Source organism: Delftia sp. CH05, assembly GCF_009827015.1.
Classification (GTDB): Bacteria; Pseudomonadota; Gammaproteobacteria; order Burkholderiales; family Burkholderiaceae_C; genus Comamonas; species Comamonas tsuruhatensis.
In genome coordinates this window covers 1-86,462 of the sequence record NZ_WUMG01000021.1, presented here as the reverse complement: position 1 = coordinate 86,462, position 86,462 = coordinate 1, and the positions used below count along the sequence as shown (strand labels likewise).

Below are 86,462 nucleotides of genomic sequence, written 5' to 3'. Positions count from 1 at the left end.
GTTTTGGGCCTTCAGTTCGCCCGCCAGTGGTCGATGTAGGGGGCATGCAAGTCTCATCCTCCACCTCGGCTTCCGCCTCGGGAGCCGCTTCATCCTCCGGCGGCAATGACATCGCTGCGTTGCAGCGCAAGCTCAAGGAGCTGCAGCAGGCGCTCAAGGAAGTGGCCTCCGAGAACATCGACGCCAAGGCCAAGCAACAGAAGTCCAAGCTGTTGCAGACGCAGATCATGATGGTGCAAAACCAGATCGAGGCGCTGATGCGCGCCAGGCAGCAGGCCCAGCTCGACAAGCAGCGCGAGCAGCAGCAGGCCGCCGAGGCGCCATCGCAATCCCCATCGAAGGGCGGAAAGGCGCCCGGGCTGGGCGGCGTGGTCGACGTCTACGTCTGATCCAGTGAGATGGCCCGTGTTTTCACGGGCCGTTTTTCAAGGGATTCAATGTAACTTACATGAGAATGCTGTTCGGACTTTGAGAGGGTTGGCTCTGCAACACGGATGGGGAAGGGGGCTTGCCTGCGGGGCGGTAGCCGCGAGCGTCGCAACTGCTATGGAACTTATTGATTTTTGACTCTCAAGAAACCGGCGGTTGCTACCGATAAGGCAAGCAATGTGACTGCCGGGATGCGATAGCGATGGCCTATACCGATGGCGTCACGGGGACAGAGGGATCTGCGATGAAAAAACTCGGCGATGTGCGTATCGGTACCCGGCTTACCGGTGTTTTTCTTGTTCTGCTGATCTGCCTGATGGCCGTGGGCGCCGTCGGCGCAAGGGCGCTGGGCCATGTGTTCTCGGGCACGCAGACCATGTACCAGGACCGCGTGGTTCCGCTCAAGCAGCTCAAGCAGATTGCGGACGCCTACGCCGTCAACGTCATAGATACGGTCAACAAGGCGAATGCCGGCCTGATCACGGCGCAGGAGGCAGCGGCGAGCATTTCCGGCACGCTGCCCGCGATCGACGCGGCCTGGCGCAGCTATTCGTCCACACAGCTGACCTCGCAGGAGGCCGTGCTGGCCAGCCAGGCGCAGGCGCTGTTCGCACCTGCCAACCAGAGCATCGACCGGCTGCTGCAGCGGCTCAAGACGCTGGATGGAAAAAGGGCCGGCAGCCTGGACGAGTTCGATGGCGCGCTGTATGCCAGCGTAGACCCCATCAGCGCCAAGATCGGCGAACTGGTGGAGCTGCAGCTCAAGGCATCCGAGGATGTGTATGCGGACTCCCGCCAGGTCCTGGCGCAGTCGCAGATGCTGATCTACGGCTTTGTCGCGGCCGCTGTCATCCTCGCCGTGGCGCTGGGCTATGTGGTCACGCGCTCCATCACCGTTCCACTGAAGTCCGCCGTGGAGGTGGCCCGGCACATCGAGCAGGGCGATCTGGCTTCCGAGATCCAGGTCACGGGGCGCGACGAAGTCGGCGACCTGCTGCGCTCCATGAGCGCCATGCGCGAATCGCTGGCCAGCATCGTTGGCGATGTGCGGCGCGGGGTGGAGTCGGTGACCACGGCATCCAGCCAGATCGCCGCAGGCAACCAGGACCTGAGCAGCCGCACCGAACACCAGGCCTCCAGCCTGCAGGAGACGGCGGCCTCCATGGAGCAGCTGGCAGGCAATGTGGGCCAGAGTTCGGAGAATGCGCGGCAGGCCAGCGCCCTGGCCGTGCGCGCCAAGGAGGTGGCGGGCGTGGGCGGCGGCGCTGTCGCCAGGGTCGTGGGCACCATGGACGAAATCTCGGCCAGCAGCGGAAAGATTGCCGAGATCACGGGCGTCATCGATTCCATCGCCTTCCAGACGAATATCCTGGCGCTCAACGCAGCGGTCGAGGCCGCGCGGGCGGGCGAGCAGGGCAGGGGGTTTGCCGTGGTGGCCGGGGAAGTGCGCTCCCTGGCCCAGCGCAGCGCCGCAGCGGCGCGTGAAATCAAGGCGCTGATCACGGCCTCCACCGAGACGGTGCGAATGGGCGGCAACCAGGTCCGGGAAGCCGGCAAGGCCATGGACGCCATCGAATCCCAGGTGCGAGAAGTGGCGTCGTTGATCGAGGCCATCTCGGCCGCCAGCGTGGAGCAAAGCGGCGGCCTGGGACAGATCAGCGAGGCGGTCTCCCAGATGGACCAGGTCACGCAGCAAAACGCTGCCCTGGTGGAAGAGTCTGCCGCCGCAGCTGCCAGCCTGGAGCGACAGGCCCGCGTGCTGGCCCAGGCGGTGGCCACGTTCAGGATCAGCGAGTTCAAGGAGATTGGCATGGCGCCCGCCGGCAGGGCATTGGCCGCTGCCTGAAGCGGGCAAGGCAAGAGCGCGGACAGGGCGCTCTTGCCTTCTTTTTGATCAAGTCAATGTAACTTACATAATTTAATTTTCAGATCAGAAATAAGGAAAGCCGCCGTTTTCCGGCGGCGGCTTGTCAAGGGCTGGGGGTCACCCCGCGCTGTTGCGGCCTTGCCAGCGCTCGGCGGGCTTGGTGTACATGGCGGCAATCTGCGATTCAAACCGCGCCATGAGGTTGTTGCGCTTGAGCTTGAGGGTGGGCGTCATCAGCCCGTTCTCAATGGTCCAGGGCTCCAGTTCCAGGTGCACGGCACGGGGGACCGCATAGCGGGCAAAACTGGCCACCTGTTTCTCGATGCGGGCCAGCGCTTCACGCTCGGCGGCGGCGTGGTTCAGGCTCTTGGGATCTTCGGGATCCAGGCCCAGGCGCTGGGCCATGGCCTGCCATTCACCACGCTCGATGACGGCCACGGCGGCGATGAAGGGGCGGTCTTCGCCCACGACAAACACCTGGGTGAAGAACGGGTCGCCGGTGATGGCCAGCTCCAGGTCGGCCGGTGGAATCTTCTCGCCGGTGGAGGTGACGATGATTTCCTTGATGCGGCCCTGGATGCGCACGCGCCCATCCTCGATCACGGCCTGGTCGCCGGTGCGCAGCCAGCCGTCGTCTGTGAAGGTCTTGGCGGTGTCTTCGGGGCGTTGCCAGTAGCCCCGCATCACGCAGGGCCCGCGCACCTGCAGTTCCCGATTCTCGCCAATGCGCACTTCCACGCCCGGCAGGGCGCGGCCCACGGTGGCCGGGTGGTTGTCCTCCAGCGTGTTGGCACAGACCACGGGCGAGGTCTCGGTCATTCCGTAGCCCTGGATCAGCGGCAGGCCCAGGCCGAGAAAACAGCGCGCAATCGTGGGCGACAGCGGCGCGCCACCGCTCACGGCCACGCGCACACGCCCGCCAAACTGGGCCAGCAGCGGCTTGGCCACCAGATGGTTGAGCACGGGCCAGGGCAGCCATTGCATCCAGCCCGGCACGTCGGGCTGGGGCGCCTGCGCATCGGCAATGCCTTGTGTTTCACAAAAGCGTTGCCAGCCCCTGGCCTGGGCCAGTTCGAACAGCTGGGCCTTGAGCGGTGCACGGGCCAGCGCCTCCATGACCTTGGCGTGCACGCGCTCGTAGATGCGCGGCACGGAGACCAGCACCGTGGGACGCTGGGTCTTGAGATCCTCGGCCAGCTGAGCCACGGAGCGCGCATAGGCCACGCAGGCGCCCACGGCCATCGCCAGGTAGTAGCCTGCCGTGCGCTCGAAGGTGTGCGACAGCGGCAGGAAGGACAGGAAAACATCATCGCTGCGCGGCAGCAGCCGCTGCATCACGGCCTGTACGTTGGAGACCACGTTGCGGTGCGTGAGCATCACGCCCTTGGGCTTGCCCGTGGTGCCCGAGGTGTAGACGACGGCGGCCAGGTCCTCGGCAGAGGGAGGCGGGGGCAGGGGGACTGCGCCGCCCTCAGCCAGCCATTGGGCCAGCGGTTGCACGGGGATCTGCCCCAGGGCCTCCAGGACGGCGGCATCGCCTTCGGTTTCAGGCTCTGCGGCCCGGGAAGCCGGCTTGGCCGATGCCACGACCACCTTGCGCAGCGCGGGCAGGGCCTGGCCCGTGGCGCAGATCTTGTCCCAGGTGGATTGCTGTGCCACGAACAGCATGGACACCTGGGCATTGGCCAGGATGTAGGCAATGCTGCCTGCGTTGTCTATGGAATGCAGGGGCACCGGCACATGGCCGCAGCGCAGGCTGGCCAGGTCGATGGACATGGCATCCAGCCCGTTGGGCAAAAGAATGGCAATGCGCGAGCCCGGTGCCAGCTCCTGCGCGGCCAGGGCCTGCGCCCACCGGGCCACGCGCTCGCCAGTTTGCGCCCAGTTCAGGGACTTCCAGCTGCGCGCATCCTCGTCATAGGCCCGATAGGCCTCGCCTGCGGGCGTCTGCTGCACGCGCAGGGCCAGCATTTCCACCAGGGTGGCGGCCGTGGCCATGCTGGCATCGGCAGGCAGGCTCATGGCCAGGGAAGGGGCGCGGGCTGGATCTTGGATGCTCATGCGAAGAGGTGCGGACCGAAGTGGATGGTGCCGCTGATGATAGCTGCCGGCCACCGCAGGCCCCGGCGTCAGCTTCGGACATGTGCGGAGTTGGCGGCGAGGTTTATGCTGCACTGCAGCGTTCTCGGGCGATGCGCCTGAAGCGAACCAGGAGCCGCATGCCCGCCTACGTCGCCACTGTTGCCCAGCCAGCCAGGGTTCAGATGAACCCGAGTTCAGGACGCTGCAGCCAGACCGTTTCTGAAGTGCTGACGCATGGCCTGCGCGGCGGCCGCGCCATCGCGGCGCAACAGGGCCTGCATGACGGTCTCGTGCTCGGCCAGCGAATCCTCGATGCGGCCCTGCTTGAACAGCGACTTGTGGCGGTTGAGCTTCATGACCTTGCGCAGGTCGGCCACCAGCTGGTTGCGCCAGCGGTTGTCGGCGATCTGCAGCAGCTGCATGTGAAAGCTCTCGTTGAGCTCGAAGAAGCGGTCTGCATTGCGCATCTGCGCCTTGAGTTCCTCATGGGTCTGCTGCAGGGCGGCAAGTTCCTCATCGCTGCCCGATTCGGCCACGACCTGCACGGCATCGGATTCCAGCAGGCTCAGCAGGTGATAGACATCGGCAATGTCCTTGGACGACACCTCGGTCACATAGGCGCCACGGCGCACCTTCATGGTGACCAGACCTTCGGCGGCCAGCACCTTCAGCGCCTCGCGCAGCGGGGTGCGGCTGATGCCGTATTCCTCGGCAATCTTCAGTTCATCGATCCAGTCACCAGGCGCCAGCTCGTGCTCGAAGATGCGCAGGCGCAGCTTCTCTGCCACCTGTTCGTAGAGCGCGCGGGGAGTGAGGGTGTTTGTCGACATGTGGCCCGGATTGTATCGGCAAAGATATTTTGAATGAATAATTATGAATGATGTAAACTGCGGCAGCTCTGGGGCATGCCCTCAAGGGCCCCTGTCATTCACGAGCCTGAGAACATGAGACAAGACCATCCGACAGCGCAGAACGGCCAGGAATTCGCAACTGCCGACCTGCAGAAATGGGCCCAGGCGGCCGCCAAGGCCGCTCCCGGGGGCGACATCCAGGCCCTGCACTGGACCACGCCCGACGGCATCGACGTCAAGCCGCTGTACACGGCGGCAGACACGGCCAACCTGCCCCATACGGATAGCCTGCCAGGCTTCGAGCCCTACATCCGCGGCCCGCAGGCCACCATGTACGCGGGCCGGCCCTGGACCATTCGCCAGTACGCGGGCTTTTCCACGGCCGAGGAGTCCAACGCCTTCTACCGCAAGGCGCTGGCCGCCGGCGGGCAGGGCGTGTCGGTGGCCTTCGACCTGGCTACGCACCGGGGCTACGACAGCGACCATCCGCGTGTGACGGGCGACGTGGGCAAGGCCGGCGTGGCCATCGATTCGGTCGAGGACATGAAGGTGCTGTTCGACCAGATCCCGCTGGACAAGATCAGCGTGTCCATGACCATGAACGGCGCCGTGCTGCCCGTGCTGGCCGGCTACGTGGTGGCGGCCGAGGAGCAGGGCGTGGCCCAGGACCAGCTGTCGGGGACCATACAGAACGACATCCTCAAGGAGTTCATGGTCCGCAACACCTATATCTACCCGCCCCAGCCGTCGATGCGCATCATCGGCGACATCATCGAGTACACGAGCAAGAACATGCCCAAGTTCAACTCGATCTCGATCTCGGGCTATCACATGCAGGAGGCGGGCGCCAACCAGGCGCTGGAACTGGCCTTCACGCTGGCCGACGGCAAGGAGTACGTCAAGACCGCCACGGCCAAGGGCATGGATGTGGACGATTTCGCCGGCCGGCTGTCCTTCTTCTGGGCCATCGGCATGAATTTCTACCTGGAAATCGCCAAGATGCGCGCGGCCCGCCTGCTGTGGTGCCGCATCATGAAGGGCTTCGGCGCCAAGAAGGCCAAGAGCCTGATGCTGCGCACGCACTGCCAGACCTCCGGCTGGTCGCTGACCGAGCAGGACCCCTACAACAACGTGGTTCGCACCACCATCGAGGCCATGGCCGCCGTCTTCGGCGGCACGCAGAGCCTGCACACCAACAGCTTTGACGAAGCCATCGCGCTGCCCACCGAGTTCTCGGCCCGCATTGCGCGCAACACGCAGCTGATCATCCAGGAAGAGACCCACATCACCAATGTGATCGACCCCTGGGCCGGCAGCTACATGATGGAAAAGCTGACCCAGGACATGGCCGACGCCGCCTGGAAGATCATCGAGGAGGTCGAGGCCATGGGCGGCATGACGGCCGCCGTGGACTCGGGCTGGGCCAAGCTCAAGATCGAGGCGGCCGCCGCCGAGAAGCAGGCGCGCATCGACTCGGGCAAGGACGTCATCGTCGGCGTCAACAAGTACAAGCTGGCCAAGGAAGACGCCATCGACATCCTCGAGGTGGACAACGTCAAGGTGCGCGACAGCCAGATCGCGCGCCTGAACCAGATCAAGGCCAGCCGCGATGCCGCCAAGGTCGAGGCCGCCCTTCAGGCCCTGACCCAGGCCGCCGAAAGCGGCGAGGGCAACCTGCTGGACCTGTCCATCCAGGCCGTGCGCCTGCGCGCCACGGTGGGCGAGGTCTCGGATGCGCTGGAGAAGGTTTTCGGGCGCCACCGCGCCGATACGCAAAAGGTGACCGGCGTGTATGCAGCAGCCTACGACTCGGCCGAGGGCTGGGAAAAGCTCAAGGGCGAAATCGACGCATCGTCCGAGCAATTGGGCCGCCGCCCGCGCGTGATGATCGCCAAGCTCGGCCAGGACGGCCATGACCGCGGCGCCAAGGTGGTGGCCACGGCCTTTGCCGACCTGGGCTTCGACGTGGACATGGGCCCGCTGTTCCAGACGCCCGAGGAATGCGCGCGCCAGGCCATCGAGAACGACGTGCACGCCGTGGGCGTGTCCACGCTGGCGGCAGGCCACAAGACCCTGGTGCCGGCCATCATCGAGGAGCTGCGCCGCCAGGGCGCGGACGACATCATCGTCTTCGTGGGCGGCGTGATTCCCGCGCAGGACTACGACTTCCTCTACAACGCCGGCGTCAAGGGCGTCTATGGCCCGGGCACACCCATCCCGGCCAGCGCCAAGGACGTGCTCGAGCAGATCCGCCAGGCCAACAGCCTCTGAGCCCGTCGCAGTGACTCCCGAGCAAATGCAAGACGGCATCCTGAACGGCAACCCTGCCGTTCAGCGCCGGGCGATGGCCAAGGCCATCACCCTTTTGGAATCCACGCGCACGGATCACCGCGCTGCGGCCGATGGGCTGCTCACGGCCCTGCTGCCGCATACGGGCGGGTCTTTCCGCCTGGGCATCAGCGGCGTGCCGGGCGTGGGCAAGAGCACCTTCATCGAGACGCTGGGCCTGTTCCTGATTGGGCGCGGCCTACGGGTGGCGGTGCTGGCCATCGACCCATCGTCCACCGTGTCGGGCGGCTCCATCCTGGGCGACAAGACGCGCATGGAGCAGTTGTCCGTTCATCCGGATGCCTACATCCGCCCCAGCCCCAGCAGCGGCACACTGGGCGGCGTGGCCGAGAAAACCCGCGAGGCCATGCTGGTCTGCGAGGCGGCTGGCTACGATGTGGTCATCGTCGAAACCGTGGGCGTGGGCCAGAGCGAGATCGCCGTGCAGGGCATGTGCGACATGTTCTGCCTGCTGCAACTGCCCAATGCGGGCGACGACCTGCAGGCCATCAAGAAGGGCGTGATGGAGCTGGCCGACCTGGTGGTCATCAACAAGGCCGACATCGACCCGCATGCCGCCACGCGCGCCCAGGCCCAGATCACCTCCAGCCTGCGCCTGCTGGGCATGCACGGCAACCCCGAGCATGCCCACCACGACGAGCGCCTTTGGCAGCCCCAGGTCATCACCATCAGCGCGCTCAAGAAGGAGGGCGTTGAAGGTTTCTGGGGTGCGGTGGAGGAATTCCACCGCCTGCAGCAGGCCAACGGGCGCCTGGCGCTGCGCCGCGAACGCCAGGCGCTGTCCTGGATGTGGGAGCGTATCGACTCCGGCCTCAAGCAGGCCTTCCGGCAGCATCCGCAGGTGCGGGCGCTGCTGCCCCAGCTGCAGGCCGACGTGGCAGCAGGGCGCATCGCGGCCAGCACGGCCGCCAGAAATCTGCTGCAGGCGCAGGCCGGCCCCGTGGCGGCGCCGCAGTGACGGCCGACAAGACAAGACCAGACAAACCTTACCGTTAGACGTTAGAGGAATCGCAGCATGCAAGACATCCTGGATCAACTGGAGACAAAGCGCGAACAGGCCCGCCTGGGTGGCGGCCAAAAGCGCATAGATGCACAGCACAAGAAGGGCAAGCTCACGGCGCGCGAGCGCATCGAGCTGCTGCTGGACGACGGCACCTTCGAGGAATGGGACATGTTCGTCGAGCACCGCTGCACCGACTTCGGCATGGAAGACAGCAAGATCCCCGGCGACGGCGTGGTCACCGGCTACGGCATGATCAACGGCCGCCTGGTCTTCGTCTTCAGCCAGGACTTCACCGTCTTCGGCGGTGCGCTGTCCGAGACCCATGCCGAGAAGATCTGCAAGGTCATGGACCAGGCCATGAAGGTCGGCGCCCCCGTGATCGGCCTCAACGACTCGGGCGGCGCCCGCATCCAGGAAGGCGTGGCCTCGCTGGGCGGCTATGCCGACGTGTTCCAGAAGAACGTGCTGGCCAGCGGCGTGGTGCCGCAGATCTCCATGATCATGGGCCCCTGCGCGGGCGGCGCCGTGTATTCGCCGGCCATGACCGACTTCATCTTCATGGTCAAGGACAGCAGCTACATGTTCGTCACCGGCCCCGAAGTGGTGAAGACCGTGACGCACGAGGAGGTCACGGCCGAGGAGCTGGGCGGCGCCATCACCCACACCACGCGCAGCGGCGTGGCCGACATGGCCTTCGACAACGACGTGGAGGCGCTGATGATGCTGCGCCGCCTCTACAACTACCTGCCGCTGAACAACCGCGAGAAGGCGCCCGTGCGCTACACCTCGGACCCCGTGGACCGCGCCGACAAGTCGCTGGACACCCTGGTGCCCGACAACGCCAACAAGCCCTACGACATGAAGGAGCTGATCCTCAAGACCGTGGACGACGGCGACTTCTTCGAGTTGCAGCCCGACTACGCCAAGAACATCCTCACGGGCTTTGCACGCATGGACGGGCAGACCGTGGGCATCGTCGCCAACCAGCCTCTGGTGCTGGCCGGCTGCCTGGACATCAAGAGCTCCATCAAGGCCGCGCGCTTCGTGCGTTTCTGCGATGCCTTCAACATCCCCGTGGTCACCTTCGTGGACGTGCCCGGCTTCATGCCCGGCACCAGCCAGGAGTACGGCGGCATCATCAAGCACGGCGCCAAGCTGCTGTACGCCTATGCCGAGGCCACGGTGCCCAAGATCACCGTCATCACGCGCAAGGCCTACGGCGGCGCCTATGACGTGATGGCCTCCAAGCACCTGCGCGGCGACGTCAACCTGGCCTGGCCCCATGCCGAGATCGCCGTGATGGGCGCCAAGGGCGCCGTGGAGATCATCTTCCGCGAGGACAAGAACGACCCCGCCAAGCTGGCCGCGCGCGAGGCCGAGTACAAGGCCCGCTTCGCCAACCCCTTCGTGGCGGGCGCGCGCGGCTTCATCGACGACGTGATCCAGCCGCACGAGACGCGCAAGCGCATCTGCCGCTCGCTGCAGATGCTCAAGAACAAGCAGCTGGAAAATCCGTGGCGCAAGCATGGAAACATCCCCTTGTGAAGCACCCCCTGAGCGGCTCCGCCGCTTCCCCCTCTCTAACTCGCTTCGCGAGGGAGGGGGACGACACCCTCGGTGCGGGGCGGCCCTTCCTCGGTGTCCCTCGCGTTGGTCGCGCCGGTTACTGACAGTGCTGGCGAAGCGCAAAACAGGGACAGCGAAGCTGACGACAGCTCCGGTTCCCATGATTTAGTTCCAAGAATGGGCTAAGAAGATGTTCAAGAAGATCCTGATTGCCAACCGCGGCGAGATTGCCTGCCGCGTCATCGCCACCGCCCGCAAGATGGGCATACAGACCGTGGCGGTGTACTCCGATGCGGACCGCGAGGCACGCCACGTCAAGCTGGCCGACGAGGCCGTGCACATCGGCGCCGCTCCCAGCCGCGAGTCCTACCTGCAGGCCGACCGCATCATTGCCGCCTGCAAGCAGACCGGCGCGCAGGCCGTGCACCCGGGCTATGGCTTCCTGTCCGAGAACGAGGCCTTCGCCCGGCGCGTGGAGGAAGAGGGCATCGCCTTCATCGGCCCCAAGCACGCGGCCATCGCGGCCATGGGCGACAAGATCGCCTCCAAGAAGCTGGCCGACAAGGCGGGCGTGAGCACCATCCCCGGCTACAACGATCCCATCGCCGGCCCCGAGGCCGCCGTGGAAATCGCCAAGGGCATTGGCTACCCCGTGATGATCAAGGCCAGCGCCGGCGGTGGCGGCAAGGGCCTGCGCGTGGCCTACAACGACAAGGAAACCTTCGAGGGCTTTGCCAGCTGCCAGAACGAGGCACGCAACAGCTTCGGCGACGACCGCATCTTCATCGAGAAGTTCGTGCAGGAGCCGCGCCACATCGAGATCCAGGTGCTGGGCGACGGCCACGGCAACGTGATCTACCTGAACGAGCGCGAATGCTCCATCCAGCGCCGGCACCAGAAGGTGATCGAAGAGGCGCCGTCCCCCTTCATCAGCGACGCCACGCGCCGCGCCATGGGAGAGCAGGCCGTGGCCCTGGCCAAGGCCGTGGGCTACCAGAGCGCGGGCACGGTGGAGTTCGTGGTGGGCAAGGACCAGGATTTCTACTTCCTGGAAATGAACACCCGCCTGCAGGTGGAGCATCCGGTGACCGAGTGCATCACCGGCCTGGATCTGGTCGAGCAGATGATCCGCGTGGCCGCTGGCGAGAAGCTGGCCATCGCGCAGGAAGACGTCAAGCGCGATGGCTGGGCCATCGAGTGCCGCATCAACGCCGAGGACCCGTTCCGCAACTTCCTGCCGTCCACCGGCCGCCTGGTGCGCTTTTCGCCGCCCGAGCAGACCATGTGGCAGGCCGACACCGGCCACCTGCATGGCGTGCGCGTGGATACGGGCGTGTATGAAGGCGGCGAAATCCCGATGTTCTACGACTCGATGATCGCCAAGCTCATCGTGCACGGCAGCGACCGCAACGACGCCATCGCCAAGATGCGCGAGGCGCTCAACGCCTTCGTGATCCGGGGCATCAGCTCCAACATCCCGTTCCAGGCCGCGCTGCTGGCCCATCCCAAGTTCAAGAGCGGCGAGTTCAACACCGGATTCATCGCCGAGCACTACGCCCACGGCTTCCACGCCGAGGATGTGCCGCACGGCGACCCCGACTTCCTGGTCGCCCTGGCAGGCCACATGAACCGCCGCTACCGCGCGCGCGCCGCCACCATCAGCGGCCAGATGCGCGGCCATGAGCTCAAGGTCTCGGCCGACTACTGCGTGGTCGTGCTGGGGGCCGATGGCAAGCACCAGTACCGCGAGGTGCAGGTTTCCGACTTCGACGCGGAAAGCCGCGCCAGCACCGTCACCGTGGACGGCAAGCCCTACACCTTCCGCAGCGAGACGCCGATGCGCGCCATGTGCGTGCAGGGCAGCTGCAACGGCAAGCCTTTCACGGCGCAGGTCGAGCGCGGCACGGCCAGGAACCCGCTGGCCCTGCGCGTCATCCACAACGGCACGCAGATCGACGCCCTGGTGCTGTCGCCGCGCGGCGGCGAACTGCACCGGCTCATGCCCTACAAGGCACCGCCGGACCTGTCCAGGTTCCTGCTGTCGCCCATGCCGGGCCTGCTGGTGGACGTGGCCGTGCAGCCGGGCCAGAAGGTGCAGGCCGGCGAAAAGCTGGCCGTGATCGAGGCCATGAAGATGGAAAACATCCTGTTCGCGTCGCAGGACGGTGTGGTCAGCAAGATCAGCGCCGGCAAGGGCGACTCGCTGGCCGTGGATGATGTGATCCTGGAATTCGAGTGATATCCGCGTGATTCCTGCGCAGCAGGCGTCGACCAGAGAAAAGGCCGGGCAGCAGACCCGGCCTTTTCATTTCCACTGTCGCTTCAACTGCTTTGCCGCACCACCAGCTCATATCCCAGATCCAGGCTGTGCAATGGCAAGGCCTCGCCGCGCATCAATTGCAGCAGCATGCGCGCGCCTTCGGTTCCGATATGGCCGCGCGGCGTGCGGATGGTGGTCAGTGGCGGCACCATCTGGTCGCTGCCGGGCAGGTCGTTGAAGCCGGCGATGGCGATCTGCTGCGGCACGCGGATGCCGCGGCGCAGGGCTTCGAGCAGGGCGCCCTGGGCGATGTCATCGTTGCAGAAGAAGAGGGCATCGACGGATGGAGCCAGCCGCAGGGCGGCGTCCAGCAGCTCGGCGCCCAGCGCCATCGAAGTGGGGCGGGGCCACAGCAGTTCCAGGGCCGGGTCGTGCAGGCCCGCATCCTGCAGGGCCTGGCGGTAGCCAGAGGCGCGCTGCATCACGCGGGCATCGAGCTGGCCTGCGCAAAAGGCAATGCGCGTGTGCCCGCGCTCCATCAGATGCCGCGTGATGGCGGCTCCGGCTTCGGCCTGCGAAAACCCCACGCTGGGCGTGCCCGGCTCGCCGCCCAGCTCCATCAGGTGCACGCAGGGCACCTTGCTGGCCTGCACGAGTTCGCGCGCAGCGGGGCTGCGGTCAAAGCCGGTGAGCAGCAGGCCGGCAGGGCGCATGGGCAGGTAGGTGCGCAGCAGTTGCTCCTCTTCGGCCCGGTCATAGTGGGTCACGCCGATCAGCGCGTGGTAGCCGGCGGCGAACAGCACCTTGTGCACAGACTCGATCAGGTCCACGAACAAGGTGTTGGACAGCATGGGCACCAGCACCAGCACCTGGGCACTTTTCTGGGAGGCCAAAGCGCGCGCGGCAGGGTCGGGCACGTAGCCCATGCGCGCGGCGGCGGCGCGGATTTTCTCGACCAGGGCCGGGTCCACGCGCCGCTCGCCGCGCAGGGCGCGTGAGACCGTCATGGGGCTGACGCCGGCCGCCTGTGCCACATCGCTGAGCGTGATGCGCCCGCTGGCCCGCGAGGAGCGGGCGCGGCCCGTGGCGGGCAGGGCCGGGTCGGAAGGATCGGCGCAGGACGATTCTGGAGATGCAGGCGGAATCTGGCGGGCCAAGGGAATGTCCTAGGTCGGTGGCGAGAGGGTTGGAGATTATGATAGCGCTATCCCAATCATTCGAAGGCCCGCAGTCCTGCGTGTAAACCCGGACGAAAGCCTCTGAAGCACACCGAAATCCAAGGCAGACCCTGGTCTGCCAATTTTTGCAAGAACATGGATAGCGCTATCCCAACAACAACCGACGCCACCGCCGCAGGCAGCCGCCCACGGGCGCTGGTCGTCATGGGCGTTTCCGGCTGCGGCAAGTCGAGCGTGGGGCAGGCCCTGGCCGATGCCCTGGGCTGGACCCTGCACGAGGGCGATGCCCACCATGCCGAGGAAAGCATCCGCAAGATGCAGGCGGGCATCCCCCTGACCGACGACGACCGCAGCGGCTGGCTGGACCGGCTGGCACGGCTGCTGGCCCAGGCCATGCCGGGGCAGGGCGTGGTGCTGACCTGCTCGGCCCTCAAGCGCAAGTACCGTGACCGCCTGCGTGCCGCCGGCCCGGCCGGCGCCGTGGGCTTCGTTTTTCTGGACCTGGACTACGGCACGGCGCTGCAGCGCGTGCAGGAGCGCGCCGGCCACTTCTTCTCGCCCGAGCTGGTGGCCAACCAGTTCGCCACGCTGGAAAGCCCGGCAGGCGAGCGCGCCGTGCTGTCCGTGGACGCCACGCTGCCGCTGGCCGACATCGTGCACCGCGCACAGGACTGGCTGGTCCATCCGGCGCCGCAGGCCGCCCCTCTCTCCCAGAACCCATAACGCCAGGAGACAAAAACCATGCAATCCGATTCCCCCGCAGTCCGGCCCAAGCCGCGCCTGCAGCACTTTGCCGAGGTGCTGATGGTGCTGGCCCTGGCCGGCATGGTCATTGCCGTGTTCGTCAACGTGGTGCTGCGCTATGTGTTTCATACCAGCATCGTTTCCTATGAGGAAATCTCGCGCCTGCTCTTCGTCTGGCTGGTGGCCATTGGGGCCATCGTGGCCGCTTTCGAGGGCAGCCACCTGGGCTTCGACCTTGTGACATCCCGCGTGGGCCCTGGCGCGCGCAAGGTGTTGTTCTGGGTGTCGCAGGCGCTGGTCCTGGTCTGCATGGGCCTGCTGCTGTGGGGCTCATGGGCCCAGGTGCAGGCCGGGCTGAACAGCTACAGCACGGTGCTGGGCTACCCGCTGGCCCTGGGCGCTGCGGCCACCCTGGTGCTGGCCGTGGGCCTGCTGTTGGTGTCGCTGCGCGACCTGCGCCGCGGCGCGCCGGCAGAAAACCATGGCGAGACTTCGGTCGAGTAAGGAGCAGGCACCATGGTTGTGACCCTGATCTTTCTGGCCGTGCTGATCGGCGGCATGGTGATCGGCATGCCCATTGCCCAGGCGCTGGTGTTGACCGGCGTGGCGCTGATGTGGCATCTGGACTTCTTCGACTCGCAGCTGCTTGCGCAGAACCTGCAGGCCGGCTTCGACAACTTCCCGCTGCTGGCCGTGCCCTTCTTCATCCTGGCGGGTGAGCTGATGAACGCGGGTGGCCTGTCGCGCCGCATCATCGACCTGGCGCGCGCCTATGTGGGCCATATCCGTGGCGGCCTGGGCTACGTGGCCATTGGCGCCGCCGTGCTGCTGGCCTCGATGAGCGGCTCGGCCATTGCAGATACCGCCGCCCTGGCCACCATCTTGCTGCCCATGATGCGCGAGCAAAAGTACCCCGACAGCTACAGCGCGGGCCTGCTGGCCTCGGGCGGCATCATTGCGCCCATCATTCCGCCGTCCATGCCCTTCGTGATCTACGGCGTGACGACCAACACCTCGATCAGCAAGCTGTTCCTGTCGGGCGTGGTGCCGGGCCTGATCATGGGCGTCTTCCTGATCTTTGCCTGGTGGTCCATCGCCCGCAAGTTCGACCTGTCGCGCGGCGAACGCATGGCCTGGGGCCCGCGTCTGAAGGCACTGGCCAAGAGCTTCTGGGCGATGATGATGCCGGTCATCATCCTGGGCGGCCTCAAGGGCGGCGTGTTCACGCCCACCGAGGCGGCCGTGGTCGCAGCCGTCTACGCGCTGTTCGTGTCCATGGTGATCTACCGCGAGATGACATGGAGCCGTCTGTACGCCGTGTTCCTGGCCGCCGCCAAGACCACGGCCGTGGTCATGCTGCTGTGTGGCGCCGCCACGGTGACGGCCTACATGATCACCCTGGCCGACCTGCCCAACATGCTGGCCGACAGCTTCTCCGGCCTGCTGGGCAACCCCATGCTGTTCATGGCCACGATGATGCTGTTCCTGCTGGTGGTGGGCACGGCCATGGACCTGACGCCGACCATCCTGATCTTCGGCCCCGTGTGCGCGCCGCTGGCCGTCAAGGCGGGCATCGACCCCATCTACTTCGGCTTCATGTTCATCTACGTGGGCTGCATCGGCCTGATCACGCCGCCCGTGGGAACGGTGCAGAACGTGATTGCTGGCGTGGGCCGGCTGCGCATGGAGACCGTGATCAAGGGCACGAACCCGTTCCTGATGGTCTATGTGCTGCTTGCCGTGCTTTTCGTGATTTTTCCGCAAATCATCCTGGCCCCTCTGCGCTGGATGCACTGACCCCCCACTACAACCCAAGGAGATGAACATGCGTATTCCCTTTGCACTCGCCGGCCTGATGGCCGCCATCACCACGCTGGCCGCCACGGGCCAGGCCATGGCCCAGGACTTCAAGCCGCGCATCGTGCGCTTCGGCTACGGCCTGGTCGATGACTCCAACCAGGGCCGCGCGGCGCGCTTCTTTGCCAAGGAGGTCGAAAAGGCCACGGGCGGCAAGATGAAGGTGCGCGCCATCGGCAATGCCTCGCTGGGATCGGACACGCAGATGCAGCAGGCGCTGATCGGCGGTGCCCAGGAGATGATGGTCGGCTCCACCGCCACCCTGGTCGGCCTGTCGCCCGAGATGGCGGTCTGGGACACGCCGTTCCTGTTCAGCAGCACCAAGGAGGCCGACGCCGTGCTCGACGGCCCCGTGGGCGAGAAGGTCAAGGCCACGCTGGAGCCCAAGGGCATGGTGGGCCTGGTCTACTGGGAGAACGGTTTCCGCAACCTCACCAACAACAAGCGCCCCATCGCCAAGCTGGAAGACCTGGCCGACGTGAAGCTGCGCGTGATGCAGAACAACGTCTTCCTCGACAGCTTCAAGGCCCTGGGCGCCAACGCCGTGCCGCTGCCGTTCTCCGAACTGTTCACCGCGCTGGAAACCCGCGCCGTCGATGGCCAGGAAAACCCGTTCAACACCGTGCTGTCCAGCAAGTTCTACGAGGTGCAAAAGTACCTGACCATCTCCAACCACGTCTACAGCCCCTGGATCGTCACCGTCAGCAAGAAGTGGTGGGACACGCTGACACCGGCCGAGAAGAAGGTGCTGCAGGACGCCGCCGTCAAGAGCCGCGAGTTCGAGCGCAAGGACACGCGCGAGGAAGCGGCCAAGGCCCTGGCCGATATCAAGACCAAGGGCATGCAGGTCAACGAGCTGCCCGCCGCCGAGGTGGGACGCATGCGCGACAAGCTCGCCACGGTCAATGCCGGCATTGCCAAGACCGTGGGCCAGGGTACCTGGGATGAGGTACAGGCCGCCGTCAAGCAGGCGCGCGCAGTGAAGTAAGCTTCGATTCAGGGCCGGACGCACCTGGGAGGGATGCCCCGGCCGACATCCACCAAAAAGACAACGCGACACAGAGAAAACGCGCATCAGCGCATCCGCAGGACACCCCATGAGCACCATCCACCCCATCGTCGACCAGGTCACGCGCCGCATCCGCGAGCGCAGTGCCGAATCACGTGCCGCCTACCTGGAACAGGTGGACGCCATGGCCGCGCGCCCGCCCGGCGCGCAGTCCATGGGCTGTGCCAACGTGGCGCATGCCTTTGCGGGCATTCCAGGCGGCGACAGGATACGCATCGTGGAGGAGAAGGCGCCCAACGTCGCCATCGTCACCGCATACAACGACGTGCTGTCGGCCCACGCACCGCTGGCCCGCTATCCCGACATCCTCAAGGACGAGGCACGCAGGCTGGGCGCCACGGCGCAGGTCGCCGGCGGCGTACCCGCCATGTGCGACGGCGTGACCCAGGGCGCGCCCGGCATGGAGCTGAGCCTGTTCAGCCGGGATGCCATTGCCATGGGCACGGCCATCGCGCTCTCGCACGACGTATTCGACGCTGCGCTGATGCTGGGCATCTGCGACAAGATCGTGCCGGGCCTCTTGATCGGCGCCCTGCATTTCGGGCACCTGCCCACGGTCTTCGTGCCGGCCGGACCCATGACCTCGGGCCTGTCCAACGGCGACAAGGCCAAGGTGCGCGAACAGGCCGCGCAGGGCCTGGTCGGCCGCAAGGAGCTGCTGGCCGCCGAATCGGCTGCCTACCATGGCGAAGGCACCTGCACCTTCTACGGCACGGCCAACAGCAACCAGATGCTGCTGGAGGCCATGGGCCTGCACGTGCCGGGCACGGCCTTCATCAACCCGGCCGACGGCGAGCGCGAACTGCTCACGCGCGAGGCCATGCGCAGCGTGCTGGCCATCACCAGGAACAAGCGCTTCGCCCCCATCGGCCGCGTGGTGGACGAGCGCTGCATCGTCAACGCCATGGTGGCCCTGCTGGCCACGGGCGGCTCCACCAACCACCTGATCCACTGGGTGGCGGTGGCGCGCGCTGCGGGCATCACCATCGACTGGAACGATTTTTCCGAGCTCTCGGGCGTGGTGCCGCTGCTGGCCCGCGTCTATCCCAATGGCAGCGCCGACGTGAACCAGTTCCAGGCCGCAGGCGGTCCGGGCTATGTGATCGGCCAGTTGCTCAAGGCCGGCCTCATGCATGGCGATGTGCTCACCGTGCGGCCCGATGGCCTGCAGGAGTTCGCGCGCATTCCGGCCGTGGACAACGGCCAGTTGGCCTGGCATGCGGCCGAAGTCTCCGGCGACCTGTCCGTGCTGCGCCCGGCCGATGCGCCCTTCAGCGCCACGGGTGGGCTCAAGCTGCTGTCCGGCAACCTGGGGCGCAGCGTGATCAAGGTCAGCGCCGTGCCCGAGGACCGCCATGTGGTCGAGGCGCCCGCACGCGTCTTCGACTCTCAGGAAGCGCTGCAGCAGGCCTTCAAGGCCGGCGAACTGGACCGCGATGTCATCTGCGTAGTGCGCTGGCAGGGGCCGCGCGCCAATGGCATGCCCGAGCTGCACAAGCTTACTCCGCCCCTGGCCGTGCTGCAGGGCAAGGGCTACAAGGTGGCCCTGGTCACGGACGGCCGCATGAGCGGCGCCTCGGGCAAGGTGCCTGCCGCCATCCACGTCTCGCCCGAGGCCTGCGTGGGCGGGCCGCTGGCGCGCCTGCGCGATGGCGACCTGGTGCGCCTGGACGCCGTGGCCGGCACCCTGGCCGTGCTGGTTGATGAATCCGAATGGCAGCAACGCCTGGTGGCCACCATGCCCCGGGCGCTGCGCCAAGCCAATGGCCGGGGTTTCGGCCGCGAACTGTTTGCCGGATTCCGGCGCCACGCGCTCAGCGCAGAAGAGGGAGCTTGCACATGGATCAACGACTGACGGCCTTGGAGCTCATGCAGGACGCGCCGGTCATCCCGGTCATCGTTCTCAACGACCTCGCGCATGCCGTTCCCATGGCCCAGGCCCTGGTCGCGGGCGGCATCCGCGTGCTGGAAGTCACGCTGCGCACGCCCCAGGGCCTGGCCAGCATCGAGGCCATTGCGCGCGCCGTGCCCGAGGCCATCGTCGGCGCCGGCACCGTGCGCAGCGCAGCCGATGCGCGCGCCTGTGCCCATGCCGGCGCGCGCTTTGCCGTGAGCCCCGGCTACACCAGCGCACTGGGCCAGGCCTGCCAGGACCTGCAGTTGCCGCTGCTGCCCGGCGTGGCTACCAGCGGCGAGATCATGGCCGCCCAGGCCGACGGCTTCAACGAGCTGAAATTCTTCCCAGCCGTGCAGGCGGGCGGCACGGCCATGCTCAAGGCCTGGCAGGGTCCGTTCGGCGATGTGCGCTTTTGCCCCACGGGCGGCGTGTCGCCAGCCAATGCCCAGGAGTTCCTGGCCCTGAAGAATGTGGTCTGCGTGGGCGGCTCCTGGCTGGTGCCCACGGATGCGCTGGAGCAGGGCGACTGGAGCCGCATCACGGCGCTGGCCCGCCAGGCCAAGGCTCTGCGCAAAGCCTGACGAAAGGGCCGGTGGGGCGCAGCGGGGCGCTGCGGCACAATCGTCGCCCTCCAGCCAGACGAGAGGGCCGCCGCCATGATGAAGATCGACTCCACCACCGTGCAGCTCGTGCTGGCCATTGCCGAGGAGGGCAGCATCTCGCGCGCTGCCGACCGGCTGCAGCTGGCGGTGGCGGCGGCCTCGCGGCGGCTCAGTGATCTGGAGGCCCAGCTCGGCACGCGCCTGTTCAAGCGACAGCCCCATGGCGTGCAGGCCACCGAGCCCGGCCTCAAGTTGCTGGCCCATATCCGGCAGATCGGCAACCTGGTCGATCGCCTGGAGGGCGATGCCCAGGCCCTGGGCCGCGGCCGTGACGGCCGCATCATCATCGGCGCGCCCAAGTCGGCCCTCCTGCAGTTCCTGGCCGCCGACATCGCGGCCACCCAGCGCCGCTATCCCCACATCACGCTGCAGGTGATGGAAGAAAACAGCCGCATCGTCCAGCAACTGCTGCGCGACAAGGTCATCGACATCGGCATCTTCGAGAAAACCAGCGGATTCGTGGACCTGCCGCGCGCCGACTACCGGCGCGACAGCCTGGTGCTGGTCTACAGCCGCAGGCATTTCAGCTTCGGCGACCAGCCCGTGGAGCTGGACCGGCTGCTGGAGTGCCGCATCGTCAGCCTGGGCCGGGGCTCGGCCATCCTGAATGCCCTGCGCCGTGCCCATCACAGCCGGGGCAGGGTGTTCCGCAATGATTTCACGGTCAGTGGCTTCGACACCATGCTGGCCCTGGTGCGCGAAGGCCTGGGCGTGGGCCTGATGCCGCCAGGCGTGCTGTGCAGCTTCCACCCCGGGCCGGAGCTGGGCTGTGCCGCGCTGGAAGGCGACTGGCACGAGCGCAGCTATGTGCTGTCCTTCATCGAAGGGCAGGCCCAGCAACAGGCGTTGCACAACGTGGTGGCGGCGCTGCTGCATCCCGCCTCCGAGGCGAACTGAGAGCGTCACGGTTTCGCATATGGCGAAACCAGACATGCGTTCCACAGGCTTGCGGCGAATCCGGCGCGCGGCGACAGTGGCTGCACAACAACGATGTGCAGGAGACAGACATGAGACGCCGCGACTTCATCGCGGCCGGCGCCGCCGCGCTGGCCGCTCCCTGGGCAGGGGCCTCGCCCCCGGGCTCCGACCTGCCCAAGGGCCCCGTCAAGATCCTGGTGGGCTGGGCGCCCGGTGGCGGCACCGATGTGTTCGCGCGCATCGTGGGCCAGAAATTGTCCGAGGTCTGGGGCCGGCCCGTGGTCGTGGAGAACAAGCCCGGCGCCACCGGCTCGCTGGCGGCCGAGTACTTCGCCAGGACGCGCTTCACCGAAGGCATCAACCTGCTGATGGCCCATGTGAACACCCATGCCATCTCGCCGCAGATCTTCAGGTCCATCACCTATGACCCGCTCAAGGACTACGCGCCCATCGCCCTCATCGGCGCCACGCCCCACATCCTGGTGACCAGCAGCAGGAACAGCCATGGCTCGGTGCAGGAGGTGGTGGAGCTGTGCCGCAAAAGCCCCGGCAAGATCAGCTTCGGCTCGTCGGGCACGGGCTCGGTACAGCACCTGGCGGCCGAAATGTTCAACATGGCGGCCGGCGTCAAGAGCATCCACGTGCCCTACAAGGGCTCCGGCCCCATGCAGACCGACCTCATCGGCGGCCAGATCGACTTCAGCTTCGACACCATGACGGCCGCCACCGCCCAGGTGCGCGCCGGAAAAATGCACGGCATCGCCCAGACCCGCGTGAACCGTGCCAAGGGATTCCCGGCCATGCCCACCATGGACGAGCAGGGCTTCAAGGGCTTTGACGCATCGAGCTGGTACGGCGTCGTCGGCCCGCGCGACATGTCCAGGGAACTGGCCCAGCGCATCAATGCCGACATCAACCGCGTGCTGGCCATGCCCGACGTGGTCAGCCGCTTCGACGGATACGGCGTGGAGGACGGCGGCGGCTCCGTGGACAAGTTCGCGGCCTTCATGGCTGCCGAATACAAGAAGTGGGGCGACGTGGTGCGCGCCGCAAAAGTGACCGAAGAAAGCTGAGGACCCGGCATGAGCAATCCCCAATCCAACCCGCAACAACTGCCCCTGCAAGGCATACGCGTGCTTGACGTCAGCCAGGTCATGGCCGGGCCCTTTGCCTGCATGCTGCTGGCCGACCTGGGCGCCGATGTCATCAAGGTCGAGCCTCCGGGCACCGGCGACCAGACGCGCGGCGCCATGGGCTTCAAGATGAAGGGCCCGGACAGCATGGGCTTTCTGAACATGAACCGCAACAAGCGGTCGCTGACGCTGGACCTCAAGAGCGAGGAGGGGCGTGAGGCCTTCTACCAATTGGCCACGACAGCTGATGTCATCGTCGAGAACTACCGCCCCGGCGTTGTCCAGCGCCTGAAGATCGACTACGAAAGCATTCGCCGCATCAATCCGCGCATCGTCTATGTCAGCATCTCGGGCTTCGGCCAAAGCGGGCCCTGGGCCCAGCGGCCGGGGTTCGACCTCATGGCCCAGGCCATGTCGGGCGTGATGAGCGTCACCGGCTACAAGGGAGAGAAACCCGTCAAGGCCGGCGTGCCCGTGGCCGACATCGGTTGCGCACTGTTCGCCACCTACGGACTGCTGGCCGCCTACATCGGCGCGCAGAAGACAGGGCAGGGCCAGCACATAGACGCCTCGCTGTTCGACTCGGCCATGGCTTTCTCGATCTGGGACATGTCCGAATACTGGGGCACCGGCGTGCCGCCCGCGCCGCTGGGCACCAGCAACAAGATGAGCGCCCCCTACCAGGCCGTGAAGGCGCGCGACGGCTACTTCGTCATGGGCGCCACCAACCAGAAACTCTGGGCCAGGCTGTGCGCGCTGATCGAGCGCCCCGATCTGCTCGAGCACCCCGACTACGCCACCGTGGCGCTGCGCCTGAAGCACCGCGAGGCACTGATAGGCGAGCTGGAAGCGGAATTGGCCCACCACGACAGCGCCGACTGGGTGGACCGCATGCTGGAGGCCGGAATTCCCGCCGGCCCGCTGCTCACCTATCCGCAAGCCTTCGAGGGCGAGCATGGCCGGCACCGCGGCATGTGCATGGAGATCGACCACCCCATCGAGGGCAAGGTCAAGAACATCGGCTTTCCCGTCAAGATGCTCGGCACGCCCCAGCAGGTGCGCCGCCATCCGCCGCTGCTGGGCGAGCACAACGCGGAAATCATGGCCGAACTCCAGGCACTGAAGGCCGCCGCATGAGCACCGCCCTGCATGAATCCGTGGCACTGACCGTTCACGCCGGGGGCGCGGCCGAGATCCTCATCGACCGCCCCGAACGCCACAACGCCATGAGCATGCCCATGTACGAGGCCTTGCTCACGGCCCTGGAGCGCTGCCAGGCCGACCCGGCCATCCGCTGCGTGATGCTGCGCGGCGCGGGCGGCAAATCCTTCATCTCGGGCACTGACATCGCCTACTTCAAGGACTTCCATGACGGCCAGCAAGGCATTGCCTATGAAGCCTTCGTGGAGCGCGTGATCGACGCCGTGGAGCGCATCGCCGTGCCCACCATCGCCGTCATCGACGGCTGGGCCGTCGGCGGCGGCCTGGCCCTGGCCACGGCATGCGACTTTCGCATCTGCAGCACCGGCTCGCGCTTCGGCGCGCCGATTGCCAAGACGCTGTCCAACACGCTGTCGTCACGCAACATCGCTCGCCTGGTGGCCAGCTTGGGCGTGCCGCGCGTCAAGCGCATGCTGCTGCTGGCGGACTACCTGTCAGCCGAGCAGGCCGAGGCCTGCGGTTTCGTGCATACGGTGGTGCCGGCAGATCAATTGCAAGCCCAGGCACAGGCGCTGGCCGAGCAGCTCATGGCCTTGTCGGCAACCACCCAGTCAGCAGTCAAGGAAAGCCTGAGGCGCATCGTCGTGGAGCAGCGGCTGGATGATGAGGATCTGGTGTCGGCGGTGTATGGGAGTGGGGAGTTTCGGGCGGGGGTGGCGGGATTCAACAGGCAATGATTTGAGCCAGCCTTGCCAGAATCTGGCGCAATCCTACAAATTGCTTGGCTAAACTCCGCAGCCTGGAAAGAGGCGGTGGCTGCATTCTTGGCCTGAAAGAAAAGGCCGGTTGCTGCGCGTAGCCGCCCCTCAGATCAACGCAGCCCGAGAAATCCCATGCAAATCAATAAATGCATTTCCGTCCTGCTGGCCAGCAGCTTCATCCTGCCGGTTTTGCCTGCGCATGCAGGCGAAGAGACGGTGCAGCTCATGTCCAATGGCCGCTACCAGACCTACAGCCTGCCCGACGACGCGCAGCAGGTCCAACTGGTCGAGACCTTGGCGGGCAACTGCAGCTACAACCAAAACTGGGGCTATGACCTGGGCCGCCGGGAGATGTGGGTCAAGGGTGGCTGCGGCGGGCGTTTCCGCATCCTGACCGGCCTGCCCCAGGGCGCGCAGGGCCAGGAAGGCGGAAGCGACAACACGGGCGCATGGATCGCCGGTGCCGCCGTGGCAGCCATTGCCGGCGCCGCCATTTTGGCGAACAAGCGCGACAAGGACCGCGAACGTGAACGCGACGAGCAATGGAACGATGACCACTATCCGGGCTACCCGGGCCAGCAGCCCGGCTACCCGTCGTGGGGAGGACGGGAGGTGCGGGGCCAGAACGGCCTGTGCCTGGATGTGTCGGGCGGCCTGCGCCCGGGCAACGGCCTCATCGTGTATCACTGCAGCGGCGGTGAAAACCAGCGTTTCACGCTGACGCGTGATGGCGAGATGCGCGTGGGCGACCTGTGCCTGGACGTCGCCGACGGAAGCACGCGCAATGGCGCGCGCGTGATTGCCTGGCAATGCCGCAACCAGCCCAACCAGAAATGGGACTGGAGCCGTGGACAGATCCGCAGCCGCTTTGCCAACAAGTGCCTGGACATCGAAGGCGGCAATGCCCGGCCGGGCCAGCCCGTCATCGTGTGGTCCTGCGCCGGCGGCCCCAACCAGCGCTGGAACTGAGGACGCTTGTTGCACAAGCTCTCTGCCGCGCCCGGGCCAGTGCCCGGCCGCAACGCCGTCGCGGGCATTCGGCGGCTGGGGTCCTTGCAGTGGCTGGGCCTGATCACTGGCGCCGTGCTGCTGGGCGATGCCGTGGTGCTGATGGCGCGCGGCATGTTCAATCTGGGCGTGACGCTGCCAGCGGTGCTGGGCCTGCTGTTCATGGCGTGCAGCTTCTGGCGCGCGGCCATTGCGCGCAGGCTGCGTGCCAGTGCCTGGCTGCGGCGCGCCTGGTGGCTGGGCTGGGCGGCGTTGGCGATGTGGCTGGCCAGCCTGCTGCTGTTCTGGGCACATCTGCTGTCTGCTTCTTCCCGGCTGGCCCCTGACCAGCCGGTGCAGGCCATCGTGGTGCTGGGCAGCGCCACGCGTGAGGGACAACCGTCGCTGACGCTGGCCCAGCGGCTGGACCGCGCCGCCGAACTGGCTGCAAGCCAGCCCAAGGCGCTGGTGGTCACCAGCGGCGGCGTGGACTTTGGGGAAAGCGAGAGCGAGGGCGCCGTCATGGCGCGCTATCTGCAGCAACGCCACGGCATTGCGCCAGAACGCCTGCTGATGGAGCAGCGCAGTACCAGCACGGCGCTGAACCTGGCGTGGAGCCTGCCCCTGCTGCAGGAGCGCGGCGTGGCCCCGGACGCGGCGATTGCCATCGTCACCAGCGATTTCCACACGCTGCGCGCGGGCTGGATTGCCGAGCGCAGCGGCTACGGCCAGGCCTTCACCGTGGGCGCGCCCACGCCCGTGACGATCCGCGCCAACGCCTGGCTGCGCGAGTACTTTGCGGTGATCAGCGGCTGGGTGCTGGGGGAGTTCTGAGCCCCATGGCGGCATTGCCCGCTGCGCCTTGCGTGCCCCGGTTTGCCTCCACAATGTGATTCTTCATACATCAACAGGAGCGAGACAGTGGCAAGCGAACAGCGTCCTTTCCGGGTTCTGGGCATACAGCAGGTGGCCATCGGCGGCACCGACAAGCAGCGCATGAAGCGCCTGTGGGTGGACATGCTGGGGCTGACCCAGACCGGCACCTTCCAGAGCGAGCGCGAGAATGTGGACGAGGACATCCTGGCCATGGGCCAGGGCGCGCACAAGGTCGAGGTGGACATCATGCAGCCGCTGGACATCGACAAGAAGCCTGCCGTCCACACCACGCCGCTGAACCATATCGGCCTGTGGATCGACGACCTGCCGCTGGCCGTGCAGTGGCTGACGGAGCAGGGCGTGCGCTTTGCGCCCGGCGGCATTCGCAAGGGCGCTGCCGGCTACGACATCTGCTTTCTGCACCCCAAGAGCAATGACGAGTTCCCGATTGCCGGCGAGGGCGTTCTGATCGAGCTGGTGCAGGCGCCGGCCGAGGTGATCGCCGCGCTGGGCTGAGGCGCCTCAGGCAAAAGGCTGTACGCGCCGCTGGACATGTTCCAGCAGCCACAGCTTTTTTCTGGCGCGCGTCATGGCCACGTACAGGCGGTTGCGCTCCAGAAAGGCCAGCGCGTGCGGGGCCGTCGCCGGAAAGCGGCCAGGCTCCATGAAGGGCAGGGCGACGTGGTCGTACTCCTTGCCCTTGGCTTCCTCGATGGTGCTGAGATGGAAGTCGAATCCGCGCTCGGCCCGCACGGCACGCTCGAAGCGCGTGGCCATGGCCGCCACCTGAGCCAGCATGTCGGGCACGGTCATGCCCGCCACCGAATCCATGAAAGCCTTCACGCGCTGACGCAAGGCCGCCGTCTGGGCCTGCGACAGGGCCACGCCGGCAAACAGCCCCCAGACATCGGCCTGCTCCAGCAGGCTGCGTGCGTCTGACTGAAGCGCCAGAGGCAGTTGCAAGAAGCTGCCAAAGGCCTGGAAGTTGCGTTGTCCGCCCTGCAGGCTCGATTGGTCGCTCAGGAAGCGCCAGATGATCTGCGGGTTGTGCAGCATCTCGCCTGCCATGCGCTGGGCCAGCGTGTGGCGGCTGGATGGATCGGCCATGTCACCGCCAGCCACGCTGCCCTTGCCGTAGAACAGCGCACCTTCCACGAAGGCCGCCAGGATCTCGCTGCCCAGCACGCTGGTCTCGGCCTTCCAGGACAGCGCCTGCATGCCATGTGCATAGCAAAGGCCCAGCAGCAGGGCAATCTCGCGCTGCAGGTAAAAACGCTTGAAGCCGTAGAAGCTGGCGGACTTGCCGGCGCGGTGGATGGCCCATTCCAGCGCGCAGGCGTCCTGCTCGTGGCGCAGGATCACGGTCAGCGAGGGATTGCGCGCGCCGGGCGACGGGGGCTCACCCGGCGCCGCCGTTGGCGTGCCGCGCGCCAGACCGGCCTGGATCTGCAGCAGCTGGTCAATGCACTGGCTGTCATCGGCGTGCTGCAGTTGCTGCACGGTGCTGAAGCGCGTGGGCGCCGCTGTCAGGCCCACATTGAACAGCGCATTGACGGCCTTGGCCACTTGGGGGCCGAAGCGCCGCGACTGGTTCAGCGCCAGCGTGGCCGTGGCCTGAGGCAGGAAATCATCGAGCTGGTGGAGCTTGTCGCGGAACACGGACCAGGCCTGTGCCTCGATGTGCTGGTTGAAGTCGCCTGCGCCCAGAAAGGCGCAGCCGCTGGTTCCGACCAGGGCGCGCAGCACCTGCAGCGAGGCCGGGTCCAGGTCATGCATCTCGTCGAACACCACCAGGTCGTAGCGCGGCAGGTCCAGCGCCTGGCCCTGCAGGGCGTCGCTGGCCAGTGCATGGCTGCAGTCGCCTTCGGCGTAGTACAGCGGGTCGCCGCAGTGATCGATGCGGCGGCGCTCGTACTCGAAGAACAGGCAAGCCAGGCGGTAGTCGAGCAAATACTCCTCGCAGAAACTCGCCAGTCCCATGCCTTCCTCGGCCAGGCGCTGGGGCAGCAACGACTTCTTGGCGCCGAGGTTGAAGTCCCAGAAGGCGTCCAGATCCAGATCGCCGGGCTGCTCGAACAAAGGGTCGGGCTGCCAGGCCAGCCGCTCGCACAGCGCGGCATGTGCCTCGCGCACACGGGCCTGCAGTGCCACGCGGTCGGCCAGAAAGCGGGCCGCCGGGTCGCGGCGGCGGATCTGCTGGGCCGCCCAGCGCTCCACCGTGGTGATCTGCACCTGGGGCGGCACCTCGCGCACCAGTTGCTGCAGCCGGTGATGGAAGGCCGCCACGCCGGAGCGCGAATACGCCAGCACCAGAATGCGCTGCGCCTGGCCGCTGCGGCAGGCCTGGACCACCTTGCAGGCCAGCGTCGTGGTCTTGCCCACTCCCGCCAGCGCAGCCACGATGGCCGAACGCCCCTCATGCGCCAGGATGGCCTGCTGCTCGCGCGAGAGCAGCAGCGGCTTGCCGTGTTCGGTAGGAAATTCCAGGGAGCGCAGGGACATGTGAGGGAAATCTGAGCAAAAGCGGCGAAAGCAGAGAGAAACGGGTTCAGCCGCAGGCCGGCAGGGCTGAAAGCCGCTGTGGCGACGACGGAGGGCACCCATTGTGGTCGTTTTGGAGAGGCATCTGGCAGGTATTGGGAATCCGTTGCCGCGCCTGTCCACGCATCTTTTGAAGCGCTCATCGGACAATTGAGCGATGTTGACCGCCAATGGCCGCGTGCTTGCGGCAAGAAGAAGTCACCGAGAAGAACTTCTGCCAAAACATGCCCAACATCGCTCAAAAATAAGCGAAGTTCGCTTTTTTTGCAGGCCATGAAAATGGGGCAACTATTTTTGCCAAGGAGCCGGCTTTTTCATTCCCAAGGCTTTTTTTGCTCATCAGAATGAAAAAAGCAGACCCACAGAGGAGTTTTTGATGACCGCCTGCAGCACCACCCCGACGACTTCCGCCACCTCCGCACAGCCTGCGGCCGGCAGCCCCCTGCAATGGCATGCACGCCCCTCCAAAAGCGACACGCTGCCGTTTGAAGGCGCCTGGAGCGTGCAGGCCATCCAGGAACTGCTGGACAAGCCCTTCATGGACCTGATGTTCCAGGCCCAGAGCGTGCACCGCGAGCACTGGCCTGCGGGCGATATCGAACTGGCCACGCTGCTGTCGGTCAAGACCGGAGGCTGCCCCGAGAACTGCGGCTACTGCCCGCAGGCGGCCGAGTTCGACACCGGCGTCAAGGCAGAAAAGCTCATGAGCGTGGACGAAGTCACGCGCGCCGCCCAGGCGGCCAAGGACGCGGGCGCTACGCGCTTTTGCATGGGCGCAGCCTGGCGCGCGCCCAAGGACCGCGACATCGAGAAGATGAACGAGCTGATCGGCGCCGTGAAGGGCCTGGGCATGCAGACCTGCGCCACGCTGGGCATGCTCCAGCCCCACCAGGCGCAGTCGCTGCGCGAAGCGGGCCTGGACTACTACAACCACAACCTGGACACGGCGCCCGAGTACTACCAGGACGTGGTCAGCACGCGCCAGTACCAGGACCGCCTGGACACGCTCAAGGCCGTGCGCGGCGCAGGCATCAGCGTGTGCTGCGGCGGCATCATCGGCATGGGCGAGGCGCCCGTGCACCGCGCGGGCCTGATCGCCCAGCTGGCCAATCTCAATCCGCATCCCGAGTCGGTGCCCATCAACAGCCTGGTGCGCGTGCCCGGCACGCCGCTGGCGGACAGCGAGCCTGTCGATCCGCTGGACTTCGTGCGCGTGATCGCGGTGGCGCGCATCACCATGCCCACGGCGCGCGTGCGCCTGTCGGCGGGCCGGCAGCAACTGGGCGACGCCGTGCAGGCCCTGTGCTTCATGGCCGGCGCCAATTCCATCTTCTACGGGGACAAGCTGCTGGTGACCGGCAACCCCGATGTGGAGGCCGACACCACGCTGCTGCGCAAGCTGGGCCTGAGCGGCACGCGGACCTCGGTACAGGAGTGAGCCTTGGGGCTTTTTGGGGCTTTTGAGCTCTTTTGAGCCGGCACCTCAGCGCTGCGGTCCGCCGCTGCCTTGCGCGGCGGCGGCCGCGTCGTCGTCGCCGGCATCGAGCAGCCGGGCCGCACGGTTGCTCAACGCGGAATCCGCACGGAAATAGCCCAGCACCGTATTGACGCTGCTGTGCCCCGTCAGCGCCATGGTGTCGGGCAGGGGCACGTTCTGGCGCCCGGCCTCGGTCACAAAGCCCGAGCGCAGGGAATGCGCCGAGAAATCTCCCTCCACGCCCGCCAGCGCACAGCGCTGCTTCACGATGTCGCGCACGGCCGCTGGCGACAGGGGCTCGCCCACATGGCCGCCCTTGCGGATGCGCCGGAAGATCGGCCCTTCCTGTATGGCGGCGGCACGCAGCCAATCGGCCAGCGCCTGGGCCGCGCGCCCGGTGACGGGCTTGTGGTTCTCGGGCGCGTCCCGTCCGGACTGGTTGGTCTTGGAGTGGGCCAGCGTGTAGATGAATTCCTGCGGCCCCACGGCCCGCAGGTGGCGCATGTCGGCCCCGGCCACCTCCGAGCGGCGGCGCCCGCCGCTGGACCAGGCGAACAGCAGCAGGGCGCGGTCGCGGCGGCCGCGCAGGCTGTCGTCACAGGTGTCCAGCAATTGCTCCAGCAAGTCGCGCGTCAGCGCATCCTTCTTGGCGGGGCCTTCACCGCGCCGCGCATAGGCCTTGCGCGTGCGCGACATCAGCTCGCGCACGGCACCGTCCTGGCAGGGGTTGGCCAGTCCATGCACCTGATGGGCCTTGGACAGCACCGCCATGCGGTGCACCAGCGTGTTGTGCGACAGGGGGCCTTCGCGGGCCTTGTATCCGGCCTCGACCAGGGCGCGGTCGATGTGCATCGGCATTTCACTGGCCAGGCCCGCGCCGGTCTGCCGCTGGGCATGGTCAATGATGAATTGCAGCACGCAGGGCACATCCAGCGGCAGCTGCATCTGCCGGTCAAACCGCAGCGCATGCCAGGCGGACCAGTAGCGCATGGCGCTTTGGTAGCTGTTTCTGGTGTTGGCGGATTCGCCCTCGTGCATCAGCTCGCGCACGGCCTGCCGGGCGGCAGGCTCCAGGCCGGCGGACGGCAGGGCGTTGCCTTCCTGGATGTCGTCCAGGGGCTGAGGTCGGGAGGTCAGCGAAAAAGGGCCGGTGCGCATCCATGGATTGTCGCCCGACGCCGCCCGGGCAATCCCTTGCGGGCCTGCAGCGATCGGCACGACGCAAAGTTCACTTTCCAGCGACCATGAGCGGCCTTTTTGCGCCACAAATCCGTGTAATGTGCGCATCCATACTGTATGAAAATTTCATATGTAATATTTAATACATCTAACATATGATGTATTACAAAAAGTTAAAATAACTCACGATAACAACCTCTTATCGTTGGTAATCTTGGAAATAGTTCACGATATGCAGAAAACATCCACCCGTGGCGTGCAGGAAGCCGATGTCTGGGCTGCGGCAGACGCCTTGATCGCCCAGGGCCTGCGGCCGACCATCGAGCGCGTGCGCCAGCACATTGGCCGGGGCTCGCCGAATACCGTCAGCCCCATGCTGGAGACCTGGTTTGCCACGCTGGGCCAGCGCCTGGGCGTGGCGGCAGGGCAGGGCGAGCTGCTGCCGTCGTCGGTGCCCGATCCCGTTCAGCGCCTGGCGCAGCAGCTGTGGGACGCCGCCCAGGAAGAGGCCATGGAGGCTGCCCGCGCCGCCCTGCAATCCCGGGAGGAAGCGGCACAGGCCACGCAGGCCGAGCTGCAGGAGCAGCAGGAGCAAATGGCGCGGCGCGAGGCGTCCATGCAAGCGCAGAAAGAGGCCATGGACCAGGCCCTGCAAGTGGCCCAGGCCCAGTCGCAGGACTTGTCGCGCCGGCTGGATGAAATGCAGCAGCAGCTGCAGGACCGCGACGAACGCCTGGAAGAAATGCGCGATGCGCTGGCCGAAGCCGCCCGCCAGCGCGAGGCGCTGCAGCAAAAGCATGGCGAGGAAATGCAGTCCGCCGCGCTGGAGCGCCAGCGCATGGCCGAGCAGTACGCGGGCAATGAGCGCCACATGCTCAATGAGGTGGATCGTGCGCGGCAGGAACTGGCGGCCGCGCGCAAGGCCGCCACCGAGCAGGAGCGCAAGGCAGCGACCCGCCTTGCAGAGCTGCAAAGCCGCTATGAAAAGAGCGAGGAGGAGCAGCTGAGCCTGCACTCCCAGCTGCAGACCGCCCAGAATGCGGCCGCCCTGGCGCAGGAGCGGGCAGCGGACCTTCGCAGCCTGCTGCAGGCGCAGCAGCGATTGGCCGGTGCGGCCATGCCCGAGGCGGGTGCTGGACTGCCCATGGGCCGGCGCGCAAGCCTGTCTGCGGCGCGCCGCTCCATGACGCGCCTCAAGGACAGGCGGGGCTAGCAGTCAGGGCCTGCGCCCCTGGCTGGGCCCGGTCAGGACTGGAGCCGGAACCCCGCCACCACATCCGCCAGCTGCGCGGCCTGCTGCTGCAGCGACTGGGCGGCGGCCGTGGCCTCTTCGACCAGGGCCGCGTTCTGCTGGGTGGACTGGTCCATCTGGCTGACGGCGGTCCCGATCTCGGCAATGCCCGTGCTCTGTTCCTGGCTGGCATTGCTGATCTCGGTGACGATGGCGGTCACGCGCTGCACGCTTTCCACCACCTTGCCCATGGTGGCGCCTGCGTCCTGCACCAGCCGGCTGCCGGCATCGACCTGGCCCACGGAGTCATCGATCAGCGCCTTGATTTCCTTGGCGGCCGTGGCGCTGCGCTGGGCCAGCGTGCGCACTTCAGAGGCCACCACGGCAAAGCCGCGGCCCTGCTCACCGGCACGGGCTGCTTCCACAGCGGCGTTGAGCGCGAGGATATTGGTCTGGAACGCGATGGAGTCGATCACGCCAATGATGTCGGCAATGCGGTGCGAGGATTGTTCGATGCCGCCCATGGTGCGCACCACCTCGTCCACGACCGTGCCGCCATGCGTGGCGATGTCGGAGGCGCTGCTGGCCAGTTGCCGCGCCTGGCGCGCATTCTCGGCGTTGTGCTGCACGGTGGCCGTGAGCTGCTCCATGGCGGCAGCCGTTTCCTCCAGCGAGCTGGCCTGCTGCTCGGTGCGTGCCGACAGGTCCTGGTTGCCGCTGGCGATTTCGGTGGAGGCATGGCGCACGGTCTCGGACGATTCCCGGATGCGCACCAGCACCGAGGCGATCTTGTCGGTGAAGTGGTTGAACGCGCGTGCGATCTGCGTCAGTTCGTCATTGCCTTGCACCGACAGGCGGCGCGTGAGATCGCCGTCACCCGAGGCGATGTCTTCCAGCGCATCGCGCACCACGGCCAGCCGGCGCGTGACGCGGGCAATGACGACGCCCAGCAGCGCAATCGCCAGGATCAGCGAAATGGCAACGATGGCGCCCGACACCTTGAGCAGCGAACCCAGCGCGGACAGCGCCTCGTCGCGCTGCACGGCCACCACCAGTTGCCAGTCCGTGCCGGGCACGCCCTGGCCGTAGAGCAGGAAGTCCTTGCCGCCGACGGGCGTGCGCATGCCGGAGTCCGCCTTGGGCAGGGCCTGGATGGCGTCGGCACCCAACTGGGGCGAGAGCGCGGAGACGGGCTTGAGCGTGAGTGCCGGATCGGGATGGGTGACGATGGCGCCCGCCTCATCCACCAAGAAGGCAAAGCTGCCCGGCGTGGGCCGGATGGCGCCCACGGTGCGCACCACGGTGGTAAGCAGCACGTCGGTGCCGACCACGGCGACGGGATTGCCGGCCGGGCCCACGGGCTCGGCAAAGGTCACGCCCACTTCGGGTGGAGAGACAAACAGATAGGGCGCCGTCACGATGGGGCGGCCTTCCTTCAACGCCTGCCTGAACCAGGGGCGGGCCGTCACGTCGTAGTCGGCAGCCATCTCGTTGAGGAAGAACATGCGCTTGTCGGTGTAGCCGAAGTAGGCATCCGAGAAGCCGCCGCCGTCGCGCAGCGCCTGGACCACGGCACGCGGGTCCGGCGTATCGACCGCCTGCGCCAGGGTATGGGTCAGCAGGCGCTTGGTCGCCACCCATTCGCCCAGAACCTGGGCCTGGGCGTTCACGAGCTGGCGGCTCTGGTCGTCGAGGGTGGACAGCACATGGCGCTGCACCGTGAGGAAGTTGGCAATGGCCAGGGCCAGCATGGCCACGGTGACGATGGCCACGCTGAGCGCGATGAGTCGCGCACGCAGGGACTGGAACATAGAAGAATTACTTATTGCAAGAAGATGCTACATACGTTAGCAAATTTTCTTGACAATACGCGTTCTTGCAGGCGGTGCCCCCTGGCCGCCGAAGCCTATGCGGGAAATTCGCTCCCCTTCAGCGCTCCCCCGCCAGCAGCCTGCCCAGGGCCTCATAGGCTGGCAGCGAGGTCGGGTCATTGGCCGCATTGCCAGCCACCGGATGGGAGGCAAAGCGCGCAATCACCATCTGTGCCTTGGGATCGATGTAGACGGTCTGGCCATGCACGCCGCGCGCCGCGAAGGCGCCATGGGCGTTGTGCGTGACCCACCACATGTTGCGGTAGGTCCAGCCCGGCAGCAGCTTGTAGCCGGCCTTGGCAAAGGCCGCCGCATCGCCGCCCCGGCGGATATCGTCCACGGCGGCTGCGGGAACGATCTGCTGGCCGTTGAACTGGCCCCGGTTGCGCAGCATCTCGCCAAAGCGCGCCAGGTCCCGCAGGCCCAGGTTCAGGCCGCCGCCTGCAAAGGGCGTGCCCGTGGAGTCCACCGACATGTAGGCATCCTGCTCGGCGCCCAGGCGGCTCCAGATGCGCTCGGACAGCAGATCGGCCACCGATTGGCCGCTCACGCGCGCCAGCACCCAGCCCAGCGCATCGGTGTTGGCCGTGCGGTAGCCGAAGGCCTTGCCGTGCACGCCTTCGGGCTTCACGGTCTGCAGGAATTCGTAGTAGCTGCGCGGCCCGGTGTAGTCCTTGGCCTTGGGCAGCGGGTTGCCCGCTGCCGCGTGCGCCCAGACCTCGGCCTGGGGGTCCGCATAGTCTTCGCTGAAGCGTATGCCCGTGGTCATGTCCATGAGTTGGCGCACCGTGGCATTGCCGAAGGCCGAGGCCGCCAGCTCGGGCACGTACTCCGACACGCGGCGCGAGGGGTCGAGCTGCCCCTCGGCAGCCAGCATGGCCGCCAGCGTTCCGACGAAGGACTTGGTCACCGACATGGCGCCGTGCTGGCCTTCGGGTTTGAGCACGCCGAAGTAGCGCTCATAGATCACGCGGCCCTTGTGCAGCACCACGATGCCGTCGGTGTAGTTGGCCTTGAGCGAATCGCGCCAGGTCATGGGCTGGCTGGCACCCAATGGCGTGAAGCGCAACTCGTCGATGTCGTCGCGCAACGCCTGGGCCAGCGGCGCTGCAGGCGCCAGGCCGCGTGACACATTCACCGTGGGCATGAGCTGGCGAAAGTGCGAGACGCTCCAGCGCATGGCGGGAAACTGGAAATAGGAGCCGTCGTCGAAGCGCAGCATGCGGTCCGGCGGTGGCGGCGAGCCCACCATCCAGCCCAGCTTTGCGGGGTCGCTGGCATCGGCATCGGGATAGGAGGGGGTCTTGGCTGCGGTGACCCCTGCCGTGGCTGTGGCGAACACAAGGCTGCCAGCCAGGGCACCGGCGAAATGTTTGAGCTGCATGGCGGCAACCATACTACGGTTGCCGCGGCGCCAAGATCCGCTGCCAAAGGATGGAAGCCGGCTTCCATCCCAGGCCCTGCGCCCAGTTGGCGCAAGCGCGACAAATGGCTTTCTCGTTGGACTAAGCTTCAAATAGTTTTTGAAAATCAAAGCCTGGCGAATGCCCATGAAAAGCCTGCAAGACCTGGATATCTTCGTGCGCACCGCAGACAGCGGCAGCCTCTCGGCCACGGCGCGTGCCCTGGACCTGACCCCGGCTGCGGCCAGCGCAGCGCTCAAGCGGCTGGAGGCAGAGCTGGGCGTGACCCTGTTCGTGCGCTCCACGCGCAGCCTGCGGCTCACGCAGGAGGGCGAGCTGTTTCTGGAGCACTGCCGCCCCGCGCTGGCCGGCCTGCGCCAGGTGCGCGACCAGTTGGCTGGCGGCCAGGCCGCTTTGCGCGGCACGCTGCAACTGGCCGCCCCCTCCGACCTGGGCCGCAACGTGCTCATGCCCTGGCTGGACGAGTTCCAGAGCCAGCACGCAGGCGTGGATCTGCGCCTGCACCTGTCCGACCGCGCGGCCAATGTCTACAGCGAGCCTGTGGACGCGGCATTTCGCTATGGCAGGCCGCAGGATTCCAGCCTGGTGGCCTTGCCGCTGTCGGACACGCACCGCCGCGTGCTCTGCGCCGCGCCCTCCTATCTGCAGCAGCGTGGCGCCCCCGCCACCCCCCACGACCTGGCCGGACATGACTGCCTGTGCTTCATGCTGGGCGAGGAAGTGCACGACCGCTGGACCTTCTGGCCGGCAGGGCAGGGGGCTGCCGTACCTGAGCCCGTCCATGTGCGGGTGCGCGGCCGCAATGTGGCCAATGACGGAGATGCCGTGCGGCGCTGGGCCGTGGCCGGGCGGGGGATTGCCTACAAGTCGTATTTCGACGTGGCCGAGGACCTGGCCCGGGGCCGCCTTCTTGCGCTGTGCACCGACTGGACGACCGAGTGCGTGCCGCTGTTCCTGGTCGCCCCCAGCCGCAGGCAGTTCACGCCGCTGGTGCGTGCGTTGCGGGATTTTGTGGCGGTGAGGCTGGCCGAGCTGGAGGCGGCACAGCCCTGAGACATCACGAAGCCCGCTTTCCCAGCTCCACAGGCCCGTGCACGTGGTGCTCCGCACAAACCTGCCGTGAGAGCACATGGGCCTCCACCACCTGGGCCGCATTCCCGACTGTCAGCCGCCCGTACCAGACGCCGTCCGGATAGACGATGGCCAGCGGGCCATGGTTGCAGGGGTACTGGCAGCTGGTCTGCAGCAGGCGCAGCCTGGCACGCAGTTCGCTGCTGGCCTGCACTGCCTCGCCCAGGCTTTGCCAGACGGCCACGGCGCCCAGTGCCGTGCAGCGCGGTCCCGTGCAGACCAGGGCATGGTGCTGGTGGTCCGGCACCTGGGACCAGGCCTGGGGATCGTGCTGCCATTGGTCGCCTGCGGTTTCGGCCACATCCGGGGTCTGCAGGGCTTGCCTGATCTGCGGCAGCAGCAGCGCGGGCATGGCGGCAGCGCCCAGCAGATGGTCGGCAAACCGCACCTGCACGCCCTGGTCCGGCAACTGCGAGCGCCAGCGCATGGCCAGCTTGTGCAGCCAGCGCAGCAGGGCAGGCTCGTCGGGCGAGAACAGGGGCAGCACGACGATGGAGCGCGCCGGCAGGCATTGCTGCAGCGCCTCGGGCAGCGAGGGTGCGGCCTTGTCCACGAACGATGTGACGACCTTGCAGGCCGGCTCCAGCGTCTGGCGCAAGGCATCGGCCAGTTCGATCAGGCTTTGGCGCGATGCTGCGCCCGTGCCGCCGCGGCCCAGCACGATCACGGCGTCGGGCCCGGGCGGGATTGATGTTTCAGAGGAGTTCATCGGGAATGAAGCTGATGCGCAGCCGGCCGGTGGCGGCATGGATGTCCACCTCGGCAGCCACGCCGTAGACCTGGCCGATGGTGGCCGGGGTCAGTACCTGGGCCGGTGTGCCATGGGCAACGATGCGGCCTTGTTCCATGAGATAGAGACGGTCGCAGTAGTGGGCGGCGATGTTGAGGTCGTGCAGGGCGACGATGCTGCTGATCTGCAGGCGCCGGACCAGTGACATCAACTCCAGCTGATGGCGTATGTCCAGGTGGTTGGTGGGCTCGTCCAGCAGCATCAGCCGTGGCTGCTGGGCCAGCGCGCGGGCCACGAGCACGCGCTGCTTTTCGCCGCCGGAAAGGCTGGAGAAGCGACGCGCCTCCAGCGCCAAGGCATTCACCTGGGCCAGCGCCTGGCGCATGCAGGCGAGGTCCTCGGCGCTGTCGCCCGCCCAGGGGGACTGGTGGGGGATGCGGCCCATCATCACGGCTTCGCGCACGGTGAAGTCAAAGCTCTGCGGCGCCTCCTGCGCCAGGACCGAGACCTGGGCCGCGAACTCGCGGGCCGTCATGTCCCGGATGTCGCGCTGGTTCAGCAGCACGCAGCCTGCGTCGGGCCGCAACACTCGGTAGAGCATGCGCAGCAGGGTGGATTTGCCGCTGCCGTTGGGGCCGATGAGCCCCACGCATTCGCCGCTGTGCAGGGCGAGGCTGGCCTGGTCCACGATGCGCCGGGCATCGGCACTCCAGCACAGGTCCTGGGCTTGCAGCTTCATGGGCCGCGCCCTCCCTGCACCGGCTGGCGCACCAGCATCCAGACGAAGAAGGGTCCGCCGATCAGCGAGGTGATCACGCCCACGGGCAGTTCCATGGGCGCAAAGGCCGTGCGCGCGACAAGATCCACCAGCACCAGCAGCAGGGCGCCGGCCAGGGCGGCCACGGGCAGCACGCGCCGGTGGTCCGTGCCCACCAGCATGCGCGCGGCGTGCGGCACGATCAGCCCCACAAAGCCGATGGCGCCGCTGACCGCCACCATGGTGCCCGTGAGCAGCGACACCGCCAGGAACAGTGCGCGCCGCAGCCGTGCCGTGTCCACGCCCAGCGTGGCGGCGGCCTCGTCACCGGCCAGCAGGGCGTTGAGCGGGCGCGTCTGCAGCCCCAGCCAGAGCATTCCCGCAGCCAGCACGGCGGCGGGAATGCCCAGTTCCTCCCACTGCGTGCCGGCCAGGTTGCCCAGCGTCCAGGTCAGCAGGGCATTGGCCAGGTCGCGCTGGCCCGATGACAGGGTGATCAGGCTGGTCACGCCCGCCAGCACATAGCCGATGGCCACGCCACCCAGGATCAGCCGCGTGGCATGGATGCGGCCCTGGGAGCGCGCCAGCAGGTAGACGGCGACGGTGGCCGCCAGCGCCCCTGCAAAGGCCCCGGCCGTGAGGGCGTACATGCCGGCCGAGGCCAGCGCACCGAAGGCCAGCACGGCCACGGCGCCCACCGACGCACCCGAGGACACGCCCAACAGATAGGGATCGGCCAGCGGATTGCGCACCATGGCCTGCATGATGGTGCCCACCACGGCAAGCCCCGCGCCCACCAGGGCCGCCAGCAGCACGCGCGGCATGCGGATCAGCCAGACGATCTGCTGGTGCTGCGGCGTGATGCCCTCCAGCGGCGGCGATTGCATGCCCAGCACCTGCAGCAGCCGGCTCCAGGCAATGCGCCAGACCGTGCCGGCAGGCATGTCCACTGGTCCCCAAGTGATGGCCAGCGTCATCACCAGCAACAGGGCCGCGAACAGCAGCAGGCACCAGAGGCGGGCGGCGCCCGGGCGCCTGGGCCAGCGGGAGTCAGTTGGCCGCATGGCTGGGCGCCGGCATGCGGTCGGGGTGCAGGGCCTGCGCCAGGGCGCGGGTCCGCGCAATATTGCGCGGGCCGGGCGTGGCCTCGGCATAGGTCATGACGAAAAACCGCTTTTCGCGAATGGCATCGACGCCGGCCAGCTCGGGCTTGGCCAGCAGGAAGTCGATCTTGCCCTGGGCATGGGGCTGGCCGTAGTCGATGATGACGATCCACTGCGGGTTGCGCTGCACCACGTCCTCCCAGTTGCCTGCGGGCCAGTTGCTGGGAATGTCGTCGAAGATGTTGCGCCCGCCCGCTTCCTCGATCATGGCCTGCGGCATGCCGTAGCGGCCCACGGTCACGGGGATGTCCTGGCCGCTGTCGTAGACGAAGACCGAAGGCCGCTGCCGCACGCCCTGCATGCGCTCGCGCAGGTCCTTCAGGTCGCGCTCCAGCCCCTGCGCCAGTTGCTCGGCATGGGCGTCGATGCGGAAGATGCGGCCCAGGTTGCGCAGGTCGGTCAGGCCGTCTTCCAGCGCCACCTGGCTGCGCGGCCCCACGCGGATGCACGATTCGGACAGCACATACGAGGCAATGCCGTGGCGCTGCAGCACCTCGGGCGTGACCTGGCCCTGGCGAAAACCGTAGCTCCAGCCGCCGAAGACGAAGTCGGCCGAGGCGCCCAGGATGGCCTCCAGGTTCATCTCGCGCTCGGCCAGCCGCGGCACGCGGGCCAGCTGGGCCTGAAAGGCCGGGTCGATCTGCTTGGCCTGCGTGATACCGCTGTAGCCCACCAGCCGCTCGCCCAGGCCCAGAAAGAGAAACATCTCGGTGATGTTCACGTCATGGGTCACGGCGCGCAGCGGTGCGTTGGCGTAGGTCACGGGGCTGCCGCAGACATTGACGGTCACGGCCGCCTGCGGTGCGGCAGCCGGTGCCGGCAGTTCACTGGTGGTGCCGGAATCGCTGCGCGAGCAGCCGGCCAGCAGCAGGGTGGCCGCCAGGGCGCCAGCGCACAGGCCCTGGAGACCGTGGAGGCTTTTGGAGCGCGGCATGGCCATCAGAACCGGATATGCGCCGCGATCTCGAAGCGGCGGCCTTGCCCGACCAGGAACTGGCTGCCGTAGCTCGATCCCACATAGACCCTGTCGGCCAGGTTGCGGCCGATCAGGCTCAGGGTGGTGCGCGCGTCCACCTGCCAGCTCAGCGCGGCGTCGGCCACGGTGTAGGCGGGCAGGTTCACGGTATTGGCGTTGTTGCCAAAGCGGTCACCCACGTAGCGCAGGCCCAGCGAGGCCTGCCAGGCGCCCACGCGGTAGTGGCCCCAGAGGTTGGCCGTGGTCTTGGCCACGTTCTGCGGGCGGTTGCCGGCGCGGTTGCCGCCGGCCTCGATGAGCTTGTCGAACTGGGCATCCACATAGGACAGATTGCCCTCCAGGCGCAGGGCGGGCGTGGCCTGGAAGTTGGCAGTGACCTCGGCGCCGCGCGAGGACTGGCTGCCGCCCTGGATGGAGATGGCCGGGCGGTCGGGGTCGCGCGTGATGATGTCGTCCTTCTTGATGTCGAACACGGCCAGCGTCCATTCGCCGCGCCCGCCTGCCACCTGCTGCTTGATGCCGATCTCGGCCTGGCGGCCCTTGCTCAGCTTGTAAGCCGTGTTGGCCAGGTTCAGCGAGACCAGGCTGTTGACGGGATCATGGCCCGAGCTGATCTGCCCATAGACATGGGTGTCGCGGGCCAGCTCATAGGTCAGGCCCAGGCGCCAGGAGGTGGCGGCCAGCGTCTTGTTGAAATCCGTGCCGCCCACCAGGGAATGGCTGGCAAAGCTGTAGACATCGCGGCGCAGTCCGGCCATGGCCAGCCAGCGGTTGCTGATGCGCCAGGCATCCTCCAGGTACAGCGCATGCTGGGTCACGCCGGTTTCGGTCTTGGCCTTGGTGACATCGGGGCTGGCCCAGCTGCCATGCACGGGGTCCCAGGCCGAGACCGTGGACGAGCCGCCGTAGGGCGAGTTGTTGGACAGCCGCAGGTTGATGCGTGCGGCCTCCCATCCCATGGCGATCTTGTGCGATCCCCGGTCCACGTTCAGGCCCAGGCGATTGCCGGTCTGCTCCAGGTCGTGCAGGATTTCCAGGTAGTCGGAGCGGCCCACGGTCCAGGTGGCGGGGTTGAGCGCGTAGGCCTCGATGTTGCGCCAGTGGCGGTCCGACTGCACGTGGTACAGCTCGTTGCGCACCGTCAGCCAGTCATTGGCCTTCCATTGCACCTTGGCGCGCAGGCGCTCGTCGGCATAGCGCAGCACGCTGTCTTCGGCGTTGTAGTTGCGGTCGCGCAGCGACTCCACCACCTTGCCGTCCAGGCCGGGCGTGCCCCAGTAGCGGCTGGGCTTTTGCACGCTGCGGTCGGCAATCAGGTCGATCTGCAGGTCGCTCGTGGGCTCCAAGCGCAGCGTGCTCATGAACTTGCCGTTGCGCGACTGGTCCAGATCGCGCTCGCCTGCGCTGCGGGCGGTGTAGCTGTCGATGCGGTAGCTGGCATAGGCGCCCAGGGCGCCGGTCACGCCCAGGCCCAGGCGCAGCGTGTCGTCCGTGCCCGCGCCCACCAGCACCTCGGCCGAGCTGGTGCGGCTGGGCTGCTTGCGGATGGCGTTGACCGTGGCGCCCATGGTGCCGCTGCCGTACATCAGCGAGGCCGGGCCGCGCAGCACGTCGATGCGCTCGTAGCCCCAGCTGTCACCCGGATAGGCCGTGGTGCCGGCGGCCACGCCCAGCACCATGCCGTCTTCGGCCACGCCCACGGAGTTCACGCCCGCAAAGCCGCGGCTGCTGAAGGACAGGCCGCCATTGCCCGGCGTGCTGCTGGAGGTCAGGCCCACGGTGCGCGTGACGGCGTCCACCAGGGCGTAGTCGCCGCGCTCCTGCATCTGCTCGGCAGAAACACCATCCACACTGGCCGGCACTTCCTGGTTGGAGACGCCGGTATGGCTGGCCGAGCGCGCAGGCTGGGCCAGTTGCTGGCCGATGCGTTCGGCCTGGCCGGTGACCTGGACCTCGGGCAGGGCGGTTGATTGGGGCGTTGGCGTTTGGGTTTGGGTTTGAGCCTGCGCCGGCAGGCAGATGAAGGCACAGGCCAGGGCCAGCGGGCTCAGCCGCACGGAAAGGGACTGGGCAGCGCGAGCGCTGGAAATCCTGGAAAAGGAAGAATGCATTTCGAACATCGGTCTTCGACCGTCTGATGCGAAAGCAAGGCACTGCCACCTCTCCAGCCAGCGTGGGAGGAAAGGGCGCAGGACGTTGCCATCCGCACCCCGCAGACAGTCAAGAAAGCGCCCGCTCAGCGGGCGCGAAACGCAGCAGGCCGGTCTCCGGGCTCACAAGCGGCGCAAGGACATGCCTTGCGCCCAGCGCCCCGTCTTCCCAATCCACCCGCGAAAAGCTGCATGTTGCAGACCACGCCATGGACCAGTGACAGCCTGTCATCGCCCCTCCGCAGGGTTGCGGAGACTGGCGGGACAGGCGTGGAGCGCCTTGACTTGTTTACCGTTGCGGGGGCAGCCAAGGCCTGTGCCGGCAGCGCAAAAAGCATTTGCTGGCAGTCACCTTGTTCCCGTTTCATCCCCATGGCTGGCATGTGGACACCTGATGCACGGATGCCTTTGCAGGCGCGGCATTATAGCCAGCGGCTCGCGTCGGTAGCCTGCGGCGCGTCGTGCAGCAGCAGCTCCACACCCAGCCACTCGCCACGGTGAACGCGGCTGATGGCATGCCGCAGATGCACGCGGTAAAAGCCTGCCGCACCGCGCACCGGGCGCGGCCCCGTGGCGATGATGGCCGCATCCCCCAGGCCCAGCGGCAGCACCATGGGGCGCGATTGCATGCGCGGGCGCTGCTCGGTCATCACGAATTCGCCGCCCTCGAAATCCTGGCCCGGCCGGGACAGCAGCAGCACCAGCTGCAGCGGGAACACCGCCGCACCTTCGCTGTATGAGCGCAGCGGCGCATGGCCCGCCTGCGCCACATGCAGCAGGTGCGACTGCGGATGCATCTGGCCGCGCTGGTGGCCCAGCTGCCCGAAGGCCTCGAACGAGGCGGGCAGGGCAGGCTGCATGTCCATTTGGGCACGCCAGCGATTGGCAATGGCAAGCAGGTGCCGGTACAGCACCGGGCGCCATGTGTCGAGGGAGGGCGGCAGGCCATTGCGCATGGCCGCCTCGCTAGCCAGGGCGCGGCTTTCATCCGCATTCAGCAGCCGTGGCAGCAGGCAATGGCCCTCTGCATCGAGCTGGGTGCCAATGCGGCCCCAGTCCAGGCCAGCGAAGCGATCACTGCTGTTCAGCCCATCCATGTCGACCCCGCCATTCAACCCGCCTTGCGAAACGTGAGATTGATGCGCCGCCCGCCCAGCAGCGGGTGAGGCTGGTCCTTGAGCGGCAACACGCCGTGGTGGCGCAGCCGATCCACGCCGCCCCAGACCACCACGTCGCCATGCCGCAACAACACCCTGGCCGTCTTGTCCGCGCGCGCAAGCCCTCCAAACAGAAATGTGGCCGGCATGCCCAGTGACACCGAGACGATGCGCGCGCCAAGGTCACGCTCGTCGCGGTCCTGGTGCAGGGACAGGCGGCTGCCGGGCAGGTACTGGTTGATCAGGCAGGCATCGGGCGCGAAGCCCTCGAAACCCGCAGCGGCGGCCGCTTCGCCCGCCAGCTGCGCAAACACGGCGGGCATGGCGGGCCAGGGCTGGCCGCTGACCGGGTCGATGGCGCTGTAGCGGTAGCCGCGCCGGTCGCTGGTCCAGCCCAGCGCGCCGCAGTTGGTCATGGCCACCGACATGGTGAAGCCGCCCGGCGTGACCAGATGGCGCAGCGGCGCCTGGGCCATGACGCCGTCCACCGCAGCCAGCAGTGGTGCCGCACGGGGCAGGGCATGGCCGCGCAGCACCACGGACTGGGGCCCAATGGGTTCGATGCCCATGGGAGATTCATCGGCAAAAAGATCCAGCGTGCTCATACCGGCCGTCCATCAAAGTGCGTCATATCAGAGTGCGTCATGAAAGATCAGCCCCACGGTATGGCGATGGCCGCTTCGGACGCGGCTGACGCCATGGCGCATGGCCGCGCGGCGGTAGCCTGAGCGCCGCCCCGGCACGGGCCGGTGGCGCACGGCCAGGACCAGCGCATCGCCCTGGTCCAACGCCATCACATCGGCCCGTTGCCGGTCGCCATCGGCCTGGGTGATGACGAATTCCCCGCCCGCAAAGTCCTGCCCCGGCCGCGACAGCAGCAACACCACCTGCAGCGGAAACACATGCTCTCCATAGACATCCTGGTGCAGGCAGTTGTAGTCGCCCTCGCCGTATTGGAGGATCAGCGGCGTGGGCCGCAACTGGCCGTGCGCGTGGCAGCGCGCCAGGAAGTCCCGCAGCCGGTCCGGATAGCGCACATCCAGCCCCATGCGCTGGTTCCAGCGGTTGGCCACCGGCACCAGGCGGGAATACAGCTGTTCGCGCAGCCTCTGCAGCAGAGGTGGCAAGGGGTAGTCGAAATACCGGTATTCGCCACGCCCGAAACCGTGGCGGGCCATGACGATGCGGGAGCGAAAACCGTCTTCCCTGGTGTAGAGGGCCGCCAGGTCACGGCATTGCTGCGCGTCCAGCAGGCCGGGTAGCCGGGCACAGCCGTGCTCGTCGAGCTGGTGCTCCATCTGCGTCCATTGGCAGGGCGGGGCGGATTCGCAAGCTTCGTTGTCGAAAAGACGGAGGTTGTGCATGGCGGGCGCGGTTGGCGGTATGGGCGCTGTGGGCAATTGCCGCAGTCTAGGGCGCCGCAGCAGCGCCTGCATCCCGCTTCTTGCAGTGGACAGAATGTCAACCGGCGGCAGCGCCTGCCAGCCGCGTGCTGGACAGGCCTGGGAGGGCCGGCTGGCAGCTGCAATTGAACAATCGCGGCATTCCTGCAAACGCCTCAGGCCCGCCATGTCCAGCAACGTCCATCACCTCTATCTGTTCTTCGATACGCCCCTGCAGCTGCGCCGCGTGCAACTGATCTGCCAGTACCTGGCCCGGCAGTCCTGGGAGCAGGCCGAGCGCTGGATCCATGAGCTGGACCCCGCCCTGGACCGATCCGCGCTGTGGGATGACGACTGGGCCAATGCCAGCGCCCTGGGCCATCCCCAGCATCTGGAACTGGGCTTCGACACCCGCACCACGGCGGGCATGCCCTGGCGGCTGCTGGAGACCTTGTTCCAGCACGGCCTGCAGGCGGCGGTGCTGCATGTCTTCTATGACCAGGTGGGAGAGAGCGAGCGCTATCACTTCGATGCCGGCCAATGGGTCAGCCACCATGCCTGGCTGGCCCGCTACCCGGAGCGCCAGGTGCTGGTCGATCCCGACGCAGAGGTCTATCCGCGCCCGGGGCAGGAAGAGGGCAACGATGGCACCTCACTCAGCAATCCCGCCCAGCCCATGGCCATCAGGCAACTGCGCGAGCGTGACCAGGAGCGCGATCGCCAGGCCCAGGAGTCCGTGCAGGCCCTGCTGGAGACCATGGCCAGCCTGCGCAAGAGCGGCGTGTCGCCGGTGGACGGCATCGCGGGCCTGTTCATGCTGCGGGCAGGCTTTCGCGGACTGTGCGAGGCCGTCGCCTTCATCGTCGTTGCCGCCCTGGCTTTCAGAGGCAAGGGCCTGTGGCTCTGGCTGGCCCTGGGATTGGTACTGGCGGTCGTGCTGCCGCTGTACCGGATGGCCAGTGCGCGGCGGGAGTTCGCGGGGCAGGGCGGCAGCGACCCGGCATCCTGAGACAATCCGCGCTCGGCAGAATGAAACAAATTGCACAAGATCCGGCAAAGTCCCAGGAGAGGGTGAACAGGATGTGGATACCGACCGTCGTCACGGCAGGATGGACATGCGCCATCAGGCGCCGTCTTTTTGAGCAGGGCCAGCGCTGATGCAGCCCACCGCAATCGAGCAGGGCCCCGCCGTGGCCGCAGGCGTTCACGAGGATTTCGGCCATCTTCTGGGTCTGTACATGCGCCGCATCCGTGCCAGCGCTTCGGGGGTGGCCACCGAGATCGGGCTGAGCCGGGAAGCCGTCAACAACTGGAGGAATGGGGTTTCCCTGCCCAATCCGCGCTCGCGCGACCGGCTGGCCGCCTGCGCCCAGTATCTGCGGCTGACGGAGGCGGAGACCAATCGCCTGTTCTCCGCCGCCGGCTTTGCCACGCAGTTCCCGCTGCAGGCGCCAGCCGCTGGCGCCCAGCCTTTTGCCGGCTTCATGGATCGGCTTTTTGCCCAGCTGGCCCAGGCCTCGCCCTATGCCATCACCATGCTGCTGTCTCCCGCGCACTGGGGTCAGCCCCCGTTCCGCCAGGAATTGCTGCTGCGTGCCCGCGCCCAGTACGGCGCCGAGGCGGTACTGCACATCCAGCCGCCCTACAGCGTGAGCACGGCCCCGGCCGACTACTTCGCGGCCCTGGGCCGGCAATGCGGGCTGGGCGAGGTGGGCTCGGACTATGAATTCGAGGCCCTGCTGGAAAAGCGCCTGCTGGCAGGCGGCCGCCTGTTCTGCCTGGTCAGCCGTTTCGAGCAAGGCACGGCCGCACTGCGCGAGACGCTGGCCGGCATCCTGCGCAGCCTCAGCGAAATGCACAGCGGCCGCCTGCACCTGCTGCTGTGCGGCAGCGAAGCGCTGGCCGACCTCAAGTACCGCAGCGGCGATCTGTCCCTGCTCAACATCGGCCAGGTGGCGCACTGGCCCGATCCCACGCTGGAAGACCTGGCCCTGATGGCGCGCCAGCGCTGGCCGGCAACAGCCTGGCCGGTCGAGGTCATCGAGGCGCTGCAGGCCCTGACGGGCGGGCATCCCGCGCTCTTCGAGGAAGCGCTGCAATGGCTGGTGGAGCAGGGTGTGGGCATCGCTGCCGTGCACTCGCCACTGCTGCGCGCCCATCTGGTGGCCAGTGCGCGCCTGTGGCAGACCCTGCTGCCCCTGGCGCAGGAGCCGGCCGCACGCGATCAATTGCGAAGCCTGGTGGATGCGGCATCGCTGGGCCGTGCGCGGCCCTATCTGCAGGATGCCGTGCTGCGGCGCCTGTTCTGGGGCAATCTGCTACAGGTGCGCGGAGCGGGCGAGGGCGCCCACCTGCACTGGCGCTGCGACATCGCCCGCGAAGCCGCAATGGCAGTGCTGCAGGCATGAGCGGCCCGGCCCGCCTTCTGCAGCTGCCCCGATCCTATTGGCGCGCCGCGCTGCTGGCCTTGTTCACGCTGTTCATAGGCACAGCCATCCTTCTGCCCCGCTACAACCCCGTTACCCGCGGCAGCCTGCAGGGCGCGGAAAGTTCAGGGCGCGTCTGGAACGAAATCATCCTGTGGCGCCTGGCCCTGATGGAGCATGTGCGCCAGCATGAAAGCTGGCCGCAGGACATCGCCAGCGTGGCACCGGAGATTGCCGAGCCTCGTGTGCGCATGAGTTCGCCCAGGCCCTTCGTGCTGCAGGCGGACATCGTGCGCGACAGCCAGATGGGCGTGCTCTCAGGAACCCAGGTCCTGCTGCAGCTGAACATGCCCAGCCAGGACTGGAGCTGCCAGGGCGGCCAGCCACCCACCCCGCCACGCTATCTGCCGCTGAACTGCAGCCCCTCGCCAGGGCAGCCAGAGCACGAACCCTTTGGCTGGCTGCGCAACATCATCTGGACCTGCGCCCTGGTCTTTGGCGGCCTGGCCCTGCTGTGGCTGGTCCGCCATCCGCTGATAGGCCCGGCGCAGCTCAAGCCCGGGCGCCTGCGCCGCAAGCCGTATCAGCATCTTCCCCAGCTGGACCGGCTGCTGCGGCTCACCGGCCGGCGGTCCGCCGTGCTGCGCGCCGCAGGCATACGCCCGCCCGATTGGCAGCGTGCCCTGCGCTTTGCCGGCGCCAGCCCCGCCGCCCGCGTGCGCGCCCTGGCCGAACGACTGTCGGCCACCTGCAAAACCGCCGAGGGCGAATGGCCCGTGCCCGGTGGCATGTTCGAATGGACGCTGCCGCCGGACCTGCCCATCGCCCTGGGCCGCTGCCTGGTCTATGCGCTGCCAGAGCAGCTGGAAGAACTGGAAGAGGGCGAACTCGTGCGCCAGCTGCGCCTGCTGCAGACCGGCGGCGACGTGGTGCTGATCCTCAGCCCCCAGCATCCCCAGTCGCCCATGCCGCTGCTGCAGCGCCATGCCCAGGACCGCACCAATCTGCACGCAGTGCTGGACAGCCCCGGTCAGACCGAATGGCTGATGGGCGGCGAGCCCGCGCAGGTGCTGCTGCGGCTGCTGGCCGCGCAGCTGCAGGTCACGCGCATCTCGCCCTACCAGACGCGCGGCGGCGTGACGCGCGAGGACGTGTTCTTCGGCCGCGAGCGCCTGCTGGCGCGCATACTCAACCGCGAACCGGCCAACTACCTGGTCGTGGGAGGGCGCCAGCTCGGCAAAAGCAGCCTGCTCAAGGCCGTGCAACGGCGCCTGCAGGAGCATCCGTCCATTGCCTGCCACTACCTCTCGCTGCGCGACCACCGCCTTACGCCGCGCCTGGCCACCCAGTTCGGCCTGCCCGTGGAGACACCGCTGGAGGCCATCATCGAACACCTGCAGTCGCAATCGCAGGGCAGGCGGCTGTACCTGCTGATCGACGAGGCCGACCTGTTCTTCCGCGATGAGGCCCGCAACGGTTATCCCCAGCTCAGCGCCTTGCGCGCGCTCAGCGAGGAGGGCCGTTGCTGGTTCATGCTGGCTGGATTCTGGGATCTCTATGCGGCCGCGTTGCTCGACTACCAGTCGCCGCTGCGCAACTTCGGCGACATCCTGGCCATCGGTGGCCTGGAGCCGTCCGCCTGCCAGGCACTGGCCACCGAGCCGCTGCGCAGGCTGCGCGTGGGCTACGCCAACGACGCCCTGGCCGAACGCCTGATCGAGGCCAGCGGCAGGCGGGCCAATCTGGTCGCCATCCTCTGCCAGGAATGCCTGCAAGCCCTGGGGCCCGACGAACGCGTGATCGAAGAGCGCCACCTGCGCCAGGCGCTGGAATCCCAGCCCGTACAGGATGCGCTGGTCGGCTGGGGCCGCCTGAGCACCGACGAACAGGCCTGCCGCCTGGACCGCATCGCCGTGTATCACACGGCCCAGCAAGGTCACACCAGCCTGACCGCGCTCGACGCCCTGGTCCAGGCCCACGGCGCAACCGGCCAGGCCCAGGCCTTGCGCCGATCCCTGGCCCGCCTGCAACTGGCCTACGTCCTGCGCCGCGATGAAACCCACGGCGTGCACGACGCACGCTACGTCTTCACCATCCCGCTGCTGCAACGCCAGTTCGAACCGCAGGAGACGGAGTTGTTGTTGAGGCAGGAACTGGAGAGCCTGGGAAGAGGGTTGAACAGCTGAAAAAAGAGGCGGAAGACAGGCAGGCCTGGTGCAGGAAGAGTGCCTTACCTGGGTTTGGACAGTGTTAATCGCAACTGTGATTTAACATAATATACATTGTATCTAGTATTTGATCGCTAAAAAAAGTGAGCTTTTAAAGGGCTCACAACCGTAGCAATCACTAACTAAGCGGGAAATTATGTTAAGAGGCTTCCTCGTTGACGCACGGGTTGGACTCTATGGGCTGCGCACCGAACTGTCAACCGTTTGATCTTTTACCCGAGCACCAAGCGGCTGCTCAGGCACCTCCAGCGCTACGCTTTTAGCGTTTGCATCCAAGCCGCCAGCCCCACACGCCTCCTCGAACTCACGCACAGCAGCAGGACACACGAAGATCATCCCGCGCCGAGGCGGCCGCAACGGCAACATGACCACCTGGTGAGGATTGCGCAAGGCATCCCAGACATGCCTGCCCGTGACCAGCCCGCCGGCATAGGCCGAGAAAACGTTGAAGCGATACAGCGCCCGGTGCTGCCAAGGCCTCGACCTCCACAGACCAAGTCGCTGGTCCGCATCCAGAGCCACCTTCGGCTCTTGGGTTTTAGAAAGTACGTTGAATGTCATAAGTCATTGATTAATATTGTCTTTTAGAAATTCCTGCTGAGTCGATGCTCAACTACTTGCGCCAAGCCGGCGACCTCTGCAGACGGATCTCCGACCATCAGATGTGAAACTCATAAGTTCTTGAAAACGCTTGTGATTTCGAAAATTCCCTAAACCATCTTGAGCGCAGGATTGCTCGGCGGAACGGGCTGAACCCATCGCCCAGGCTCGACCAGCACCACGCATGACAGCCGGCCTTTGACATCGCCGCGCGAGTAAATCTCGAACGCGACGATGTTGGTCCGATTGGCTGCCGGCAGGTGCCAGCCGCACTTGATGACCTCCCGCTGCACCTTCGTGGCCAGCTCAGTTGGGCTTTCTGCCAGGTCGGCATGTTCCTGAGCAAATTTCTTGAAGATCAGCGGAGAGACCAACGCCATGCCTTGCTCGACAAAATGCACGGCTGCCCCCGTCTCGTTGAACTTGATCTCACGATCAACTAAGCCCTGCTGAACCCACCGCATGAAGTCCAACGCCAACTCGCTGGGCTCGTGCGCAGGCCTTTCCTGGCCATCGATCTTGGGTAGCTGCTGCAAGAGCAGTACCGGCTGGGGCTCGTCTGCACGGTGGGCCTGTGGCTCGCTCCTGGCCCGCACCACGACCGTGGGCAAGTCATCGAGCTCGTCGCTCAGGCTCCGGAACTCCGAAGCGACGCTCGCGGCGCGCCGAGTAGGAAGGACAGTCAGTGGTGGAGCCGCCGCAGGCGCAGGCACTGCTGCAGGTTCTGATGAAAGGATCTGGGCAGTAGGCTGTGCTGGAGGCTCTGGCGTAGCCCGGGCCTCGTCCAGGCCTGCGGCAGCTTCTGATGATTGCTCGCGCACCGCCCCGCCCTCCTCCCTGGCCCGCGCCGGCTTCGGCGGCCGTGGGCCTTTCTTGGGTCGCATCGCTGCTGCAGTTTCGGCCTCATCGAGGAAGTCACTCTGGTCGAGCAGGTAGGCTGCATCGCCTGGGTCATAATCGATTGAAGATCCCGCCGCCGGCGGCGGCGCTGGCTGTGCAGCATTCTCAGGTTGCCGAACTGGTCCAGGTACTGGTTCTGCCTTGATTGCTGAGCCAGCTTCTGCTGGAACCTTTGCAGGGGCACGCCCGGGTGCAGGCGCTTCCCGGGGGCTCACTGGCGTTGCATCAATCTTTCGTGACTGATGTGCTGTGCCAGTTTCGGATTTCATTGCAGGCGACTTTGCCGCAGCAGATGGTGCCCTGAAAGCCGGTTCGCGCATGACTGCCGCAAGCTTCAATTCCTGCTTGCTGGGCGCCTTGGGCGCAGCTGCAGCTGCAGGCGCTCGAGGACTGGTTGGTAGTGCTGCAGCTTCGGGTGCATGGACTGCCGCATCCTCCTTACCACCAGAACCTGCCGCAGGAATCTGCAGCTGCACGGCCTGCGGTGAGGCCCCGCCCTCCCCGGCCTCATCCTTGCGTTTTTGCCGCAGGATCAATCTGCCTTGCATGGGCGCCGGATACTTGCTCTCGTGCGAAAAGACCTTGGCCAAGGGAAATCGCAGCATGGCCAGGTCGTGCTCATAACCTCCTCGATCTGCCGCAGCTTCGGATGCCTCTCCCTGCACGGTCACATGCCAGATAGCCTGCCCGGTGGCCGGGTTCAGGTCGATGACGCCATAGTCCTGCCAGGTGTCGAATAGCCGATCGTTCTTCGAGTCCCCTGGTACAGCCTCATCGGGCTCATTGCGCTTGATCCATTCGCGCACCGAATCCGCCAAGCGCTTGGCCACGAACCAGATGGCTCCCTCAAACACCCACGCCGCGCCACCTGAGCGGTTCAGCGGCAGCTCGGTGCCGGCCTGCAGCATGCTGGTGATGGCCTGCATCAGCAAGTCGATCAACGGCTTGGACTTCGAGGTCGGGAAGCGACCCTTGTGACCCGACAGCAGAGCGCGCTGCGTCGAGGCCTGGTCGGCTCGGCGCACCAGCTGGGCCACCAAGCTATCGCGGTCCTGGCCGCTGAGATACTGCTCCAGGGCGTCCATGGCGGCAGGCGTCTGGGCCAGGAACACGAGTGCCGACTCTGGCGCAATGCGCGACAGCAGCAGCTGCGCCAGTTTGCCGTGGGCGCTGTAGTCGCGCTGGCTCTTGGGCGTGAAATCGACCAGGTACTCGGCGGCAGCACGCCGGGCCGTGATCTGGACCAGGCTGCCGGCTGCAGGTGTCCAGCGAATTGAATCGGCCATGCCATCACAACGCCACTGGATCCGCAGATCGGTCATGGGCTTGGCGATGTCGTGCAGCAGCGCGGCGAAGAACACCACGTAGCTCCATTGGTCACGTTGCGCATCGATTTCCTCGATCTGGGAGCCGCCCGGCAACAGCATGGCGTTGCGCCAGGTCAGGGCTGCCAGGACCATCTCAATCGTGTGTGAGAGCAGCCCGCCAGCGTGGGCATGGTGGTGCGCCTCTGACGCAGGCATCAATTGCACGAACGCTGCATACCGATGGATGGCCGGCAGCAGATCTCGCTCCCATACTTCACGACTCTGGTGCGACTGGCGCCACATGGCATCGACAGCTTTTTCTGCGCGCACGACTGCGAGCAGCTGATCGGAGCTCAGCACCCTAAGCCAGCCCGGTTCAGTCCCTGCCACCACAGGCATCGGCGTTGAGGCAGGTTCGGCGCCCGAAGAAGGCCCTTTCAATTCCTCTGCGGCCTGCGCCAATCCACGATATTTGAGCCAAGGTACAAATGCCAGAAACTTTGCTGCAAGATTTTTCATCTGGCTTTCCGCTGCAGCATGCTTGCGCATTTGCGCGCCCTGCAGGGCATTCCTGCGGCCGGAGTCCATACGGACAGGTCTTCATCAGCATGGCCGAGCGCCAAGAACTGCAGGAAGGTGTGTTCAATAGGGTCCCAGCGAATTCGCGGCCTCAATCCGTCAATGCTCCAGTCGCAGCACACTTGCACGAAGGGCTGAGCCACGATGGTGTGGACGATGCTGTGCCAGGTCACATCTGCCAGGCCTTTCTGTTCCCCGGCGCCTCTCGGCTGCTCTGCCACATGCCGCAGGAGAATCTGGCGCACACACAGCACCGGATCGCAGTCCTCTTCCAGATGGCGCTCCAGCCCTTCAAACCTGCCCAGCCAGCTCAGCAGCCGTGCCGTCCAGCTTTCCAGACCAAGCTGCTGCAGGGACTCGATGACCGTGAAGATCGCACAGCCATGGTCCAGCGGATCGCGCCCTAGAAACGGGTGCTCCTGGGAAGGGCGAACTGGCATGTGCTGGCTGCGAAACGACGGTGTATCCATGGCCGCGCACGGTACAGGGATGCGTCGATGCAGTCAGCCGTAAATCGAGCACTTCGCACCGCACGTTTTACGCTTGAAATCCCAGTGCGTTTATGTTATGGCGTGCAACCCCGACTCAGTTGCGACAAGGCTCATCTATGTCTTGGCGCCATGCATTGGGCCATTTTTGGATTGCTGCGCCGCCTCGGCGCAGCAATCCGGCCCGTAGCCCGTCAAAGCCCTTTACCAGTACCAGTAAATCCTTTGCGGCTGCTCCTCAATTTTGAGGAGCAGCCGCGCCCTTTGGGTAGGGCCTGTAAGCCGGTAGGAGCCGTTTGTCTCGTAGCAAGCAGCCCTCTGCTTGCTGCCTGCTAAGCCATTTCAACACCTGCCCTTTTCTCTCCTTGTATGTCAAGCGTAAACCGTTCGTATGCAACGTGCTGTTTACCTCGGCCATGCATTTGGATCATCGTCAAAATTTGCAGCGATCCTCGAGCCCTCAAGCATGAGCGGGGGTGCTCCACTTGTATGGTGATCAGCAGCTGATCTGACCAGAAATTTCCATGCCTTTTTTTTCATGCAATGTCAAGCGTAAAACGTTCGGTATGCACCGCACGTTTTACGCTTGAGAGGAATTGCCCCAAATCTGAATATGCCGACCGGCGGACGCGAATGTGTCCTTTCCCCCGGGCTGCATGTCTTCTCCTCCTCTTCATCATGCGGCCCGGGATTTTTCTTCTGGAGTTTCTCCCGCATGTCCCGGCAATCGCACCGATATCTCCTCGCTGGCATGGCATGGCTGGCTGCCGGCGTTTGCCACGCCAGCACGCCCCTGGTGGACGGCAATAAGCGCCTGCAACTGGGTCGCTACACCACCGCCGAAGCGCAGCCTCAATTGGGCTTGAACGAGCCTTTGGCGCTCGTGGCGCAAATCACCTTCCCCCGTGAACAAGTCACGACCATTGGTGAGGCCATCGACTACACCCTGCTGCGCACCGGCTACGCCTTGGCCGACCTGACGGCGCTGTCTCCCGAAGCCCGGCGATTTCTCGGGCTTCCATTGCCCGAGGCACATCGCACCCTCGGTCCCTACTCCGTCCAGGACATGCTGGCTGTGCTAGTGGGCAAGGCTTGGTCGTGGCAAACCGACCATGTCACGCGCCGCGTGTGGTTCGTCCTGGGCAATGCCGGCAGCGCACAGCCGCCGCGCCGGCTCCAGCCCATCGTGTCTCCTTCCAAATCGGGCAAAGACCAATGAGCGGGCCGTCATTTCATACGCCCGGCCATCCCGTTGTGCCAGACCTGGATTTCGCCCCCCACATCGGCGGGCTGGAGTGGATGCAGGACATGGAATCGCGGCAGGACCAAGTCCCCTCAGAGCATGATCAACCCGGCATTGCCCAAGGCCCCGATCTTTCGGCTGCTGCCACCTTCAACCATGCGGCGTCGCCTGCGTTCGGTGAATCTTCAGCGCACGAGGCGACCGCACAGGCTCCAGCCAAGACGGGCAAAACAGCCTTTCTCGATTCTTCCAGGGGAAGGCGCAGTTTGATGGCTGTATCCCTGGCAGGGATCGCGCTGCTGGGCTACCTCCAGTACGGGCCATCCATCCGCCAGGTTCCCGATCTTCTTGGGACCAATCTGCCGAGCGTGGGCACGATCGAGCCCAGCGGCCCGGACGAGCTCCGGGCACCGATTGATCCACGGCTTGGGGGCTTGGATCAGCTGGGCATATCGGAGTTGGACACGTCCGCCAACCCCGCACAGTCTTCTTTGGCGCAGCCACAAGGGCTGCAGGCCGAGCCCGAAGCCAGTGCTCTCGTGGCCGCCCCTGTGCAAGCTCCAGTCGCGTCCGCACCCGCCACTGCCGCTGATCCGGAGCTTGCAGCTCGCATGCAGCGCATGGAAGCGATGATGATTGAGCTCAGCCAGCAACTGGCGCACATGCGAGAGCAGGACGCCAAAGCGCGAGCCGCCACGCCCGCCGTTGCCCAGGCTGTGCCCGCGCCCGCGCCGACTGCCACTGAGCCCCACACCGCCCGGCCCGCTACATCAGCCCCGCGCGTGCTGGTCAAGGCCCAGCCAGCCAGGGCCGCGACTTCGCGGCCTGCAGTCAATCAGAAAGCCGCCACCTCCAAGGCAGCGCCCGCCGAAAAACCAGCGGCGCCTGCGCTCTCCGGCCAGCTGATCGCTGTTGATATGTGGAACGGCGAGCCCTCGGTCGTGGTGGCCTCGGGCATCCCTGGTGACCGCCGCATGCGCGTGCTGCGCCCGGGTGACGTGGTCAATGGCATGGCGCTCAAGTCCGCCGATCCTGTGTCGCGCACAGCGACCTTTGTGGCCCCGGGCAGTCCTGGCCTGACGCTCTCCGTGAGCCAGGGAGGCTGAACATGCGAGCCGCTATTTGCTTCAGCGCGAGCCTTCTGCTGGCCCATGTGGCTTGCATGCCGGTCGTGGCTCAGGTGCGTACCACCCAGACCGCTGAAGGAAGCTCCACAGCCGCCAACACAGCCCAGGCGCGCAGCCAAGCGGACGAAACCGACCGTCAGGTCCAGCAGATGTGGGGCCTGAACGCCGAAGAAATGCGCCGGGCCAAAGTGCTGGCCCTGGGGCCGCGTGCGAACTTCTCGGTCGAGAAGCTCTCACCGCTGGAGATCCTGGGCATCCATGCGCGCTCAGAAGCCGAGCGCCGGCAGTATGCCGAGCGCATGGCGCGGATCTTCCGCGCGGACGTGGAGCGCTCCATTGCATGGGAGCGCGAGATGCAAGCGGCGATGGCGCGGCTGTTCCCGAACGATCCCATGATCAGCTTCGACGGCATGCCCAAGGTGCACAGCTCGGTCGGCGCCGCCGACATGCTGGGCGTGCCACGCACGCAGATCATCGAGCCGCAACCTGCTGCCAGCACGCCGGCCCCCGCGCGAGGAGCGCTTCGCCGATGAATCTCCGCCTCCTCTGTGCCCTGGCCCTGTGCTCAGTTGCAGCCGCTCCTGCAGTCGCCGGGCAGTCACTGCCCGAGACCCAGAAGCTGCAGGTGCTGCACGACAGCGGCCACAGCGTGCCGTTCGCACCCTATGTCGCCCAGCTGGTGGGCGATGCGGACGATCCTGGAGTGCTCGATGGCCTGCGTTTCCCGTTTGGTGCGCGCCTTTTGCGTACCGGCATGCTGGCACAGGAGGGGCTCCAGGTCTTTGACGGTGCCTGGATGACGCAGCCGATGTTCGTCCTGGCAGCCGATGAACTTTCCATGCGCTGGCTTGCCTTCAACAAGGACAAGCTGGTGCAGCTGCAGGCTGTTGGCATCGTGGTGCAGGCCGGCAGTCCTCTGGCCTTCAAGTCTCTGCAGCGCCTGGCCATGCCGCTTCGCTTGGCACCGGAGACAGGTAGCTGGCTCTCCGAGCAGCTGGTGGCCACAGGCGCCAATGCCTATCCGGTGCTGGTGCATTCCAACGGACGTGCGTACCAGGTCCTGGGTCAAGAAATGTTCCAGCAAAAGCCGGAGTCTCCCCAATGACGACACGCGCTTGGAACATTTCTGGAACGTGGTGGACCACTACATGTTCCAGCCCTGCCACAGGAGGCAGGAATGAGTGAGGGCGTGATGGAAGGCCTGCTGCGGCCGCCTGTGGAAGCATGGAGCGCTGCCACAGCTTTCGGTATTGCTGGCGTGGCTGCAGCTGCCCCGTGGGCGCTGATGATGCCGCATTCACTGGGTGCCGTGTCCGCAGCCATTGCTGCAGGCTTTGGCTGCAAGCGCGCCCGCGAGGCCTATTCCGTGTATGCGTACCAGCGCGGACTGAAGTTCACGAAGATGACCCGCGTGGCGCCCCACCAGTTGCCCGGAACCAAGGACCACCTGTATCTCGGCGAAGGCTTCGCCTGGACCCAGCTGCATACACAGCGCAAGCTGGACACCCAGGCTGTCAAGGTCCGTGAGTATGTCAAGCCTTCTCCTGCAGAGATGCGCCTGGCCAATGCCGGCGAGCAGGTTCGCAAATGGGCCGAGACCAAGACGGATAGCCTGCTTCGCCAACTCGTTCGGCGTGCAGTGGATATCGGTGGACCAGCGAATCCATTTGCTTCAGGTGTGGATTTGGGCGGCTCTCCCATATTGCACGGCGTTGGCGTTCAAGACGAAAAGCCAGTGCTGCTGCGCCAGGGCTCGCGCAATGGCCACATGCTGGTCATGGGCACGACACGCGTGGGCAAGACGCGCCTGCTGGAATTGCTGTGCACACAGGACATCCACGCCGGCCACGTCACGATCGTGATCGATCCCAAGGGCGACGCCGAGCTGATGCTTCGCATGCATGCCGAAGCGCGCCGCGCCGGCCGCGAGAAGAGCTTCTACCTGTTCCACCTGGGCTACCCCGAGATCAGCGCCCGCTACAACGGCATCGGCAACTTCGCGCGTATCACCGAAGTCGCCGGGCGCGCCACCAACGCTCTGCCCTCGTCCGGCAACAGCGCAGCGTTCAAGGAGTTCTCCTGGCGCTTCACCAACATCGTGGCCCAGGCCCAGGTCGCACTGGGTCGGATTCCAACATACGAGTCCTTGCTCAAGGACGTGACCGGCATCGATCCGCTGTTCATGGACTATGCCGCGATGTTCTACCGCGCCCAGGCTGCGCAGGGCCGGTACAAGAACTACCAAGAACGACTCGCAGAGATCCAAAAGCTGCTCCCTGTCAAAGGAGCGATCCCGATGGCTCGCAGCATGCAAGACCGCGCCCCCGAGATCCAGGCCATGTACGTGTGGATCAAGGAGTCCCAGCCCAATGACAAGGTGCTGCTGGGCCTGGCCGCTGCCGTCAGCTACGAGCGCTCCTTCTACGAAAAGATCATCGCATCGCTCGGACCGTTTTTGGAAAAGCTCACTTCGGGCGCCGTGGGCAAGCTCATCTCTCCGGACTACTTCGACCCGAACGACCAGCGGCCCATCTTCGACTGGATGACGGTCTTCCGCCAGGGCGGCATCGTCTACGCCGGCCTGGACGCATTGTCCGACTCGGTGGTCTCCTCTGCCGTGGGCAACTCCATGCTGTCTGACCTGGTGAGCGTGGGCGGGCGCCTGTACAAGACCGGCCTTGATCCGCATGCCACGGACGGAAAGCTCAAGCTGCCGAAAGTCTGCTGCCACTTCGATGAGGTCAATGAGATCGCCGGTCCCGAGTTCGTGCCCATGGTCAACAAGCTCGGTGGCTCAGGCTTCCAGATCACGGCATACACGCAGTCCGTGTTCGACATCGAGGCCCGCGTGGGTGACAAAGCCAAGGCCGGCCAGATCCTGGACAACTTCAACCACCTGTGCATGCTGCGCGTGCGCTCGGCCGCGACGGCCAGCCTGCTGACGGATCAGGTGCCGCAAGTTAACGTGACGCACCTGACGCCGGTCTCTGGTGTCTCGGACACCGCTGCCACAGGCAACGGTGTGGACTTCACCAGCCGCAACGATGACATTGCCACCACAACGAAGGCGCCGCTGATCGAGCCCTCGGACATCCTTGAACTGCCCCAGGGCCAGGCCTTTGCGCTGCTGGAAGGCAACCGTCCTTTCAAGATCCGCATCCCGCTGGCTGACACAACGAACGATCCATTCGTGCCCAAGTCCCTCCGGGCGGTGGCCGAGGACATGAAGCGGCGCTACCGCACCAGCGAAACCTGGGCAGCCGACACCGACTGGATGGGCCACAACCATTTGGGCTCCGGTGGCCACGAGCTCATCGGCATCGACTTGGCGCACAGCACAGCCAAGAGTGACTCCGATTACACCGCCGTGTCTGGCGCGCAGTCCGCTGCACTGCGCAGCACAGGTGTGATCGACAGCATCGTGGGGCACCACTGATGGCTACAGCCCAGCGCACGCCTTCCAAGGTCCCCACAGTCGGCCCAGTTGATCTGGTGCTGAAGATCGCATTTGGCTTGGTCAGCATCACACTGACCAGCTGGCTTGTCGGCATGGTCATAGAGATCGGCGGCAGCATGTTCGTCTGGAAGGGCCAGGGCATCCCGCACGCCCAGTCGGTCCTGCAGCAAGACCTGCAATACATCGCGGCGGCGCCGCGCAGCGTGCTGGTGCCCGACACCGTGGGCTTTTCTCTGCAGCTGCTCGGTTATGTGCGCTGGCCCTACGAGCGGCTCGGCATTCTGCGTTGGTATCAGCGATCGCTCACCGATGAGCCCATGCAGGCCATGGCCAAGCTTTCTGCCCCTCTACAGGCCGTGGGCGCAACAACGCGCGTCGTCTCCAAGATCGCGGCCGAGTGGGCCGTGATCAGCATGCTCGTGGCCCAGGACGTGGTGCTGCGCCTGAGCATTGCGGCCTATGCCATGCCGGCGTTCGTGCTGGCATGCCTGATGGGTGTGATTGACGGCCTAGTGCGCCGTGACCGGCGCCGCTGGATCGGCGGGCGCGAATCCTCGTTCGTCTACCACCACTCCAAGAGATACACGCATTGGGCTCTCACGGGCGGGTTCAGCCTGTACCTCGCATGGCCCTTCCCCGGATTCAACCCCGCCTACATGGTGCTGATCTTCACTGTTCTGGTGGCCGCATCGCTGTCCACCACCGTGGGCGCTTTCAAGAAATATGCATAAGTCAATGATGGATACAAATAATTTTGACGAAATGGCATGGCGTGCTGTTTGCGATCAGTGCGCAGATATTGCCATTAAAGGAAGTGGTTTGTCTGAAACGATGTTCGCTCGGAATCTCTTCGGACTCATTAAAAAAGAGCTCAGCCATATTTCCGAAAGGCACCATGCACAGGCACTAATGATCGCCAGGGATGTCGGTTATTTGGACGCTGAAGAGTTGGAAGCCAACGACGTATGGAACTCTACTCATGGGTATTGCCAACATGGCATTGAACTGGGCTGCTGTCCTGCTGGCTGTGAGTAATTCCAGTAAATACAGATTATTTTCAGAAGGAGAAATTGATGAAATCCCCCCGCCCGCTGTTCGCCATCCTCGTGATCGGCATCCTGGCCACCACGGCATCGGCCTGGGCCACGGTGTCCGACGATGAACTGGAGCGTGAGCGCCTGGCGCGCATTGCCGCCGAAATTGAGCAGGTCCAGGTCATGGTTGGCCAGGCCGAGCAAAGCGCACCCACCGGCCAGCGCGTGAAGTTCAGGTACGACTGGCTGCAGCGTGATCTGGAAATGCTGCGCCAGGGCATCACCACCCACATCGACGCTCCCCGACAACCCCGTCCCGTGACACCTCTGCGCGGCGACTACCGCCAGTAACCGAGGAGCGTAACCATGTATGGCGATATGAAAGTGGGATTCATGGACGCATCGGGCGTTGATCCAGCGCGAATGAAGGTCTTCGTTATTTCGCTGGTTTTTGGCGTGATCCTGGTTATTGCCGCATGGTTCGGAAAAATGATCCTGGAAGCCTATACCACCGGCGAGATTGAGCAGGCAGACGCAATCGAAGCGGTGATTTCCGTGATTGTCATTGTTTGCACGTTATTTGCATTCGTGACCTGGCTTTAGTTTTTTCAACTACTTAACTGTTCCAAGGATGGATGTTATGAAAAAATCGATTCTCTCCAAATTGTCCCAAACCACTCTTCTGCTGTCGGTGATGATTCACGAGCAAGCTTTCGCTGTTCTTCCAGTTGTTCCAGCACCCCAGGGAGGCGGTATTGGCGGCGCACAAGTGCAAGAAGGCGACTGGATGGGGATGATGGGTGCGTATTTTAAAGCTGGCATCGCCATCCTCGCTGCGGTGTTGGCAGCCTGGGCCTTTATTGGTGTTATGGGTGGCGGCCTTCGCAAGTGGAAAGAATATTCGCGGGGGCAAGCTGAATTGGCAGACCTGAAGGAATTCTTCATTGCAGGGGTGGTTCTGATTGTTTTCATTGTCATGATGTCTAACTACGCCACATCGGCTCTCGCCTAATCATCAATGACCGGCGAACAGCAACCTCCAGAACGACGCGGCGCCCCGTTGACCGATCGTGTCAATGCGGAGCCAGCCATCATCAATGGCATGTCAGCGACCGAAGCCACCTACATCGGTTGTGCTTCTCTTGCCATCAGCGTCGTACTGGGGGGTGGGTTGTATCTTCTAACCGGCTACTGGCATTTCATCATCCTGCTAGGAATTACTTTGCCGATGGTGATCATCTGGTATTCGTCCTTTTACCTGCAGAGCATCAAACGCTCAAAGCCTGAACGCTGGTATGTCCAGGCATTTCGCATCTACCTTGCCCGCAAAGGCATCGTCAAAAGCCGATACATCACTCATGACGGCTTCATGGAACTGGGACGGGGAATTGATTCCGATCCATTCAGCCAAAAAAGCAAAGATCAAGTATGAGCAGTGAAAAATATATGAACGCTCTGGAAATGGAGCGGAGGCACAGCCGTAGGCAAATGGCAAGCCAGTTTGCGCTGCTTGTATTGGCCATATTCGCCGTCTGGTTTGCCTGGCGACAGCCCAAGAGCGTTGACGTGCATCTCGCGCCAGATGTTCGTGCCGGCGACACGGTACATGTCACGGGGGGCCATTCCCCCGTGCCCAAGCCCAATGTCTACGGATTTGCGTACTACATCTGGCAGCAGATCAATCGCTGGCAAACCGATGGTGTCAAGGACTACGGACAGCAAATTTTCAATATGCAGTATTACCTGACGCCTCGCTGCCAGGCTCAATTGCAAGCCGATATGGAAACCCGCCAGGGCAAGGGCGAGTTGCGCAAGCGCACGCGCCAGATCACCGAAATCCCCGGCTTCCCGTATTCCGAGAACCGTGTGCTGAGCGAAGGCCCCGACGCCTGGACCGTGCTGCTGGACATGCAGGTCACAGAAACCTTCGGTGGCCAGGGTGTGAAGGACGTGTTCATCCGCTACCCGCTGCGCGTGGTGCGCTTTGACGTGGACCGGGAGCGCAACCCCTGGCGTCTGGCCCTGGACTGCTTTGGCGCCAACCGGCCAGCGCGCCTGAACCCCGCTGAGCTCAAGGCCGGCAACCCGGTACAGGCCACCCTTGCGGCGCCGCGCCTGCCCAGCGTGATCTCCCCGTCCAGTCTGCCCCGCGACACCTCTGTCGATTGACCATGCAACACCGCAAAATCCTCGCATGCGGCCTGGCTGGCCTGCTGCTGTTCCAGCCCCTGCAGGGCGCTTTCGCCCAGCAGGTTGAGCCCCTGAATGTTTCAGGTCCGCCACCTGAATTCGCCAACGACAAGCCAAATGTCCAGGCTGGCCAGCCTGCCGAGAACATCGATCTGGGCCAGGCTGCCTCCTCTGGAGCAGGCAGCACCGTCGCCGGCATGAGCGTGCCGGCGCCCTTGGCAGCTGCAGCGCGCGGCTCGATCGCGCGCAGCGCAGCGGCCCAGGCCACGCTGCGCCGCGTGGGCCCCGCCCCGCTCAGCGGCACTGCGTCTGGCCCAGCCGAGCGCACAGTGTTCGCCCGGGAGCCCGTGCGTGTGAACCTGACCGTGGGCCAGGAGCGCCTGGTCACGTTGCCATCGGATGCCCTGCTGCATGTGCCCAGTGACATCTCGGCCGTGGCCCGCATCGAGTCGATCGGCGGAACGATCTATGTGACCGCGCTGGTGCCCTTCGTGCCCATCCGCATCGTGGCCGAGCTCGTGGACAGCGGCCAGCAGATCCCCATGGATCTGGTGGCAGTGGCAGACAAGCCTGCCCGCGCGACTTCCTCCAAAGGCGAGCTGCAGGTGTCCGTGATCGAGCCCGGCAGCGTGCCCAATCCTTCGCCCCGCTCTGCAGACGAGGTCACGTCTGCAGCTGCAGGCGCGGGTATCGACATGGTGCAGCTGACACGCCACGCAGCACGCCAGCTCTATGCCCCGCGCCGGCTGGCCAACGCTGCACCTGGTGTCATGCAAGTGGCGGTGAGCACAGATCCTGTGCCGGCCCTGCTGCGCGGCGCCAACGTGGACGCAGCCCCTGTCGGCCAGTGGAAGGGCGGCGCGCTGTACGTCACGGCAGTTCGCATCACCAACAAATCGCGCTTCGCGCTGGAGGTGCCGCTGGAGAGCGTGCGCGGCCGCTGGATCGCGGCAACGGCCCAGCACGGACGGCTCGGCCCCGCCGGCTCCGACACCGACACCACGGCCATCTACCTGGTCTGCGAGCGCTCCTTCGAGTCGTGCCTGTAAGGGGAAATCATGGCAGTACCCAGAAACAAACTCATCCCCATCCTCGGGGCTCTGACGCTCGCGGGCGTGGTCAGCATTTTCCTCATGGGCCGCAGCGCGCCACCGGCCGCCGCACCAATGGCTGCTGTCCCCTTGCCGGCTACGGCCGGCGCGGACGAAGACACTGCAGCCGAGACCCTGGCCACGGTGGCAGCCAGCAACCGCGAGTTGCGCTCGGACGTCCAGAAAGTGATCCAGTTCAACGAGCAACTCGCTCGCGAAAACCGTGAAATGCAGCAGCGCAATTCGATGAATGGCGGCTCTGCAGCAGCGACTTCCACGTCTTCTGCGCCTGTCACAACCACGGGTTCCGGCCAGCCAGGTGCCGGCCCCGTCGATGTGATCGCCAATGCCTGGGGCAACGCCTCCGATGCCTTTGGCAACATCGGTGCTCCCCGCCCTGCAGGTGCTTCGCAGCCGCCCCTGCAGGGCTCCTATGGGGCAGGCGCTGGCTCAGCGTTCGACATGGGCGGCTCCGGGTCGGGCTACGAAGTGCTCGCGCCCATGGGCTACACCAAGCAGACCAGCACGGCCAATGGAAAGTCCACCACGCGCTATGTGCGTGCGCCGGGAGCAGCTGAGGTGGCTCCCAGCCCTGCAGGCCAAGGCGGCTCTGCAACGCGCGCAGCGCAGGCTGCAGCTGCCGTCAAGCCCGAACCCGAGCCCTACTACACACTTCCCGAGAACTCGACGCTGGCCGGCGTGACGGCCATGACCAGCCTGATCGGCCGCGTGCCCGTGAACGGTCGCGTGACCGACCCCATGCAGTTCAAAGCCATGGTGGGGCGCGACAACCTGGCGGCCAACGGCTGGGAACTGCCTGAGGATCTGGCCGGAATGATCATCACCGGCGTGGCGATTGGCGACATGGCCCTGTCCTGCACCGAGGGCAAGGTGCGCAGCATGACGTTCGTCTTCAACGACGGCGTCATCCGCACGGTGTCTGCGCGCCGCAGCGGCTCATCGACCAACGGGGGCCTGTCCTCGGGAACGAATGCCGATCTTGGCTTCATCAGCGACCTGCACGGCAACCCCTGCATCCAGGGCAAGTTCGTGACCAATGCGCCCACCTATCTCACGGACATCATCGGCGCCAAGGGCCTGGGCGTCGCGGCCGAGGCGCTGGCACAGGCCCAGACCACCACGCTCAACCGCGGCGACTCGACTTCGGCCTCTGTCACGGGCAACGCCGGCAGCTTCGCGCTGGGCCGCATGGGGTCAGCGGCCACAGAAGAGCTCACGCGCTGGCTCACCGAGCGACTCAAGAGCAGCTTTGACGCCGTGGTGACGCCCTCCGGCGCCCAGCTGGTCGTCCATCTGGACCGCGAGATCCCGATCGACAAGCCCGTCAATCCCCGCAAGGTCGTGCATCGCACGCAAGCCACCAATGCCCTGTCAGGAGCCCGCTATGGCCTCGAATAAGTTTTTTCCCATCACCCGACTCTTGGCCTGTGCACTGGCTGCCACCACCCTCGTCGGTTGTTCCGTCACTGGTCCACGCGAATCTCCGCTCAAGGAAGTCACCAAGGACAGCCCGACGCTGCTGGACATCTACCGTGGCAAGAACCTGCCCGGCCAGGGAGTCGCCCAGGGGGCTGAGCAGGGGGCCAGGCAGGCCTCGGCCAAGGAGACCGCACGCGACCGGCTGGAACGCGATTCTCAGGCCAGGCCAATTGCCCAGGCTGATGGCAACACAGCCCGCTACTGGTCGGCGCTGGAGCCCATGCAGCAGCGCTTCGCGCGTGTGGCCAACCCTGACCTGGTCATGGTCGTCTACCCGCACCTGGCCAGGGGCAAATACCCGGTGCCGGGCTACGTGACCGTCTTCCCGATGTACGAATCCACCGAGTACGCCATGCCTGGAGAATCCACCGAGGATCTGCAGCGCGGCCGCGCCGCATTCAGTGGCCGCGCCGGCGGCGGGGAGGCCCGCTGATGAACATCCTCGATCTGATCCTTGGTGGCAAGGCCAAGACCTCGTCCACCCCGTCCACACCGCCCTCTTCCGCGCCCACGCCTACTGCCGACCAAGCAGCACGCAGTGTGCCCGCTCCTGCAGCTGAGCGACCGATGACCGTGGGAGATCGCCAGCGCATGGCGCAGCGCCCGCCCTCCTTCACCGAGATGCTGCCCTATGTGACCTACTCGCCTGGCGAGCAGGTTTTCGTGATGCGCGACGGCGCGACCTGGGGCGCCATGTTCGAGCTCGATCCGGTGGCCACCGAGGCCCAGCCGCTGAGCTACCTGCAAGAGCGCTGCGACAAGGTGCGCGAAGCAATCACGGCCCTGCCCGAATCCGACACCACGCCCTGGATCGTGCAGTGGTTTGTCAATGACGACCGCAACATCGAGCAGCTGCAACAGCACCTTCATGACTACGTGCTGAGCCAGCACAAGGACAACCCAGCGCGGGGCCAGGAAGTGATCAATTCCGCCTACACCCAGTCGGTGCTGCAGGAGTTCCGCAAGCACCTGGAGCAGGCTTCCCGACCCCAGGGCCTGTTCACGGACACGCAGGTCACCGGACAGGTCTGGCGCGGCCAGCAGCGGCGTGTGCGCTGCTGCATCTACCGAAAATTCACCGGAGCCCCGTCCGAGCCTGGCTCGGCACAGCAGCAGATGGAAGCCGTGGCCACAACCCTCATGGCCACGTTCAACGAAGCGGGCATCGCGGCCAGGCGCTGCGACGGCAAGGACTTCTATGAGTGGCTGCTGCCCTTCTTCAACCGCGATGTGCCGTGGGCGCCGACACCGGGAGAGTTGCTCAAGACCTACCCTTATCCCGGTCCCAAGCCAGCCACGATGTTCGACTGGGACCTGGCCGAATCGCTCTCCCTGTCCCAGCCGCGCGCCGACCACGCTGGCGGCTATTTCGAGTTCGATGGCATTCCTGTGAAGGCGCTGACGCTCCAGAACATGCGCAGCGAGCCGTCCATTGGGCATTTCTCGGCCGAGACCCAAACAGGCAAAGAATCCTTCGCGCGGTTCGATCGACTGCCGGCAGGTTCCATGCTGTCGATGACCGTGGTGATCTCGCGCCAGGACCATGTCGAGCAGCAGATCGCACGCATCCGCGACAAGTCGCGTGCCCACACGCCCCAGGCCATGGAGACACACGCAGAGTGCGAGCGTGTGCTGCACCACATGATCGGCAATCGGGACAAGCTTTTCCCGATGATGATGACGCTGTACCTCACCGGCCGCGACAAGGCCGAGCTGGACAAGGCCGTCACCGAGGCCAATGCGCTGCTGGGGCCATCGGGCCTGCGGTTCATCGATCCCCGCCAGGACCTGGTGCCGCTGGACACGTTCATGCGCGCACTGCCGTTCAACTTCGATGTGGACTTTGACAAGAAGTACCTGAGCCGTTCTCGCCTGACGTTCGCCAGTCACATCGCCGCGCTGATGCCGGTCTATGGTCGCTCGCGCGGCACGCCCCACCCGGGTTTCTGGTTCTGGAACCGTGGCGGTGAGCCGCTGTGGATCGATCCCCTGAACAAGCGCGATCGCAAGAAGAACGCCCACATGCTTACGCTCGGGCCGACCGGCGCGGGCAAGTCGGCCACGCTCAACTACTTGGCCATGATGACCATGGCCATCCACCGCCCTCGGATGGTGATCGTCGATGCCGGCGAATCCTTCGATCTGCTGGTGGCCGACATGGCGGCCAAGGGCCTGAGCGTGCACCGCGTCACCCTGTCTCCCGACTGCCAGGAGTCGCTGCCCCCGTTCGTCCATGCATTCAAGCTGCTGGAAGACCAGGACATCATGGGCTCCTACCATGCAGCCGAAGAGCGAGCTCGTGCCTCGGCCGGCGTCGGCGTCGGCGTCACGGTCGATGAGGCTGCGGATGGCACGCCCTTGATGGCGTCCGTAGAAAACGCGCTGAACAGCCCGGCTCTCGCGCCGGCACAACTGGCGGACACCTCGGCCGAAGAAGACGAGGAAGACGAAAAGCGCGACTTCATGGGCGAGATGCTGATCTCGGCCATCCTCATGATCACCGGCGGCGAAAAGGCAGAAGTCGATCGCATGTCCCGTGCCGATCGATACCTGGTGTCCCGGGCCATCATCAGGGCAGCCGTCCGGGCGAAGGAGGAGCAACGCAAGCACCCCTTGACTCAGGACGTGGCCCTGGAGCTCATGGACATGCAACGCGACCCCTCGTTGTCCTCGCAACGGCAGAGCCGCGCTGAGGACATGGGGCAGGCGATGATGAATTTCACCATCGGCCTGCGCGGCACGCTGTTCAACACCTATGGCGTCGACTGGCCCGATGCCGATGTGACGCTGGTGGAAATGGGCACGCTCACCAAGGATGGCTATGGCGATGCCCTGGCCTTGGCATACTCCAGCCTGATCGACTCTGTGCAATCGCGCGGTGAGAAGTACCAGGCCGAGGGCCGGCCGCTGGTCAAGCTCACCGACGAGGGCCACTTGATCACCACGAATGAGTTGCTCGGCCCTAAGCTGGCCAAGGCCACGAAGATGTGGCGCAAGCTCTCCATCTGGTTCTGGCTCGCCACCCAGAATTTGCGCGACTTCCCCGACTCCATGGAGCGCGTGCTCTCCATGTGCGAGTTCTGGATGCTGTTGACGATGGACAAGTCCGAGATCCAGGAAGTGGCGCGGTTCCGCAACCTCACGCCCGAACAGCGGGCCATGATGGAATCCGCAAAAAAGGAGCCGCCCAAGTACACCGAGGGCGTGCTGATCAGCGCGCTTGGCCAATGGCTATTCAGGAATGTGCCACCGGCGCTCCCCATCGCCCTGGCCATGACAGAAGGCCACGAGAAAGCCCAGCGGCGCCGAATCATGGAGGAGCATGGCTGCAGCATGGTCGAGGCCGCATACAAGGTGGCCGAGCAGCTGGCGGAGGCGCGGGCATGAAGCAGATCCTAGCCACTGCCCTGCTCAGCATGGCCGCCGCCGGCGCCGCCGCACAGAGTCCTGCTGCGGTCACCTCGGTCGAGGTGTTCGCCAACTCGGCCACTCATGTCCGGGCCCAGCAGAACACGCCCTACGCGCTGCGCGTTTTCCGGCTCGATGCCATGGCCCAGGTCAGCCAGCAGATGAGCATCCGCCTGCCCATGGATGAGGCCCAGGCCAAGGCCTACATGCTGCAGCAGGAGGCCAACATCCGTGCCCGCTACAAGGACCAGATCGTCAATGCTGCCAACGGCATGTCGCTGGCCATCCACTACCGCCTCGATCGCCTGCCGGCCATCGTCATCAACCGGAGCTCCGTGATCTACGGGGTGGCCGACGTGGACCACGCTGTCGGTCTGTATCTCCAATCGAAAGGCCGTCGATGAGCCCAGTCCCTTCTACGCGCCCTACACGCCAAACACGCACAAAACGCCGGCCGGGGCGGCGAGCCCTCCTCTCGTCGGTCGCTGCAGCGGTGACATCGATGACCCTGGCGCTGGCCCCTGCTCCCGCGAACGCCATAACGACTCCAGGTGTGGTCGGCTACACCGCTGCAGCCGCGCCCTCCTGCGTGTCGTACATGGTGGAAGGTGTTTGCTTCTTCCTGCGCTGCAAGCTCACCTTCTGCTGGATCGAGACCAGTATCAAGATCAGCCACTACGTGCCAGACGTGGTTGTCAGCACCTACAACGACCCGTTGATGCACCCCTGGGCCGATCTCGGGACGCTGGTGGCCACCACGCTGACGGCCGCAGGTTCTTCCATCATCGGCCGAACCCTTGATTCGTCCGCAGGAGGCCTGGATACGCCTTCTGCCATGACCAATTACAAGAGTGCCGATGCCATCGGCAACCCAGCCGGTGCGCTGGCGGCCATGGTCGCCGGCGGCAGCGTTTCCATGCCCACCACGCTCACCATTCCGTCCGTCACCGAGTTGGCCAAATTCCCCACGCAGGAGCTGCCCAACATCGGCCGCCAGTGGGCATCGGTGCCCACGGACATTGCGAACACGGTCGCCTCGGACGCCAAGAAGATGCTGGAGGCACCCGCCCAGATGCTGGAGAGCCTGCAGACCATCATGAAGTCCATCCAGGGCATTGGCCAGGTCATCAAGATCGCCGAAACCGTGCAGCAGATCCAGGGAGGGCTGGAAGGCTTCCAGCAGCTGGGCAGCATGGTGTCCGGCGCCACGGGCGGGTCCATGCTTTTTTGCCCTGGCGGCGCCACGCTTTTCGGACTGCACATCCAGACGGAGATCGATGCCCCTTTCTGGCGCGGCGTGCTTCCGCTGGAAATGCTGTATCCGCAGTCGTGGGTGCCGGGCCTCGGAGAAGTCGGAAGCGGCTACACCCAGACCTGGGGGCCGACCTACCCGCGTACCGGCGAGATCATTCAGTCGCACCCCGTGAAGGCCTCGGCGGTGCTGGCTGAGCGGATCGCTTCGATCATCTACAAGTCGGCCCAGCCCCACATCTACACAAAGGTGGAGCCGTCCGGCGGCAGCCATGTCTACTTCGGCGGCCGTGGTCATCAGTGGCAGATGCTGCATCCGAGGCCTGCCTCCTCTTGCCTGACGTTTGGCGGTAACGACTCCCTGTCACTCACGACCTTCGGCGACGGCCAGACAGATCCAGCCGATGGCTACGCCTGGAACCTCTGGCAGCACTACATCTGCTGCCAGCGCCGCGGCATTTTTCTCTTCTCCGTTCCCTGAAGGATCACCGATGACTGCTTCATCTCGCCGGCAGCCCAAGGCGCTGCAGGCCATCTCGTGTGTCGCCGTGGCCTGCGCGCTGACCGCCCTCAGCGTGCCCGCGCAAGCACAGCCCGTTTCGTCCTCTAGCCTGTACTACCGCATGGGCGGCGGCTCGCCCAGCGGCATGGCGCCCAACCGGGGCTCCCTGTCCACCCAGCTCAGCGCTGGCGTGCGGGCCAACTATTCCTGCGGCAAGTTCGACATCGGCATGTCCTGGTCCACGCTGATGAACAGCATCCAGAACCTCGGTGCCACGGTCGCCGGGGCTGTGCAGGCCGGCATCGCCGCCCTGCCTCTGTACTTCCTGCAGCGCGCCCAACCGGGCCTGTATCAGCTCTTTCAGAACTTCAGCCAGAAGGCGGATCTGCTGGTCGCCTCCTCACTCAAAAGCTGCGAAGAGATGGAGTCGATGATCAAGTCCGGCAAGGACCCCTACGAGGACTACATCGCCCTGGCGAAGGGCGACGCGTGGAAGATCAAAGCCTCGCTGTCCGGCGACGTGGTGCAGGCCAAGGTGGACATCAACAAGAACGAGGAAGCTCAGAAAAAGGGCCTGGACTGGGTTTTCGGCTCCCGCGCCGGAGGCATCGGTACCGCCCCTATTCAGCCCATCCGTGACCTGGCCGTGGCCGGCTACAACGTGACGATCAACAAGTCGGCCAGCACCATCGCCACGGCCAACTACGGCAGTTCCTCCCTGTCATCGACCCGGCTGGTCCAAGCTTTCAAGGCTCCCGAGGATCTCGCCAAGTGGAGCACCGAGGTGCTGGGCGACCAGAAGATCTATCTCTGCACCCAGGACGCCAGCTGCCCGAACCCCACAGCCACTGTCACCGCCACAGGCCTGGCGCCGAAGTACGAGCAGGAGCTTGAAGGCGTGCTGCCCACGATGCGGACCCTCTCCATGGCAGAGACGGCAAGCCAAGCCGACTTGGCGAAGGTCAGCGCACCCGGCATGGCGGTGAGCCCCCAACTCATGGATGCCGTGCGCAAGCTGCCCACGGATATGCGCTCGGTGGCCGTGAATCGCCTGTCCCAGGAGATCGCCATGCACAAGGTCATCGACAAGGCGCTGATCGCGCGCAATGCGCTGATCTCGGGCATGAGTCTGCCCCAGGCCACGGCCGCCAAGCAAGTGAACAACGAAGTGCAGCAGCGCATCGACCGGCTGACGCAGTACATCGACGACATGATGTTTGAGTTCCGCATCCGCAAGGAAATGACTGGCGACACAGCGCTGGCAATCATGCAGAACCAGCTGGCGGCTGGGGCGGCAGCCGCAGGCGCCGCCGGCGGCGGTCGTGCAGACCGGGCACCCCTGGTCGATGGCCACGTGGGAGCTCCGCGATGATTCAAGACGCTCACGACATCGATGTCCAGAGTGCTGACCAGGCCAAGACACAGCGAGCCCCCTGGTGGCTCCGTGGCTGGATGCCCTGGCTCCTTTGTGCGATCGGCTTGCTGGCCATCGCCACGCTGGTGGCCAGCGTGCTGATCCGCTTGGCCCCCGCCCAGGTGCTGGAGCTCATGGCCTGGTTTCGCAACGCTTCCCGCCTGGGCGCCATAGGCCAGACCCTCGTGTGCATCTGGATCGTTGCGCGCTGGCGGCGTGTGGTGGCCTGGGGACGGCGCCGTGGCTTTGTCAGCAAGGCAGAGCACCGCGAGATCCTCCTGATGCGCTGGCGCGCGGCCGGCTTCCTGGCCCTCTATCTCATCGCCCTGCCCATCGGGCCTGGCAACCTTGGCCGGGCAGTGCTCGGCTGGTTCAACTGATCCCGGAGCGAATCATGCAGCTCGATAGCTATCTGGAGCTTTTTACGACCATGTACGGTTGGGCGTTCGCCAACCTGATCGGCGAGATCATCGTCGGCACCGGCCTGGTGGCCCTGCCCTTCGCGCTGATCGTCTTCCGAACATGGCATGAGGCCAAGGACCGCGGCCAAGGATTTGAGGGCGTGAGGTCCCTGCTGGAGTCCGTCCAGACCCGGATCATCACTGCGCTTTTCGTGATGTCCATGTGCTTCGCCACCACCCCGATCACGTCGCTGCACAACGTCAACATGACCTATGTGCCTGCGCGCAGTTTCGATGGGTCGGAACCCCAGCCGGTATCGCTCAAAGGCGGGACCAGGTCGGGCTATGACACAGCCATGGCAGATGCCGTCAACGGCTCATTCAGCAAGGCTGGCAACCTGTCGTATGTGCCGCTGTGGTGGTACTCCACGATGGCAATCAGCTCTGGTGTCAATGGTGCCTTCCGCGCCGGCCTGAGCAATGCCGGGCGCGACCTCCGCGTGATTGAGGACATGGCCAGGATGGCGACGATCGAAGATCCGGGCCTGCTCTATGACCTGCAGCGCTTCTATTCGGAGTGCTTCATCCCTGCGCGCAGCCAGTACCTGGCCATGGACAAGAGCAAGATTTCGCCTACCGGCAAAGCCTTGCTCGCCGAGGGCAGCGGCTACGGCCCGACCGATGTGGACTGGGTCGGCAGCCAGTTCTATCGCACCGAGGCAGGCTTTTATCCCAACATGCGCTCCTATAACCCGGTGCCAGGCTGGGCGATCGATTTCTCGCGCGACGTCGAGTACATCCAGACGCCGGCGCCTGAAGGCACGCCAGAGCACGGATATGTCAACCCTGACTGGGGCCGACCCACCTGCACGCAATGGTGGGAATCTGCATCGACCGGCCTGCGCGATCGCCTGATCAACAACACCAGTACCTGGCGAAACCTAACTCAGAAGGTGCAAAACACCCTCACATTCGCCAATGCCGATGAGGCAAAGGACAGCGTGGCACGCTTGGGTTTCGAGAAAGCGAATCCAACTTACGTCTCACCCGACAGAATTATGGGTGACGACTACGGCAAGGCAACTAATTTCGGCAGATCTATCGTTGGTGCTGCCAGTACATTTGGAGTTGCCAATAAGGCGTTAGATGCCTCTTTGGCCATGATTCCTCTGCTCAACGCGCTGCCTATGGTTCAGGCGTTAGTGCTTATGGCGCTATACATGTTTTTACCGCTTATTGTATTTCTTAGCGGCTATGATCTAAAGATGATGCTTTATGGGGCCATGGCCATCTTCACTGTGAAATTCTGGGCTGTGATGTGGTTCGTGGCGCGCTGGATTGATGCGCGTCTTATTGAGGCCATGTACCCTGGATTCTCGGGGAATGCAATAATGCAAGAGGTCACGCAGGTTTTCAGTTCTGGACAGCCTCAGCTGTACAAGAGGATGATTTTAAACATCCTTCTGATGCTGCTTTTCATTGGATTGCCCGCCATTTGGACAACCATGATGGGTTGGCTTGGCTACACTATGGGAATAGGTGTAGAAACTCTGAAGGGTGGAACTTCAATGGCAACAGGATCAGCGCAATCGACCAAATCTGGCGCACTTAGAGGCGCAAAAAAGATGCGATAGCAATCTTATTTTTTATCAATTGCGCAAAAATGTGCAAGCTCAAATTCATCGCAATCTCCCGCTGCGAAGGCTTGCATAGCGCTATATTTGTCGTTTACAAATGTTGTGTGATCATCTGCATCAGCATTGACCTCTTCTTCAGTAAATGAAGAAGTGATTGCATTTCCCATTGCAGAAAATATCAATCCGAAAATGATCAGGCAAATCCTGCCAACAAATTTGAACAGTGCAAAAACAAATTTGATAATGAAGTTCAGCATGGTGTTCCTCAAGAAGTCTCACGTAGCAGACCACACTAGCCCCGGTGCGGCGTACAAGCCCAAACCGCAGACTACACGGAACCCTTGCTCCATGCGCCAAGCTGATCGATGCTTAGCAATCAACACTGGGCAACTTCGTGCCCGGTTGACAGATCGTAACGCTTGCAAGCAGGATTGTAAAGTCTCCTCCGTCTGTCTCACTCCTCATACCCCATCAACAATGCATCTTAGAAACGCTCTCCACTCGACCCTTGCTGCTATTTTTCTCACAGGAGTGCCTGCGGCTGCATCTCAAGGCGCTGACCCGCACCTGTGGATTCCTATGCGGGAAATTGTCTTTAATAGCATTAACTTTGCATCAACAGGCACTGAAGAGGAACGCCAAATCCTCCAGCAAATCTGGTCAAAAGAGCTATCTGCACATCTCTCCGGCAACTCTAAGGAGTTGCCCGCATTCACGTTAGTCGGAGATGCTAGAGATAATGGTAAGCGAATAATATTCACAATGTTTGATGCTGCCGGCAGCGATCGTTGTGAAACTGCTGAGAACGGCGCCTCTGCACATGATATTTTTGTCTTGTGTAGAATGCGTGTATTAGCTTGGCCAATGTTGGGGTACAAATTTACCGACCTACCTAACTATTGCATGCTTCGCAGTGGCGGCGACAAGCAAAATCGCGTCGAATATTTTTACGACAAGAACCAAAAGATGGTGAAATTCAGGACAATTCAATATGGAAAACCAGTTCAAAATTGCAGTAGAGCGTTGAAGCTTGGATGATTGAACGCTCATTTAGCAACTAAACACTTAGCCTTAATAATTTCACCAAAACGGAATACTTCAGCAATTTTCTCATCACCAGATTTTTTTATTGACTGCGAATATGCCAACTTAGCAAGTCTCTCGGAAAGCTCCATCTCATCCTTGCTTTCAGAAAACTTCCGTATACCATTTATCGTTTGCTTTAGAGTCTGAGAGCCTTTCTGCCGGCTATTCATAAGACTGTTAGCTAACTTCTCAATATCCCTACAGATCATACTTCTATTTGCTCCACTTAACGAAGAGATAGCTTTAGGGAATTGCAAATCATCAAATTCATTTGAAAATGCTGGCCCGACGCTTCCCAAAAATAAGACAAAAGTATAAATTGTTATAAACCGTACTCTTTTCATAGAAGATCGCTAATGTAAAAAATTCATGCTTTGCAATTGTATATCAATTGCAGATTGGAATTTTAAACATTTTGGCCTTGCATAAACTATGCGCGCGCCATTGGAATGTCTGCAATTTCAGTCGTGTACCTGGGAGTGCGCCGCTCTTGGCGCATCTGCCAACTTCTCGTGTCTCCAGTATTGCCAGCACTGCCTACATGGACTGCGCCCTTCCCGAAGCGCGCATTAATGCTGTCGATCGCACTCATCAAGCGGCTCTGATCACGTGTTGAAACTTCTTCAAGCGGTAGATCCGCCTGCTGTACCTCAGGCCCCGAAATGTCTAGCAAGATGACTCCTGCCTTCACGAAGTCATAGCCCGGCTCGTAGATTGAACGCATGCCGGCTACCGCCGCAGACACAAGCTGGCGAGTGTCGGCCGTCGGCCGCATGGGCACAATCGTTGAGCGGTAGAGGCGTGGTCCAGGCCGGTGTGGCGATGTGTGCACGAAAACCTGCAGCTGACTCGCGCGACCATCCTGCTCGCGCAATTTCTCTGCCGCACGGGTTGCATATTCGCTGATCGCTTCGAGCAACTGATGCAGTGCCGTCACCGATCGCCCAAAGGACCTGGTGCACGCGATCATTTGCTTCGGTGCCGGCGCAACGTCAAGCTCAATGCAACTCTGGCCGCGGAGCTCACGCACAGTGCGTTCCAGCGTCACGTTCCAACGTCTGCGAACTGTGCTGGGGTCCAACTGAGCAAGTTCCCAAGCCGACAGAACGCCGCCATCTGCCAGCTGTGACGCAATGCGACGGCCGACACCCCATACATCCGCAGCAGCTGTTGCATGCAACAGCTGTTGCCGACGTTGAGCAGACTGCTCTGTCAGGTTGCAGATCCTGGCCAAGTCCGATGGGTAGCTGCCTGGCTTGCGCTCCGCATCTTTTGCGATGTGATTCGCCAATTTAGCCAGGGTTTTTGTCTCGGCAATGCCGATGCAGCATGGAATGCCCACCCACTGCAAGATCCGCTCGCACACGGCGCAGGCGCGACGAGTGAGATCGCGTATGCCATCGAGGTCACCGATGAACGACTCATCGATTGAATAAATCTCCTGCGCCGGGCCGAGCCCTGCAGCCACGCTCATCATGCGGTCGCTTATGTCACCATATAGGGCAAAGTTCGCTGAGAGGGCGATCAGCCCATGTGTGAGCTGGAGATGCTGGATCTCGAACCAAGGCTGCCCCATCTTGATGCCGATAGCCTTCGCCTCGTTAGACCTGGCGATGGCACAGCCGTCGTTGTTTGACAAAACGATCACCGGCTTGCCGACGAGAGAGGGTCTAAAAATTCTCTCGCACGACACATAAAAATTGTTGCCGTCAACAAGAGCGTACATCGAGAGTTCCTTCGCCTAGGTCTTGAATCGCTTGATGCAAGCGGTCACGACACCCCAAATTTCGAGGGTCTGCCCCTCGCGCGGAACGATGTCTGGGTAGGTTGGGTTTCCAGCCTTAAGCCGCACCACGCCGCCGACCAGGTGCAGCTTCTTGACAGTGAAATCATTGTCCACAACGCCCACGACAATGTGCCGGTGCTGTGGCTTGATCGCCCGATCTACAAGGATGAGGTCGCCGTCATCAATCCCTTCCTCGCACATCGAACTGCCGGCGACGCGCAGCAGGAAGGTGGCCTGTGGATGGCTGATGAGCTCTGTCGTTAGATCGATGCGCTTTGCAGCGAAGTCAGCGGCTGGTGATGGAAAGCCAGCACGGACACATGCATCGCCTGCAGTGACGAAGCAAGTCCCTTCGATGGGGCGCGGCTCCATGGGGGGAAGACTGTGCGCGTTCGGCATAAGAAAATCCAGACACTGTAATTTCATACAGTATACGCCGTATAGAGCCAACGATCGCAGCCTTGATCGAAGGGCATGGGGCTCGGGTCGCGCTCTACGAGTGAGCCACGGCTAGGAAAAGCACTTGGAATCTTTCTTTGTATTGCACAATACAAAGATCATGCATCACGCCACCACCTCATCTTGGGGGCACCTCAGAAAACGGAAAATAAAGCACGCTAAGCTGTGGAAGCCCCTGCCAAGCTCGTTCCACCTTGCAACGACGCAATCAGCGGACACGAAACATTCCCCTGCCGCGAATGGCAGGCGCACACCAGGTCAGACAGCACAGCCTCCATGCGCGCCAAATCGGCCATCTTCTCGCGCACGTCTTGGAGCTTGTGCTCGGCCAGGCTGCTGGCCTCCTCGCAGTGGGTGCCATCGTCGAGCCGCAGCAACTCGGCGATTTCATCCAGGCTGAAGCCCAACCGCTGGGCCGATTTCACGAATCGCACCCGTGTCACGTCCGCCGCGCCATAGCGGCGAATGCTGCCATAGGGCTTGTCCGGCTCGGGCAACAAGCCCTTGCGCTGATAGAACCGGATGGTCTCCACGTTGACGCCGGCTGCCTTGGCAAAAACGCCAATGGTCAGGTTCTCCAAATTATTTTCCATACCGCTTGACTCCGTACATGAGTACGGAAGTAAGGTTACGCTATCCAATTCAAATAGGAGATGGAACCATGAAGCTCGCCCCATATATTTTAGAACGTCTCACCCCGACCAACCGGCCCAAAGGTTTTGCGGAGTTCTTGGTCGCGCTACTGGGTGAACTTGCCAAGGGACGCCCGATTTCGCGAACTACGCTTGCCAGGACTCTTGGCTGGCCCGCTGAGCAAGTGGCGGCTGTGCTCGAACAAGCCACCAGTACCGAATACGACAACGATGGGAACATCATCGGCTATGTCCTCACCTTGCGCGAGACGTCGCATGTCTTGGAAATTGACAACCGCCGGCTGTATGCCTGGTGCGCGCTGGACACCCTGATGCTCCCGGCGTTAATCGGCCGTACAGCTCGCGTCTCGTCGCATTGCGCTGCAACTGGAGCACCCGTTTCGCTTACGGTTTCACCCAGCGAGATACAGGCTGTCGAACCTGCCGGCATGGCGGTGTCCTTGGTATTGCCGCAGGAAGCAGCCGACGTTCGTCAGTCCTTCTGTTGCCATGTACATTTCTTTGCATCTGTCCCGACGGCGGAAGACTGGGCCTCCAAGCATCAAGGATTGGAAGGATTGGCGATCGTCAGTGTCCACGAGGCTTTCGGCTTGGGCCAGGAGTTTAATCGACATCTGTTGCAGACCATGTCATCTAGGACACCGTGATCGGATATCGACCCAATGTTCTACGGCACCGGCATCGGATTCGCAGCGCGCGGATTGAACTCGGCGAAACGGTATATGCATTGCCGTGAACCGACCAAAAGGAGGTGTTCGATGAACGCCTACACGGTGTCCCGGCTGGCCCTTGATGCCGGGGTGAGCGTGCATATCGTGCGCGACTACCTGCTGCGCGGATTGCTGCGGCCAGTCGCCTGCACCACGGGTGGCTACGGCCTGTTCGATGACGCCGCCTTGCAGCGACTGTGCTTCGTGCGGGCCGCCTTCGAGGCGGGCATCGGCCTCGGCGCATTGGCGCGGCTGTGCCGGGCGCTGGATGCGGCGAACTGCGATGAAACTGCCGCGCAGCTTGCTGTGCTGCGTCAGTTCGTCGAACGCCGGCGCGAAGCGTTGGCCAATCTGGAAGTGCAGTTGGCCGCCATGCCGACCGCGCCGGCACAGCATGCGGAGAGTTTGCCATGAACAGCCCCGAGCGCATGCCGGCCGAGACGCACAAACCGTTCACCGGCTACCTGTGGGGCACGCTGGCCGTGCTGACTTGCCCCTGCCACCTGTCCATCCTCGCTGCCGTGCTGGCCGGCACAACCGCCGGTGCATTCCTTGTCGAGTATTGGGTCATCACGGCGCTCGGTTTGACCGGCCTGTTTCTTCTGTCACTGGCGCGGGCGTTGCGGGCATTCAGGGAAAGATCATGAGCGCTTCCCGGCCGGATGGATGGACTACGGCGGAGGGCCCAAGCGTTCGAGCGCGGGCAAGGCTTTCTGTTCGCAAAGCCGATGCCGGCGGCGGCATTCGCCGTCTTCGTCAGTCAATGGAGGGGTGCCACCATGAATGCAAATGATCCGACCGCCACCAGTTGCTGCGTGTGCTGCAAGGAAATTCCGCTCGATGCCGCCTTCACACCGGAAGGCGCGGAGTACGTCGAGCACTTCTGCGGGCTGGAGTGTTATCAACGTTTCCAGGCGCGGGCCAGCACTGCGACCGAAACGAGCGGCGAACCGAACGCTTGCGGTTCGCCGCCGTCAAATTGAGACAAACCACGCTTTCGCTACGTCGCCTCATGTCGGCATCAAATTCGGCTGAGTAGCTTCTCGCCATCTGGACGTAGCTCGCCCTTGGGTGAAATATGCCGATACAGGGTCTGCCGCGTGATGCCAAGTTCCTGGCACAGGTCGCCGACCTTGGTCTCTGACTGCCCCATTGCCGCCATCGCCAGCCGCAGCTTGGCGGCGGTCATCTTGAACGGCCGGCCGCCTTTCCGGCCGCGTGCCCGTGCTGAGGCCAGGCCCGCCACGGTGCGCTCGGCGATCAACTCGCGCTCGAACTCGGCCAGCGCGGCGAAGATACCGAAGACCAGCTTGCCGGCGGCGGTCGTGGTGTCAATGGCCGCGCCGTGCCCGGTCAGCACCTTGAGGCCGATGCCGCGTCCGGTCAGGTCATGGACGGTATTGATCAGATGGCGCAGGTCGCGCCCGAGCCGATCCAGTTTCCAAACGACCAACGTGTCGCCTGGCCGTAGTGCCTTCAGACAGCTCGCCAGACCGGGACGATCCTCGCGTTTTCCGGACGCTTGGTCTTCATAGAGATGCGCCGGATCAACACCGGCCGCGACCAGCGCATCGCGCTGCAAGTCCGTCGCCTGGGAGCCATCCGCCTTCGATACTCGCATGTAGCCAATCAGCATCTTGTACCTGTCACATATACGTTCGATTATGTGACAGTTTGCATCGGGAAGCTCTGCACGTCAAAATTTGTCACTTAACCCGTCATTCTGTCTAAGGCATGCAAAGGGTAGGCTAGGCTCATAATGTGACAGAAATTCCGGGGGGATGCCTTCCTTCGCGAAGGTGGCGCGCAACTGTTCCAAGGAAGCGGGGTCGCGCCGACCATAGGAAGCCAACGCGAACAGCGAGCGTGCCGTCTCGGGGTTGTGTCGTGCTTCAATGATGGCCTCATCAATGGCCTGGATTGCACGCTGCCAGTGATCGACGGGTTCGGGCTTCGGCGCTTTCGCCGGCAGGCCACTGGTGAACCCGGTTTGGGGCTCGGACCAGAATAGCTTTGCGTGCTCGCCTGGCGGGCTTATATCCCTCACCTCAATCAAGCTGATTGCCGTTGCCGCCGCCTCCAGCATCTGCAACCGTACTGCCGGGTTCAGGGTTTCATACGGTCGCCACAGACTTTGCCCAGCACGCAGCGGATGCCCGCAGCATTCCCAGATTTGGCGGAGATACCCCGCGTAGGTGCCGCACGTCGAAAGCGGGGTGTTCAGCTCATCGAGCAGCGTGCGTAGCAGCCTAAACCACAATCCGGCGTGGATGCGTCGGCGCGGCAACTCCACGTGGCCGGTCGTCAGTGCCTGCCAGGTACGCTGGTCCATCGCCGCAATCGCGTCGCTGGCAGTGCGCGGTTCGGCGTCGGCGTTCTCCCAGCCGAGAAACCGCCCTGGCACGCCCCAATAGGATTCCAGCCAGCAGCCATGCAGTGGGCAGCTCAGCATCAGGGGCAGCTTCCACGCGAGCAGTACGGCTTGGTTCTCCGGATCGTTCAGACAGAGCGGGCAGGCGCGATGTATCGGCTGGCTGGGCAGCCAGGCACGCCAGCTCGTGATGGATCGTGTCCTACGGCGGAGTTTCGGCAGCAGCACCGAGAGCTGGAACGCATAGGTTTCCAATGCATCTGGAATCTGATCATCAAGGCTGTCCAGTAGCCAAGGCACCCAGCCGGCGAAACTCATGCAACGCAGCCGGTCCGGCTCGATGCCGCTCCGCTGGGAGAGCATCGCCAGCAGCGCCAGTGGTGGCGCGGTGTCCAGGTCATCAACCTGGCCGTGACCAAGATCGTGCTCCAGCAGCTCGGACACCTCCATGTGATAGCAAAGGGCCACGCGGTTGAGCCACGAAGACAAGGCTTCGCCTTCCCTGGGAGCCGGATGCAGTGGCCAGTGTGGCGCTGGCTTCACATCAGTTCCCGCTCGAATTGCCGCCGCCGCTCGCTGGGACCGGTGTAATCGGCCATGCTGAGCGTGCGATGGTTGATCGCTTCCTCACCGCTCTCCACGGCAGCGACGGCCGCCGCCATCAACAGGTGCGCCAGCTCGCCGATGGTGCCCTCGCTGCGCGTGAGCAGGTAGCGGGCCATATCCAGCGTGGCAATCGACGAGGGTCGCCGCAGCGGGAGCGAAGCCGCGAAGCTGGCCAGCAGTGAGCAGCAATCGTCGTTGGCCTCCCACACCGGCAGCATCATCGGCTCGAAGCGGTTTTCCAACTGGTCGTCCGAGCGGATCGCCAAGTAGGCATCGCGTGTGCCGACCCCGACCAGCGGGATGCGCAGCTCGTTGCCGAGGAAACGCAGCAGGTTGAGGAATTCCCGGCGGTTGACGCTGTTGCCGGCCAGGACGTTGTGCAATTCGTCGATCACCAGCATGCGCACGCCGACCTTGCGTAGCAGTGCCAGCGCCAATTGCTCCATTTCCGGCAGCCGTGGGCGCGGGCGCAATGGCGCGCCCATCGCGGCAAGTAGCGCGACGTAGAAGCGGATTACCGACGGTTCGGATGGTATCTGCACGACCAGTACCGGAATGTGCTCCTGGTCGGCGTCGGAGCTGGCCGGGTGGGTGCGGCGGAATTTCTCGACGATCATCGACTTGCCGTTGTTGGTTGGACCGACCAACAGCAGGTTGGGCATGCGTTGTTTGTTCGGCCACGCATACAGGGCTTCCAGCCGATTCAGCGCCTCGACTGCTCGCGGATAGCCGATCCAGCGGTCAGCGCGAAGGCGATGGATGCGTTCGTCCGCCGGAAGACGGGCCAAGCCCTGGGCCACCGGCATCAGGTGGGACAAGTCGATGATGGGATATTCTTCCACGGCTACCACTCCTCAATCTGGTCGAACGGTTTGGCAGGTGGCTGGTTGTCTGCCTGCGGGTCAGCCATGTCCGCGTCCGGTGGTGGCGTGGTTTTGAAAAGAACTGCCGTTGCCTTGAGATGCTGGCGTCGATCCGCGTCGCGCCGCGCCTTGCGCGTAGCTTTCTGCGCGGTGGACACGATTTCGCGCATCTGGCCGATCATGCGAAACAGCGCCGACTCATCCACCTGTTCGCGCCCTTGCTGCCGCAATTTCGCCAGCGCCTGTCGTTGTTCCCAGAGGGTGACAGCCGGGTGCGACAAGGTGCGGTATGGAATTTCCAGATAGTGCTGCCCCTCCGGCTCCAGCACCCAAATGCGGCTGATGTCGCGCGGGTCGCGCCGGATCAGGAACGCAGGCAAGCGGTCGCGCCGAGCTATCCACGGCTTGAGCGCATCGGCGTAGTAATGGATGTGGTCGATGACGAAGCCGGTGCGGGTCAGCGTGCGGCGGATGATGGGCAGAAAATCGACCAGAAAAGCCGTGGTGCGAGTGATGACGGTTGGCACGCCGGTCCGCGCGATAGCTTCGGCCCAGCGCGCTGCCGGCGGCTGGAGCAGGCCGTTGTGCACGGAGCCGTGGTAGGTGCCGACCGCCAATGTGAGCCAGCGCTCCAGCTCACGCAGCGTCAGGGYGGCCWTSTTYTCGGAATCGTASTCGCCGCGCTGGYCRGGRTTGGAGAAGGTCGTCCCYGGYAATTCGTCGTGGATCATCTGCATCGCCGTGCCGATGATCCGTTCCACGATGCCGCCGTAGTGCGGCTGSCCKRGYGGGCGATAGTCMAGCCGGATGCCATGCTGYTCGCAGCCWCGGCGYAGCGCTTCGCTYTTGAACTCGGCCGCGTTGTCCAGRTAGAGCAGCCTGGGCTTGCCGCTCATCGGCCASTCCATTTCYAYRTTCAGMCCYTCCAGCCAGGGMCGCTTGTCGCAGGCGRCATGCRCRAGGCAYAGGCCGACCGARACRGMKGACGGCGCTTCCAGCGTGACSACCATGCCGAGYACGCAGCGSGTRAACACGTCGATGGCGAKGGTCARATAYGGRCGGCCAATCGGTTGCCGGTCGCGCTCGTCSACCACGATCAGGTCGATGACSGTGTGRTCRATCTGCACTTGTTCCAGTGGCGCGGTCACGGCGGGAGGCTCACCACCGACACCTTGCAGGCTGCGGGACGCATCCTGACCTTCCCGGCGGCGAGTGGCCTTGAGCGGATCGAGGCCGGCGATCCGCAGAGCCACGGTGTTGCGCGCCGGCGCCCGCAGCTTTTGCGCTTTGCAAGCCTGCGCGACCTCGCGGTGGAACGCTGCCAGGCTACGCTTCTGCTTGGTCAGGAAGCGCTTTTGCAGCAACTCGCGGATGATGCGCTCAACTGATTCCGGCAAGCGTCCCTTGCCTTTTCCGCCGCCGGATCGGCTGCGAGCCAGGTCCGTCACAAGCCCAGCACCTTGCCGGGCACGGCGGATTAGGACATACACCTGCCGCCTGGACAGGCCAAGCGCGTGAGCAGCGGCATCGGCGGCTTCATGCCCGACCACATCAAGCGCTGCCAGCGGCCCGATGATTTCCGCCCGTTGCCGGGCCTGCGCCCAAGCCGCATCGGGCAGGGTGGCCACGCCTTGCTCGGCAATCAATGATGTGTCTGACGCCATGCTCACACCTCGCTTTGGTGCACACGAGTATTGAGCATAGTCGAGATTGGTGCAGATGACTTCTGATATTGCGTTGTCAGGAGTCGCCTGCACATCTGGCGTTACGCCCCGTCAATTGGTGCAGTCGTCTTCTGAAAATGACAGCGGCAAGCTGTCGCACAACTTAGGACTTATGCGACGTTTACAATAAATTCCTTGGCCTTGAGCCTGTCGTTTTCAGAAGACGGCTGCACTGAACGTCAGAAGCCGACTGCACTATAGCAGCGGAGGGGTTGGATCCATCAGGCAACGACGGGCTGCTGCCGGCCAAAAGCGGTCTCTGGTCCCCCGTGTCCGGTCTTGACGACGAGGCACCGTAGTAGTTTAGAACCGGAGGGTTTCGCCATCCTCGGGAATCAGCACCCGTTGCTCAATTTTATGGTCTTGCACAAACTCACGCAGGGCCTTGCGGGTGAGTGACATGTGGTTCACCGCATCCATGTGCACGGCCACGATGGCCGCATGGGGCGCTGCCTTGGTGGCCTGGAGTGTGTCCTGCTTGCCCATGATGATGGGATGCTCCTCAAAGCCACTCACGAGCGCGCTCCCTGTGTTGAGGATCACCACGTCGGGCTTGTGCAGCTTCAGTGCCTGATCCACTTCCGGACGCCACACCGTGTCCCCCGCCACGTAGACCGTCTTTGCCTGCGGCGCCGCAAACACGACCCCCATGACCGGGCCCATGAACGCCGCACGCGCGGGGTCGGCAAACCACAAATCCGTGCCGTGCTGACCGCCGGTCCTGCTCAGCTTCACACCCTTGAAGGTGGTGGAGCCGGTGAGCACGCGGACGTCCTGGAAGCCTTGGCTGCGAATGAGCTTGGCATCCGCTTCGTTCTGCGTGAAGACCGGCAGGCTCTTGGGGATCGCCTTTTGAGCGGCCTCATCCCAATGGTCTGTATGGGTGTGGGTCACGACCACTGCTTCCACGCTGTCCAGCACATCCTTCACTGAAAAGGGCAGCGCGACCAAGGGGTTTCTCAGTTCGCTGCGGTAAGTGCCCGGGAAGCCGGGGAACGCCCCTTGGTCCGACAGCATCGGGTCGACCAGGAAGGTCGTGCCAGCAAAGTCGATCTTCACCGTGGCGTTACGGATCTGCTGCACTTTGACCGAGGTGCCGGTGACGGTTGCCGGTGCAGACCAGGCGGTTGCCGCAAAGGCGCCCAGCGACAGCGAGACCAGCAGGGGAGTGAAAGCTTTCATCGAGAACATGGGGGACACCCGCGTTGAGTTGAAGAGGCCTCCATGGTCGTGTCTCTCGCCCCTTTGTAGAATTGACCCAAGCGTCAATATTCGAAAGAATTGGGCCACTTCACCCAGGAGCTTCATGTCAAAGCGACTTCCCCTCGTGGCCCTCGTGAGCTACCCGCACTTCAGCCCGTTTCACTTTGGCGTGCCGTTCTTGATCTTCAGTGCGCAGTTGCCCGAGCAGGCGCTGTTCGATCTGAAGATCGTCACGCCAGGCGGCACCGCGCTGGCGGCCGAGCGGGCCTTGTTCGTCCAACCCGATGGCGGGCTGGAGTTGCTGGCCAAGGCTGACATCGTCGTGATCCCCGGTTGGCATGATCTGGCCGAGCGTCCTGAGCCCGAGCTGATAGCCGCCTTGCGCCAGGCCCGCCAGCGGGGTGCCCATGTGGTGGGGCTGTGCTACGGCGCGTATGTCCTCGCCTATGCGGGCTTGCTGGATGGCAAACGCGCATCCACACACTGGATGGCGGAGCAGGATTTCAAGCTGCGCTTTCCGCAAGTGCAACTGGACATGAATGCGCTGTATGTCGATGACGATGGCCTGATCACATCGGCGGGAACAGGGGCGGGCCTGGACTGCTGCCTCTACATCGTGCGCAAGTTCTACGGCCAGAAAACGGCCAACAAAGTCGCCCGGATGATGGTGGTGCCGCCTCACCGCGAAGGAGGACAGGCTCAGTTCATTGAACAGCCGCTTGCCCCTTCCACGCAAGATGCCAGGATCAATCAGTTGCTGGACCATTTGCGCCAGCACCTGAACCAGGTCCACTCGGTCGATGCGCTGGCCCAACGCGCCGCCATGAGCCGGCGCACGTTCACGCGCCACTTCAGCAAGGCGACCGGCATGTCGTTGGGAGACTGGCTCATCAACGAACGCCTGCAGCGGACCCGAGAGCTGCTGGAAAGCACCACCTTGCCGGTGGAAGCCATCTCTGACCTGGTCGGATTTCAGAACCCGACCTCGCTGCGTCAGCACTTCAAGCGCAGAAACCAGGTCAGTCCCAGTGAATGGCGAAGAACCTTTGGGCGCGCGTGAGCTTTGTCTGCTCCGGGCGGGACAGCGTCATCCAGCTACCTGCGCCACTGACTCAGCCTTGTCCAGCCGGCCGCGCCGCACGAACAGACTGACCAGCCGTTGACGGATCGCCACCTGGAGTTCCGCCAGTTGTTCCGGCGTGATGCGAATTTCACCCGCTCGACGAGCGCAACACCGGCGCCGCCTACGCCAAGAACCGGCGAATCGAACTCAAACTCACGAACCGCTGAGCGCCGCGTCACCGCGCTGCTGCGCCAGCCAGTCGCGCGGGGCGCAGCCCATGCGCACGCGGAAGGCGCGCGCCAGAGCGTTCCGCGGAAGGCGCGCGCCAGAGCGTTC

General features: G+C 64.6%; 82 protein-coding genes and 1 riboswitch. Of the genes, 54 read left to right on the top strand and 28 right to left on the bottom strand.

Going from position 1 to position 86,462, the window contains the following annotated elements:
* Positions 1-389: FlxA-like family protein (locus GRX31_RS17390; RefSeq protein WP_237426716.1), on the top strand; the 389-nt coding region annotated here is incomplete at its 5' end.
* 284 nt (positions 390-673) lie between these two features.
* Positions 674-2,275 (top strand): methyl-accepting chemotaxis protein, encoded by a 1,602-nt coding sequence (locus GRX31_RS17385; protein ID WP_160853931.1) that lies wholly within the window; start codon positions 674-676, stop codon positions 2,273-2,275.
* A gap of 138 nt (positions 2,276-2,413) precedes the next feature.
* Here the strand turns inward: GRX31_RS17385 and GRX31_RS17380 are convergent, their stop codons facing one another.
* Together GRX31_RS17380 and GRX31_RS17375 are read right to left on the bottom strand one after the other, a co-directional pair.
* Positions 2,414-4,357, bottom strand: a complete 1,944-nt coding sequence (locus tag GRX31_RS17380) for an AMP-dependent synthetase/ligase (protein ID WP_160853929.1) — start codon at positions 4,355-4,357, stop codon at positions 2,414-2,416.
* Between the two features lie 215 nt (positions 4,358-4,572).
* Positions 4,573-5,208 carry a GntR family transcriptional regulator gene (locus GRX31_RS17375; protein ID WP_160853927.1) on the bottom strand — a complete coding sequence of 212 codons (636 nt, stop codon included), beginning with the start codon at positions 5,206-5,208 and terminating at the stop codon, positions 4,573-4,575.
* 114 nt (positions 5,209-5,322) lie between these two features.
* On the opposite strand from GRX31_RS17375, the gene scpA reads away from it, so the two are divergent.
* The 4 genes from scpA to GRX31_RS17355 all read left to right on the top strand — a co-directional run bounded on the left by scpA (position 5,323) and on the right by GRX31_RS17355 (position 12,386).
* A complete protein-coding gene (gene scpA / locus GRX31_RS17370) occupies positions 5,323-7,500 on the top strand; it encodes a methylmalonyl-CoA mutase (RefSeq protein WP_160853925.1) in 2,178 nt (725 codons plus the stop codon).
* Between the two features lie 25 nt (positions 7,501-7,525).
* Positions 7,526-8,536, top strand: coding sequence for a methylmalonyl Co-A mutase-associated GTPase MeaB (gene meaB, locus GRX31_RS17365; RefSeq protein ID WP_160853923.1), 1,011 nt, complete (start codon positions 7,526-7,528; stop codon positions 8,534-8,536).
* Between the two features lie 57 nt (positions 8,537-8,593).
* Positions 8,594-10,126, top strand: coding sequence for an acyl-CoA carboxylase subunit beta (locus GRX31_RS17360; protein WP_016446053.1), 1,533 nt, complete (start codon positions 8,594-8,596; stop codon positions 10,124-10,126).
* Positions 10,127-10,337: 211 nt separating this feature from the next.
* Complete coding sequence (locus GRX31_RS17355; protein ID WP_160853921.1) at positions 10,338-12,386, top strand: acetyl-CoA carboxylase biotin carboxylase subunit; 2,049 nt, start codon at positions 10,338-10,340, stop codon at positions 12,384-12,386.
* 83 nt (positions 12,387-12,469) lie between these two features.
* On the opposite strand, the gene GRX31_RS17350 is transcribed toward GRX31_RS17355, so the two are convergent.
* Positions 12,470-13,564, bottom strand: a complete 1,095-nt coding sequence (locus tag GRX31_RS17350) for a LacI family DNA-binding transcriptional regulator (RefSeq protein ID WP_160853919.1) — start codon at positions 13,562-13,564, stop codon at positions 12,470-12,472.
* Positions 13,565-13,720: 156 nt separating this feature from the next.
* Between GRX31_RS17350 and GRX31_RS17345 the strand changes: the two genes are divergently transcribed.
* From GRX31_RS17345 to GRX31_RS17285, 13 genes are all read left to right on the top strand, one after another.
* Positions 13,721-14,308 (top strand): gluconokinase, encoded by a 588-nt coding sequence (locus GRX31_RS17345; protein WP_370690597.1) that lies wholly within the window; start codon positions 13,721-13,723, stop codon positions 14,306-14,308.
* An 18-nt stretch (positions 14,309-14,326) separates the two neighbouring features.
* Positions 14,327-14,833, top strand: coding sequence for a TRAP transporter small permease (locus GRX31_RS17340; protein WP_016446057.1), 507 nt, complete (start codon positions 14,327-14,329; stop codon positions 14,831-14,833).
* Positions 14,834-14,845: 12 nt separating this feature from the next.
* The gene (locus tag GRX31_RS17335) at positions 14,846-16,126 is read left to right on the top strand and encodes a TRAP transporter large permease (RefSeq protein WP_016446058.1); all 1,281 of its coding nucleotides are present in this window, start codon (positions 14,846-14,848) and stop codon (positions 16,124-16,126) included.
* Between the two features lie 28 nt (positions 16,127-16,154).
* Positions 16,155-17,174 carry a TRAP transporter substrate-binding protein gene (locus GRX31_RS17330; RefSeq protein ID WP_016453430.1) on the top strand — a complete coding sequence of 340 codons (1,020 nt, stop codon included), beginning with the start codon at positions 16,155-16,157 and terminating at the stop codon, positions 17,172-17,174.
* Between the two features lie 109 nt (positions 17,175-17,283).
* On the top strand, positions 17,284-19,110 hold the full coding sequence (gene edd / locus GRX31_RS17325; protein WP_016453429.1) for a phosphogluconate dehydratase: 1,827 nt from the start codon (positions 17,284-17,286) through the stop codon (positions 19,108-19,110).
* A complete protein-coding gene (locus tag GRX31_RS17320) occupies positions 19,095-19,733 on the top strand; it encodes a bifunctional 4-hydroxy-2-oxoglutarate aldolase/2-dehydro-3-deoxy-phosphogluconate aldolase (protein WP_016446061.1) in 639 nt (212 codons plus the stop codon). The genes edd and GRX31_RS17320 overlap by 16 nt, the downstream gene beginning before the upstream one ends.
* Before the next feature lie 75 nt (positions 19,734-19,808).
* Positions 19,809-20,711, top strand: a complete 903-nt coding sequence (locus GRX31_RS17315; RefSeq protein ID WP_160853917.1) for a LysR family transcriptional regulator — start codon at positions 19,809-19,811, stop codon at positions 20,709-20,711.
* Positions 20,712-20,821: 110 nt separating this feature from the next.
* Positions 20,822-21,805 (top strand): Bug family tripartite tricarboxylate transporter substrate binding protein, encoded by a 984-nt coding sequence (locus GRX31_RS17310; RefSeq protein ID WP_160853915.1) that lies wholly within the window; start codon positions 20,822-20,824, stop codon positions 21,803-21,805.
* A 9-nt stretch (positions 21,806-21,814) separates the two neighbouring features.
* Positions 21,815-23,002 (top strand): CaiB/BaiF CoA transferase family protein, encoded by a 1,188-nt coding sequence (locus GRX31_RS17305; RefSeq protein WP_160853913.1) that lies wholly within the window; start codon positions 21,815-21,817, stop codon positions 23,000-23,002.
* Entirely contained in the window at positions 22,999-23,763 is a 765-nt protein-coding gene (locus GRX31_RS17300; RefSeq protein ID WP_160853911.1) for an enoyl-CoA hydratase, read from the top strand. The genes GRX31_RS17305 and GRX31_RS17300 overlap by 4 nt, the downstream gene beginning before the upstream one ends.
* 156 nt (positions 23,764-23,919) lie before the next feature.
* Positions 23,920-24,756: a lectin gene (locus GRX31_RS17295; protein ID WP_047474826.1), complete on the top strand. Its 837-nt coding sequence runs from the start codon at positions 23,920-23,922 to the stop codon at positions 24,754-24,756.
* A 9-nt stretch (positions 24,757-24,765) separates the two neighbouring features.
* Positions 24,766-25,608 (top strand): YdcF family protein, encoded by an 843-nt coding sequence (locus GRX31_RS17290; RefSeq protein ID WP_160853909.1) that lies wholly within the window; start codon positions 24,766-24,768, stop codon positions 25,606-25,608.
* Between the two features lie 87 nt (positions 25,609-25,695).
* Positions 25,696-26,166: a VOC family protein gene (locus GRX31_RS17285; protein ID WP_013802423.1), complete on the top strand. Its 471-nt coding sequence runs from the start codon at positions 25,696-25,698 to the stop codon at positions 26,164-26,166.
* Positions 26,167-26,172: 6 nt separating this feature from the next.
* Here GRX31_RS17285 and GRX31_RS17280 read toward each other — a convergent pair whose 3' ends face one another.
* Positions 26,173-28,152, bottom strand: coding sequence for a UvrD-helicase domain-containing protein (locus GRX31_RS17280; RefSeq protein ID WP_160853907.1), 1,980 nt, complete (start codon positions 28,150-28,152; stop codon positions 26,173-26,175).
* Between the two features lie 415 nt (positions 28,153-28,567).
* Between GRX31_RS17280 and bioB the strand changes: the two genes are divergently transcribed.
* Positions 28,568-29,629, top strand: a complete 1,062-nt coding sequence (bioB, locus tag GRX31_RS17275; RefSeq protein WP_012205605.1) for a biotin synthase BioB — start codon at positions 28,568-28,570, stop codon at positions 29,627-29,629.
* Between the two features lie 45 nt (positions 29,630-29,674).
* On the opposite strand, the gene GRX31_RS17270 is transcribed toward bioB, so the two are convergent.
* Positions 29,675-30,826, bottom strand: coding sequence for a site-specific integrase (locus GRX31_RS17270; RefSeq protein ID WP_051139114.1), 1,152 nt, complete (start codon positions 30,824-30,826; stop codon positions 29,675-29,677).
* A gap of 253 nt (positions 30,827-31,079) precedes the next feature.
* On the opposite strand from GRX31_RS17270, the gene GRX31_RS17265 reads away from it, so the two are divergent.
* Positions 31,080-32,060, top strand: a complete 981-nt coding sequence (locus tag GRX31_RS17265) for a DNA-binding protein (protein WP_034366969.1) — start codon at positions 31,080-31,082, stop codon at positions 32,058-32,060.
* Positions 32,061-32,092: 32 nt separating this feature from the next.
* Here the strand turns inward: GRX31_RS17265 and GRX31_RS17260 are convergent, their stop codons facing one another.
* Entirely contained in the window at positions 32,093-33,889 is a 1,797-nt protein-coding gene (locus GRX31_RS17260; protein WP_160853905.1) for a methyl-accepting chemotaxis protein, read from the bottom strand.
* Between the two features lie 118 nt (positions 33,890-34,007).
* Positions 34,008-35,333 carry a serine hydrolase domain-containing protein gene (locus GRX31_RS17255; RefSeq protein WP_202396616.1) on the bottom strand — a complete coding sequence of 442 codons (1,326 nt, stop codon included), beginning with the start codon at positions 35,331-35,333 and terminating at the stop codon, positions 34,008-34,010.
* A gap of 166 nt (positions 35,334-35,499) precedes the next feature.
* On the opposite strand from GRX31_RS17255, the gene GRX31_RS17250 reads away from it, so the two are divergent.
* Entirely contained in the window at positions 35,500-36,426 is a 927-nt protein-coding gene (locus tag GRX31_RS17250; protein ID WP_202396615.1) for a LysR family transcriptional regulator, read from the top strand.
* A 4-nt stretch (positions 36,427-36,430) separates the two neighbouring features.
* Here the strand turns inward: GRX31_RS17250 and GRX31_RS17245 are convergent, their stop codons facing one another.
* The 8 genes from GRX31_RS17245 to GRX31_RS17210 form a co-directional block, all read right to left on the bottom strand.
* Positions 36,431-37,213, bottom strand: coding sequence for a (2Fe-2S) ferredoxin domain-containing protein (locus GRX31_RS17245; protein ID WP_237426715.1), 783 nt, complete (start codon positions 37,211-37,213; stop codon positions 36,431-36,433).
* Positions 37,200-37,973, bottom strand: a complete 774-nt coding sequence (locus GRX31_RS17240) for an ABC transporter ATP-binding protein (RefSeq protein ID WP_160853897.1) — start codon at positions 37,971-37,973, stop codon at positions 37,200-37,202. Before GRX31_RS17240 ends, GRX31_RS17245 begins: the two co-directional genes overlap by 14 nt.
* Positions 37,970-39,055: a FecCD family ABC transporter permease gene (locus GRX31_RS17235; protein ID WP_160853895.1), complete on the bottom strand. Its 1,086-nt coding sequence runs from the start codon at positions 39,053-39,055 to the stop codon at positions 37,970-37,972. The genes GRX31_RS17240 and GRX31_RS17235 overlap by 4 nt, the downstream gene beginning before the upstream one ends.
* Positions 39,042-40,094, bottom strand: a complete 1,053-nt coding sequence (locus GRX31_RS17230; RefSeq protein WP_160853893.1) for an ABC transporter substrate-binding protein — start codon at positions 40,092-40,094, stop codon at positions 39,042-39,044. The genes GRX31_RS17235 and GRX31_RS17230 overlap by 14 nt, the downstream gene beginning before the upstream one ends.
* Positions 40,094-42,250 (bottom strand): TonB-dependent receptor, encoded by a 2,157-nt coding sequence (locus GRX31_RS17225; protein ID WP_160853891.1) that lies wholly within the window; start codon positions 42,248-42,250, stop codon positions 40,094-40,096. The genes GRX31_RS17230 and GRX31_RS17225 overlap by 1 nt, the downstream gene beginning before the upstream one ends.
* 121 nt (positions 42,251-42,371) lie before the next feature.
* Positions 42,372-42,690: riboswitch (cobalamin riboswitch) on the bottom strand.
* A 12-nt stretch (positions 42,691-42,702) separates the two neighbouring features.
* Entirely contained in the window at positions 42,703-43,377 is a 675-nt protein-coding gene (locus tag GRX31_RS17220; protein ID WP_160853889.1) for a 2OG-Fe(II) oxygenase, read from the bottom strand.
* Between the two features lie 14 nt (positions 43,378-43,391).
* On the bottom strand, positions 43,392-44,042 hold the full coding sequence (gene alkB / locus GRX31_RS17215; RefSeq protein ID WP_160853887.1) for a DNA oxidative demethylase AlkB: 651 nt from the start codon (positions 44,040-44,042) through the stop codon (positions 43,392-43,394).
* Between the two features lie 27 nt (positions 44,043-44,069).
* On the bottom strand, positions 44,070-44,801 hold the full coding sequence (locus GRX31_RS17210; RefSeq protein ID WP_043791937.1) for a 2OG-Fe(II) oxygenase: 732 nt from the start codon (positions 44,799-44,801) through the stop codon (positions 44,070-44,072).
* A gap of 205 nt (positions 44,802-45,006) precedes the next feature.
* On the opposite strand from GRX31_RS17210, the gene GRX31_RS17205 reads away from it, so the two are divergent.
* The 3 genes from GRX31_RS17205 (at position 45,007) to GRX31_RS31035 (ending at position 49,431) form a co-directional block, all read left to right on the top strand.
* Entirely contained in the window at positions 45,007-45,828 is an 822-nt protein-coding gene (locus tag GRX31_RS17205) for a hypothetical protein (protein ID WP_151019693.1), read from the top strand.
* A gap of 148 nt (positions 45,829-45,976) precedes the next feature.
* A complete protein-coding gene (locus tag GRX31_RS17200) occupies positions 45,977-47,227 on the top strand; it encodes a hypothetical protein (protein WP_016446084.1) in 1,251 nt (416 codons plus the stop codon).
* Positions 47,224-49,431: an AAA family ATPase gene (locus GRX31_RS31035; protein WP_160853885.1), complete on the top strand. Its 2,208-nt coding sequence runs from the start codon at positions 47,224-47,226 to the stop codon at positions 49,429-49,431. The genes GRX31_RS17200 and GRX31_RS31035 overlap by 4 nt, the downstream gene beginning before the upstream one ends.
* 216 nt (positions 49,432-49,647) lie before the next feature.
* Here the strand turns inward: GRX31_RS31035 and GRX31_RS17190 are convergent, their stop codons facing one another.
* The 3 genes from GRX31_RS17190 to GRX31_RS17180 all read right to left on the bottom strand — a co-directional run bounded on the left by GRX31_RS17190 (position 49,648) and on the right by GRX31_RS17180 (position 53,329).
* Positions 49,648-50,034: a hypothetical protein gene (locus GRX31_RS17190; RefSeq protein WP_160853883.1), complete on the bottom strand. Its 387-nt coding sequence runs from the start codon at positions 50,032-50,034 to the stop codon at positions 49,648-49,650.
* Positions 50,035-50,183: 149 nt separating this feature from the next.
* Positions 50,184-52,868 carry a MobH family relaxase gene (gene mobH / locus GRX31_RS17185; protein ID WP_237426712.1) on the bottom strand — a complete coding sequence of 895 codons (2,685 nt, stop codon included), beginning with the start codon at positions 52,866-52,868 and terminating at the stop codon, positions 50,184-50,186.
* Positions 52,796-53,329, bottom strand: coding sequence for a hypothetical protein (locus GRX31_RS17180; protein WP_160853881.1), 534 nt, complete (start codon positions 53,327-53,329; stop codon positions 52,796-52,798). The genes mobH and GRX31_RS17180 overlap by 73 nt, the downstream gene beginning before the upstream one ends.
* 733 nt (positions 53,330-54,062) lie before the next feature.
* Here GRX31_RS17180 and pilL2 point away from each other — a divergent pair.
* From pilL2 to GRX31_RS17075, 21 genes are all read left to right on the top strand, one after another.
* The gene (pilL2, locus tag GRX31_RS17175) at positions 54,063-54,566 is read left to right on the top strand and encodes a PFGI-1 class ICE element type IV pilus protein PilL2 (protein WP_160853879.1); all 504 of its coding nucleotides are present in this window, start codon (positions 54,063-54,065) and stop codon (positions 54,564-54,566) included.
* On the top strand, positions 54,563-55,696 hold the full coding sequence (locus tag GRX31_RS30890; RefSeq protein WP_237426711.1) for a hypothetical protein: 1,134 nt from the start codon (positions 54,563-54,565) through the stop codon (positions 55,694-55,696). The genes pilL2 and GRX31_RS30890 overlap by 4 nt, the downstream gene beginning before the upstream one ends.
* Positions 55,697-55,752: 56 nt before the next feature.
* A complete protein-coding gene (locus GRX31_RS17165) occupies positions 55,753-56,250 on the top strand; it encodes an integrating conjugative element protein (RefSeq protein WP_141832533.1) in 498 nt (165 codons plus the stop codon).
* Positions 56,247-56,822: a PFL_4695 family integrating conjugative element protein gene (locus tag GRX31_RS17160; protein ID WP_160853877.1), complete on the top strand. Its 576-nt coding sequence runs from the start codon at positions 56,247-56,249 to the stop codon at positions 56,820-56,822. Before GRX31_RS17165 ends, GRX31_RS17160 begins: the two co-directional genes overlap by 4 nt.
* Before the next feature lie 72 nt (positions 56,823-56,894).
* The gene (gene traD, locus GRX31_RS17155) at positions 56,895-59,153 is read left to right on the top strand and encodes a type IV conjugative transfer system coupling protein TraD (protein ID WP_160853875.1); all 2,259 of its coding nucleotides are present in this window, start codon (positions 56,895-56,897) and stop codon (positions 59,151-59,153) included.
* Positions 59,153-59,905, top strand: coding sequence for a TIGR03747 family integrating conjugative element membrane protein (locus GRX31_RS17150; protein ID WP_160853873.1), 753 nt, complete (start codon positions 59,153-59,155; stop codon positions 59,903-59,905). The genes traD and GRX31_RS17150 overlap by 1 nt, the downstream gene beginning before the upstream one ends.
* Positions 59,906-59,909: 4 nt before the next feature.
* Complete coding sequence (locus GRX31_RS17145) at positions 59,910-60,209, top strand: hypothetical protein (RefSeq protein ID WP_160853871.1); 300 nt, start codon at positions 59,910-59,912, stop codon at positions 60,207-60,209.
* 38 nt (positions 60,210-60,247) lie between these two features.
* Positions 60,248-60,559, top strand: a complete 312-nt coding sequence (locus tag GRX31_RS17140) for an integrative conjugative element protein, RAQPRD family (protein WP_160853869.1) — start codon at positions 60,248-60,250, stop codon at positions 60,557-60,559.
* 15 nt (positions 60,560-60,574) lie between these two features.
* Positions 60,575-60,811: a DUF3262 family protein gene (locus tag GRX31_RS17135; protein WP_160853867.1), complete on the top strand. Its 237-nt coding sequence runs from the start codon at positions 60,575-60,577 to the stop codon at positions 60,809-60,811.
* Between the two features lie 37 nt (positions 60,812-60,848).
* Positions 60,849-61,220, top strand: a complete 372-nt coding sequence (locus GRX31_RS17130) for a DUF2976 domain-containing protein (protein ID WP_160853865.1) — start codon at positions 60,849-60,851, stop codon at positions 61,218-61,220.
* Between the two features lie 6 nt (positions 61,221-61,226).
* Positions 61,227-61,640, top strand: a complete 414-nt coding sequence (locus GRX31_RS17125; RefSeq protein WP_237426709.1) for a TIGR03750 family conjugal transfer protein — start codon at positions 61,227-61,229, stop codon at positions 61,638-61,640.
* Positions 61,637-62,377 (top strand): PFL_4703 family integrating conjugative element protein, encoded by a 741-nt coding sequence (locus tag GRX31_RS17120; RefSeq protein ID WP_016446100.1) that lies wholly within the window; start codon positions 61,637-61,639, stop codon positions 62,375-62,377. Before GRX31_RS17125 ends, GRX31_RS17120 begins: the two co-directional genes overlap by 4 nt.
* Positions 62,378-62,379: 2 nt before the next feature.
* The gene (locus tag GRX31_RS17115; RefSeq protein ID WP_160853863.1) at positions 62,380-63,447 is read left to right on the top strand and encodes a TIGR03749 family integrating conjugative element protein; all 1,068 of its coding nucleotides are present in this window, start codon (positions 62,380-62,382) and stop codon (positions 63,445-63,447) included.
* Positions 63,448-63,456: 9 nt separating this feature from the next.
* Positions 63,457-64,908 carry a TIGR03752 family integrating conjugative element protein gene (locus GRX31_RS17110; RefSeq protein WP_160853861.1) on the top strand — a complete coding sequence of 484 codons (1,452 nt, stop codon included), beginning with the start codon at positions 63,457-63,459 and terminating at the stop codon, positions 64,906-64,908.
* The gene (locus GRX31_RS17105; RefSeq protein WP_160853859.1) at positions 64,895-65,422 is read left to right on the top strand and encodes a TIGR03751 family conjugal transfer lipoprotein; all 528 of its coding nucleotides are present in this window, start codon (positions 64,895-64,897) and stop codon (positions 65,420-65,422) included. Before GRX31_RS17110 ends, GRX31_RS17105 begins: the two co-directional genes overlap by 14 nt.
* Entirely contained in the window at positions 65,422-68,376 is a 2,955-nt protein-coding gene (locus GRX31_RS17100) for a conjugative transfer ATPase (protein ID WP_202396614.1), read from the top strand. The genes GRX31_RS17105 and GRX31_RS17100 overlap by 1 nt, the downstream gene beginning before the upstream one ends.
* Positions 68,373-68,801 carry a TIGR03757 family integrating conjugative element protein gene (locus GRX31_RS17095; RefSeq protein WP_016446105.1) on the top strand — a complete coding sequence of 143 codons (429 nt, stop codon included), beginning with the start codon at positions 68,373-68,375 and terminating at the stop codon, positions 68,799-68,801. The genes GRX31_RS17100 and GRX31_RS17095 overlap by 4 nt, the downstream gene beginning before the upstream one ends.
* A gap of 98 nt (positions 68,802-68,899) precedes the next feature.
* Complete coding sequence (locus GRX31_RS17090; protein WP_160853857.1) at positions 68,900-70,129, top strand: TraU family protein; 1,230 nt, start codon at positions 68,900-68,902, stop codon at positions 70,127-70,129.
* 10 nt (positions 70,130-70,139) lie between these two features.
* Positions 70,140-71,522 (top strand): integrating conjugative element protein, encoded by a 1,383-nt coding sequence (locus GRX31_RS17085; RefSeq protein ID WP_160853855.1) that lies wholly within the window; start codon positions 70,140-70,142, stop codon positions 71,520-71,522.
* Positions 71,519-71,944 (top strand): hypothetical protein, encoded by a 426-nt coding sequence (locus GRX31_RS17080; RefSeq protein ID WP_141832166.1) that lies wholly within the window; start codon positions 71,519-71,521, stop codon positions 71,942-71,944. Before GRX31_RS17085 ends, GRX31_RS17080 begins: the two co-directional genes overlap by 4 nt.
* A 14-nt stretch (positions 71,945-71,958) precedes the next feature.
* Positions 71,959-73,599 (top strand): conjugal transfer protein TraG N-terminal domain-containing protein, encoded by a 1,641-nt coding sequence (locus tag GRX31_RS17075; RefSeq protein ID WP_160853853.1) that lies wholly within the window; start codon positions 71,959-71,961, stop codon positions 73,597-73,599.
* Positions 73,600-73,604: 5 nt separating this feature from the next.
* On the opposite strand, the gene GRX31_RS17070 is transcribed toward GRX31_RS17075, so the two are convergent.
* Positions 73,605-73,859: a hypothetical protein gene (locus tag GRX31_RS17070; RefSeq protein ID WP_160853851.1), complete on the bottom strand. Its 255-nt coding sequence runs from the start codon at positions 73,857-73,859 to the stop codon at positions 73,605-73,607.
* A gap of 91 nt (positions 73,860-73,950) precedes the next feature.
* On the opposite strand from GRX31_RS17070, the gene GRX31_RS17065 reads away from it, so the two are divergent.
* Positions 73,951-74,640, top strand: coding sequence for a hypothetical protein (locus GRX31_RS17065; protein WP_160853849.1), 690 nt, complete (start codon positions 73,951-73,953; stop codon positions 74,638-74,640).
* An 8-nt stretch (positions 74,641-74,648) separates the two neighbouring features.
* On the opposite strand, the gene GRX31_RS17060 is transcribed toward GRX31_RS17065, so the two are convergent.
* From GRX31_RS17060 to GRX31_RS17045, 4 genes are all read right to left on the bottom strand, one after another.
* Positions 74,649-75,032, bottom strand: a complete 384-nt coding sequence (locus tag GRX31_RS17060; protein WP_160853847.1) for a hypothetical protein — start codon at positions 75,030-75,032, stop codon at positions 74,649-74,651.
* Positions 75,033-75,118: 86 nt separating this feature from the next.
* Positions 75,119-76,414 carry a Y-family DNA polymerase gene (locus GRX31_RS17055; protein ID WP_160853845.1) on the bottom strand — a complete coding sequence of 432 codons (1,296 nt, stop codon included), beginning with the start codon at positions 76,412-76,414 and terminating at the stop codon, positions 75,119-75,121.
* Positions 76,415-76,429: 15 nt separating this feature from the next.
* Positions 76,430-76,846 (bottom strand): LexA family protein, encoded by a 417-nt coding sequence (locus GRX31_RS17050; RefSeq protein WP_043792153.1) that lies wholly within the window; start codon positions 76,844-76,846, stop codon positions 76,430-76,432.
* A gap of 245 nt (positions 76,847-77,091) precedes the next feature.
* Positions 77,092-77,526, bottom strand: coding sequence for a mercury resistance transcriptional regulator MerR (locus GRX31_RS17045; RefSeq protein ID WP_010981353.1), 435 nt, complete (start codon positions 77,524-77,526; stop codon positions 77,092-77,094).
* A gap of 68 nt (positions 77,527-77,594) precedes the next feature.
* On the opposite strand from GRX31_RS17045, the gene merB reads away from it, so the two are divergent.
* From merB to GRX31_RS30585, 4 genes are all read left to right on the top strand, one after another.
* On the top strand, positions 77,595-78,233 hold the full coding sequence (gene merB / locus GRX31_RS17040) for an organomercurial lyase MerB (RefSeq protein WP_011405612.1): 639 nt from the start codon (positions 77,595-77,597) through the stop codon (positions 78,231-78,233).
* Positions 78,234-78,344: 111 nt separating this feature from the next.
* Positions 78,345-78,710 carry a mercury resistance co-regulator MerD gene (merD, locus tag GRX31_RS17035; RefSeq protein ID WP_000995361.1) on the top strand — a complete coding sequence of 122 codons (366 nt, stop codon included), beginning with the start codon at positions 78,345-78,347 and terminating at the stop codon, positions 78,708-78,710.
* Complete coding sequence (merE, locus tag GRX31_RS17030; RefSeq protein WP_005413392.1) at positions 78,707-78,943, top strand: broad-spectrum mercury transporter MerE; 237 nt, start codon at positions 78,707-78,709, stop codon at positions 78,941-78,943. The genes merD and merE overlap by 4 nt, the downstream gene beginning before the upstream one ends.
* A 132-nt stretch (positions 78,944-79,075) precedes the next feature.
* Entirely contained in the window at positions 79,076-79,279 is a 204-nt protein-coding gene (locus GRX31_RS30585) for a DUF3330 domain-containing protein (RefSeq protein WP_005413391.1), read from the top strand.
* Positions 79,280-79,317: 38 nt separating this feature from the next.
* Here GRX31_RS30585 and GRX31_RS17020 read toward each other — a convergent pair whose 3' ends face one another.
* The 4 genes from GRX31_RS17020 to GRX31_RS31205 are packed head-to-tail and all read right to left on the bottom strand — an operon-like array spanning position 79,318 to position 82,897.
* On the bottom strand, positions 79,318-79,932 hold the full coding sequence (locus GRX31_RS17020) for a recombinase family protein (RefSeq protein ID WP_010981357.1): 615 nt from the start codon (positions 79,930-79,932) through the stop codon (positions 79,318-79,320).
* Between the two features lie 60 nt (positions 79,933-79,992).
* Entirely contained in the window at positions 79,993-81,210 is a 1,218-nt protein-coding gene (locus GRX31_RS17015) for a TniQ family protein (RefSeq protein ID WP_011405615.1), read from the bottom strand.
* Positions 81,207-82,115: a TniB family NTP-binding protein gene (locus GRX31_RS17010; RefSeq protein WP_160853841.1), complete on the bottom strand. Its 909-nt coding sequence runs from the start codon at positions 82,113-82,115 to the stop codon at positions 81,207-81,209. The genes GRX31_RS17015 and GRX31_RS17010 overlap by 4 nt, the downstream gene beginning before the upstream one ends.
* A gap of 2 nt (positions 82,116-82,117) precedes the next feature.
* The gene (locus GRX31_RS31205; RefSeq protein WP_442874089.1) at positions 82,118-82,897 is read right to left on the bottom strand and encodes a Mu transposase C-terminal domain-containing protein; all 780 of its coding nucleotides are present in this window, start codon (positions 82,895-82,897) and stop codon (positions 82,118-82,120) included.
* Positions 82,898-83,263: 366 nt separating this feature from the next.
* Here GRX31_RS31205 and GRX31_RS31200 point away from each other — a divergent pair, with 366 nt between their 5' ends.
* Positions 83,264-83,524 (top strand): hypothetical protein, encoded by a 261-nt coding sequence (locus GRX31_RS31200; RefSeq protein WP_442874088.1) that lies wholly within the window; start codon positions 83,264-83,266, stop codon positions 83,522-83,524.
* Between the two features lie 126 nt (positions 83,525-83,650).
* Positions 83,651-83,785, top strand: a complete 135-nt coding sequence (locus tag GRX31_RS31195) for a hypothetical protein (RefSeq protein ID WP_442874087.1) — start codon at positions 83,651-83,653, stop codon at positions 83,783-83,785.
* Positions 83,786-84,163: 378 nt separating this feature from the next.
* On the opposite strand, the gene GRX31_RS17000 is transcribed toward GRX31_RS31195, so the two are convergent.
* Complete coding sequence (locus GRX31_RS17000; RefSeq protein ID WP_232776335.1) at positions 84,164-85,051, bottom strand: MBL fold metallo-hydrolase; 888 nt, start codon at positions 85,049-85,051, stop codon at positions 84,164-84,166.
* A gap of 115 nt (positions 85,052-85,166) precedes the next feature.
* Here GRX31_RS17000 and GRX31_RS16995 point away from each other — a divergent pair, with 115 nt between their 5' ends.
* Positions 85,167-86,123, top strand: a complete 957-nt coding sequence (locus GRX31_RS16995) for a GlxA family transcriptional regulator (protein ID WP_034367474.1) — start codon at positions 85,167-85,169, stop codon at positions 86,121-86,123.
* Positions 86,124-86,462 lie beyond the last annotated feature (339 nt).

Bases quoted from the DNA above. Each gene is read 5' to 3' on its own strand.
- GRX31_RS17385 (WP_160853931.1), top strand. From the start codon at position 674: ATGAAAAAACTCGGCGATGTGCGTATCGGTACCCGGCTTACCGGTGTT.
- GRX31_RS17380 (WP_160853929.1), bottom strand. From the start codon at position 4,357: ATGAGCATCCAAGATCCAGCCCGCGCCCCTTCCCTGGCCATGAGCCTG.
- GRX31_RS17375 (WP_160853927.1), bottom strand. From the start codon at position 5,208: ATGTCGACAAACACCCTCACTCCCCGCGCGCTCTACGAACAGGTGGCA.
- scpA (WP_160853925.1), top strand. From the start codon at position 5,323: ATGAGACAAGACCATCCGACAGCGCAGAACGGCCAGGAATTCGCAACT.
- meaB (WP_160853923.1), top strand. From the start codon at position 7,526: ATGCAAGACGGCATCCTGAACGGCAACCCTGCCGTTCAGCGCCGGGCG.
- GRX31_RS17360 (WP_016446053.1), top strand. From the start codon at position 8,594: ATGCAAGACATCCTGGATCAACTGGAGACAAAGCGCGAACAGGCCCGC.
- GRX31_RS17355 (WP_160853921.1), top strand. From the start codon at position 10,338: ATGTTCAAGAAGATCCTGATTGCCAACCGCGGCGAGATTGCCTGCCGC.
- GRX31_RS17345 (WP_370690597.1), top strand. From the start codon at position 13,721: ATGGATAGCGCTATCCCAACAACAACCGACGCCACCGCCGCAGGCAGC.
- GRX31_RS17340 (WP_016446057.1), top strand. From the start codon at position 14,327: ATGCAATCCGATTCCCCCGCAGTCCGGCCCAAGCCGCGCCTGCAGCAC.
- GRX31_RS17335 (WP_016446058.1), top strand. From the start codon at position 14,846: ATGGTTGTGACCCTGATCTTTCTGGCCGTGCTGATCGGCGGCATGGTG.
- GRX31_RS17330 (WP_016453430.1), top strand. From the start codon at position 16,155: ATGCGTATTCCCTTTGCACTCGCCGGCCTGATGGCCGCCATCACCACG.
- edd (WP_016453429.1), top strand. From the start codon at position 17,284: ATGAGCACCATCCACCCCATCGTCGACCAGGTCACGCGCCGCATCCGC.
- GRX31_RS17320 (WP_016446061.1), top strand. From the start codon at position 19,095: ATGGATCAACGACTGACGGCCTTGGAGCTCATGCAGGACGCGCCGGTC.
- GRX31_RS17315 (WP_160853917.1), top strand. From the start codon at position 19,809: ATGATGAAGATCGACTCCACCACCGTGCAGCTCGTGCTGGCCATTGCC.
- GRX31_RS17310 (WP_160853915.1), top strand. From the start codon at position 20,822: ATGAGACGCCGCGACTTCATCGCGGCCGGCGCCGCCGCGCTGGCCGCT.
- GRX31_RS17305 (WP_160853913.1), top strand. From the start codon at position 21,815: ATGAGCAATCCCCAATCCAACCCGCAACAACTGCCCCTGCAAGGCATA.
- GRX31_RS17300 (WP_160853911.1), top strand. From the start codon at position 22,999: ATGAGCACCGCCCTGCATGAATCCGTGGCACTGACCGTTCACGCCGGG.
- GRX31_RS17295 (WP_047474826.1), top strand. From the start codon at position 23,920: ATGCAAATCAATAAATGCATTTCCGTCCTGCTGGCCAGCAGCTTCATC.
- GRX31_RS17280 (WP_160853907.1), bottom strand. From the start codon at position 28,152: ATGTCCCTGCGCTCCCTGGAATTTCCTACCGAACACGGCAAGCCGCTG.
- bioB (WP_012205605.1), top strand. From the start codon at position 28,568: ATGACCGCCTGCAGCACCACCCCGACGACTTCCGCCACCTCCGCACAG.
- GRX31_RS17270 (WP_051139114.1), bottom strand. From the start codon at position 30,826: ATGCGCACCGGCCCTTTTTCGCTGACCTCCCGACCTCAGCCCCTGGAC.
- GRX31_RS17265 (WP_034366969.1), top strand. From the start codon at position 31,080: ATGCAGAAAACATCCACCCGTGGCGTGCAGGAAGCCGATGTCTGGGCT.
- GRX31_RS17260 (WP_160853905.1), bottom strand. From the start codon at position 33,889: ATGTTCCAGTCCCTGCGTGCGCGACTCATCGCGCTCAGCGTGGCCATC.
- GRX31_RS17255 (WP_202396616.1), bottom strand. From the start codon at position 35,333: ATGCAGCTCAAACATTTCGCCGGTGCCCTGGCTGGCAGCCTTGTGTTC.
- GRX31_RS17250 (WP_202396615.1), top strand. From the start codon at position 35,500: ATGAAAAGCCTGCAAGACCTGGATATCTTCGTGCGCACCGCAGACAGC.
- GRX31_RS17245 (WP_237426715.1), bottom strand. From the start codon at position 37,213: ATGAACTCCTCTGAAACATCAATCCCGCCCGGGCCCGACGCCGTGATC.
- GRX31_RS17240 (WP_160853897.1), bottom strand. From the start codon at position 37,973: ATGAAGCTGCAAGCCCAGGACCTGTGCTGGAGTGCCGATGCCCGGCGC.
- GRX31_RS17235 (WP_160853895.1), bottom strand. From the start codon at position 39,055: ATGCGGCCAACTGACTCCCGCTGGCCCAGGCGCCCGGGCGCCGCCCGC.
- GRX31_RS17230 (WP_160853893.1), bottom strand. From the start codon at position 40,094: ATGGCCATGCCGCGCTCCAAAAGCCTCCACGGTCTCCAGGGCCTGTGC.
- GRX31_RS17225 (WP_160853891.1), bottom strand. From the start codon at position 42,250: ATGTTCGAAATGCATTCTTCCTTTTCCAGGATTTCCAGCGCTCGCGCT.
- GRX31_RS17220 (WP_160853889.1), bottom strand. From the start codon at position 43,377: ATGGATGGGCTGAACAGCAGTGATCGCTTCGCTGGCCTGGACTGGGGC.
- alkB (WP_160853887.1), bottom strand. From the start codon at position 44,042: ATGAGCACGCTGGATCTTTTTGCCGATGAATCTCCCATGGGCATCGAA.
- GRX31_RS17210 (WP_043791937.1), bottom strand. From the start codon at position 44,801: ATGCACAACCTCCGTCTTTTCGACAACGAAGCTTGCGAATCCGCCCCG.
- GRX31_RS17205 (WP_151019693.1), top strand. From the start codon at position 45,007: ATGTCCAGCAACGTCCATCACCTCTATCTGTTCTTCGATACGCCCCTG.
- GRX31_RS17200 (WP_016446084.1), top strand. From the start codon at position 45,977: ATGCAGCCCACCGCAATCGAGCAGGGCCCCGCCGTGGCCGCAGGCGTT.
- GRX31_RS31035 (WP_160853885.1), top strand. From the start codon at position 47,224: ATGAGCGGCCCGGCCCGCCTTCTGCAGCTGCCCCGATCCTATTGGCGC.
- GRX31_RS17190 (WP_160853883.1), bottom strand. From the start codon at position 50,034: ATGACATTCAACGTACTTTCTAAAACCCAAGAGCCGAAGGTGGCTCTG.
- mobH (WP_237426712.1), bottom strand. From the start codon at position 52,868: ATGGACTCCGGCCGCAGGAATGCCCTGCAGGGCGCGCAAATGCGCAAG.
- GRX31_RS17180 (WP_160853881.1), bottom strand. From the start codon at position 53,329: ATGGATACACCGTCGTTTCGCAGCCAGCACATGCCAGTTCGCCCTTCC.
- pilL2 (WP_160853879.1), top strand. From the start codon at position 54,063: ATGTCCCGGCAATCGCACCGATATCTCCTCGCTGGCATGGCATGGCTG.
- GRX31_RS30890 (WP_237426711.1), top strand. From the start codon at position 54,563: ATGAGCGGGCCGTCATTTCATACGCCCGGCCATCCCGTTGTGCCAGAC.
- GRX31_RS17165 (WP_141832533.1), top strand. From the start codon at position 55,753: ATGCCGGTCGTGGCTCAGGTGCGTACCACCCAGACCGCTGAAGGAAGC.
- GRX31_RS17160 (WP_160853877.1), top strand. From the start codon at position 56,247: ATGAATCTCCGCCTCCTCTGTGCCCTGGCCCTGTGCTCAGTTGCAGCC.
- traD (WP_160853875.1), top strand. From the start codon at position 56,895: ATGAGTGAGGGCGTGATGGAAGGCCTGCTGCGGCCGCCTGTGGAAGCA.
- GRX31_RS17150 (WP_160853873.1), top strand. From the start codon at position 59,153: ATGGCTACAGCCCAGCGCACGCCTTCCAAGGTCCCCACAGTCGGCCCA.
- GRX31_RS17145 (WP_160853871.1), top strand. From the start codon at position 59,910: ATGATGGATACAAATAATTTTGACGAAATGGCATGGCGTGCTGTTTGC.
- GRX31_RS17140 (WP_160853869.1), top strand. From the start codon at position 60,248: ATGAAATCCCCCCGCCCGCTGTTCGCCATCCTCGTGATCGGCATCCTG.
- GRX31_RS17135 (WP_160853867.1), top strand. From the start codon at position 60,575: ATGTATGGCGATATGAAAGTGGGATTCATGGACGCATCGGGCGTTGAT.
- GRX31_RS17130 (WP_160853865.1), top strand. From the start codon at position 60,849: ATGAAAAAATCGATTCTCTCCAAATTGTCCCAAACCACTCTTCTGCTG.
- GRX31_RS17125 (WP_237426709.1), top strand. From the start codon at position 61,227: ATGACCGGCGAACAGCAACCTCCAGAACGACGCGGCGCCCCGTTGACC.
- GRX31_RS17120 (WP_016446100.1), top strand. From the start codon at position 61,637: ATGAGCAGTGAAAAATATATGAACGCTCTGGAAATGGAGCGGAGGCAC.
- GRX31_RS17115 (WP_160853863.1), top strand. From the start codon at position 62,380: ATGCAACACCGCAAAATCCTCGCATGCGGCCTGGCTGGCCTGCTGCTG.
- GRX31_RS17110 (WP_160853861.1), top strand. From the start codon at position 63,457: ATGGCAGTACCCAGAAACAAACTCATCCCCATCCTCGGGGCTCTGACG.
- GRX31_RS17105 (WP_160853859.1), top strand. From the start codon at position 64,895: ATGGCCTCGAATAAGTTTTTTCCCATCACCCGACTCTTGGCCTGTGCA.
- GRX31_RS17100 (WP_202396614.1), top strand. From the start codon at position 65,422: ATGAACATCCTCGATCTGATCCTTGGTGGCAAGGCCAAGACCTCGTCC.
- GRX31_RS17095 (WP_016446105.1), top strand. From the start codon at position 68,373: ATGAAGCAGATCCTAGCCACTGCCCTGCTCAGCATGGCCGCCGCCGGC.
- GRX31_RS17090 (WP_160853857.1), top strand. From the start codon at position 68,900: ATGACCCTGGCGCTGGCCCCTGCTCCCGCGAACGCCATAACGACTCCA.
- GRX31_RS17085 (WP_160853855.1), top strand. From the start codon at position 70,140: ATGACTGCTTCATCTCGCCGGCAGCCCAAGGCGCTGCAGGCCATCTCG.
- GRX31_RS17080 (WP_141832166.1), top strand. From the start codon at position 71,519: ATGATTCAAGACGCTCACGACATCGATGTCCAGAGTGCTGACCAGGCC.
- GRX31_RS17075 (WP_160853853.1), top strand. From the start codon at position 71,959: ATGCAGCTCGATAGCTATCTGGAGCTTTTTACGACCATGTACGGTTGG.
- GRX31_RS17070 (WP_160853851.1), bottom strand. From the start codon at position 73,859: ATGCTGAACTTCATTATCAAATTTGTTTTTGCACTGTTCAAATTTGTT.
- GRX31_RS17065 (WP_160853849.1), top strand. From the start codon at position 73,951: ATGCGCCAAGCTGATCGATGCTTAGCAATCAACACTGGGCAACTTCGT.
- GRX31_RS17060 (WP_160853847.1), bottom strand. From the start codon at position 75,032: ATGAAAAGAGTACGGTTTATAACAATTTATACTTTTGTCTTATTTTTG.
- GRX31_RS17055 (WP_160853845.1), bottom strand. From the start codon at position 76,414: ATGTACGCTCTTGTTGACGGCAACAATTTTTATGTGTCGTGCGAGAGA.
- GRX31_RS17050 (WP_043792153.1), bottom strand. From the start codon at position 76,846: ATGGAGCCGCGCCCCATCGAAGGGACTTGCTTCGTCACTGCAGGCGAT.
- GRX31_RS17045 (WP_010981353.1), bottom strand. From the start codon at position 77,526: ATGGAAAATAATTTGGAGAACCTGACCATTGGCGTTTTTGCCAAGGCA.
- merB (WP_011405612.1), top strand. From the start codon at position 77,595: ATGAAGCTCGCCCCATATATTTTAGAACGTCTCACCCCGACCAACCGG.
- merD (WP_000995361.1), top strand. From the start codon at position 78,345: ATGAACGCCTACACGGTGTCCCGGCTGGCCCTTGATGCCGGGGTGAGC.
- merE (WP_005413392.1), top strand. From the start codon at position 78,707: ATGAACAGCCCCGAGCGCATGCCGGCCGAGACGCACAAACCGTTCACC.
- GRX31_RS30585 (WP_005413391.1), top strand. From the start codon at position 79,076: ATGAATGCAAATGATCCGACCGCCACCAGTTGCTGCGTGTGCTGCAAG.
- GRX31_RS17020 (WP_010981357.1), bottom strand. From the start codon at position 79,932: ATGCTGATTGGCTACATGCGAGTATCGAAGGCGGATGGCTCCCAGGCG.
- GRX31_RS17000 (WP_232776335.1), bottom strand. From the start codon at position 85,051: ATGTTCTCGATGAAAGCTTTCACTCCCCTGCTGGTCTCGCTGTCGCTG.
- GRX31_RS16995 (WP_034367474.1), top strand. From the start codon at position 85,167: ATGTCAAAGCGACTTCCCCTCGTGGCCCTCGTGAGCTACCCGCACTTC.